This is a genomic window from Sphingobium sp. V4 (genome assembly GCF_029590555.1).
Classification (GTDB): domain Bacteria; phylum Pseudomonadota; class Alphaproteobacteria; order Sphingomonadales; family Sphingomonadaceae; genus Sphingobium.
Genome location: NZ_CP081002.1, coordinates 552,501 through 667,843, shown reverse-complemented (window position 1 = coordinate 667,843; position 115,343 = coordinate 552,501). Strand labels below are relative to the sequence as shown.

The window sequence follows — 115,343 nt, the reverse complement described above, 5'->3', positions numbered from 1 at the left end:
CCTGCCGCTGCTTCTCGCCTTCTTCCTGTGGCGGCGGACGCCCATGCCCGCCCGGCTTCCGCCCGAACAGGTGCATCGGGCGATCGTTTCGGGCGTCCGCTACGCCCTGCACGCCGGGCCGATCCGCACCGTTCTGGCGCGTGCCTTCCTGTTCGGTCTGGCCGGCGCGTCGGCCGCCGCCCTCTCGCCGCTGGTGGCAAAGGATCTCCTGGGCGGGGATGCCGCCCTCTATGGCGTGCTGCTGGGTGCCAGCGGAGTGGGCGCCGTGGGTGGCGCGCTGTTGATCGGTCCGCTGCGCGATCATTTCGGGACGCAGGCACTGGTTCTCGTGCTGGCTCTCCTGGGCGGCGGCGCGCTGGCGCTGGCGGGGTTCAGCCGGAATATTCCCCTTACCTGCCTTGCACTGGCGGTGGCGGGGGGCGCGAACATCTTCACCATTGCACTGTTCAATGTCTCGGTGCAGCTTTCCGCGCCGCGCTGGGTGACTGCCCGCGCCCTCTCGCTCTTTTCCTCCGCGCTGACGGGTGGCATCGCCATCGGCGCGGCTTTGTGGGGCGCCGTCGCGGTTCGACTGTCGGTGGACATGGCCCTGTATCTTTCGGGACTGGCGCTTGCCGCCACGCCGCTGGTCGGCTGGTTGCTGCCCCTGCCCGAACCGGACGAAAGCGATGTCGAGCCGTTCGTCCTGCGCAACGAACCGGAAGTCGGACTCGCGCTGACCCGCCGCTCCGGCCCGGTCGTCATCGAGATCGACTATGACGTCGATCCGGCGGATGCCCGCGACTTCTATGGAACGATGCTGGACGTGCAGCGCACCCGGCTCCGCAACGGTGGCTTCAACTGGTCGCTCGCCCGCGACATCGCCGATCCGGCGCTCTGGACCGAACGCTATCAATGCCCCACCTGGGGCGACTATCTCCACATGCGCGAACGCTTTACCCAGGCCGACAAGGCGGCCCAGTCCAGAGCGCAATCCTTCGATCGCAGTCCCGGCGGATTGCGCGTGCGCCGGCGGCTGGAACGTCCCTTCGGCTCGGTGCGCTGGCGGTCGGACTCGCCCGATCCCCGGCAGGAAGGGCTGGGCTATATCGGCCCGTGACCGCACGGCTCCGCAGGAAAATCCGACCGGCAACAGCAAAGGGAGAGCAAGATGACTGGCGGCAGACGCTATCGCGTGATCCAGTGGGCGACAGGCAATGTCGGATTGCGCGCGCTGCGATCGGTGATCGAGCATCCGCTGCTGGACCTTGCCGGACTGTGGGTCAGTTCTGACGCCAAGGCCGGCCGGGACGCGGGCGAACTGGCCGGGCTGCCCCGGTGCGGAATCACGGCGACCAACTCGGTTGACGATCTGGTCGCGACGCCCGCCGATTGCGTCCTCTACATGCGGCAGGGCACCGACCTGGACGAACTGTGCCGCCTGCTCGAATCGGGCAAGAATATCGTCACCACCCGTGGCGATTTCCATCATCCCGCGGGCATGGCGCGCGACGTGCGGGAGCGCATCGAAACGGCCTGCCAAGCGGGCAGCGCGTCGCTCTACAGCACCGGCTCCAGTCCCGGTTTCGTGACCGAGGCATTGCCCTTGCCGCTGCTGTCGCTGTCCCGCCGGCTCGAATGCCTGACGATCGACGAATATGCCGATCTGGCGAGCCGCGATTCACCCGCGCTGCTGTTCGATGTCATGGGCTTCGGCCGGCAGCCGGGCGCCTTCGATCCCCGCCAGATCGCGCATGTGAAACAGGATTTTGCCGGATCGCTCGCCCAGCTGGCGGATGCCACCGGCATTGCCATCGATGATTGGGACGCGACGGGCGAATTTGGCGCCGCCACTCGGGACATCCCGATCGCGGCCGGCATCGTGCCTGTCGGCACGGTCGCGGCGCAGCGGATTACCGTTTCCGGGTCGCATCAGGGCAAGGTGCGCCTGCGGTTCCGCGCCAATTGGTATTGCGGACGCGAGATCGATCGGGACGACTGGGCGCTGCGGCCTTCGGGATGGCGCATCCGGGTAGAGGGCGATACGCCGCTCGATGTCGCCGTCTCCTTTCCCGTCGCGCCAGAGAATTATGCCGCATTCACGCCCGGCCTGACCGCCCATCGTGCGGTCAACGCCGTGCCCGCGCTATGCGAAGCGCCACCTGGTATTCGCACTACGGTCGACCTGCCCCAGATCGTGGCGCGCTTTCAATAGCGCTCCACCAGCGCCTCGCTGATTGCCCAGAGCCGGCCCGCCGCTTCGTCATCCCGTGCCGTCGCCGAGGGGGTGAGTTCGGCGCGCTGGTGGAAATAGCGTCCGCTCGATCGCCCCGGCTCTTGCGCGCTTGCCAGCCAGACCAGCGTGTCGGCGGCCTGCTCTGGCGTCAGCGCGCGATCGGCGATCGATTCCATATAGGCGCGCATCGGCGCGTCGCAGTGGGTCGCGAAATTGCTCGCCACGACCCCGGGATGCATGGCGTGGGCGACGATGCCGCTGCCGCGCGTGCGGCGCGCCAGTTCGCGCGTGAAGAGGATGTTGGCCAGCTTCGCATGGCAATAGGCGGCGCCGCCGACAAAGCCCTCCGCGAAGGTCAGGTCATCCCAATGGATGCCGTCGCAATGTTCATGCCCGGTGGAGGATGTCGCGACCACCCGCACCGTGCCTGGCGCTGACCGTGCCGCCGCCGCCTCCAGTTGCGGCATCAGCTTGCGCGTAAGCAGGAAGGGCGCGAGATGATTGGACGCGAAGGTCGCCTCATGCCCTTCGGGCGTGATGACGCGTTCGGCATGGACGCCCCCGGCATTGTTGAGCAGCGCGTCGATGTGCGGTGTCAGCGCCGCGACGTCCGCCGCCGCCCGCGCCGTTTCCGCCAGCAGCGCCATGTCGGCCTGAACCATGGTGAAATCGGCGTCGGGCAGGGCGGACAATTCCGCTGCCGCCGCAGCGCAGCGCTCCGGATCGCGGCCGACGCCGATCACCCGCCATCCCTGTTGCAGCAGCGCGCGCGCCGCTGCCTTGCCGATGCCCGCGCTTGCGCCCGAGACCACGGCTACTTTCTTTGTCCCGCTCATGCGCGCACGACCTCCAAGTTGCAGGGACCACGCCCCAATGCCAGAAACAGGCTTGCGCCGACGATGGTGATGCAGGCGCTCAGCGCCAGGAACGGGGCGTAACTGTCCCACAGGCTGAGCGTCAGGCTGAGCGTCAGCGATCCCAATGCCGCGCCGCCTGCGATCGACGCGCCGACAAAGCCCATGATCAGGCTGAACACGCCCAGGCCGAAGCGGCGCGATACGAGATAGGCGGCGATGTCGCCCTCGGCGCCCTGCGCCATTCCCATCATCGCGACAGACAGAGCCAGGACGAAGGGGGCATCGATCGACGACGCCAGCAGCGCCATGCCGATCGCCGGCATCGACAAAGCCAGCGCGGCGACATGATGCGGCGGCATCCGGTCGAGCGACAGGCCGCAGGCGAACCGGCCGATCAGCACGCCGACCGCGTAGATGGAGATCAGCCACGTCGCGGTCTGCGAAGGCGCGCCGCTGTCCATCAGCACCAGCTTCATCTGCGCGGACGCGAGGCCCTGCGGGAAATTGACCAATATCATCGCCGCGATCAGCAGCCAGAAGGCCGGGTTGCGGACGATGGCGCCATAGCCGGGCCGGGCTCGGGGCGAGCCTTCGATTTCGTGGACGCCGACATGCGCCGGCGTCATCATTACCGCGATCAGCCCGAATATCAGGGTCACGCAACCCAGCAGCAAATAGCCAGCGCGCCAGCCCTCGTTTTCGATGAATCCGCCCAGCATCGGCGCAATCAGCGCGCCTACCAGCGGCGGGCCGGTCATGACGATGGAAAAGGCCAGGCCGCGGGCCCGCTCGAACCGTTCCGCGACGACGCGAGTATAGACCGGCGAGGTGGTCAGTGTCCCGAGGATGATCTGCACCACGGCAATGGCGAAGAAGGAACGGATGTCGCCCGGTTGCATGGCGAAGCCGATATAGGCGACCGGACCCGCCAGCACGCCGACCGCGGACACGGCGCGGACGCCGAAACGGTCGGTCAACCGGCCGGTGATCGGCTGCATCACCAGCATCAGCATCCCGAAACTGCCCAGCAGCGCGAATTGCGATCTTTCCCAGCCGAACTCGCCGATCAACTGGGGCGCGAACAGGCTCATCGTATAGGCGGACAGGCCTATGCCAAAGCCAAGTCCCATCGTCGCGGCGAGCAGCGGACGCCAATGCGTCCGCAACTCGCCCCAATAGGCCGATCCCATCCTCGTCTCCTGTCTGTCATCTTCTTGTGACGCCATTGAGGAACAGGCGGACCGCTGCCCCGACCCATTCATCGATCTCTGCCGGACTCATTGCCTGGGGCGATGCGATCAGCCGCACCGGCCCGCCCAGGACCATGGTCATGAAAAGACTGGCTGCCATGTCCGGCCGCTCCACGCAAATCGCCCCGGCGCTATCGTGGCGGCGCAGAAGGTCGGCCAGAAAATCCGCCAGCGGACGCGCACCCTGGTCGTATGACAGCATCAGTATTTCCGGGAACCGGTAGGATTCGGTGGTGATGATCCGCCGCAATCGCACGCCATCGACGGTCGAGAGATCGGCGATGCGCAGTCGGGCCACCGCGATCAACGTGGCTTCCAGATCCGCGCTCTCGACCGCGTGCAGTTCGGCCGTCGTCGTCGCCGTGCGTTCGATCGCGCGCGTGACCGCGGCCAGGAAGAGAGCCGATTTCTCGGCGTAGCGGGCATAGATGGTCCGCTTGGTCATGCCGACGGCAGCGGCGATGCCTTCCATCGTCGTCAGTTCGAACCCACGATCGAGAAACATGTCGAGCGCCGTGTCCAGCAGTTCGGCCTGGCGCGCCTGCGCCTGTTCGCGGGTGGGGCGTCCGGCGCGTCCGGCGCGCTGCGATGAGAGAGTGTCCATGACCAGCATCATTATGGCCCTTGCCGGATTTTGCGAATCATGCATAATGAAACGTATCAGGTGCTATTAATGCACCAGGATCGCGAAGGCAAGGAGCAGGATATGGGTGTGCAGGCCGACCGCCTGACCGGACTCGTCAGTTCGGACTACAGGTTCAACATTCCGTATGAGGAACTGCGCGCGGCGCAGATCGCGGCGCTCGACGAGCGATTCCAGGAAAAGAAGGATGCCATCAGGCTGCTGGGTCACCGCGCGCGAGAGGCGGGCATCGACGCGGTGCGATCGCTCGACGACGCGGTGAAGCTGCTCTTCCCGCACACCGCCTATAAAAGCTATCCCGAAGCCTGGCTGATGCAGGAGCGCTGGGACAAACTGACCCAGTGGCTGAACACTGTCTCCGCCCATCCGGTGACGGGCGTCGACCTCGACGGTGTGAAGGATGTCGACGAGTGGATCGACCGGCTCCAGGCGGCCGGTCATTTCGTCTCCTGCTCCAGCGGCACGACCGGCAAGTCGGCGATGCTGATCGCGTCGCGGGCGGACATGGACTGGTCGAAGATCGATACGGTCAATGTCTTCGCCTGGGGATCGGGGGTGCAGCCGAACCGCGACCGCCGCATCATGGGGCTGGCTCCGGTCGCCAAGGTGCCCAAGAACGAGGTCATCGGGGACGCGCAGCGCGAAGCATTCGGCGATCCCGACAAGGACATGTTCCAATATCCCGTACCGCCGATCACGGTCGGATCGCTGACTCGGATGGTCGTCCTGCGCAAGGCGATCGTGGATGGAACGGCGCGGCCCGGCGACATTGCCGAACTGGAGGACACGTCGCGCGTGCGGCAGGCGGCGATGGACCGCGCCGTCCATCTCGCGGCCGATGCGATGATCGAGCATCGCGCCGACAAGCTCTACATCGCGGGCATGTGGAATGCGCTCTACCATGTCGCCAAAGAGGTGCGCGAGCGCGGCTACAGCGCCAAGGACTTCAATCCGGACAACTGCATCTACATCGGCGGAGGCCTCAAGCGCGCGCAACTGCCCGATGATTATCAGCAATTCGTCCATGACACCTTCAACATTCCCGCAGGACGGCACTTCCAGAATTACTCGATGCAGGAATTGAACAGCGGGATGCCCAAATGCCGGGAGGGCGGACGCTATCATGTGCCGCCATGGATCGTGCCGATGATCCTCGACAGGGATGGCGACGCGCTGGTCGCGCGCGATGGGCAGGGCGAGGTCGAAGGACGCGCCGCCTTCTTCGACCTGTCGCTCGACGGACGCTGGGGCGGGGTCATCACCGGCGACAGGATTTCCCTTGATTACCGGCCCTGTGCCTGCGGCAATGCCGGGCCATCCATCCGCGACACCATCGCCCGCTTCGCGGACCTTGAAGGCGACGACAAGATCGGCTGTGCGGGCACGGTCGATGCCTATGTGCGAGGTGTGGCATGACTGTAGTCGAAAAAAATGCGGCCATCGCGCAAGCGCCGGTCGAACCCATCCAGGTCCGGCATTTCGTGCGGGGCAGGCTGGTGGAGGGCGACGCGGTTCGCCACCGCTCGCGCGATCTGGGCGTCGATTTCGTGACCCCGGAAATCGACCTCAATGCGCTGGTAGCGCCGCGCTCCGAACTGCCACCGCTCTATGATGTGCCGACGACAGAGATCGTCGACTTCCTGGTCGAGGCGGGACGGCGGATGGATTTCGAGACCAATCCCTATCTGCGCGAGGCGCTCGAACATACGGTCAAGGTGAATCCTTTGCCGCGCCGGGTGGTGGAAAATCTCTTCCGCCGCGCCAGGCATTTCCTGACCCGTGACGGGCTGATGAGCAGCATCGAGACGAGCTTCCTCAACCCGGCCGCGCTCGACGGCTGGGTGGCGCGCATCGACGCCCATGGCAATCGCGGCGCGCTGCGGGCATTCCCGACCCGGATGGTGCATATGCTGGCGGGCAATTCGCCGACGGGATGCATTTCCTCGATCGCGCAGGGTGCGCTGGTGAAGGCGGTCAATCTCTTCAAGATGCCGTCGAGCGATCCCTTTACCTGCGTCGCGATGCTGCGCACCATGGCCGATGTCGACCCGAACCATCCGGTGGTCAAATCCATGTCGGCGGTCTATTGGCGCGGTGGCGATACGCGGATCGAAGGCGCGCTCTATCGCCCGCAATATTTCGACAAGATCGTCGCCTGGGGCGGGGGTGACGCGATCCGCAATGTCATCCAGTATATCGGCCCTGGCCTGCAGATGGTATCCTTCGATCCCAAGACGTCGATCTCGATGATCGGCGCCGAAGCCTTTGTCTCGCCCGACGTCATCGAACAGGTGGCGCAGGCGGCCGCGATCGACGTCGCGACGATGAATCAGGAAGCCTGCCTTGCCAGCCGCTTCCTCTTCGTCGAGGGCGAACGCGCTGGGATCGAAACCTTTTGCGCACGCCTGCAGGAACAGCTCGGCATCGATCGGGAGACAGCCTCGGCGATCGGGCAGCCGCCCCCGCGCGAGGTGCGCGACGAGATCGAGATGCGTCAGATGATGGGCGACGACTGCAAGGTCTGGGGCAAGCCGGACGGGCGCGGCCTGGTCATCCTGACCGACGAACCGGTCGATTTCCATCCCAGCAACAAGACCGCCAACGTGGTCCACATCGCTTCGCTCGACGATGCCATCGCTCATGTGAATGTCGCGACCCAGACGATCGGCGTCTACCCGCCCGAACGCAAGGCGGCGCTGCGCGACCGCCTCGCCAGCGCGGGCGCACAGCGGGTGGTGCGGCTCGGCGGCGCGGCCAAGCATGTCGCGGGCGGGACCCATGACGGCATGTTCCCGATGCAGCATCTGGTACGCTGGATGAGCGAGGAGGACGCCTGAGCGATATCTGCCCGTCATCCTTGCGCGACGTCCCGCCTCCGGGCGATCATCGCTCCACAAGAAGGGTGATGGAGTGGACAGGATGGGCAGTCTTGCAGGCAAGGTAGCGCTCGTGACAGGCGCATCATCGGGCATCGGTGAGGCGGCGGCGATCGCCCTTGCGGGGGCCGGCGCTGCCGTCGCCCTGTCCGCGCGACGCGTCGATCGCCTTGGCCGGCTGGTCGACCGCATCCGTGCGGCCGGCGGGGAGGCGATCGCCCTGCCCGGCAATGTCGCGGTCGAGGTGGAGGCGATGCGCGCCGTCACCGACACGGTCGATCGCTTCGGTCGCATCGACATCCTCGTCAATTCCGCCGGCGTCATCCAGTCGGGCGGGGTCGAAAGCCTGTCGCTCGACGAATGGCGCCGGGTCATCGACATCAACCTGCTCGGCACGCTCTACACCTGCAAGGCCGCGATCGGGTCGATGAAGGCGCAGGGGGGTGGCGACATCATCAACATCTCGTCGACTGCGGGGCGGCGCGCGGCTGGACTGTTCGGGCCCTATTCCACCAGCAAGTTCGGGCTGACCGGTCTTACCGAAAGCCTGCGGCAGGAAGTCGGCGGGGCGGGCATCCGCGTCGCCATCGTCGAACCGGGCGCGACGGCCACGGAGGTCGCCGGCGGAATCAGCGATCCCGCCATGCGTGCGGCGATGACCGATCATGTCGGCAAGGACAGCGCGATGCAGCCGGAGGACATCGCGCAAGCGATCCTTTTCATCACCGCATTGCCTGCGCGCGCGAACGTGTCGCAAATCCTCATACGCCCGACCGCCGACACGGCGGCGATGTAGGCGAGCCCCCCAGGTGAGGATCATCCATGGCCGATTGTGACCCGCGCGCGCCTGCCAGCGCCGACCAGTTGCCGGGAATGGCCTATCGCTCCTGGTTCCTGTTCGTGATGGTGCTGGTGTCGGCATCGGTGCAGGGCGAACGCTATCTGATGGTGGTGATGGTCGAACCGATCCGCCGCGAACTGGGTCTCTCCGACGCGGCGATCGGCATGGCCAAGGACATGATCATCGCCATCGTCTACATCCTGGCGATCATTCCGCTGGCGCGCCTGGCAGACCGATGGTCGAAGCGCAAGATCGTGGCCATCGCCGCCACCGTCTGGAGCGCGGCCGTGATCGTTTGTGGGGCAGCCAAAAGTTTCTGGATTTTGCTGATCGGACGCGCCGGAATCGGCCTTGGTGAAGGCGGCTTCACGCCGCCGTCCCAGGCCTGGGTCGCCGATCTGTTCCCGATCCGACAGCGCGCCACCGCGCTTTCCGTCTTCCTGCTGGGCGCCTCGCTCGGCACGTTCATCGGCCCTGCCGTGGGCGGCTGGGCGGTGCAGGAATATGGCTGGCGCAATACGCTGATCTTCGCCAGCATTCCGGGGTTCCTCCTCGCGCCGATCGTCTGGTTCACGCTGCGCGACACCCGGCCAGGCCTGGCCGACGGCGCGCCGGCCCGAATGGAGCCGCCCGCCTCCTTCCTCCAGACCGCGCGCGAACTCATGGCGATCCGAACCCTGCCGCCGCTGATCCTCGCTGCCTCGCTCAACGCCCTGCTGACCATGGGCTTCATCAGCTGGGCGCCCGCCTTTGTCGAACGCACACACGGGATGCCGGCCAGCCAGGCGGGTTTGCAGATGGGCGGCGCGCTCTTCTTCGGATCGGCCATCGGTCACAGCATCGGCGGTCCGCTGGCCGATTTTCTCGGCCGTCGCGACCTGCGCTGGTATGTCTGGATGCTGATGATCAGCGGCGCGCTGGCCACCGGCATCGGCTGGATGATCCTTACCGGCCCCAGCGAAGTGGTATTCCCGCTATACGGTCTCAACATGCTGATCGGCGGCCTGTCGGCGGCGCCCCTGATGGCAGTGGTGGCGGGTCTGGTCCCGTCACGTTCACGCGCGACGGCCATCGCGCTGTTGATGGTGTCGATCCAGGTTCTGGGTCTGGGGGGCGGGCCTGTGCTGGTCGGCTGGCTCAGCGACCTGCTGCGCCCCTCCTATGGCGAAGAGTCGCTGGGCATGGCGATGCGCTGGGCGCTGCTCGTCGGCGTTCCCAGCACGTTTCTGGCCTGGATCGCCAGCCGCCACTGCCGCGAAGACTTCAAGGTGGCGGGCGGCTGGGACGGTCCCGCGCCCAAATTGGCGATGCACTGATACCGCGAGCGGAATGCCCAAGGAGATTTCATGATGACGCAGATCACCCCCCGCATCCTTCCCTTGCCGCGCCCGGAATGGACCGATGATGCACGCGAGGTCTTCGCCTATTGGGGCGAGCCCAATGCCTGGGAAGAAGGGTCCAAGACCAACGTCCTGATGGTCATGGCCAACCATCCCGATCTGGGGAAGGTCTATAATATCTGGGGCCGGCATCTGCTGATGTCCAATACGCTGTCCACGCGCCATCTGGAACTGCTGATCCTGCGTGTCGCCTGGCGTGTGAAGTCCGCCTATGAATGGCACAACCATGTCGGCTATGCGCTCAACGCCGGTCTGACGCTGGAGGACATCGCCGCGATCCGCGACTATCCCGAGGGCGGCAACTGGGACGAGGCGGATGATGCCATCCTGCGGTCGGTGGACGAACTGATGCGCGATGGCACCGTTTCCGATCCGACCTGGGCGGTGCTGGATCGCCATTTCGACACGCGGCAGAAAATGGATCTGGTCTTTTCCATCGGCCATTATGTCATGACCAGCTGGGCGCTGTCCGCCTTTGGCGTCGGCATAGAGGGTGGCGCGGACCCGATCGGCTTCGATCTGCGCACCGCGTCGGGCAAGCTGCCGGGCAAGACCTACAAGCCGGGCGAAACCGAGGATTGGACTGACAGCCGCGGCTACTGAAGCGGACAATCGTGGCGACGATATCGGGTTCGCGGCCGCCGCCGCGCATTGCCCGGCGGCCCTCGCCACGGGCATGAAGAAGGCCGACGACATTCATTTCTGAGAGGGACCAACCGTGGCGACCGAGATATTGCTGCCCAAGATCGGCTTTTCGATGACCGAGGCCCAGATTGCCGAATGGCTGGTGGAGGACGGTGCGCAGGTGGCCGAGGGCCAGCCGCTCTTCCTGCTGGAAGCCGACAAGTCCGCCAATGAGGTGGAGGCGCCCGCCAGTGGCACGCTGCGCATCATCGCCGCGCCGGGCGAGACCTACGAAGTCGGAACCGTCCTGGGCACCATCGAATAGCGATGCCGCTGCGCGTCGGCATCGTCAGCGCCGCTTGGGGCGCCTTTGCCCATCTGCCGGCCTGGCGCGCCATAGCCGGGGTCGAGGTGACGGCCATCTGCACTTCGCGGGAGGAAACGGCGCGCGCCGCTGCCGACCGTCTGGGCCTGCCTCGCGCCTTCTGGAATGCCGAGCAGATGTGCGCGGATCCGGACATCGACATCGTCGATCTGGGCACGCGGCCCAGCGTCCGCCTGCCGATGGTGCTGGCCGCGCTCGCCCATGGCAAGCATGTCTACAACGCCAGTCCCCATGCGCCCGACTGGACTGGGGCGAAGGCAATCGACGCGGCCTGGCGCGGCAGCGGCGCGGTGGGAGTCGTCGACGCCTTCGCCCAATGGCTGCCCGCCCACCGACAGATGAAGGCGATGCTGGACGCGGGCCATGTCGGTACCCCGCTTGGCGGTACCTGCCATTTCAACCTGTCGCTGTTCAATGCGCCGAACCGCCAGTTTCCCTATAACTGGTTCGCGCAGGCGGGTCAGGGCGTGTCGGCGGTGCGCAACAATGGCAGCCACGCGCTCTACATGCTGCGGCACCTGTTCGGCCCGATCGCCGAACTGGTAGCAGACGATCGCCGCATCCTGGAACAATGGCGCTTCCCCGACGGGGACAGCATCACGCCGCAAACCAATGATCTCGCCAACGTCATCCTGCGGTTCGAAAGCGGGCTGGTGCTCCAGATGCAGATCAGCTGGAGCATGGCGCTGCACGATGGCTGGGTGATCGACGTCTTCGGGGAGAAGGGGCGGTTGATCGCCTCCTCCCCGACCTTCCCGACCGCACGCGACTGCCTGTTGCGCGTGGGGCAGATTGGCGGCGCGCTGGAAGATGTGGCCATTCCCGACTCTTTCCGGACGGCGCCGGACATCATGCTCGACTGGCAGAGCGAACCCCAGCCCAGCTTCCCGATGGCGCTGTCGATGCGCGCCATGGTCGAGGCTATTCGTAGCCGCGGCCAGGGCGCGCCCGACTTCGCGGAGGCGCTGGAAATAGAACGGCTCCAGGAAGCGATCCGGCTGTCGAGCGGCGAGCGCCGCTGGGTAAAACTCGCTGATGTCTTATGAGGCGGCCTAGCGCCCGGTAAAGCGCGGCCGCCTCTTCTCCTTCAGCGCTGTTATCCCCTCGCGATGGTCGGCACTGCGCACGCTCAGCGATTCATAGGCGATCCCGGCCTCCATCACCGCGCAGGCGATCCGCTTCAGTTCCATGTTGGTCAATATCTTGGTCCAGCGGATCGCCTGCGGCGCGCCCGCCAGCAACTTTGCGCAAAAGCTGTCCACTTCGCTGTCCAGGTCGGCCGGTGCGACGCAATGGTTGATGAGGCCGATCTCCGCCGCCCGGCGCGCATCCAGCAACTCGCCCGTCAGCAGATATTCCTTCGCGCGGGCCAGGCCGACGCGCTGCGCCCAGATAATGGCGCCGCCATCACCCGCGACCAGCCCTATGCCGACATGGGGGTCGCCGATCCGGGCGCCGTCAGCGGCGAAGATGACATCGCACAGCAGCGCGATCGAGGCGCCAAGGCCGACCGCATGGCCGTTCATCCGGCACACCACGGGCTTTTCGATGTCGAGCAGCGCGGCAATGATCCGCTTGGCCTGCCGCGCTTCATGATCGAACAGGTGGGGATGGGCCGCATTATGCTCCATATGGGCAATGTCGCCCCCGGCGGAGAAGGCGCGCCCGGCGCCGGTCAGCAGGATCACGTCGGAAGCGGGGTCGGTCCCCGCAAACCCCAGGGCTTCGGGCAGTTCGTCGTGCAGCACGCGGTCCACGGCATTGAGCGCATCCGGCCGATTGAGCGTCACCACCAGCAGCCGCTCACGCCGTTCGAGCAGGATGGTCTGGAAATGGGGCAATGTCGTGGTCATGACGGCTTCTCTCCTCGGCGCTTCCCTTATCATGTCGCGCCGTTCCGCCAACGTCGCCGGGGCGATAAGCGCGGCCCCTTCCCGTCGCGCGGGATGCCATCGCGCGCCATCGCGCTATAGCTCGGGCAACAAAGGATGGAGAGCGCAGCATGGCCGGCTTTGACGAGATGTTCGACTGGGTGGTCGTGGGCAGCGGCGCCGGGGCGATGAGTTCGGCACTGGTCATGCGCGATGCGGGCAAATCCGTCGTCATCCTCGAAAAGACGCCTTGGGCGGGCGGAACCACCGCCAAGTCCGGCGGCGTCATGTGGATACCGGGCAACCGGTTCATGCTGGCGGACGGCGAACAGGATGACGCGGATGCGGCGATGGCCTATCTCGACGCATTGCAGGAACTGGACGGCAATCCCGCGCCAGGCGCCGCGCGTGAAAAGCGGCTTGCCTATGTCACGCAGGCGCCGCGCGCGATCGACTTTCTGGTCGGCAAGGGCGTGGAACTGCAACGCGGCGCGACCTTCTGGCCGGATTATTATGATGAGCTGCCCGGCGGCTGCAAGACATCCCGCACGGTCGTGGCCAAGCCGTTCGACCGGAAGGAACTGGGGCCATGGCAGGACAAGCTGCGACAGGGCTTCGCTGAGTTCAATGTGACGCTGGTCGAGGGCATGGAGGCGCAGGGCCATCGGCGAACCAACAAGGCGTCGGGCAGGTTGCTCGCGCGGATCGTGCTGCGTACCATCCGCGATCGGCTGCTCGGCCGGAAATATACGACCGCGGGCGCCGCTTTGCAGGGGCGGATGCTCAAGGCGGTGCTCGCGGCCGGCATCGACCTGCGACTGGAAACGCCGGTCAGCGAACTCATCATCGAAGGCGACGCCGCGACCGGCGTCGTCACCATGAAGGACGGCCATCCCTGGCGGATAGGCGCGCGGCTCGGCATCTTGGTCAATGCGGGCGGCTTCGCTCGCAATCAGGAAATGCGCGACCGCTATATTCCCGGTTCCAACGCGGCATGGTCGCAGACGGCCGAGGGCGACACCGGCGAGATGCTGGTGGAACTGGAGCGGATCGGTGGTCAGCTCGCCCAGATGGACCAGATGGTCGGCTATCAGATGACCCCCATGCCCGGCTGGGACAAGGGCTATGTCGCTCCGGGCGCCCAGTCGATGACCGGCAAGCCCCATGCCATTCTCGTGGATCGGACCGGGCTCCGCTACATGAACGAAGGCGGCAGTTACGAACTCTATTGCGAAACCATGCTTCGGCGGAATGCCGTCGCGCCCGCCATTCCCAGCTGGGCCATTTTCGACCGGCAATATGTCGAATCATATGCAGTCGCCGGCCGGTTCATCGACAGGAAGATTCCTGACGGCTGGATCGAGACCGGCTATCTGCACATGGCCGATACGATCGCGGAACTGGCCGGGCGGATTCAGGTCGATCCGGCCATACTGGCGGCGACGGTGGCGCGCTGGAACGGCTTTGTCGCTGCGGGTGTGGATCAGGATTTTCACCGGGGCGAACGCGCCTATGACAATTGCGGCTTCGTCGGCGATCCCTTTTCCGCGCGCAGTGCTATCGGTTCGATCGAGAAGGGCCCCTTCTACGCGGTTCCGGTGGTGCCGGGCGATGTCAGCACCTATGGCGGGGTGATCACGGACGATCAGGCGCGCGTTGTCGATGCCGCAGGACAGGCGATCGAGCGGCTGTACGCCACCGGCGTCACGACCGCATCGGTGATGGGCAATGTCTACCCCGGCGCGGGGTCAAGCATCGGTCCTTCCATGACCTTCGGCTATATCGCCGCCCGCCACGCGGCGGGCCTGGGCAATCAGCCCTGATCGTCGAACCGGGCTGGGCGGGACAGGCGGAATGGCAGGCCGGGCGAGGCGATCCGGGATTCGCTGCCATCATCATGGATCAGTGTGACCCGGCCGACGCCCGGCGATGCGACGACCGCTACCACCGTCTCGACCCAGTCATGGAGTGACGCGCGCAGGACAATCATCGGATCGCTGTCCGTCGTCGCGATCCCTTCCGCCTCCAGTTCCGATTCCAGTTGCAGCACGCGCTCGGCCGCTGCCCGCACATTGTCCTTCTCGTCATTCATGATGCTGTCCTTTTGCGCCAGCATGGCCCGGCTGGCCTCCGATGCAAGCGCATGGCGCGCATATCGGCGGGGCGAAATCCGCCGCGGCCGGCAGGCTTGCACGATGCGTCATCGGCGCTTCCCGTTCCCCTGCCGGCACATATCGCCCCGGCGAGTTGACCCCGAACCTGCCAGGGCCAATGCAATGCACATCCCACTGGCCATCTGAGGACATCATGGCAGAGCAGAGCAATGTTGCGGCACCAAGCCCGGAAGTGCTGGTCGACATCTACCGGCGCATGATCCGCATCGAACGGAATGATGATGCCATCCGCAAGACGATCCGCCTGGGGCGGCTCGTCATGCCCTATTATTCGGCGCGGGGGCAGGAAGTGATCCCGTCGACACTCTCGTCGCTGCTGACCGATGACGACAAGATTTGCACCATCTATCGCGGCATCCACGACATGGTGGCGAAGGACATGCCGCTGCGCCCGCTCTGGGCGGAGATCGCCGGGCGCGTCGATGGCACCTGCAAGGGAAAGGGCGGGCCAATGCACCTCACCCACCCCGAAACCGGTGTGATGGTGACGACCGGCATCGTCGGATCGTCCATGCCGATCGCCAACGGCCTTGCCTGGGCGGCGAAACTCGATGGGTCTAAGCGTGTCACCATCGCCTATTTCGGCGACGGCGCGTCCAATATCGGCGCCTTCCACGAATCGCTGAACCTCGCGTCGCTCTGGAAACTGCCGGTGATCTTCGTCTGCGCCAATAACGGTTTCGCCGAACATACGCGCTACGAGAATGGCACGTCGGTCGATTTCATCTCTAAGCGGGCGATCGGATACGGGATGCCGGGCCACACGGTCGACGGCAACGATCCGCTTGCCATGTACGCCGCCGCGCATGAGGCCATCACCCGCGCGCGGGAGGGCGAGGGGCCGACCCTGCTGGAATGCAAGACCTTCCGCTTCCTCGGCCATGTGCTGGGCGACGACGACAAATATATGACCAAGGAGGAAAAGGCGGCGGCCATCGAGAAGGATCCGTTGCCAGCCTTCAAGGCCTGGCTGATCGCGCAGGGCCATGCCACCGAGGCGACGCTGGCCGCCATGCAGGCGGAGATCGAGGCGGAGGTCGAGGATGCCCAGGAATTCGGCCTCGCCAGTGCCCTGCCGTCCGTCGACGAGCTGCGCCGCGATGTATTTGCTGAGGAGATTCCGGCATGACCGGCAAGAAGATGAATGCGCTCCAGGCGGTGAACGCCGCGCTGGCCCAGGCCATGGCCGAGGATGACAAGGTGCTGGTGCTGGGCGAGGATGTGGCCGACCGCGAAGGTGGCGGCGTCACCGGCGCAACGGCCGGCCTGTCCACCCGGTTCGGCGATGATCGGGTCAAGTCCACCCCGATTTCCGAGCAGGCGATCATTGGCGCTGCGATCGGTGCGGCGCTCAGCGGCTATAAGCCGGTGGCGGAAATCATGCTGATGAACTTCACTACCGTCGCCATGGACATGATCTTCAACCATGCCGCCAAGCTTCGCTTCATGTCGGGCGGGCAGAGCACGGTGCCGATCACCATCCGCACCCTGACGGGTGCTGGCTGGCAAACCGCGGGACAACATGCCGATCATCTGGAAGGCTGGTTCGCGCATACCGCCGGGATCAAGGTCGTCGCGCCATCCAACCCGGCGGATTACAAGGGGCTGCTGTTGTCCTGCATCCAGGATCCCGATCCCTGCATCTTCATCGAATCGGCCGGTTCGCTGTTCATCCCCGGCGAAGTGGCGGATGATCAGGGGCCGATCCCTCTCGGCAAGGCACGAGTCGTACAGGAAGGAACCGACGTAACGATCGTCTCCTGGTCGTCGCAGATCATAAGATGCCAGCAGGCGCTGGCGCCGCTCGCCGAAGCGGGCATATCGGTTGAACTGGTCGATCTGCGCACCGTGTCGCCCTGGGACAGGGAAACGGTGCTGGCGTCCGCCGCCAAAACTGGCCGTGTGCTCGTCGCGCATGAAGCGGTGCGCAGCTTCGGTCCCGGCGCGGAAATCGCATCGACCGTGGCGGAAGAATTGTTCGGCCAGCTTAAAGCGCCGGTCCGCCGGTTGGGAGCGCCCTATTCCCCCGTTCCCTTCGCCAAGGTGCTGGAGGACGCCTATATCGTCTCGCCGGATCAGGTCGTCGAGGCCGTGAAGGGGCTGATGGACTGATCCCGCCCGCCATGGCCGGGGCGGGTCTTCCCTGGCCTTTTACCTGCCATCGCGCGGGGGCGACCATGATCGCCCCGGTCCGATTTTTCGATGGGACGCGCGCATCCGGCCCTACTTATGGTTGCCTGTTATGAAATGGGCCGACCTATCCATTGACGCCGCGCCGGTGACCGGCGCGCTGTGGCGCTTCCGCAGCACCATCCCGTCATGAACCGGCGGGCGAACAGGGTTCAGTCCAGAAGTCTGCGGAGCGTTGCGGAGGATGCGTCGCCGCAGCGCTCCAGTTCGTCGAGCGTGGCGAGCGCCATGGCGCGATAGGCGGGTGCGAGCGAGGGGCAGTCGCTGGCCAGCGCAGCAAGATGCGTGGCGATCGTTTCGCCGTCGCCGCGCAAAAGGGGACCGGACAGCGCGTCGAAGCCGTGCGCCAGGCTGTTTTCCATCGCTGCCCGCAGGAGCGGGCCGAGCAAGGCGAGGGGATCGCCCGCGCCCGCCGCCTGCAGCGCGCGGCAGGCGCCGGCGATCAAAGTCACCAGATGATTGGCCGCGTGACACAGCGCTGCGTGATACAGCGCGCGATGTTCCTCGCGAACATCGACGGCTACCCCTCCCAGTAGCGAAACCAGTCGGTGGGCCTCGTCTCGCGCATGGTCGCTGGAACCTGTAACCGCGAAGTGGGCGCCGGCCATGCGCTGCACTTCGGTCGACGCATCTCCAGTAAACGTCATGGCGGGGTGGATCGCCGCGGTGTCGACGCCTCTGGCCAGTAGCGGCTCCATCAAGCCGACGCCACTGCGGCCGCTGACATGGAAGAGGAGGGGCGACGGGCTGACCATCGGGCCAGGGGACAGGGTTGCGACGATGTCACCGATGGCATCGTCGGATACCGCGACGCCGATCAGGTCGCAGCCCTGCAGCATTTCTTGCGTGTCCGTTGCTGCCGTCGCGCGCCCGATTTCCCGCGCCATCGCCGAAAGCGCCGCGCGATTCCGTCCCCAAAGAAGAATGGGGGCGGCCGAATGCCGTTGCAGCGCCAGCGCCAGTGCGCGGGCTACCCGGCCGGTGCCGATGATGCCGATCTGGCGGTAGGGAAAATGGCTCATGCGGCCGCTCCTGTAGTGGCATCACCCGTCGCGAAGCGGATGGTGATGCGCGTGCCCGGTCCCTCATCGGCAATTGCGACGCTGGCGCCCATGCGCGAAGCTGCCGACTGTACGATGGCAAGGCCAAGGCCGGTACCGTCCGCCCCGTTCGGGCCGACGGCGCGGAAAAATCGCTCGAATATCCTGTCACGATATTCCGGCGCTATTCCCGGTCCATCGTCGCTGACCGTCAGCAGCACTTGCTCGGCCGCGCGCGCCAGAATGACCGTGACTGCCCCACCCCGCCGATTGTAGCGGATGCCATTGTCGACCAGGTTCGCGACGATCTCGAACACCAGCGTCCGGTGCGCCCGGACCAGATAGGCGTCGCCCTCGTCCGCATCGAGGTTGAGTTCAACCTGAGCCTGGATCGCCTGGTTGATGAGGCGACTGATGACGGCACGGCTCACTTCCTTGAGGTCGACCTCTTCGAGGGGCGGGGAGACCCCGCCTTCCTCGGCGCGGGCGAGTGCCAGCAGTTGCGTTACCAGCCGCTCCAGCCGCTGCACGGCGTCCGCGATCTCGTCGAGCGCGGCGGACGATCCGCGCCGTGCCAGTTCGACCTGGACCTTCAGCACCGACAGCGGGGTCCGCATCTGGTGGGATGCGTCGGCAGTAAAGCGGCGCATGCCACCCGTCGCCTTGTCCAGTTGCGCCAGCAGATGGTCGAATGCGGTCGCGAGCGGGCGCAGTTCATTGGGCAATGGGCCGGCCTCGAGCGGCGAGAAATCCGGCCGCGCGCTGGAATCTCGCGCCTCCACCGACTGGCGTAGGCGGGCGAGCGGGCGCAGGCTCCACCCCAGGGCCGGGCGCAGCAGCAGCACTGCGACGCCGACCAGCGCCACTTCGCCCAGCAGCAGCGCCAGGGTCAGCCGCCCGTTCAGCGCCTTTCGATTGTCGAGCGTCTCCGCGACCTGGACGATCACCGGCTCGGCGATTCGGGGCAGCATCCGTTTCACTTCCGCGATCCGGATCCCCTGGTCGCGATAGCGCGCAAAGCGGAAGCGCGGCTGATCCACGCTCATCGTCGCCGGATCGGGGGCGGGCAGATCGGCATAGCCGGTCAGCAATGCCCGTCCTACCGCGATACGATAATAGACATTGTCGCGCTCGCTATTCTCCAACATGCCGAAGGCTGCGGGCGGCAGATCCAATGTCACTTCGCCGCGCTCCACCTGCACCGTTTCGGCGATCGCGCCCAGCGCGCCGCCCAGCACCCGGTCATTGGTTCGGCGCACCACGTCGGAAATCAGCGTCGCGCCGCCGAAGCCGATGATGGCGGCCGCGCCGAGCAACGGCACCAGCATCGCCGCGAGCAGCCTGGTGCGCAGCGCAATGGCCGTGTCCGGCGTGCTACCCGGCATCGAGCATATAGCCCACGCCCCGCACCGTGCGGATGCCCGGCCCATCGGGGGCGAGTTTGCCGCGCAATCGCGTCACATGCACTTCGATCGCGTTGCCGCCGACCGGCTCGTCGAAGCCGAACACTTCCCCGATCAGCAGTTCGCGCGGAACCACCTGACCGGCGCGGGTCGCCAGCGATTCCAGCACTGCCAGTTCGCGCCGGCGCAGGTCGAGCGGCCGTCCTGCCACCTCGGCAGTTCCCGTGGAACGGTTGATGGTCAATGTGCCGACGCTCAGTTCGGGGATCGGATCGCCGCCGCGCCGGCGCCCCAGGGCGCGCACCCGCGCCTCCAACTCCTCCGGGTCGAAGGGCTTGCGCAGATAATCGTCCGCGCCAAGGTCAAGCCCGCGCACCCGATCGTCCAGCGCGTCGCGCGCGGTCAGCATGAGGACAGGAACCTTCTCGCCCCGACGCCGCATTTCGGCGAGTACGGCAAAGCCGTCCATGTCGGGCAGGCCGACGTCCAGGATGACCAGCGCATAGGGTTCGCTGCCGACCACGGCCATTGCGTCCTCCCCGTTTGCGACATGGTCCACGGCATGACCCCCCGCACGCAGCAGGGTTGAAATGCTGCGCGCCAGCGCGGCGTCATCCTCGATCATCAAAATCCGAATAGGGCACCTGGTGCTGAAAGGTTGATGACAGCTTGGCTTTGTAACTGATCCTCACATTCTTATCCGGCGACAGAAACGGAAAAGCGAGGAGCAGGGTTTATGCGACGGGTTATTCAGATAGTGGCGGCCTTGGCAAGTCTGGCTGCGCCAGCATCGACGGTGGTGGCGCAGCGGCCGGCCGGCTATCCGCGCTCCTATGACCAATTGATCGCCGATGCGCAGGCGGAGCGGCAGGTCATCGTCTACGCCAATGCCGACACGTCGGAAATGGCGCCCGTCATCCTCGCCTTCCAGCGCCGCTATCCTGGCGTGACCGTCCGTTATGCCGATCTGGGCTCCAACGAAATGTATCGCCGCTTCGTCGCGGAAGCGCGGGCGCGCAAGCCTTCGGCCGACCTCGTCTGGTCCTCGGCCATGGACCAGCAGGTGAAGCTCATCAACGACGGGTTCGCCCAGGCCTATGCCAGCCCCGAAAAGCCCGCCTTGCCGCCCTCTGCCGTGTGGAAGAATATGGGCTTCGGCGTCACGGCCGAACCGATCGCCTATGTCTACAACAAAAAGGCGATCGCCAATCCGCCGCGCAGCCATGCGGCGCTGGAGGCGCTGCTGCGCAAGGACCGCAGGGCACTGACGGGCAAGGTCGCGACGTTCGACCCGGCGCGGTCGAACACCGGCTATCTCTATCTGACGCAGGATTATGCGATCACCGGCGACACAAGGTCGCTGGTGCAGGCGATAGCGGCAACCCGTCCCGTGCTGTCGATCACCACCGAACCCATGCTGCGGGGCGTTGCCGAAGGCAGGTTGTCGATCGCCTATAATGTCATCGGTTCCTATGCGGTCGAGCGCGCCCGCCGCGACCCGCGCATCGGCGTAATCTTCCCGCAGGACTATACCATCGTCATGTCGCGCATCGCCTTCATCGCGCGCGAGGCGCGGCATCCCGCCGCCGCCCGGCTTTTCCTCGATTTCCTGCTATCGCGCCAGGGCCAGTCCCTGCTTGCCCAGCACAGCCTCTGGCCGGTCCGCACCGACATTCGCGGCCGCCGCCTTCCCGCTGCCCAGGCCCGTCCGGTGCGCGTCGGCCCGCAACTTCTCGCCAATCTCGATCGCCTGAAACAGCAGCGCTTCCTGCGCGACTGGAAGGCGATCCTTGCTTCCGGAGCCAAGTAGAATGAGTTTTCGATCGTTGCGCGGTGGTTGCGCCGCGCTGGCGCTGATCGTCGCGACGCCTGCGCTTGCCCAACCGCCCAGCGCCGAGGAACTGGCCGCACTGGTCAAGGCGCAGGCCGCCGAAATCGCTGCGTTGAGGGCGCGGCTCGATAAGCTGGAAGGGCAGGAGCTCGCGCAGAATGCTGCGCCTGCTCCCGCGCAGCAATCCTGGCAGCAGCCTGTGCCTCAGGTCGCGCAGCAGCAGGTAAGCCCGCCGCTGGTCATCACCCCCTTCGCGCCGCAGATCGTGCCGCCCGGTCCCGCCGACCTCGACGTGACGCAGGCGCGGGCTGTCGCGGCCAATCCGGCAGGCGTGACCACCGAATGGGGCGCGGGCCTGCCCGTCTTCCGTTCGGCCGACGGCGTCTTCACCTACAAGCCGCGCGGCCGCATCCTGGTCGATGTCAGCTCGACCTTCGGGTCCGACTATGCCGGGCGGAACACGACAACGACAGGGATGCGCGCGCTGCGCCTCGGCCTTGAAGGCAGCGTCGGCCCGCATTTCTTCTACCAGTTCGAAAGCGACTTCTCCGAAAATGAAGTCGACATCGTGACCGCCTTCCTTGGCTGGCGCAATCGCCTGAGCAGCAAGGTCGACTATGACATCCGCGCCGGCCACCTGTTCAACGACCGCGCCTTCGAAGGCAGCACCGGCTCGGATTCAACGCCCTTCCTGGAACGCGGCGTCGTGTCCACCGCGATCATCCCGCAGCGCGGCTTCTACGGCATCGGTATCATGGGTCGCATGTTCGGGCCCAACTGGCACGCCTCGCTCAGCCTGACCGGCGACCGGATTGATGGCGAGCAGGCGACCAACGACAGCCGCACGGCTGCCTTCCGCGCGCACTGGAACCCGATCAGGACCGACAGGTCGCTGCTCCATGTCGGCGCATGGGGTTTCGACGAAGCCCTGTCGTCCGCCGCGACCGCTCTTACCCGCAGCACCGTCATCGGCGGCCGCTTCAACGGCGCGGTGCGCGTGTCGACGGGCGAACTGCTCGGCGGCCGATCGACCACCGGCTATGGCGTGGAACTGGGCGGTTATACCGGCGGTCTCTGGGTCATGGGCGAAGCTGGCCGGCGGATCGCCCGGCTCGACGGCGGCCGCCCGAATTTCGAGAGCAAGGCGTGGAGCCTGTCGACCGGTTTCTTCCTGACCGGCGAATTGCCGCCCTATAATCCGCGCCTGGGCAGTTTCGGCCAGCCCAATGTGCTCGATCCGGTGCTCAGCGGCGGATCGGGCGCGATCGAGCTGACGGCGCGCTACGAGAATCTGGACTATACCGACCTTGTCCTTGGTGGTGATGGCTGGGCCGCGACGCTGGGCGTGAACTGGTATCTCAACAGCTTCACCCGCATCCAGCTCAACGGCATCCACTGGCACACCGACAATCGCGCGGGAACCTTCACCGGCAGCGACGACGGTCAAACCGTCAGCGCGCGCGTCGGCGTGACCTTCTGATCCTCCCCCCTCCAGCCTCTCCTAGGACGCAGCCATGAATCTTGCCCTGCTCGGCTTCCTGATGGTCGCCACCTTCATGACGCTGATCATGACCAAGCGGATGACGCCGCTGGTCGCGCTGATCGTCATCCCCTCGCTGTTCGGCGTCATCGCCGGACAGGCCGCCGGCCTTGGCGACATGATGATCGACGGCATCAAGAATCTCGCGCCGACCGGCGTCATGCTGCTCTTTGCGATCCTCTTCTTCTCGACCATGACCGATACTGGGCTGTTCGACCCGCTGGTCGGGCGGCTGGTGAAACTCGTTCATGGCGATCCGCTGCTGATCCTGCTGGGGTCGGTGGTTCTGTGCGCGATCGTCAGCCTCGACGGCGATGGCTCCACCACCTACATCATCACCATCGCCGCGCTGTTGCCGCTCTACAAGCGGTTCGACATGAAGCGCATCTACCTCGTCTGCCTGTTGATGGTGACGAGCGGGATCATGAACCTGACGCCCTGGGGCGGGCCGACCGCCCGCGCCGCGAGCGCGCTGAAGCTCGACCCGGCAACCCTGTTCCTGCCGCTCGTACCGGGCATGATCGCGGGCCTCGCTTTCCTGCTCGGCCTCGCCTTCTGGTTCGGCATCAAGGAGCGCCGCCGCCTGGGTCATGTCCATCTGCCGCAGGGCGAGCCGGTCGACATCGCCGACCTTGGTGTGTCGCAATATCCCGAAGCCCGCCGTCCGCACCTGCGCGGGTTCAACGCGGCTTTGGTCATCGCTCTGCTGGGCCTTCTGGTCTGGGGTATATTGCCGCTGTCCGTGCTGATGATGATTGCCTTCGCCATCGCCATGATCGTCAACTATCCCGGCGTCGCCCAGCAAAAGGAGCGGATCGCGGCCCATGCCGGTAATGTGCTCTCGGTCGTGTCGTTGATCTTCGCCGCCGGCATCTTCACCGGCATATTGGGCGGTACCGGCATGGTGGAGGCCATGAGCAAGCAAGTCGTGGGCGTCATCCCGCCCGCGCTTGGCCCCTATATGGCGCCGATCACGGCGCTGCTCTCCATGCCCTTCACCTTCTTCATTTCCAACGATGCCTTCTATTTCGGGATGCTGCCGATCCTGGCCGAAGCGGGCGCCCATTATGGCGTCGATCCCATGGCGATCGCCCGCGCCTCGCTGATGGGGCAGCCCGTCCATCTGCTCAGCCCGCTGGTGCCCTCGACCTATCTTCTGGTCAGCCTCGCAGGGATCGACCTTGCCGACCACCAGCGCTTCACCTTGGTGCCCGCTGCCGGCGTCTGCTTCGTCATGACCCTGGTCGGGATGATCGCGCTCGCCTTTCCGTTTGTCGCATGATGGTCTGCGTTTCCGGCGCGCAGGCCTTCAGCGTGCCGGCCTCTCGGCCATGCGCCCCGGCACCAGCAGGTTGAGGACCACCGCGACCAGGGCGGCCGGCAGCACGCCCGACGCCAGGATGATGCGCGCGGCTTCCGGCAGATGCGCGAGCGCACCCGGTTCCAGCTCCAGCCCAATCCCCAGCGACAGGGCGATGCCGAAGATCAGCATGTTGCGCTGCGTCCATTCAACTGCGGAAAGCATCGACAGCGCCGCCGATGCGACCATGCCGAACATCAGGATCACCCCGCCACCCAGCACCTCGATCGGTATGGTCGTAATGGCCGCGCCGATCTTCGGCAGGAGACCGCAGAGGATCAGGAACAGCGCGCCGATCGTCACGACATGGCGGCTGACCACGCCAGTGATGGCGATCAGCCCGACATTCTGGCTGAACGATGTGTTGGGCATGGCCCCGAACAGGGCGGCCAGCGCCGTGCCCACGCCGTCTGCCGCCGTCGCGCCGATCAGTTCGCGGTTGCTTGCCGCACGACCGGCATTGCCCTCGCAAATGGCCGAAACGTCGGCAATAGATTCGATGGCGGAAATGAAGCCCATCAGGCAGAAGCCGAAAATGGCCGTGATCGAGATGGCGAAGCCGAAATGCAGCGGGTCCGGCAGCATGACGGGGCTGGCCGCAGCGATGGGAGCGAGCGATACGCGACCCATGATCGCGGCCACCACATAGCCTGCAAGCAACCCCAGCAGCACCGAGGCGGTGGACATCAGGCCGCGTCCGAAAAAGTTGAGCCCGAGCGTGGTGACGATGACGAGGCCGGCGAGCAGCCAGCTTGTCCCCGCCCCATAAGCGGCTGTACCCTGTGCTGCGACGCCGCCTGCGGCATATTGAATGCCCACGCGCATCAGCGACAGGGCGATCATCAGCACGACGAGGCCCGTGACCAGGGGCGGCAGGGCGAAACGGATTCGCCCGACGAACATGCTGAGAATGGTATGGAACAGGCCACCGAACAGGGCGGCTGCGGTCAGTTCGGCCATCGCCGCAACACCGCGCCCGGCGCAGATCGGGATGATGACCGGCAGGAAGGCGAAACTTGTACCCTGCACCAGTGGCAGTCGCGCGCCCACCGGGCCGATGCCGACCGTCTGCAACAGGGTGGCGACTCCCGCGAACAGCATCGCCATCTGGATCATGTACAGGAGGGCGCTCTGGTCGGCGGAGCCATAGCCGAAGCCGGCGGCGCCGGCGATGATGATGGCGGGCGTGATGTTGCTGACGAACATCGCCAGCACATGCTGGATGCCCAGCGGAATGGCGATGGCAAGGCCAGGGAAATGGTCGGGATCGCGCGCCTGCGCCGCCGTCATGCCGATCGGTCGCGGCGCGCGCGCCTCGGCTGCGGCCAGGGGCGCGACCGTCACTGCGGCGGCGCCTTCTCGTAACGGTCCCAGTGGCCCAGCAGCTCGTCCACGACCTTCGACCCGACCAGGTACAGGCTTTCGAGCGATGCGCGCATCCCCGAATAGCCTTCATTCTCGCGCATCAGATTGTCGGCGGCGGGCACGTCGTCGGGCGGCATGGAATAGTTGCTGCCTGAACGCAGCACCAGGACGCGATCCTTGTCGGCCCGCCCGGCCCGGTCGAGATAGCTGATCGCCTGGAGCGTCCCGGTCTCCTCCATGGCGGAGGTGACGAACTCGCCCTTCCCGCCGGTGGAATAGCGGGTGAAGTCGTTGGCCCAGCGATTGAGCAGCTTGCCATGCCAGAAGGTCATGGCGGAAAGCTGGTCGCCGATCAGGACGAAGGGCGGCTTTTGCGCATTGGGATAGCCCATGTAGCGCGCGCGCTCGTGCTGGATGCCGGGATCATCGGGGATGGCCACATCCTTCGTCAGGGCGAAGGCCCAGTCGACCAGTCCCGGATTGATCGCGAACACCCGGCCGTCTGTGATAGGCGGGCTGGTGTCGGCCGGTCCCTTCTTGTCGAGAGGGAAAAAGCCCGACGTCCAGTCTTTGGGAATTTCGCGCGCGTCGATCTCATGCGCCAGGTCGCCATCGACGCTGTAGCGCGCCCAGGCCGCCGAACCGATCGAGGCGTCCTCGGGATCGATGCCGGCGATCCCTGCTACAAGCCAATAGGCCTTGCCGAGGTCGAAGCGCGGGTCGAGGCCCAGCGCCATGGTCGCGGCGCTTGACCTTGCGGTGCCCACACCCGTCACCATCGCCAGTATCTGGCTGTCGGGATTATAGAAAAGATCGTGATAGCCCTGTGGAAAGGGGATGCGCGTGTCGAGCCGTCGCCTTTCCTTCCAAAGCTGGAATTCGCCCGGCGCATCCCCTTGATCGGCGCCGATCTCGAACATCGTGACGATCACCATGCGGACGGGGACGCGCGCTGAGCATGGCATGGCGGGGGCGCAGGCGAGGCTGGCTTCCACCTGCGAAGTCGCGGCGGCGGGGGCGGGTCCGGCCCACGCCAGGCTCGCACTCAGGCTGGCGATGGGCAGGACGCAGCGGAAGAACGAATGCATCGGGATTCCTTGAAATGGGGATGGCGGGAGCGCCCAGAACCGGGCGCTCCCGCAGGCGGGCATCAGAATTTATACACGGCTGACGCCTGGAAGCTGCGCGGCCGTTCCGGCAGGACGATGGTGCTGCCGAACAATTCGGTGAAGTTGGCGCGGAAATATTTCTCGTTGGTCGCATTCTTCACCACCAGACGGAACAGGAACGGCCCTGTCTCGAACGATGCGCCCAGGTCCACCGTGGTATAGGCTGGCAGCTTCACCGCCTGGCTTTGGCCCGAATAGACCGAATCGACATGCACGACGCTGCCTGACAGGGCGAGGCCGAAGTCGAACGCATAGGTGGCGGTCGCCGAGATCATGTTTTCCGGGATGCCAGCGCGCTTGGAGTCGCTCTTGCTGTTGATTGGCACCAGGCCGATCGGCTGGCCGCCAAGATAGAGAGTCGGGTCGGACACATTCACCAGATCCTCGATGCCGAAGAAGCTGAAGAGCGTGCCGTCCTGCAGCGCGGTCAGATTGTAGACATTGGTGTGGGTATAGGCGCCGGTGATGAGCAGGTGGCGATCGACGGACCAGCGGAATTCGGCTTCCAGCCCCTTGGTCTCTACCGACTGGTTCACCGTGATCGACTGGATATTATAGTCGGTGCGCTTCTGCTTGTAGACCGAGACGGCGGCGTAGAGGGTGTTGTCGAGCCAACTGCCCTTGATGCCGCCTTCATAGAGTTTGGACGCCGACAGGAACGTGCCGGCCGCCACGTCGCCGGGATAGATTTCCGCGCCCTGACCCGCGATCACCGTCGACTGCTTGGCGATGGTGCCATAGGGGATGAGGCCGAACGGCAGTTTGTAGGAGGCGCTGCCCGACCAGGACCATGCGCCCTTGCTTCCGCTGGCATTGTTCGCCGACAGGCTGGGATCGGGGGCCTCCATTTTCGACGTGATGTTGGTCGCCTTGACGTCCAGATAATCGTAGCGCGCGCCCAGGGTCAGATCGAGGCCGAAGGCAAAGTCGAGATCGACCAGTCCCGCCAGCGCCAGGTCGCTATAATGGCCAACGACATAGTTGGTGTAATCGCAATCGCATTCGGTCGACAGCAGGCGATCCGATGTCACATCATAGCCCACCGTCAGGTCGACACGGTGGAAATATTCGTAATTGAAGTCGTCGCCATGCGCGAACTTGGTATAGCGTATCGAGGGCGAAAGCTGGAAGGCGAACTTGCCCGCGTCGCTTTCGATCGTCTTCGACGCGACGATCTTGTCCTCGATCACCCAGCTGTCATGGAATTGCGAGAAGCCATAGGCGTTTTCGTTCAGATTTTCATAGCTGTCGTAGAACCACTGGTTCTTCAGTTCAAAGCCGCTGTCGGCCGTGTAGATGGCGTCGAAATAGAAGGTCGAACCGCGGTTGATCAGCTTGTCGTCCTCCCCGGTCAGCACGTTCCTGCGGCTCAGCTTCGTCGTGCCGGTGTTGGTCAGCGCCAGGCTGGGGTAGGCGGCGGTGAAGCAGGCGTCGGTAAAGCCGCTCGCGAAGGGGCTGAAACTGCTATTGGGACAGGTGAAGTTGCCGAAAATCGAAAGGCCGCCGGGCACTGATGCGTTGATTTCCTGCTGCGAAATCTGCCCGTCACCGCTGGTATCGAGCGGCTGCGCCTGGCCAGTGATGTAGGTGCCGTCATCGACCAGGGCCTGGGTCAGGCGATTCCAGCCGCCGTTCTGCTGACCCTTGAAATTCTGATATTGGCCGCCGAATTCGATGCGGACATGATCGGACAGGTCGGTGTCGAACGAGCCTTGCAGGATCGTCTGCTTGGTCGACATGTTGCGATAATAGCTGCCATCATCCTCATATTGGCCGAACAGACTGTAGCCGAATTCCTGTTCGCCGATCTTGAGCGGGCCGGAGATGTTGCCCTTGACGATGTTCATGTCCCAGCTGCCGCGCGTATAGCTGAGTTCGCCCGTCGCCTTGTCCCGCAGCTTGCCGTCGGCGACGCGCGCCGACTTCGGCACGAAATTCATGTAGCCGCCGGTCTTGGACGGGCCGAAGATCGGGGAGGCCGGGCCTCGCACGATGTCGATACGGTCCGAAGCGCCGATGGGCGTGGGATAGTTACCCGGATTGTCCAGGCGCCGCATACCGCGGAAATAGACTTCGCCTGGCGTGCCGCGAATGTCGAGCGCACCGCCAACGCCGAAGAAGCTGTTGGTGAAGGTGCCGGGCGCTTGCGCCACCAGATCGTAGATGTCGGTGATGCCGAAGCGTTCGATCTGCTCCTGGCTGATGGTCGAGGCGGAACGCGGTGTTTCCAGGATCGTCTTGTTGAAGCCGAAGACGGTGCCGACATCTTCTACCGGCAGGGCGTTGAGCGCGCCGGTAACGACAATCTCTTCAGGTGCGTCGGCCGGTTCGGGTGCGGGCGCCTGGGCCCAGGCTGCCGGGCTCAGCGCGGTGCAGGACAGCAGCGCCAGCGCTGCCGCCGATCCGTGCCAATGCCCCTGTCGCGCCGCAGATTTGCGTGTTTTCCGATGAAACGGCAGATAATTCCCCATATTCAACCCCCTTTGTCAAAGGTGGCGAAGCGTGATGGTCATGGCTTCGCCAGCCGGTTTTCCCTGCTGCTTGCCTCTCCCATGACATATTGAAATGCTGCGATGCGCGATGTTCATATTATATGCGGATCGTTACAAAGGCGATGTCTTATCGATTTCGATTTACGTTCCCGAACTTTCGGTAGTTCTTCAATTACCTACAAGGTCTCTCAAGGTTGGAGCGGTAATATCTTCAAATTTCCTGAATTCATCTTCGAGTTCGATCTGAAGCGCAGCCTTGGGGCTGGATTTTGCGAAGACCCGGCATTTCGGGTCTGACAGGGCGAGGGCGCAGGGCGCGACCATGGTGCCCGGATGCCCAGGCTCCCAAAGACCCGGTCCTTCGATGAACGCATATTGCAGGCTCGCGCGCGCCATCTGCTTCAGGTCGGCGTAGCGCATCCCCTGTTCGCGCGCCGCGCGCATGAATTCATGGGTCATGTCGGTGCGCAAAATGCCCTGGTCGTCGCTCGACAGCGCGGTGGGGACACCCACCTGGCGATAGAGGCGCAGCGGATGGGCGTCGCCCTTGACCCCCAATATGACCGCGTTGCTGGACAGGTTGACTTCCACCGCTACGCCCTGACGGGACATGCGCTGCATCGTGGCCAGCGCGTCATCCTCGAAGGCAATGGCCGTGCCGTGGCCGATCCGCTCCGCTCCGGCGTCCAGCGCCTTGCGGATATGGTCGCGCAGTGCAGCCGGAGGAACGAGGCCGAGGGCGAGTTCGCCGGCGTGCAAGCTGCGGTGAACGCGCGGATGACGTTCGGCGAGAAAACGGATCATCGCCATGTGCAGGTCATAATCGCGCAATGCGATCACCCAGTCCTCGGGCTGGACGATGTTGACACCGACATAACGCGGATCGCGGTCCGCCAGCGCAAAGGCAAGGATAAGCGAGGCGAAAGCCTGCGCGGGTGGCAAGTCGCGCCAGCCCCAGGCAAGATAGCGGACGGCGACGCCGCAGCCGGGGTCGGGCGCCGTGCCGTCACATGCGAGCGTCTTGCGTGCGGCGGCCTCGTTGCGGTCCAGTTCCGCCATCGCGCGGTCTATGATCGGTCGCGCGTCCTTCATCACGCGCTCATGGAACGCGGCAAGGCCATCGACGCCGAGCGGCGTGTCAGCCATGCCGAGCGTCGCCGAGATCAGCGCTGCGGGATTATGGATCAGTTCGAGATAGGCGACGCGGTCGCCCGCCGCGACCTGCCGGGCGACGGTCATGCTGCCCGCCTCGGCCTCCGCGCCGGTCGTGCCGAAACGTTCGAAGCTGGAAAAGAACTGTGTGTGGCCCGATGCGTCATTGGCGCCCACGCCTTGCTGTACGCCACGTGTCGACAGGGCATCGACCAACCGCGTGAAGGCGAAGGGCGCCCGTTCGCCCAGCCGCTTCACCTTCCGGTCCGCGGGGCAGGGCGGGGGCACGACGTGTGTTCCCGTCTCATCCACGCACATATCGCCTTCCGCCGCCCAGCGCAGATAATCCTCGGCATAGGGGGTGCCGCCCAGATGATTGTGCAGGTCGCCGCCCTTGGGCATCGCCTTCAGGAAAAGGCGCAGTGCGGGCGGGCTTTCCAACAGCCGGTCGAAGATGGCGGCGGTGGCCGTCTCTCCGGGGGATGACTGTGCCGCCGCTGGCGACAGCGCGGCGAGCGAGGTGAAGAGAGCCAATCCGCGCTTCATCGCGGATCGGACCCCGGCACCTGATCCTTGTAGCTGTTCCAATGCGCCAGCAATTCCTGCACCACCGGCGCGCCGACCCGGTAATTGGCTTCATAGGCCGCGACCTGTCCCGCCCCTTCATTGGCGACGCTGTCCACCGCGCTTTGGCCAGGCGGCGGCATGGACGGGTTGCTGCCAGTGCGCAGAACCAGCACGCGCGCCGGATCGACCAGTCCCTGCTTCGCAGCGATGGCCATGGCGCCCGCCAGCGACTGGCTTTCCATGTTCGTCATGGCGAAGCGGCCCTTGCCCCCGGTCCACAGCTTCACCCAGTCGCGCGCCCATTGGGTGCGGCCGGGACCATGCCAATAGCGCAGCGCGCCCAGTGTTTCCCCCATCAGCACGAAGGGCGGCTTTTGCGCGTTGGGATAGCCTTTCCACGCGGCGCGGGCCTTTTGCAGCTCGGGGCTGTCGGGGATGACCACGTCCCTGGTCCGGTCATAGGCCCATTGCGCCAGGCTCTGGTTCAGCTTGACCGCCATGGCGAGCTTGCCTGTATCGGTGAAGCCAGCGAAGCTTTCGGTATTGGCGGGCAACTTGTTGGGGGCGTCGGCGCCGATCGCGAACAGGCCATAGGGCCAGTCCTTCGCCACCTCCCGATCGTCGAATTCGCGCAGCGTGTCGCCCTGCACAACCCAGCGCGACCAGGCGGCGCTGCCGACCGACGCGACTTGTGGATCGACGCCGGATATGCCGGTGAACAGCCAATAGGTCTTGCTGAAATCGAAACGCGGGTCGAGCAGCAGGCTCATCAACTGTTCGGCGACGCCGCCCAGCATCGTGTCGGGGCTGCCCCAGCACATGCCATACAGTCCCGCGCCGTTGCGACGCAGCGGATGGAGCGCGCCCTTGATCGGGATGACTTCGTCCAGCTTCTCGCGTTCTGCCCACAGTTGGAACTCGCCAGGGACGTCTCCTTTGTCCTCGCCCGGCTCGAAATTGGCGATGACGATCACCTTGACAGGGATGGGTTTGATCGCCGGAACGACCGGAACGGGCGGCTCGTCGGCGAAAGCCGCCGGTATCGGCACCAGCATTGCCGCAGTCGCGATGATGGCGTGAAGCGCCGATGCTGCAAATCCCCCGGCCATGACCGCGCGCCCCTTATATTTACTCAGCGGATCGATTAGGGACTTGACCTGATGCAATCAAACGCAATGAATTCCACGCTGCGTTGCAAAAAATAGAGTGGGTCCATGCCGGCATTTTCGCGTTTTCTGCGCTACTTCATGGCCGTCGGCCGGCTGGGATCGATCCGCCGGGCGGCGGATGAACTCAACATCTCGGCCTCGGCGATCGACCGGCAGATATTGAATGTCGAGGCCGATCTGGGGATGCCGCTGTTCGAGCGTCTTCCGACCGGTCTGCGCCTGACTGCGGCGGGTGAGATCATGATGGCGGCCGGTGCGCGCTGGCAGAAGAATCTGACCGACGTCCGTGCGCAGATAGAGGATCTGCGCGGCTTGAAGCGCGGCCATGTCGACATCGCGATCATCGATGCGCTGGCCAAGGGCTATGTTCCCGGCGCCATCCGTGCCATCCAGAGCCGCTATCCCGGCATCACGATCGGCGTGCGGGTGCTGGAGAATGACCGGGTCCGCGAATCCATCGCCAATGGCGAAGCGGATTTCGGCATACTGTTCGAGCCGCAATCCTATCGCGACCTGACGGTCCGCTCCTTTGTCGAGGTCATGCTGGGCTTCATCACGCCGGCGGGCCATCCCTTCGGCGACCAGCGCGAGGCGCGCTTTTCGGCCTGCGCCGGGTCGCCGCTGATCGTGCCGGCGGACCCCTTGGCCGTATGCCAGCAGATCGCCGTGCTGGAGGGGACCAGCGGCCTTCAGATCGATCGGACCGCCACGTCCGACAATATCCAGATGATTACCTCGCTGGTGCTTCAGGGCGTTGGCATCGGCATCCTCACCTCCCTCGACGTGATCACGGAAGTGCAGCGCGGTCTCCTGTCCTTCACTCGCATTTCCGATCCGATCCTGCGGCCCATGACCCTGGCGCTCTGCACGGCCGCCACGCGCACACCTTCCTATGCGGCGGGCATCGTGCTGGGCGAGATCGAGGCCGGCTTCGCACAGCTCAGCTATCCCGCCTCGATCGAGCCGGTCGACCTCTGATCCGCATTGCTGGCGATTGCCCCCTTGGCGCGGGCCGGATAATCGGCATGTTCCTTGTCGTTCCCAGCCAACTGGATTCGCGCTTCATGAGCAGCACCGCAGAACCTGAACTTTTCTATATCGGCTATGACGCCTTCCTTGCCGACGTGCAGGCGGTTGCCCGCCAGGTGGGGGAGGGCGACTGGACGCCCGATTTCATCATTGGCATCGGTCGCGGCGGTCTTGTTCCCGCCGTCTACATCTCGCACCAGCTCAAACTGCCGATGCTCTCGATCGACCATAGTTCGAAAGTGCCGGGCTTTGCCGACGAACTGCTGGGCAAGGTCGCTGCCAAGAGCGCGGCGGGGGTGAAGCTGCTGTTCGTCGACGACATCAACGACAGCGGCGGCACGATTGCCTATATTCGCCGCCTTCTCGCCGACAATCGGTGCGACGACAGCAATCTGCGCTTCGCCGTGCTGATGACCAACAGTCGGTCGCGCCAGACGGTGGATTATTGGGCCAGCCGGATCGATCGCGACAGCGACAAGCGCTGGTTCGTCTTTCCCTGGGAATCGGTCGGCGCCAGCGACGACATCGTGGAGGAGGCACTGTCCGTGCCTGAGCGCCTGTCCTGAGCGCGCCCGACACGCGGAGAGACGGGCGGATGCGGATCTGCGTCTTCCTCGGTTCCTCGCCGGGGCGGCTGCCTATCTATCGCGAGGCGGCCGAAGCCTTCGGCACCCTGCTGGCGAAGCGCGGCATTGGCCTGGTCTATGGCGGCGGCACGGTCGGGCTGATGGGCGTGGTCGCCGATGCGGCCTGCGCGGCGGGCGGCGAGGTGATAGGGGTCATTCCCGAAGCGCTGCGCGCGCGCGAGCATGACCATCAGGGGATCAGCGAACTGCATGTCGTCCAGACCATGCATCAGCGCAAGGCACTGATGGCCAAGCTCGCGGACGGCTTCGTGACGCTGCCCGGCGGCATCGGCACGTTCGAGGAAATGTTCGAGGCCTGGTGCTGGTCCCAGCTTGGCTATCATGAAAAGCCGGTCGGGATGCTGGACGTCAACGGCTTCTACAGCGGCATGTCGGGCTTCATCGACCATGTCGTGGCGGAGGGCTTCCTGAAACCCGAACATCGCGCGATGCTTCTGATCGAGCGCGATCCCGAAGTGATGCTCGACCGCATCGCCCAATATCTGCCGCCCCGCACCGAACATTGGCTGGGCGACGATGATGTGTGAGGCTGGTCAGGGCGTCGCCAGATAGGCGTCCAGTCGGGCCAGATGCGCCGCCACCGCCTCCTCCGGCAGGAAGGAGCCGGTGAAGCTGTTGCGCGCAAGGCGGCCCAGCGCTTCCCGGTCCAGCCCGCGCGCGCGTGCCACGGCGCGATAATTGTCCGCGATATAGCCACCGAAATAGGCCGGGTCGTCCGAATTGACCGTGGCTTTGAGGCCCAGTGCCAGCATCTGGTCGATCGGGTGATCTTCGATCGCGTCGATCACGCAGAGCTTGAGGTTGGAGAGGGGGCAGACGGTCAGGGTCATGCCCTCGCGCGCCAGGCGCTCGACAAGAGCCGCATCCTCCAGCGCGCGATTGCCATGGTCGATCCGGTCGACCTTCAGCAGGTCGAGTGCTTGACAAACATAGGCGGGCGGCCCTTCTTCTCCGGCATGGGCAACGAGGCGCAGCCCCTTGTCGGCGGCGGCAGCGAACACGCGGGCAAATTTCTCGGGCGGATGGCCCATTTCCGATGAATCAAGGCCGACCGCCGCGATCCGGTCGAGCCACGGCTCCGCCTCCGCAAGCGTCGCGAAAGCCTCTTCCTCGCTCAGGTGGCGCAAGAAGCTGAGGATGAGCAGGCTGGTCATGCCATGCCGTGCTTGCGCCTCGGCACAGGCGGAAAGCAGCCCCTCAACCACCTCGGCGAAGGCGATACCGCGCGCCGTGTGGGTCTGCGGATCGAACATGATCTCGGCATGGACCACGCCGTCGGCCGCCGCGCGATCGAAATAGGCGGCGGCAAGGTCATGGAAATCCTGCCGCGTCCGCAGCACGTCCGCCCCGGCATAGTAGATGTCGAGGAAATCCTGGAGATTGCCGAAGGCATAGGCGGCGCGCACCGCCTCCACATCCGCATAGGGGATCGCGACGCCATTGCGCCGGGCGAGGGCGAACATCAGTTCCGGCTCCAGGCTCCCCTCGATGTGCAGATGGAGTTCGGCCTTGGGCAGGCCGGCGATGAAGGCGTCGAGATCGGTCATGGCATCGACTCTAGGCGGGCCGGTCATCGCCCGCAAATGCAATCCGGGCGACGGCGCGTTGCCGCAATGCGCGCATCAAAGGATCGACCGGACCCAATCCGGCAGATCGCCCAGCCGGTCGAGCAGGCGGAAGCGCGGATGATCCTCGGGCACCCGGCCCATTTCATGCGCCCAGGCGCCTTCCTGCGGAATATAAGCGGCCCATGCGCCCGCCTCCAGCGCGGGATTGATATCCGATCGCAGCGAATCGCCCGCCATCACCGCTTCCTCCGCCGCGACGCCATATTGGGCAAAGATGCGGGTGAAGGTGTCCGGCTTCTTGTCGCTGACGATCTCGATTCCGCTGAACAGGTCGCCCAGGCCCGACGCTGCCAGCTTGCTTTCCTGGTGCAGCAGGTCACCCTTCGTCACCAGCACGACCTTGCCCAGATGCGACAGCGCCTCCAGCGTTTCCAGCACATCGTCGAACAGCTCGACCGGATGGGCGAGCAGGGTACGCCCGGCAGCGAGAATGTCGGCGACCAGCGACTTGGAAAGATTGTCTCCCGCCAGTTCGACCGCCGTCTCGATCATCGACAGCGTAAAGCCCTTGGCGCCATAGCCATAGAGTTTGAGATTGCGCGTCTCGCAGGTGATGAGCCGGTCGCGGGTGACGGAATCCTCAGCGAAGGGTTTCAACATCGCCACCAGCGCTTCTTCGGTCGCGTTGAAATGACGCATATTGTGCCAGAGCGTGTCGTCGGCATCGAGGCAGATGAGCTTGATCGTCATGTCCGTTCCATCATGCGCGGGCGACGCGCGCCCCCAGAACATAGGTGGCCGCGACCGCCCGGTCGTCGCCCAATATCTGCAATGCGAAAAGCCGTTCGGCAAGGTCCGCGCCCGCCGTGCGCCGCGCCAGCAGCGGCGTGGCGCCCGGGTCCAGCACCACAAAGTCCGCCTCCTGCCCCCGCAGCAGCCCGCCGACCTTGTCGCCGATATGCAGCAAAGCCGCGCTGCCCGCCGTCGCGAGATAGAGTGCGCGGAAGGGATCGAGCCGATGTCCGCGCATCAGCCCCGCCTGATAGGCGACCCCGGCGGTGTGGAGCATCGAAAAACTGGTGCCCGCCCCGACATCGGTGCCAAGGCCGAGCTTCAACCCATGCCGCGCCGCTTGGCTGAAGTCGAAAAAACCCGATCCCAGGAACAGGTTGGACGTCGGGCAGACCGCGATCCCCGCGTCACTCTCCCGCATCCGCGCGCAGGCGCGATCGGACAGATGGACGCCATGGGCAAACACCGACCGCGCGCCGACCAGCCCGAAGCGATCATAGGCATCGAGATAGTCTATGGCGTTTGTAAAACGCGCAGCCACCTCCGCACATTCGCGCACATTCTCAGCGAGATGGGTGTGCAGCAATGCGTCTGGATGCGCGTCGAGCAATGCGCCCGCGACATGCAATTGGGCGTCGGACGAAGTGAGTGCAAAGCGGGGTGTCACGGCGTAACCCAGCCGCCCCGTGCCGCACCAACGGCGGATCAACGCCTCGCTCTCGCCGCGTGCCGTTTCCACCGTGTCGGCCAGCCCCTCCGGCCCCAGATCCATCAGCACCTTGCCCGAAATGACCCGCATGTTGCGCTTGCACGCCGCATCGAACAGCGCATCGACCGAATGGGCATGGACTGTCGGAAAGACCAGCGCGCTGGTCGTGCCGTGGCGCAGCAGTTCGTCCAGGAACAGCCCGGCGACCTGGTCGGCATGAGCACGATCGGCGAACGCCTTTTCCGCCGGGAAGATATGCCGGTCGAGCCAGTCGAGCAGTTGCTCGCCATGGGAAGCGATCCGGTCCATCTGCGGATAATGGACATGGGCGTCGATGAAGCCCGGCACGATCAGCCCCGGCAGCGTCTCGACCGCTATGCCCGGATGAAGCGGCGCGAGATCGGCATAGGCGCCGCGCGCGACGATGATCCCGTCCTCCACGACCAGCAGCCCGTCCGGCTCATGCCGCACCGGATCGGGATGCGTCGCCGGATCATGCGGCACCGACACTATTTCGCCGCGAAAGGCTCGAACGGTCATGGCCGCTCCAGTTGCAGCAATTGGGCCAGCGCCGCGATGGCGATGACGTCCGGCTCCTTGCCGGTGACGCCGGTGACGCCGATCGGGCAGGTCAGCCGCGCGCGCGCTGTATCGGCCACGCCGTCGCGCTCCAGCCGATTGTGGAAGCGCGCCCGCTTGGTCTGCGATCCGATCAACCCGACAAAGGCGATCGGCTCCCGCTCCAGCGCCGCGCGGGTCAACTGATAGTCGAGCGCATGGTCATGGGTCAGGATCAGCATCGCCGCATCCTCCGGCGCCTCGGCGACGCACTGCGCGATCGCGTCTTCCGGCACGATTGCGACGCCGTCGATCGTCTCGAACAGCGGCCGCGTATCGAACCAGGCGAGCCGGAAGGGCAAAGCCTGCGCATGGCGGGCGATCGCCTGGCCGACATGGCCCGCGCCGAACAGATAGAGCGATCGGCGACGCTGCCCGATCATCTCGACGAAGGTCGCGCCCTCGCGCGGCCGGTCGCCCCGCGCCGACAGCGGCGTTGGGATAGCCTGCGCGCTGACATGGCGCGCGATCCGGCCGGATGTGAGCGTGGAGACCAGCACCCGCTCCTCCGCCGCATCGGCCAGCCAGCCCAGCGCCGCGGCATCGACATGCTCGATCAGCAGCCGCACCCGCCCGCCGCAACATTGGCCCAGCAATGGTCCCAGCGGATAGTCCTGGACCCGCCAACTGCCCGGCGGCAGCGCCATGATGGCACGGGCCTGCTCGATCGCGCGATGCTCCAGCTGCCCGCCGCCGATCGTCCCGAACAGCCGGTCGGCAGTCACCAGCATCCGCGTCCCGGCGCCGCGTGGTGCCGACCCCTCGCTCGCCAGCACGCTCACCAGCGCCGCCGGTTCCTGCGTGGCTACCTCCCGCAGCCATGCCAGCCAGTCGCTCATGCGGCGCGATGGCCTGCGATGGCGCGCAATATGCGTTCGGGGGTCGCCGGCGCGTCGAGCGGGGGCAAGGCGCGCCGCTCCGGCGCGGTGGCGGCGATCGCCTGCGTCAGCGCGGAAAAGACCGAGATGGCCAGCATGAAGGGCGGCTCTCCCACCGCCTTGGAGCGGTTGATCGTCGGCTGGACATTCTCGCCGTTCCACAGCTGGATCGACAGATGGCGCGGCCGGTCCGACGCGGTCGGGATCTTGTAGGTGGCGGGGGAATGGGTGAGCAGCCGGCCCTTGTCATCCCACACCAGTTCCTCGGTGGTGAGCCAGCCCTGTCCCTGGAGGAAGCCGCCCTCGATCTGGCCGATGTCGATCACCGGGTTCAGCGAGTTGCCGACATCGTGCAATATGTCGACTGCCAGCACCCGATGCTCGCCGGTCAGTGTGTCGACGGCGACTTCCGCCACCGCCGCGCCATAGGCGAAATAGTAGAAGGGTCGACCTTTATGCGCGGCCCGGTCATAGGCAATGTCGGGCGTGGCATAATAGCCGGTGGAGGACAGCGAGACGCGCCCCATATGTGCCTTGCGGCACAGGTCGCCGAAGCCCAGCCGTTCGGTGCCGATCTGCACCTCGCCATGTGCGAAACGCACCTCCTCGGGGTCACAGCCAAAGCTCCGCGCGGTAAAGTCGGTCAGCCGCTCGCGGATCGTCATCGCGGCATTATAGGCCGCCATGCCGTTGAGGTCGGCGCCCGAGGAGGCCGCAGTGGCAGACGTATTGGGAACCTTGTCCGTTCGCGTCGCGGTGATACGCACTTGGCCCACCGGCACAGCGAACACGTCTGCCACCACCTGCGCTACCTTGACATAGAGGCCCTGACCCATCTCGGTGCCGCCATGATTGATCTGGATGCTGCCGTCGGCATAGACATGGACCAGCGCGCCGGCCTGGTTCAGGTGGGTGGTGGTGAAGCTGATCCCGAACTTGACCGGGGTCAGTGCGATGCCCTTCTTGAGCACCGGATTGCTGGCGTTGAAGGTGGCGATCGCTTCCCGCCGCGCATCGTAACGGGCATCGGCGCGCAGCCGCACGATCAGCCGCGGCGCGATATTGTCGACCACCTGCATGTCATAGGGCGTGACGTCGCGGCCGGGGCCGTAGAGATTGGCGATCCGCACATTGAGCGGATCGATCCGCAGAAGCGCGGCGACGTCGTCCATGATCCGCTCGATCGCCAGCATCCCCTGCGGCCCGCCGAACCCGCGAAAGGCGGTGGCGGAGACGGTGTGGGTCCTGAGCCGCTCCGAGACGATCTCGACCGCAGGCAGATGATAGCAATTATCGACATGGAACATCGCCCGGTCGTTGATCGCGGGCGACAGGTCCACCGTCGCGCCGCAGCGAGAGGCGAGGCGCAGCTTGAGCGCCAGCACTCGGCCTTCCGCATCGAAGCCCGCTTCATAATCGACCCGGAAGTCATGGCGCTTTCCGGTCATCACCATGTCGTCGTCGCGGTCGCAGCGGAACTTGGCGGGGCGTCCGGTCTTGTGCGCCACGAGGGCAGCAGCGGCGGCAAAGAGAGCGGCCTGCGTCTCCTTGCCGCCGAACGCGCCGCCCATGCGCCGCACTTCGACCGTCACATCGGCGGAGGCGCGATGAAGCATATGCGCGACCAGATGCTGCACTTCGCTGGGATGCTGGGTGGAGGACAGGACATGCATCTGCCCATCCTCGCCCGGCGTCGCGATGGCGACCTGCCCCTCCAGATAGAAATGATCCTGCCCGCCCATGTCGAAGCCGCCAGTCAGGCGATGCGGGGCGTCGGCCAGTGCGGCGGCGGCGTCGCCTCGCGCCATGCGCTGGGTCGGTTCGATGAGCGACGCGGCGGCGCGGGCATCGGCGATGGTCAGATGCGCGGGCAGCCGTTCATAATCGACTCGTCCCAGCCGCGCTGCTTGCCGCGCGGCGCGCTGGCTGGTCGCGGCAACCAGAAAGATGGGCTGGCCGACATACAGCACATCGCCATCCGCCAGCAGCCGGTCGTCGCCTGCAACCGGGCTGACATCATTGGCCCCCGGAATGTCGGCAGCGGTATAGACTGCGACCACACCCGGTGCGGCGCGCACGGCGGACAGGTCCATGGCGGTGATGCGCGCATGGGCCTCTTGGCTCTGGCCGAAAGCCAGGTGCAGCATCGCTGCCGGTTCGGGCAGGTCGTCGGCATAGCGGGCGAGGCCGCTCACATGCAGCGCCGCACTGTCATGCGGGTTGGAGGGCTTTGCCAGCGCCAGCCGGACGGCATCGTGCTCAGCCATGTTCCGCCTCCAGCGCCAGCAGAGACACCGGTGCCCCAGCCTCCCGATGCCAGAGCCGCCAGAACAGGCTCGCCGCCGCCTCGATCCGGTAGGCGGCGCTGCCGCGCACATCGCTGAGCGGTCTATAATCCACGCTCAGAGCCGCAGCAGCGGTTGCGATCGTTGCTTGCGTCAAAGGCTGGCCGGCCAGCGCCGTCTCGCAGGCCAGGGCGCGGCGCGGCGTCGCGGCCATGCCGCCAAAAGCGACCCGTGCTTCCACGATATGAGCGCCGTCCATCCGCAACCGGATCGCGCCGCACACCGCCGAAATATCGCTGTCGAACCGGCGCGACAATTTGCCGATCAGGATGATGTCGCGGGGGTCGGGATGCGGCACATATATGCTCTCGACAAACTCGAACGGTCGCCGGTCCTGCTGCCCATAGGCCAGAAAATAATCCTCCAGCGCGATCGTCCGCCGCCCCATCGCGCTGCGCAGCGTAAGACTTGCGCCCAGCGCGATCAGCGCTGGCGGCCCGTCGCCGATCGGCGACCCGTTGGCGATATTGCCGCCGATCGTGCCGGCATTGCGCATCTGCAAGCCGCCGATCCGCCGCACCAGCTCGCCCATGTCCGGGTGGAGCCGCGCGAAGGCGGCATGGGCATCGGCATAGCGCACGCCCGCGCCGATGGTCACGCCATCCTGCCCTTCCTCGATTCCCTGCAATTCCCTGATGTCGCCGATGAAGATCAGCGTCTCCGGCGTTTGCAGCCCCTTCGTCACCCACAGGCCGACATCGGTCGCCCCAGCGACCAGCCGTGCGTCGGGATGCGCCGCAAGCAGGTCGGCCAGCGCCTCGACGGTGCGGGGGATGAACCAGCGCCGATCGGCAAGGCTGCCGGACATCGTCTCATCCGAAACGATCGCCTTGAGCGTCGCGATTGTCGCGCGATCGTCTCGCGGTAGCGCAGTCACCGTCTCCGCCGCTTCCAATATCGGGCCATAGCCGGTGCAGCGGCACAGATTGCCCGCCAGCACATCGGCGACCGGCAGGTCATGGCCGCGCGCGCCGATGCAGCGGCCATGCAGCGACATGACGAAGCCAGGGGTGCAGAAGCCGCATTGCGAACTGCCGTTTGCCGCCATGCAAGCCTGCAAGGGATTGAGCGCGGTGTCGCACCCCAGGCCCTCGATCGTCAGCAGCGCCTTGCCTTGCAGCATCGGCAGGAAGAGGATGCAGCTATTGACCGCCCGCCAGGCGATCGCGTCGCCGTCCAGTTCGCCCACCAGCACGGTGCAGGCGCCGCAATCGCCTTCGGCGCAGCCCTCCTTCGTGCCCGTCCGGCCCATGCGATAGCGCAGATGGTCGATCAGGGTGGCGGTGGGATCGACGTCGGCGACTTCGACGATCGCACCGTCCAGCAGGAAACGCACCCCGTTCATCTCAGCTGCCCCGGTAGGTCGAATAGCCATAGGGCGATACCAGCAGCGGGACATGATAATGGTCGTCATCCGCGACACCGAAGTCGACAGTTACGACGTCCAGGAACGGCGGTTCGGCCAGGTCCGTTCCGCGTGCCCGATAATAGGCGGCGACCGCAAAGGTCAGGCGGTAGCGACCCGGCTCGATCGGGGGCAGGCCGGTGCAGCGCCCATCAGCGTTGGTCGTGCCGGCGAAGAGCAGCGCGCCCTGTGCCGTTAGCAGGTGCAACGCCACCCCTTGCGCCGGGCAGCCATGGGCAGTGTCAAGAATATGGGTGGAAAGGCTGGTCATTCCGCCGCCTCCTGACGCGGCCATTGGCCGACAAATTCCGCTTCGTCATAGGCGATCAGGTCGGCGACCAGCGCCTCGCCGTCATCCAGGAACAGCTGGTCGGTGACGCCGCGCACCAGCCGGGGCAGGGCAGTCTGCAAGCCTGAAAGCGCCGAGGCGGACAAGCCCAGGCTGATGAGCGCCGAATAGTTGAAAGCGAACAGGCCATGCAAAGCCGCTCCGCCCCCGTTGTCGCGCGGCAGCAGTTCGAAGCCCGCGCCGAGATAGGGATGGGCGTCGATCAGTGCATTGACCTCGCCGGCGGGCGGGGTGAAACGATCGGCCCAGCGCGCGATCCGGTCCGCCACCAGCCGCAATTCGGGACGCAGGCCGGGATCGCTGATCAGTCCGGTCGACAGGACCACGAAATCGAACGGGGTTTCACCCTGCGGCGTCAACACGCAGACCTGTCCATTTCGCTGTTCAACTTTCAGCCATGGTGCGCCCATATGCAGCGCGAAGCCGGGCCAGGCCACCGCGCGCTCGAACGTGTCGTTGGTGGGCGGCTGGTTGTGCCCCAGGAAGCTTGCCATCACCCGATATTTGGTCGCGTCGTCCAGAGCGGGATAGCGTCCGGTGAAGCCGACCCGCTCCATGAAGCGGATCGGGTTGATGCGCGGCAGAGTCTTGCGCCGGATGAAGACATGCGCCTCCGCCACGCCGAGGCTCAGCGCCGCGTGGGCATTGTCGAACGCTGACGCGCCGCCGCCCAATATGCCGATCCGCCTGCCCTTGAGCGCGGCATAATCGATCGGCTCGCTGGTGTGGGCGTAGAGGTGGCGGGGCAGAGCGTCGCGGATCATCGCGGGCGTGTGCCATTCGCCGCCGCCCTGGATGCCGGTGGCCAATATGACCTTGCGCGCCAGCAGCGGCGACTGTCCATCCAGATGCAGCCGGTGAAGGCCAGCCCCCAGCGGCTCGACCAGGGTCAGCCGCGTCTCGTTGCGCACCGGCAGCGCCAGCACCCGCCGATACCAGCGCAGATACGCCATCCAGTCGCCGCGCGCGATCTTGTCGATCGCATCCCAGCCCGCCGCGCCATGCTGCGCCTCCCACCAGGCGCGATAGGTGAGCGCCGGAATGCCGAAGTCGATGGGGTTGAGCGTCTTGGGCGTGCGCAGCGTGATCATCCGCGCATAGCTGTCCCACGGTCCTTCCAGCCCTTCGGGGCTTTCGTCGATAACCAGGATGTTGGACACGCGCTCGCGCAGCAGGCCGAAAGCTGCGGCCAACCCGCTCTGCCCGCCGCCGACGATCACGACATCATGGACATGGTCTTGTGAGTGCGTGCGCGGGCGCGTCCAGTCCGGTCCGCCAAAGCCGATCAGCGACAGCTGGCGGGCGAGGTCGGCTTCCAGGGCGGGCAGGCCGATCATGCTCCCGCCTCCATATCCTTAAGCCGTAGGCGGACGATCTCGCCGATCTGGGCGATGGCGGTGGCGATCTCCTCGTCCCGATCGTGACGCAGACGCTCTTCCATGGCCGCTAATATACCTGCCTTGTCGGTCAGCCGCACGCAGATGATGAAGGGGAATCCGAAGCGTTCGCGATAGGCGGCGTTCAGCGCATGGAAGCGCGCAAATTCCTCTGGCGTCAGGCGGTCGAGGCCGGCGCTTGCCTGTTCCGCCGCCGATGCGTCGGTCAATGTCCGGTCGATCGCCGCCTTGCCCGCCAGTTCGGGATGCGCGCGGATCAGGGCAAGCTGTTCTTCGCCGCTGGCGCTGTGGACGACCGCCATCAAATCCGCCCATCGGTCGCCAGAGGAGGGGCGCGCGTCGGCCCGCGCCTCGATCCAGGGACTATGTTCGAACAATGGCTGTTTGGGGCCGGTCAATGGGTGTTCCCCTCCAGGCTGACGTGCGCGGACACCACCTTCCAGCCATCGGCGAACTTGACCCAGCTCTGTGTCTGTCGGCCGCGTCGGTCGCTATTCTCGCGGAAGAACTCGGCGTCCGCCGTGGCAAAGCTGTCGCCGTAAACCGTGATCGCCACCTTCCCCAGCTTGCGCTGCGGCGATCCGCCACGGCCCTTGCGGAATTCGCGTATCTCTTCGATGCCGTAAAGCACTTCGCCCACGCCATAGCGGTTGGTGGTCGGTGCATCATGGAACAGGGCGTCCATCGCGGGGATGTCGTCTTCCATCAGCGCGCGCTCATATTCCATGAAAGCGGCGGTCATTTCGGCAAGCAGGTCGGGATCGTCGATGGTCATGCGGGGTGAACCTCCATCCAGTGGCGGGCGATGTCGATGCGGCGCGCTACCCAGGCGTCACCGCTGTCGATCACATGATCGAGGAAGCGGGCCAGCGCGCGGGCGCGGGCTGGGCGGCCGGCGATGCGGCCATGCAGGCCGACCGACATCATCCGCCCGCCTTCCTCACGGAGCTGGTCGAACGTGTCGCGCAGATAGCGGAAGAACTGCTCGCCCTCGGTAAAGCCGTTATAGGCGACCATCTTCATGTCGTTGGCGTCGAGCGTATAGGGGACGATCAGCTGGCCTTCGCTATAATAAGGCAAGTCGTCGGCATAGCTGTCCGCATCATAGACGAAGCCGCCTTCTTCCCGCACCAGCCGGGCTGTGTTGGGCGATGTGCGGCCCTGATACCAGCCCAAGGGCCGGCCGCCGGTCAGGCAGGTGTGCAGCGCGATGGCCTGCGCGATATGCGCCCGCTCCACGTCTTCGGGCACCGTTTGATAGTCGATCCATTTGAGGCCGTGACTGGCGATTTCCCAATCGGCCGCCAGCATTGCTTCGACGGCCGCCGGGTTCATGGCCATCGCATTGGCCACGCCGAAGACCGTGACGGGCAGGCCGTGCTCGGTAAACATCCGATGAAGCCGCCAGAAGCCGGCGCGGCTGCCATATTCATAAAGGCTCTCCATCGCCATCGCCCGGTCGGGATGGCTCTGCGCGCCGACCATTTCGGACAGGAAGGCTTCGGACCCCTTGTCGCCGTTAAGGACGCTGTTTTCCGCACCCTCCTCATAGTTGACGACGAACTGCACGGCGACCCGCGCCCCGCCAGGCCAGCGCGGATCGGGCGGGGTGGCGCCATAGCCGATCAGGTCGCGGGGCGGGGTCATGCGTCCCATGCCTCCATCGCCGCCGTCACCGCTTCGCCTGCGGGCAGGGCGAGCCCCTCGCGCCGCAGGCACGCCTCCAGCGCGCCCAGCGTAATCAGCACCTTGTGCCGCATCGCATTATAACCCATCGCGCCGATCCGCCAGATACGCCCCTGGAGCGGGCCGAAGGCGGTGCCGATCTCGATCTCGAACGCCTCCCGCATCATCGTGCGAACCCGCTCGCCATCGACGCCCTGCGGGATGAACACGCCCGTCACATTGGTCATGCGATGGGCATCGTCGCCGAAGACGGTGAGGCCCATGGCGCGCAGCCCGGTCGTCATCGCGCGGCCGGCAGCGGCATGGCGGGCGTAGCGCGCCTCCAGCCCTTCCCCCAGCATGATCCGCGCACATTCCCGCGCGGCATAGAGCATCGAGGTCGCTTCGGTATGATGGTTGAGGCGCTTGTCGCTCCAGTAATCCATGATCATGGCGAGGTCGAAATAGTTGGAGCCGATGCGCGGCCCTGCGCCATCGATGATGTCGTCCCGCCTTATGCCCGCCTCGACATGCTTGCGCCCCTGGATCAGCGCCGCAGCCTTGTTGGAAATGGTGATCGGCGCGGACCCGGAAGGCCCGCCCAGGCACTTCTGCAAGCCGCCGGTGACGATGTCGGCGCCCCAGCGGTCGGCCGCCAATTCCATTCCGCCGATCGTCGCGGTCGCATCGACATAGAGCAAAGCCCCCGCCGCCGCGCACAGATCGCCCAGCCCATCGAGCGGCTGCGCCATGGTGGTGGAGGTATCGCCATGGATGGTCGCGACGACCCTGGGCTGCACCCGTCCGATCGCTGCGGCAATGGCGTCGAGGGGCACGGTTTCGCCCCAGGGCACATCCACCCTCTCGATTGCCGCGCCGATGCGGCCGAGAATCTCCTGGAGCAACAGGCCGAACCGGCCGAAATTGACCACCAGCACGGTGTCGCCCGGCGCGACGATGCTGACCAGCGCTGCTTCGATCCCGGCGCGCGCGGTGCCATCGACCAGCATCGTCCACTGGTTCTGCGTGCCGAAGATCGGGCGATAGAGCGCCATGACCTGGTTCATATAGCCGGTCATTTCCGGGTCGAACTGGCCCAGCAGGTCGGCCGACATGGCGCGCAGCACGCGGGGATGGGCGTTGACCGGCCCCGGCCCCATCAGCAGCCGCTGGGGCGGGTCGATCTCGCCGAAGAGGCCGGAAGTCAGAGGTGCATCAAGCGGCGACAAAAGTCTCTCCCAGTTTTCCGATGAAGCCCAGCATAACCTGCAACGCGGCTTGCGCATCAGCGGGATCGACATGTTCGGCCGGATTGTGGCTGATCCCGTCCTTGCAGCGGATGAACAGCATCGCGGTCGGGCAGAGCGCCGCCATCACCATCGCATCATGCCCGGCGCCCGATACCAGGCGGAAGGCTGGCTGTCCGGTGCCGGCGATGGCTGCGTCCATCAGGTCCATGAGTTGCGGATCACAGGGACTGGCGGGCAGGTCGTGGACCAGCGTCGCTGCGAAATCCAGTCCGCGCCGGTCCGCGATGCTGGTTATGGCATCGAGGATATTCTCTGCCGTGCGATCACGCCGGGACTGGTCCCCCGACCGGATATCGAGCGTAAAGCGGACCTCGCCAGGAATGACATTGGCCGCACCCGGCAGCGCGTCGATCCGTCCCACCGTGGCGACAAGGTCCGAACTGTCCTCGCGCGCGAGCGCCTCCACTGCAAGCATCGCCTCCGCCGCCCCGGCCAGCGCGTCTCGGCGCAACGGCATCGACGTGGTGCCGGCATGGCCGGCCGTGCCCATGAGCGTCACCTGATAGCGCAATTGCGCCGCGATGCCAGTGACGGTGCCGAGCGCCAGCCCCTGCGCCTCCAGCACCGGACCCTGTTCGATATGCGCTTCCAGATAGGCCAGCGTGGAACCGGGCGTGCGGGCGGCGGAGAGATAGGTGCCGACATCGACGCCTGCATCCGCAAGCGCGACGCCATCGCCGTCCGTCAGATCCAGCGCCGCCGCTTCCAGCGTCCCGGCCACCGCCCGGCTGGTCAGCATGGCGGCGGGAAAGCGCGACCCTTCCTCGTCGCCGAAAGCGATGACCTCGATCGGAAAGGGCATCCGCTTTCCGGCGCGACGCAATGCGTCAACTGACTCAACACCCAGCATGATCCCCAATGGCCCGTCATATCGCCCGGCATTGCGCACGCTGTCGAGATGGCTGCCAATCAGCAGGGCGGAGGCCGAAGGATCGGTCCCCTCATATCGGCCGACGAGATTGGCGGCGGGGTCCAAATACACGGCCATCCCGGCCTCTTCCATCCATCCGCCCAGCGCCGCCTGCGCCGCTGCGTAGGCCGGGGTCAGATAGCCGCGATACAGGCCGCCCGCCATGTCGCTATAGGGGGGCACGCCCAGCGCGTCGCAGCGCGCCACTGCTCTCGCGCCGCCGCTCACCATGTCGCCACAGCGCCGTCGCTGCGCGGATCGGTCGCGCCCTCCAGCAGCCCGTCGCCATGGCGGACGATTGCCCCGGCATGGCCCATGGTCGCGGTCAGCGGGCCGACCCGCTCGACATCATGACCGGCGGCGGCGAGGTTCGCGTAAAGGCTGTCGTCGAACCCCTCCTCCAGCTTGAACGTGGTCGACTGGTCGCCCCATGTCCGGCCCAGCAACCAGCGCGGCGCGCTGACAGCCTCCTGCAAGTCGACGCCATAGCGGGCGTAGCGCGTGAACAAAGCGGCCTGCGTCTGCGGCTGGCCCTCGCCGCCCATCGTGCCATAGGCCATGACCCGCCCGTCATCGAAACAGGCGAGCGCCGGGTTCAGCGTGTGGAAGGGCTTGCGGCCGGGCTTGAGCGCGTTCCAGCCGCTCCCCGCCAGCCGGAAGCTGGCTCCGCGATTCTGCCACGTGATGCCGGTCCGCGGTAGCACCAGCCCCGATCCGAACTCGAAATAGGTGGACTGGATGCAGGACACGACGCGCCCCTCGCCATCGGCGGCCCCGAACCAGCAGGTATCGCCCCATTGCGGCGGTTGTGGCCATGGAAGGGCGCGGGCCGGATCGATCCGCGCCGCCAGCGCATCCAGCGCGGCGGGATCGTCCAGCAATCCCTGCCAGTCATAATCGTGGAAGGCCGGGTCGCCGACATGCGCGTCACGGATCAGGAAGGCCTGCTTGGTCGCCTCCACCAGCCCATGGACATGGTCGAAGCCATCCGCGGCGTCGGCGTGCAGCCTGTCGAACAGGGCGAGGATCAGCAGCGAGGCAAAACCCTGCGTCGGCGGCGCGCTGTTATGGAGGGTCGCGCCCCTGATCCCGACATGCAGCGGGTCGGGCCGCGTTGCCCGATGCGCGGTGAGATCGGCAGTGGAAACGGGACTACCCAGCGCCGCCAGATCGGCGGCGATGTCGGCCGCCAGCGCGCCATTGTAGAAGCTCGCCAATCCCTCGTCCGAGAGTCTTTCAAGCGTATCGGCCAGCGCCGACTGGCGCAGCAGGTCTCCCTGGTGCAACGGTCGGCCTTCCGGCTCGAAGATCGCGGCATAGGCACCGGGTTGCCCGCGCAACTCGACGCCCTTGGCCGCTGCGATCCCCGCGCCGCCCGCCGTGACCGTCACGCCCGCTCGCGCATGGGCAATCGCATCGCGCAGCAGGCGCGCCAGCGGCAGCGTGCCGCCCTCCAGCGCCGCCGCCCAGCCGGAAATCGTCCCCGCCACCGTATTTGCCGCCAGTGGCCCGCGCGTTGGCACCGCGTGCAACCCGGCATAGAGCGACAGGTCGGCCTTCCCCGCCGCGCCGCCGCAACCATGGATCGCATGGACCTTTCCGTCCGGCTCGCGAATGACCCAGAAGCCATCGCCGCCGATCCCGGTCATGTGCGGGTAGACCACCGCCAGGCAAGCGGCGACCGCGACGCACGCCTCCGCCGCGTTGCCGCCATCGCGCAGCACGCTCAGCCCCGCCGCGCTCGCCAGATGATGCGGCGCAGTCACCATGCCGTTGCGGCCCGATATGGTCGCCAGCGCCATCAGTCAGGCAACGCCGCGACGAAGGCGCGCACGACATGCGCGCTGTTGACCGAGGCCAATGCCATGAAGGCGACCATCTGGTTCTCGCCCGCGTCGCCGCCGGCAAGATCGGAGAGGCTGCGAAAAACGATCGCCGGTACGCCATTGGCATAGGCGACCTGGGCCACCGCCGCGCTTTCCATGTCCAGCACCCGCGCCTTCCATGCGCTGCCCAGATAATCGCGGAACTCGGCATTGTCGGCGAAGACGCCCGCCGAAACCCCGGTGCCGCCGACGACGATCTTGGGATCATGCGGCAGGCAGGCGGGGCGCGCGCCCTCATTCTGGACGCAGCGCTCCAGCTTGACATCGCTCGCCACTTTCTGCGCCAGTTCGAGCATCGCGGGATCGACGCTGAAGCTGTAATGGCGCTTCACCGGCTCGGTCGCATTGCCGATGCGCACGCCGCGCGGGAACATCATGCCCCAGTTGGCGGGTGCGTTGGCATCGACCGTCTCCGGGGCCTTCCATCCCTCGCCGGTCTGGCGGGCGAAGGACACCTCCAGATATTGCGCCCAGTCCTGCGGCACGATGACGTCGCCGATCGACAGGCCGGGATCGACCCCGCCGGCAATGCCGGAAAAGACGATGCGCCGCACATTGAAACGGTCCAGCACCAACTGCGTGTTCATCGCGGCGTTAACCATGCTGACGCCGCTTTGCATCAGCAGTACCGGCTTCCCCGCCATCTTGCCGGTCAGGAAGGTCATGCCGTTGATCTGATGCCGCCTAGGCTTTTCGACCGACTTCACCAGCGCGTCCCATTCGGGGAGGAAGGCGGTCATGACCACGGTGCGCGGCGTGCTGTCCGCCTTGCGCGCGAGCGCCGGGGAGGAGAGGACGAGCGCCAGCAGGGCGAGGGCGAAGAGGCGCATCAGGCTGCTCCCATCCAGACGAAGCGTATGACGAACAGCCCTGCGAGCAGGAACAGGAACCAGTCCTTGCGCGTCGCCGTGCCGCGCAGCGCCTTCAAGGCGGCATGGGCGGTGATGCCGAAGGCCAGGCCATTGGCGATCGAGAAGGTCAGCGGAATCAGCGCGACGGTCAGGAAGGCGGGAATGGCCGACATCGGGTCTTCCCATTCCACCTCCGTCAGCGGCAACAGCATCAGGCCACCGACGATGATGAGCGCGGGCGCGGTCGCCGCGAGCGGCACCAGCTGGGCGTAGGGGGCGACGAACATGGTGGCGAGGAAGAGGATGCCGGTGACGACGGCGGTGAGGCCCGTGCGCCCGCCTGCCTGCACACCCGCCGCGCTCTCGACATAGGAAGTGACGGTGCTGGTCCCCGCCATCGACCCGACGATGGTGGCGATCGCGTCCGTCGTCAGGATACGGTTGAGGCCGGGTATGCGCCCGGCCGCATCCATCAGCCCCGCGCGCTTCGTAACCGCGACCAGCGTGCCGATATTGTCGAACAGGTCGACGAACAGGAAGACGAAGAGGATTTCGAGCAGGCCCAGGCCATGGCTGCCGGTCAACCCGAACACGCCGGGCAGGTCCAGCTGAAAGGCGGTGCCGGTCAGCGCTTCCAGGCTATAGGGTTCGGGGCTGATCGTCACCATGCCGGTCAGCCAGCCGACGATCGTGGTGGCGACGATGCCGATCAGCATCGCGCCGCGCACATTCCACACGCTCAATGTGCCGATCAGCAGCAATCCCAGCAGCGCCAGCGCCGCGCCGGGGGCTTTCAGGTCGCCCAGCGCCACGAAGGTCGCGGGATTGGCGCCTACGATGCCCGCATTCTTCAGGCCGATGAAGCCGATGAACAGGCCGATGCCGCCGGCGACCGCCGCGAACAGATAGGTCGGGATGACCGCGACGATCAACTGCCGCACGCCGGTCAGCGTCAGGATGAGGAAGGCGACGCCGGAGAGGAAGACACAGCCCAGCGCGACTGGCCAGGGCACCCCCATCTGCCCCACGACGGTGAAGGCGAAATAGGCGTTCAACCCCATGCCCGGGGCCAGCGCCAGCGGGACATTGGCGGTCAGGCCCATCAGGATCGAGGCGAAGGCGGCAGCGAAGCAGGTGGCCGCCGCGACCGACGCCACCGGCATTCCCGCCGCGCCCAAAATCGCCGGATTGACCAGCACGATATAGGCCATGGTGAGAAAGGTGGTGATCCCGGCCAGCACCTCCGTGCGTGCGGAGGTGCCCCGCTCGCTGAGCGCGAAATAGCGGTCCAATGTTCCCGCCCGTTCCTGTGGCGCTTGTAGATCCGCGACGTGCGGCTGCGTCATGCAATGTCCCCCGAATATGCGCGCTCCGGCCTTGTTACGCCGGTAATTCCCTGTTGCTCCAGCATGGCGGCCAGCCGGAACAATGCCGGCTCGCCGCCTGGTTTGCCGATCAGTTGCAGTCCCAATGGCAGCCGTCCGGGACGATAGAGCGGAATGCTGAGCGAAGGGAAGCCGATGAAGCTGATCGGCTGCGTATGGATGCCAAGGTCGGCGCGCGCCGGCGTCATCGCGCCGTCGATCAGGATGCGGGGATCGTCGACCGGGGGGGCGGTGCAGGGTGTGGCGGGCGCGATCAGCACGTCATGGGGGGCGATCAGGTCGAGTAGCGTCGCGCGGAGGCGGGCTCGGAATGCCTGTGCCTCTTCGTACAAGCCTTCCGGCAGCAGCGCGCCGGCTGTCAGCCGGTCGCGCACCTGTGGATCGAACGCCATGGCGTCCCGCGCCAGCGCCGCGCGATGCAGCCGTCCGCCTTCGCAGGCGGTGATGAGGAAGGCGGCGGAGCGGGCGCGGGCGATGTCGGGCAGCACGACGACCGGGGCGTCGGGTGCGATCGCCGTCATCGCGGCGACCTGATCGGGATCGACATTCTCCGCAAAGCGACCGCCCAGCCGGGCGATACGCAGCGGCGTGTCCCCGCAGACGGCGGCGGATCGGCCGCTCAGCACCTCCCAGATAAGGATCATGTCGGCCAGCGATCGGGTGAAGGGGCCGATATCGTCGAAACTGTCGGCGAACGGAAAGACGCCGGCCATCGGCAGGTCGCCATGCGTGGGCTTGAAGCCATAGAGGCCGGTCAGGCTGGCCGGTACGCGGATCGACCCATTGGTGTCGGACCCGAGCGAGAAGGGAAGAAGGCCGGCCGCGACTGCGGCGGCTGACCCGCCCGATGATCCGCCAGCGAGGCGGCGCACATCATGCGGGTTGCGCGTCGTGCCGTGGCGCGCGTTGATCGTCGCGAAGCCATAGGCGAACTCGTCCATGTTGAGCGTCGCCACCAGCACCGCGCCGGCGGCGTGCAGCCGCCTGACGGCTTCGGCGTCGCCAGTGGCCGGCGGTGCATCGGCATAGAGGCGGGACCCGGCGGTGGTCGGCAGGCCGGCGATGTCGAACAGATCCTTGACGCCATAGGGGACGCCAGCCAGCGGTCCTGGATCGCGTCCTGCGGCGATGACGGCGTCAACCCGCGCCGCATCCTTCCGGGCACGGTCCGGCAATGTTCGGGTCACTGCGCATAGCGGAGCTTCCCGCTCCGCCAGTGCCGACAGGCATTGTTCCAGTACCTGCGCGGCCGACACGCGACCGCTGCGCACGGCCTGGGCAATCGCGACGGCTTCCATCATGGCTTCACCTCTTCGCGAAGCCCAAGGAGAGTGTCGGCGTGACGATCCAGCAATGCCATGTTGGCGACCACGCCGGGCATGGATTCGGCATTGATCGGCAGGCCGATGGCCGCTGAAGCGCGCTGGATGTCCGCTTCGCTGCGGGGTACCCTTGATGCCGCTGCCGGGCGCGCAGCAGCAGCAGCGTCTCCCTGTCGTCGGAAACGTGCGGCGAGCGCGGCGCACAGGAAAAGCTGCAATTGATGGAAAATCATCAGCGGCAGGATCAGCAAGCCGACCTGCGCGGCCGGAAACAAGGCGCCAGCCATGGGCACGCCCGATACCAGGCTCTTCTTCGACCCGCAGAAGAACAGCACGATCGCGTCTTCGCGCGGGAGGCGCAAGAGGCGCGTCGCGCCCATGTTGACGCCCATCACGACGGCCAGGAGGAGCGCGCTCAGTGCAAGCAGCAGCAACAGGTCCCAAGCGCCGACCTTTGTCCAGATGCCGCCGGTCACGGCGGCGCTGAAGGCGGAATAGACGACCAGCAGAATGGCGCCCCGATCGACCGGCAGCAGCAGGGTCCTGCGCTGGTCGATCCAGCCGCCGATCAGCGGACGCAGCAGATGGCCCGCGGCAAAGGGGGCCAGCAATTGCAAGGCGATGCTCTGGACCGAATGGAGGGCCGACACGTCGCCGCTGCGGCCCACATGCAGGATGGCGGTTGCCAGCAGCGGCGTGAGGACGATGCCGACCAGATTGGAAAGCGACGCGCTGCAAACCGCTGCGGCCACATTCCCGCCCGCCATTGCCGTGAAGGCGATCGATGATTGAACGGTCGATGGCAGGAGGGTCAGGTAGAGGACGCCCGACAGCAGCACCGGGTCTGTCCACTCGTCCATCAGCGTGGCGAGCGCGATTCCGGCTACAGGAAACAGCATGTAGGTGGAGCAAAGAACCAGCAGGTGCAGCCGCCAGTTGCCTGCCCCCTGGATGATGGCGGCGCGCGACAATTTGGCGCCGTGGAGGAAAAACAGAAGCGCGACGGCCAGGTCCGCAAGAATGTCGAGCCATGCCGCAGCCTGGCCCGTCACTGGAAAGAGCGACGCGCCTCCGACCATGAAGACCAGCCAAAGCAGGAAAGGGTCTATCCGCAAGGACGTTAGGGTCGGCCGCGCCATGGCGGCCTTATGCCTGCCTTGTCCCTACCGATCCAATAGAATGACTTCAATGGATCGTTGCAAAAAATAGAACGGCTTGCGGCGAGGTGGCGCAATTTTCGATCGTTGGCCTGGGCGGTGGCGCTCCTGCCGGAGGCGCGCCACCGCGCGGGCATCAGTCCCCGTTGCCCGGCTCGGGCGCGTCGCTGCTGGCCGCTTTGAGCGCCGACTTCGAGGATTTTGTCCTGGACGCGGGCTTTGCCCTTGCGGTGGCGTTCTTGGGCGTGGCTTTGGGCTTCGTGGTTCCGGGCGTCTCCGCTTTCTGGTCCGTCCCCGCTTTGCCAAACGGGATGGAAAGCCGCTTGCGGCCGAGCTTACTCGAAGCCGGCGGCTTTGTTGCGGCGACGGAGGCGGCGTTCGTTGCCGTTTCGGGCGCCGTCTGCGCCTTTTTCCGATTGGCGGCCGACACTTTGTCGACGCCGGTCGCCGCCGCTGAAGACGCCTCCGTTACGACAGAGGAGGTTGTTGCCGTGGCGGCAGATGGCTTGGCTTTGGCTTCTCGCTTCTTGGGAGGAGCGGGCCTGGCGTTTGCCGTTATTGATCCGGGTGCGGTCTTGGAAGGTGTCGCTGTCGGGGCGCGCTTGGACGTGGCAGGTTGCTTATTCACCCGGGCAGGCGCCGCTTCCTTTGCGGCTGGAATCTCGACCGTCTCTGAGGTGTCGCTGACCTGATCGACTGACGCGGGCGCGGCCTTCCTGCCCAGGCCCAGTCGCGTGGCCACCGCGCGCCGTGCTTCCGAGTAACTCTTCGATACAAGCGGATAGGTTTTGGGCAGATTATAGCGCTCGCGATACTCGGCAGGTGTCAGCCCATGGGTTGCTAGGTGACGCTTCAACGTCTTGTATGGCTTGCCGTCGATCAAGCTGAGGATGAAGTCAGCGGAAGCAAGGCTCTTGCGCACTGAAACGGCGGGCACATGTTCGGGCAGTGCCCCATCGGCTGTGGGCTTGTCAGTGTCTTCCGTCAACGCAGCGCGCGTCGACTTGATGAGATCAGCAAGGCTTTCGCTGGGAACAGAATTGTTGGAGACGAAAGCACTGAGCAACTGGACGGTAAGCGACGTGATATCGGACGGTTTTTCTTCTGCCATGGAGCGCACCCTTGCCGGAGGAGGATAGCCTTTTGCGCGCCACAGCATCAAATGTAAATCGTCCATTTGTTGATTGTGATACACCGTTCGGTCCTCGCTTCCATCGCAATGTTCGTGGAATGCAAAGGTCTATTACTCGTGACGTCTGTTCTGGCTCAAGTCGTGGCATGCCGATGGTTTCGGTAATGACTATCTGTCGTCCCGTCAGTGCTCGCGCGTGTCTGGTTGGCGGTCTCGGCAAGCGGTGCCCCATCCACTGTCACAGATGCCGCGCCGCATCTGGAGTGCAGTAGAGAAGCCCGCTATGAGACGGGCGGCAGAAAGCAGATCGAAGGAAAAGAGCAAGTGGCCAAAGCCGCGCTTACGAAGAATGAGGTCGGACGAAATTCGCGGGCGTTGGAGGCAGAGGAAACCCGTTTCAACATATTGGAGGTTGCGACGGCGGAATTTGCCGACAAGGGACTGAGCGGTGCGCGGATCGACGAGATCGCGGAACGGACCAATTCCTCCAAGCGGATGATCTATTATTATTTCGGCGGCAAGGAAGGGTTGTATCGCGCGGTTCTGGAGCGGGCCTACACGGCCGTGCGCGAGATGGATGCCGACGATCGGCGCGATCATCTGGATCCCGACGCGGCGTTGCGCGATGTCGTTGGTGCGACCTTCGATTATCATAACCAGCATCCAGAATTCGTCCGGCTGGTAATGAACGAGAACATTCTGCGGGGTGCCCATGTCGGCGAGATCCCGGGTATCAAAGAACGTAATCGCAAGGTCATCGATCATCTGCGCGGCATTATGGCGCGGGGTGTGGCCGGCGGTCAGTTTCGCGAAGGCATCGACCCTGTCGAACTGCACATGACGATCAGTGCCCTCTGCTTCTACAATGTTTCGAACCGCTATACCTTTTCCTATGGCTTCGAACGCGACATGAGTTCGCCCAAGGCGCTGGCGCGCCGCCGCATGAGCGTGATCGACGTGATCGAAAGCTGGTGTCGACGCTGATTGGACTTGCCTGCCAGATCGCCGACGGCTAATTATGTACGGAATAGTTCGCGTAATAAAATGCGGACCAACGGGAGAGAGAGATGCGAGAGCGAAAAGCCCCGGCCTTTGTCCGGGTGATGGCCATGGCCCTCTTGGCAGTGACGGGCGTGGCGCGGGCGCAAAGCCCGGCGACCTCGCCCGAACCGGCGCTGGGTGATCCGATGCCTGAACGCGTCGTGAACTTTGCCAATGGGGTCAAGGTCAGCACGGACATCAGTTTCTCGACGGTCCCCGGCTATCGCCCGATCACGCTCGATCTTTATCGCCCGAAAGGCGATGGCCCATGGCCGCTCGTCATCTATGTCCATGGTGGCGGCTGGATGGCGGGGCATACGCGACAATCGGGTGCATTCAGCGACTTTACCGCCGTTCTCGCCGATCTGTCGGCCCGGGGTTATGTGGTGGCGTCGCTGGAATATCGGCTGTCGGGAGAAGCGCCCTTTCCGGCCGCGATTGACGATGTGCGCTCCGGCATCCGTTTCCTTAAGGCCAATGCGAGCAGTTATGGCATCGATGCGAAGCATGTCGCGATCTGGGGCGGTTCTGCGGGTGGGCAGTTGGCGGCGCTCGCGGCGCTCGATTGCGGTCACGCCCCAGGCGGCGAGGACAAGAGCAATATAGGGGAAAACGACTGCGTGCAGGGCGCGGTCGGCTGGTATGGCGTGTATGACTTCGCGACCATGCCGCAGTCCGCCATTCCCCGCGCCGAAAATACCTATCTCGACTGCATTAAGGGCGCCTGTCCGCCAGAGCGGATTGCGGCGGCCAGCCCGGCTTCGCATGTGGATGCCAAGGATCCACCAATGCTGCTGATCCACGGCACGGAGGACAAGACCGTGCCGGTGACCCAGTCGCAGGAATTGGCGGCGAAGCTGAAGTCGGCGCATATCCCTGTCACGCTCGAGATCATTTCCGGCGTGGGGCATAGCTGGATCGGCGCGGACGCAGCGGCGACCCGCGCGGCCAGCCTGCGGGCGCTGGACCTGACATTCCGCTTCTTCGATGCGCAGTTGAAGGCCGGGCGCTGATGCGTTGCATCGCGCTTGCCATTGGCCTGCTGGCGATCGCGTCAGCGGCTTCTGCGCAGATTATCGAGCGTCCGGCGGGCGATCCCGTGCGGACCGAAGCGGGACTGGTGGCTGGGAAGATTCTGCCGTCGGGTGTCCGCGCCTGGCTCGGCGTGCCCTTCGCCGCGCCGCCGGTGCGCGATCTGCGCTGGCGCGATCCCCAGGCTCATGCGCGCTGGGAAGGCATCTGGAATGCCGATCGTCCGGCGCCCGAGTGCATGCAGTCGCTGCGCGGGCGGACCATCAATCATTATTTCGGGGAAGAGGCGACCAGCGAAGATTGCCTCTATCTCAACATCTGGTCCCCTCCTGGGCCACCTCTGGCGGGCCGCCGCCATCCCGTAATCGTCTGGATCTATGGCGGCGGCTTCAATGTCGGTTCGGCGTCCATGGCGAATTATGCGGGCGAACCGCTTGCCGCCAAGGGTGCGGTTTATGTCGCGATAGCCTATCGCGTCGGGCCGCTGGGTTTTCTGGCCCATCCCGGCCTGACGGTCGAAGGTCAGGGCAGTTCGGGCAATTACGGTCTGAAGGACCAGATCGCGGCCCTGCAGTGGGTGAAGCGCAATATTGGCGGTTTCGGTGGCGATCCGGCCAATGTGACGATAGCGGGGCAGTCGGCGGGATCGATGTCCGTCTCGCTGTTGCAGGCGAGCCCGGCGGCCAAGGGTCTGTTCCACCGCGTCGTGGGTATGAGCGGCAGCGCATTGGGCGACCTGATGGCGCCCGTGCCGCTGGCCGAGGCGGAGCGCGAGGGACTGGATCTGCAAAAGGCGCTGGGCGCACAGTCGATCGAAGAGATGCGCGATGTCCCGGCGGACCGTCTGATTGCACTGGCCGCGCCGCTGCGCCGCCGCCCCATCGTGCTGGACGAACATGTCGTGCCCCTGCCCCCCAAACAGGCATTTGCCCAAGGGCGGCAGGCCGATGTGCCCGCGATGATCGGTTTCACCCGCGACGAGTCCTTTCGGTCGTTGGGCCCCATTGCCGACATGACCGATTATCAGCGAGCCATCCGGGCCACATTCCCGGCCAATGCGGAGCAGATTCTGCGCGCATATCCCGCCCGGACGTTAGAGGAGGCCCGTCGCGCGGCTCGCGACGTGGAAAGGGACATGACGCTGGGTTCGCAGATGGCGGCCTGGGCGCAAGCACAGTCGAGCGGCAAGGCGCCGGTTTTCGCCTATTTCTTTACCCGCACCCATCCCTACCGGCCGGGCGTTGCCTTTGCCGATCATGATCCCGCGACTGTCGGCGCCTATCATACCGCCGATGTGCCTTATTGGCTGGGAACGCTGGAGAGCCTCAACCGCTTCCGCTTGACACGCGACTGGACGCCCTATGACCGGCAATTGTCAGATCGCATGATGGACCGGTTGCTGGCCTTTGCGCGCAACGGAAATCCGGGGAACGACTGGCCCGCCTGGCAGGCTGCCCGGCCGCGACTGCTTCTCCTTGGCGACGGAGTGGCACCGGACAAAAGCGGCATGATCGATTGGCCGCATTTCAGGACGCTGCCCCTGCTCAGCGACAATGTCCGGCCGGCGGCCCCCGCCGATCGACCGAGGATCAGGGATTGAAGATGATGATGGACCTGAACAGGCGCGCCTTTTTGACCGGCGGGGGTGCGGTCTTCGCGGGATGGACCCTTGGCGCAACGGCGCTTGCGGCAGGTGTGGACGAGCCGGGCCTGGAATTTGTCTACGAGGCGATCGTGACGCTGGAGCCGACCGTCGAGGTCGGGCGGACGCCGCTGGGCACGCGGCGGCGGGTGCCGATTACGGGCGGCAGCTTCAGCGGGCCGCGCATCCGGGGCAAGGTTCTGGCGGGCGGTGCCGACTGGCAGTTGCAGCGTGCGGATGACTGGACCGTGATAGAAGCTGATTACATGATGCAGGCCGACGACGGCACGCAGATCCATGTCCGCAATGTCGGCCTGACCAACAGCCGGGTGCCAGGAGCGGCGCAGCGTTATCTGCGCACTATCCCCAGTTTCGAGGTGCCGGATGGTCCTCATGCCTGGCTCAACCAGGCCATCTTCGTCGGCACGCTGGGACCGCCGCCGGCGGATGCGCCCAAGCCGTCCGTGCGTATCCGCGTCTATCGCGTGACCTGATGCGCGGGGCTTTGGCAACCTGTGCTGCGCTGGCGATACTGCTGGCGGGCTGCGCGCCCGTGCCGGCAAGGCGCCTTGACACCAACGCCGGTCCTTGCAAGTCGACCGGGCAATTTTCCTTCGTCTGCGGAGCGATGAAGCCGGAGGATCTCGCCGTCATCCCTGGCACCCGCTGGGTCATTGCGAGTGGTTTCGCGACCGGCGCGGGGCTCAAGATCGTCGACAGCCGCACGCGCAAGGCGGCGCTGTGGTTTCGCGGTGAACCGGATCAGGTCGACCGTGACCCGCATTATGCGGATTGTGATGCCCCACCTGATCTGGCGCTGTTCACCGCGCGAGGACTGAGCCTGCGTCAGACGGGCGCGTCCGCTGCGCGATTGCTCGTGGTCAATCACGGGGGCAGGGAGGCGATCGAGGTCTTTGACGTGAATTTCGACGATGTCGACGCAGCGCCCCGGCTGCGTTGGCGGGGTTGCCTGTCCATGCCCCCTGGTCATGTCGCCAACAGTGTCGCTTCCTACAGCGATGGAACCGTGCTGGCGACCGTACTTACCCGGCCGGGAACCAGCATCACCGATTTCGTGATGGGCCGGGTGACGGGCGGCGTTTATGAGCGCAAGCCTGAAGATCTGGCGTTTCGCCTGCTGCCAGGGACGGAGTTGCCCGGCAATAACGGCCTGGAAACCGCACGCGACGACAGCGGATTCTATGTGATAGCCTTCGGCCTGCGCGAAGTCGTCTCCTATGCGCGGCGGGATAGCCGGGCGCCGTTATGGCGGGTGCAGGCGCCCGAATTCATGCCCGACAATATTCACTGGGATGGCGATCGGCTGTTGCTTGCGGGCATGGTCCGGGATGAACCGGCTTGTGGCGGCTTGCGCAAGATCGTGAATGGCGTTGCCGATGGCATGACCTGCCATCGCGGCTATGTCGTGGCCCAGCTCAACCCCGCGACGCGTGGCATGTCCGTGGTGGCTTATGGAGCGCCCGATGCCCTGTTCAATGGCGTTTCCGCGGCGGTCGTCGTCCAAGATGAACTGTGGCTGGGTTCCTATCAGGCGGATCGTATCGCGATCCGGAGCCTTCGCTGAAAACCGATGTACCATTTGGTACATTTCACTTGCACCGGTTCGTTCTTCGGCGTAAAGCTGATTCTGCAAGATCAGGAAGGACATCCTGACGCGCATTGGGGAGGGAGGGGTCGACCATGGGCCAGCGTTTCATTCATGTTCTGAACGGACCCAATCTCGACCTGCTGGGTGTGCGCGAACCCCATATTTATGGCCAGGAAACCCTGGCCGATGTGGAAGCCGCCTGCCTGCGTGAACTGGATGGAAGCGGCGTCAGCCTGGTATTCCGCCAGACTAACGCCGAACATGAAATGATCGGCTGGTTGCATGAGGCAAGGGCGGGAGCCTTCGGGATCGTCATCAATCCAGCCGCCTTTTCCTATGCGGGCTATCCGGTACTGGACGCGCTCAAAATGTGTGATTGTCCGATCATCGAGGTTCATATTTCCAATATCCACAGGCGCGAGGAGGAATGGCGATCGCGCTCCATCATGACCCGGTCGGTCACGGCCATTGTGTCGGGTATGGGTATCGACGGCTATGCGTTGGCGGTGCGCCATCTGCTCCAGATCGACCGGCGGAACGCAGCATGAGGACCGCGACCGACATGCTGCGGCCTACCCGCGCGCGGCTGGGCGTGCTGGCGCTGATAAGCGTCGCCACCATGCTCAATTATATGGACCGCGCCGTGATGGGCGTCGCCGCGCCCGCCCTGACCGCGGAACTGAAGGTTTCGCCGGAGATGATGGGTTTCATTTTCTCGGCCTTCTCCTGGACCTATGTCGCCGCACAGATACCGGGCGGGCTTCTTCTGGACCGGCTGGGCACGCGTATCACCTATGCCGGATCGCTGATCCTCTGGTCCTTCTTCACCCTGCTCCACGGCATCGCGGGTAATGTGGCAATGTTGTTCGGCTTCCGTCTCGCGCTGGGCGTGGCGGAAGCGCCTTGCTACCCGTGCAACAGCCGCATTCTCAGCAGTTGGTTCCCGCAGGACGAGCGCGCGAGGGCCAATTCGGTCTATGCTGTGGGGCAATATGCGGGGCTGGCCTTTTTCAGCCCGGTTCTCTTCTGGGTCGTGGGGAGTTTGGGCTGGCGCGCGCTGTTCCTGATCGCTGGCGCGCTGGGCATGGCCTTTGGGGTGCTGCTCTACGCCCGCTATCGCGATCCAGGCGAGAGCCTCCGCGTGAACTCGGCCGAACTGGAGCATATTCGCCTTGGCGGTGGACTGACGGTGACGAAGCAGGAAGTGAAAATCCCGTTTTCGTGGTCGAATGTGCGAAAACTGATGAGCAAGCGGCAGATATTGGGTGCTTCGATCGGGCAGTTTTGCGGCAATTCTACGCTTGTCTTCTTTTTGACCTGGTTCCCGACCTATCTGGCGACTGAGCGGGGCATGGATTGGCTGAAATCGGGAACCTTTGCTATTCTACCATATATTGCCGCGTCAGCAGGGGTGCTGCTGGGCGGGCAGGTATCCGATTTGCTGATCCGTCGCACCGGGTCTGCCAATGTCGGTCGCAAGCTGCCGATCGTTGTGGGGCTATTGCTGGCGTCGACGATCATCGCGGCCAATTATGTCCAGAGCAACACGCTGGTCATTGCCATCATGTCGATCGCCTTTTTCGGCCAAGGTATGGTCAATCTGGGTTGGACGCTGATTTCAGACGTTGCGCCGCGGCAGTTCATCGGCCTGACCGGGGGCGTGTTCAACCTCTGCGCTAATCTGGCCGGGATCGTGACCCCGATCGTGGTGGGCCTGATCGTGGGTCAGACTGGCTCCTTCTATGGCGCGCTGGCCTTCATCGGAATGCTGGCCCTGATCGGAGCGGCGGCCTATATTTTTGTTGTGGGGGATGTGCGCCGGGTGGAACTAGACTGAAAGGCAAACGCGGCACCAGCGCGCATCAAATAATATACGAACTGGTTAGTAAAAAAAGGGAGGATGGAATGAAGACCGCTTTCAATATGCAGCTTCGCCTCGGCGGATCGCTGGCCGCCATAGCGTTGAGCGCCGGCATCAGCCCGGTCTGGGCTCAGGACCAGGCCGACCCAGCTGCCGCGATCGCACCGCCGGCCACGGACGCCGCAACTGATCAGGCCGAAACCGCCGACATCGTCGTCACCGGATCACTGATCGCGCGTCCGAACAATGTCGCGGTCAGCCCGATCGTCACCGTCTCCGACGAGCTGGTGCAGCAGAGCGGCCAGATAACGCTGGAGGATTCCCTGAACCAGCTGCCCGGCTTTACCCCGTCGGGCAATGCCGGCACGGGCGGACAGGGCGCCGGTGGTCGCGCCACGCTCAACCTGCGCGGCCTTGGTTCCAACCGCAATCTCGTGCTGCTTGATGGGCGCCGGCTGCCCTTGTCCGACATCAACGGCAATGTCGACATCAATATACTGCCTGAATCGATCATCGGATCCGTCGATGTCATCACCGGCGGTGCGTCCGCGATCTACGGGTCGGACGCCATGTCTGGCGTGGTTAATTTCAAGACAGACAAATATTTCGACGGCGTCCGCGCCGACATCCAGAATGGCAACAGCTTCCGAGGCGATTATGGCAAGTTCAACGCCTCGCTGGCGCTGGGCACGAAGTTTGCCGACGATCGCGGCCGCTTGATGCTGGCCTTGAGCTATGGGCAGCGCGATCCCCTGTCGGGTTCGCAGCGCGGCTTCTTCGCCGACAAGGTACCGTCCTCCTTCATCGGGACCGGTGCGTTCGTGCCTGACGCGCTCAACCTGCCGAGCCAAGCGGCGCTGAACGGCGTTTTCGCCCAATATGGTGTTACCAATCCGATCAACCGGACGCTGAACCTCGGCTTCAACAATAATGGTTCGCTCTTCGTCCAGACCGGCGCGATCAACTATCAGGGACCGACGTCCGGCGCCTATGCCGTTGTCGGCGGCAATGTGCGTATGCCTGTGGGGCCACAGTTGCAGATACTGAACGCGTTTGAGCGCAAGTCGGCCTTCGCCAAGGGCGAATATGATATCACCGACTCGCTGACCGCTTACGGCCAGTTCCTCTATGTCGACTCCACCGTCACCACCGAAAGCGGCGGCAGCCTGACGCAGTTCGCACCCTTCACCACCATTCCCGTCACCAACCCCTTCATCCCCGCCGACCTGCGCACGTTGCTGGCGTCGCGCGCCAACCCTACCGCGCCATTCCGCTGGAGCGCACGTTACATCGGCGTGGGCGACAAGGGATGGGACGAGAATTACCGGGTCCAGCAATATCTGGGCGGCTTGAAGGGCACGATAGGCGGATCGTGGAAGTTTGACGCCTTCGCTTCCTATGACGAGACGGTTCATAACCAGTCGATGTTCAATGCGGTGCTGAAATCGCGCGTGCAGACCTTGCTCAACGCCCCCGATGGCGGCGCGTCGCTCTGTGCGGGCGGCTTCAATCCCTTCGGCATCGCCAACGCAAGCAGCCTGTCGCAGGCGTGCCAGGATTATGTGACGGCGACCATCAACAGCCACGAAAGGCTGACCCAGACTCAGGTGCAGGGCCAGGTCAACGGGCCGCTGTTCAACCTGCCTGCAGGGCCGGTCCAACTCGCCCTGCTCGCCGGCTATCGGAAGAATAACTATAAATATGATCCGAGTTCGGATCTGGTGTCCAATAATGTCGAGGCAGTGGTCGGCTCGAACCCGGCACGCGGGGAGATCAGCGTCAAGGAATTCGCGGCGCAGGTGGACATACCCCTGTTGTCCGACACGCCCTTCTTCCATGAACTGGGCGTCGGCGCGGCCTTCCGCTATTCCGATTATAATCCGACCGGCAGCGTGAAGAGCTATGAATTCGACGCGCGCTGGCAGCCCGTCGAAGCACTGCTGATCCGCGGCAGTTACCAGCGGGCCGTGCGCGCGCCCAATATCGGCGAACTCTTCTCGCCCGTCACCGGATCGCAGTTGGCAATCGGTACGCCGCCTGCCGCGATCGGCGATCCTTGTGATATCCGTTCCGCCGCCCGGACGGGCGCCAATGGTGCGCAGGTCCGCGGCCTTTGCCTGGCGCAGGGTATTCCGGCCGCCGCAATCGACGCCTATCAGTTCGCGACCACCGCGACCGGCGGCAATATCCAGGGCAACAGTGCGCTGACACCGGAGAAGGCGAACACGTTTAACGTCGGTTTCGTCTTCAATCCGAAATTCTCGTCGCCCTGGCTGTCGGGCTTTTCCTTCTCGGTCGATTATTACAACATCAAGATCCGCAACGTCATCTCGACCATCAATGGCCTGACGGTGCTCGCCAAATGCTACAATCTGGACGGATCGAACAGCGGCTATTCGAACAGCAACGAATTCTGCCAGCTCATCCAGCGCGACCCGACCGGGCAACTGGTGGCCATCGCCCAGCCCTATCTGAACTTGGGCGCGCTCGACACCGACGGGGTCGATGTGCAGGTGAACTGGTCGCTGCGGCTGTCCGAAGCCGGTATCGGCGATGGATCGGGCAAGTTCTACGCCTCCTCGGCCATCGGCTGGCTGAACCATTACAAGGTCCAGACGCTGCCTGGCAGTGCGTCGCAGGATTTTGTCGGCACCAGCACGCCCGGTCGACCGCTGCCCAAGTGGAAGGCGCTGACCACGGTGGGCTACAGCTCTGACGTGTTCGGCATCGGCCTGCGCTGGCGCTATCAGGGTAAGCTGCGCGACATCAGCGCGATCACGACGCCGGCGGCCGAGCAGGTGGGGGTGAAGCCCTATAATCTGTTCGATGTCTTCTCGACGCTGGACGTCACCGAAAATGTCCAGTTCCGCGCCGGCATCACCAATCTGTTCGACAAGGGTATCCCCTTCGTCGCCAGTTCGCAGAACGGAACGGATGCGGGCACCTACGACATGGTCGGACGGTCCTTCTACGTCGGCGCGAAATTCAACTTCTGACCTTGGTCCGCCTCCGCCGCCCGGGTGGCGGAGGCGGATTTCCTCCTTTTTGGATTTGACGACATTGACCCAATTCCGCCCTGCCACGGAGCGATATCTGACTGGTCTGATCGGTCGCGATATCCAAGCATCCCTGTCCCCCTGGCTGCATGAAAGCGAAGCTGACGCGCAGGGTATTCGGCTGGTCTACCGTCTGTTCGACCTTGCAGTGGAACAGATGGCGGCGGACGATCTGCCGCGCCTGCTCGATGCCTTGCAACTGTCGGGCTTCGCCGGGGTCAATGTCACGCACCCCTACAAGCAGGCGATCATCGCGCATCTCGACGAACTGTCACCGCAGGCCCGGCAGATCGGATCGGTCAATACGGTCGTGTTCAGGGATGGCCGTCGTTTCGGTTTCAACACGGATGTCACCGGCTTCGCGGAAAATCTGCGATCGGGCCTGCCGCCGGCGGCGCGCTTTGACCGGGTGGTTCAAATGGGTGCCGGGGGCGCGGGAGCGGCGACCGCCCACGCACTCCTCGATCTGGGCGTGGGCGAGTTGTCCCTGTTCGATCCCAATGCGCAAAGGGCAGAGGAGCTATGCGTAGCGCTTTGCGGCACATATGGCGCGGGCCGGGCCATTGTGGGGCAGGATCTGGCATCGGCTGCAGGTGCGGCCGACGGGATCGTCAACGCAACGCCGCTCGGAATGAGCGGCTATCCTGGATCGGCAGTGCCAAAGGCGTTGCTGCGTCCCGAATTGTGGGTAACGGACATCGTCTATTTCCCGCTTGAAACGCAGTTGCTGCGTGAAGCGAAAGAGGTCGGCTGCACGACGCTCAATGGGAGTGGTATGACCGTGTTTCAGGCCGTTGGCGCCTTCGAACATTTCACCGGGAGGAAGGCCGATCCCGGCCGCATGGCGGATAACTTTCGGATCGCGCGGGAAGGGGCATGAGCAGCGGAGGCACATGCGCATGATATTCGGCATCGCCACGGTTTCGCTCAGCGGGACACTGGAGGAAAAGCTGCGCGCTGCTGCTGCGGCCGGCTTCGATGGTGTCGAGATATTCGAGAATGACCTGATCGCGTCCCCGCTGCGGCCACGAGAGGTGCGGTCTCTGCTGGATGACCTGGGTCTTGCCTGCCTGCTCTATCAGCCCTTCCGGGATTTCGAGGGGATGCCCGGCGTTCTGCGGCAGCAGGCTCTCGACCGGGCCGAGGCGAAATTCGACCTGATGGGAGAATTGGGGACGGATCGCATCCTGGTCTGCTCCAACTGTTCGCCGCAGGCGCTGGGCGAACGCAGCCGGATCGTCGCGGATCTGCGGGAGTTGGGTGAGCGAGCCGCGAAGCGCGGCATCGTCGTCGGCTATGAGGCGCTCGCATGGGGGCGTCATGTCTTCGATCATCGCGATGCCTGGGCGATCGTCGAGGAAGTGGATCATCCGTCCATCGGCATCATTCTCGACAGCTTTCATTCCCTGTCGCGCGCCATTCCCAGTGACAGCATTCGCGCCATTCCGGCTGACAAGATCGCCTTCGTGCAACTGGCGGATGCGCCGAAACTGGACATGGATCTGCTCTACTGGAGCCGCCATTTCCGCAATTTTCCGGGGCAGGGCGGGCTCCCCGTCAGTGAATATGTCGCAGAGATACTGAGGACGGGCTATCAGGGGCCGCTGTCGCTCGAAATCTTCAACGATCGTTTCCGCGGCTGGTCTGCCGACCTGATCGCCGCCGACGGCCTGCGTTCGCTGCGTCATGTCGAAGATGCCGCCAGTCGCCAACTGGGACGTCCCTCTCCGGTGCCGCCTCCGCCGGACAGGGTGCGGCCAGAATTTGTCGAGTTCGCCGTGGAAGCAAAGGACGTGCGCGCTCTGGAGGGCATGTTCCAGTCGCTCGGTTTTACCAGGACCGGGGTGCATCGCACCAAGGCCGTCACGCGATGGCAGGCCGGGTCGGTCAATCTCGTCATCAATGCGGATGCCGTCGGTTTCGGTCACGGGTTCGCGGTGACGCATGGCGCGTCGATCTGCGCGGTGGGGCTGACGGTGCCGGATCGCGACGCCGTGGCTGCGCGCGCTGCATATCTGGGTATCAAGGCGGTCGACGACGAGGAGGCGCCAGGCAATTTGTCGGTTCCGGCCCTGCGCGGCATCGGAGGCAGTCTCGTCTATCTTGTCGGAGAGGACGACGTCGCGGCCATGTGGGCGGAGGAATTTGCGCCGACAGGCGAACTGGCTGATCCACGTCCCCTGACCATCGATCATCTGGCCGCAGTCGTGCGGATCGAAGAATATCTGTCCTGGCAACTCTACTGGCGATCGCTCCTGGGGCTTCAGCAGAGCTTGCAGTCGGATGTCATCGATCCGTCCGGTTTGGTTCTCAGCCAGCCCTTGCAGTCAGCCGACGGGGCGCTGAGGCTGACACTCAACGCGTCGGAGGCGACCGGAACGCTCTCGTCGCGCTTCGTCGAACATAGTTTCGGCGGCGGCTATCAGCATATCGCCCTCGGCACGTCGGACCTTGTGGCCAAGGCAAAGAGGTTGGCGGAGAGCGGGGCGGAAACCTTGTCCCTTCCCGACAATTATTATGCCGACCTGTCCGCGCGATTCGGATTCGACGCGGACATAAGGGCCAGACTGGCCGGCGCGCATATTCTATATGATCGCAGCGGGGAGGGCGAATATTGGCAACTCCACAGCCGTGCCTTCCAGAAGCGCTTCTTCTTCGAATTTGTGGAGCGCAAGGCGTATGAGGGCTATGGGGCGCCCAATGCCGGGATAAGGCTGGCCGCACAGGAGCGTTTCAAGCCAGGCGTGCTGTGAGCCGGATGTGCAGACATGGGGGGAGGAACGCAGGATCGGACGGACGGTCATTCGTCGGTCCGTCATTCTTTGAACATTCTGCGTTGATGGAAGTTGAAGGGAAAATTTACGCTCGCCGATTATGATGGCGACGGATAGACTTCGGATGTCAGGATCGATTGATGTTAAGCGCTTGGCCAAAGCTGAACCGATCAATCGCTGCTTGGGCTGATCGACGGGGCCGGGCGGTCGTGTCTTTTGTCGATTTCCGGCTTGAACCGCTCATTCCGCTCTGGATAGGAACGGTGGTCCTGATCGCGTTCGGCAAGATCCTGCCCGCGTCGATGCCGGCGCGATCGTTGACGGATGTGGCTACGATGCTGTTGCCCTTCCTGCTTGTGGCGCTGTCTCCCATCATTGGCTATCGCGTGGCGCTCGGTTGCTTTCCGTTCAACCCATTGGCCTCCCAGCCCTCGTTTCGTCTTTGCCGTTTGGGTAGCTGGCGTCGGGTCGATCCGCTGACGGCGCGCGCCAATCCGGCATTTGGGCCCCACGGGTTCATGGCTTCGCTGCTTGCTGGGCTTCTGCTCAACGTGCCCTTCCGCACGGCGGAGTTCCTGGCAGCCGTCCCCGCGATCGGCACAAGCGCCCCGGCCTGGGCGCAGGTCATCATGAATGCCATGGTGCTGGACGTGATCGTCATGAATTTCTTCTATATCGTCTGCTTCGTGATGGCCTTGCGCGCGGCTCCCCTATTTCCGCGGATGCTTCTGTTCGTCTGGGTGGCTGACATCATGATGCAATTGTCGATTGCGCAAGCCGTGGCCAGCGCACCCGACCTTCCGTCAAGCATCGGGCCGGCGGTCAAGGACTTGTTGCTGGGCAACATTCAGAAGGTGCTGATCAGTGCGACCTTGTGGTTGCCCTATTTGATCCTTTCGGATCGGATCAATATAACCTTTCGGGCGCGCATTCGGGCTTGAATCTCCATTGTGATTAATCTTGTCCTTTACTGATACATCGCCGTCCGGCCAATTGACTCGAACGACCCTTCGCTTCAACCTTGTGGTTGGAAACGCGCCAACAAAGGACGCGATGGAGGGGCGGCCATGCATTTCTGCGCACTTGCTGCAAGCCGCGCGCGCTATGCCGCCTATCTTGTCGGTGCTGCGGCGTTGGCGCTGCCGATGTCGGCATGGGCTGACGGCACCTTGGTTGTAACCATCACGCCGGCTGGTCGTTACCCGACCCGGATGCAGGGCGCGACGGTCCCGGCGGTCATCACCGTCGGTCGTTCGGCGCAGATGGTAGGGGAACCGGTCCGTTTTTCCCGCGCGTTATTCTCGTCGGTCGCCGTCGCGCTCGATCAGCGGGCTGAGCGGACACAGCGATCGACTATCGGCAGCCTGCCAATCGCCGGCACTGTCACAAGCGGTTTCGGTATGCGGTTTCACCCCTTGCTGGGGATTCACCGTTTTCATAGCGGAGTGGATCTGGCCGCGGCGAAGGGTACGGTCGTCAGCGCGCCATCAAGCGGTACCGTGACACGGGCGCAATGGGCAGGCGGTTATGGTCTCCTGGTAGAGTTGGATAACGGCAACGACACGATGCGTTTCGCCCATCTGTCGCGTATCAGCGTGGCAGTGGGGCAACAGGTCCGCCAAGGCGAGACGGTCGGCTATGTCGGGGCGACCGGGTTGGCGACCGGCGCGCATCTCCACTATGAAGTCCGCAAAAATGGCCATGCTATAGACCCGCTCGATCGCTGACGCCGGACTGACATAGTTAAGGCGAAAATCTGACGCACTGCATGTCAACGGTTGTCGAAAGCGCGAACCGGGGCATAGCCCATGTCGGCGAGGCCAAGCCGATGAAGGGATCGCTGAGGAGAGCATGTCCCGCTAACAGGGTGCAGCAGAGCGTAGATAATTCCCATGCCGCGTTCCGATCGGCGCGGATATCCGCCCTTCGGATCTATTGTGGAATTCTTGATCGGAGCAGGGATGACGACAGGCTTTTCGCGCCGATCAACGCAAAGCCTGATTGCCTCCAACCCGCGATCCCTCTGCAATCAAGCCAAATTGCCAAATGGGGATGAATTCGTATGCGTGCTTGCTCTGCAGAGAGTGCCGTGCGAGCGCAAGAGATCAGCGCAGGCGGCGGCAGGCCGGCCGCGCGCGGGACAGGAAGGGAAAGGCATGGAAAAGCCTCGCCAAGGCTTTGCCGGACTGTGGAATATCAGTTTCGGCTTCTTCGGCATTCAGATCGGCTTTGCATTGCAGAACGCAAATATGAGCCGCGTTTTCCAGTCGCTCGGTTCCAGCATCGACGATTTGTCGGCTCTTTGGGTCGCTGCGCCGCTGACCGGATTGCTCGTGCAGCCCGTGATCGGCCATTTGTCCGATCGGACCTGGCTGGGACGGTTGGGGCGGCGACGCCCCTATTTTCTCGCCGGAGCGATCCTGGCGGCGATCGCGCTGCTGTTCATGCCGCAGAGCGACGGACTGTTGATGGCCGCGCTTCTGCTCTGGATGCTGGATGCCAGCCTCAACATCTCGATGGAGCCATTCCGCGCCTTCGTCGGTGACATGCTCCGCAAGGACCAGTATGTCTTGGGCTATGCGGTGCAGACCGCGTTCATCGGCGCGGGTGCGGTGGTCGGATCGCTCTTTCCTTACCTGCTCGACCAATGGGGCGTCGCCAATGTGGCGGCAGCAGGGGCGGTGCCGGACACGGTGCGCTACAGCTTCTGGGCGGGCGGCGCAGTGCTTTTTGCAGCTGTGCTTTGGACGGTACTCACGACGAAGGAATATGGGCCGGAGGAGATGCGCGCATTTGATGCCGGCGGCGAGAAACATGCGGCGCCCGATCTCGCCGGCCGCTCGATCGCGCCCTGCTTCGTATGGATGAGCGCGGGGCTGGCGGTTGCGCTGCTGGTCGACGCCTTGGGGATGGAAAAGGAAGTCTATCTGCTCGGCGCCCTGCTGGCAGGCTATGGGGCGGCGAGTCTGGCGGCGATCCTCCTGGCGCGAGCGGGCAGGCGGGATAATATGCTGGCGCATATCGTCGGTGACGTGGCAGGGATGCCGCCGATCATGCGGCAATTGGCGCTCATCCAGTTCTTCAGCTGGTCGGCCTTGTTCATTATGTGGATACACACCACGCCAGTCGTCGCCCAATATATGTTTGGCTCTGCGGACCCGGCGAGTGCCGCCTATCAGGCCGGCGGCAACTGGGTCGGCGTGCTGTTTTCCGTCTACAATGGCGTCGCGGCAATAGCGGCATTGACCCTGTTGCCCTGGATCGCGCGGCGGATCGGCCAGGCACGCACCCACGCCGCGTGCCTGGTGGCCGGCGCAGCTGGCTTTGCCAGTTTCCTGGTCTTGCGCGACCCGCAATGGCTGCTGCTCAGCGAAGTCGGGATCGGCATCGGCTGGGCTTCGATCCTCGCCATGCCCTATGCCATGCTCGCGTCGAGCCTCCCGCCCGCCAAGATCGGAGTCTATATGGGCTTGTTCAACATTTTCGTGGTCGTCCCGCAACTGTTGGTCGCGACGGCGATGGGATCGATCATGAAGGCCTTTTTCCCTGGCGACCCGATCTGGACCATGGCTTTCGCCGCGGCGACGCTTCTGGTGGCGGCACTGGCGTCATTGCGCATCCGAGTCTGACTGATTCGCGCTCGATAGACCGTCAGCCCGCATCGCGCCGGCGATCACCTTGCTTATTGCCCCTACGGAAAGCGTAGCGTTCTGCTACGGATGCACATTTTGCAATCACGAACGAATTTTTCGCACTTGCAGCAAAGCGTCATTTGAACGAAAAGAAACCTGCCTTTCAGGCATCCTCTCCTAAAACTTTCACGGGCTGGTCTTCGGATCGGCCCTTTTTTTGTGCGTCATTTCAATGATCAGCCACGCTCGTGGCGGTAGCGCCGAAAAGTCTAAACTGCTGGTCGCGATGGGATCAACGTCGTTGCGCCGCGTCATCGGCGTGCGAATTACGCCTGGTGAGTGGGCAGATCAATTGGTTGAGGCGCAGTTCGTCCTGCGCTCCAGACGCGAAGGCGTTGCAAATCCAGTCCAGACACCGTGCCAGAAACAGCATGGCCCTCTCCATCCTCTTATTCACCCGATCATAGCATGGGCGCACGGGACGGGAAGGGGGAGAAATAGGGGGCAGTCAAATGATACGGCGCAGTACGGCTTCATGCGCGCGCCTGATCTTGACCAAATTGCCGGGAGAAGAGTGAGCTATTGATCCGCACCGATGACGCGGTAGAGCAGGATGCGGTTGCTCACCAGCGCCAGGTCCGTCGCGATCGCCGATTGACGCGCTCCGTAGAGGGTTCGCTGGCTGGTGAGTGCCGTCAGGAACGTGTCGATCCCGGCACGATAGCGCTGGTCGGCCAGATCATAGGCGCGGCCGCTCGCCGCCACCAGTCGTCGCTGCGCCGACTGTTGTGCGTCGATCGTTCCGTCCCGCGCCAGCGCGTCTGCCACCTCCTGGAAGGCGGTCTGGATCGCCTTCTCATATTGGGCGAGGGCAAGGTCGCGCTGCGCCTTGCTATAGTCGAGATTGCCGCGGTTGGGGCCGCCGAAGATCGGCAGGCTGGCGGACGGACTGGCCGACCAGGCGAAGGCGTCACCTGTGAACAGCGCGGAGAGCGCGGAACTGGCTACGCCGATCGCCGAAGTGAGGCTGATCTTCGGGAATATCGCCGCGCGCGCCGCGCCGACATCGGCATTTGCGGCCTTCAGCTGATGTTCTGCCTGAAGCACGTCGGGCCGCTGGAGCAATATGGTGGAAGACAGGCCCGCCGGCACCTTTGCGATGCCGGCGATCAGGCTGTCGAGCGAAACAGGGAGCAGCGCGTCTTCAACTGGCGCGCCGGCGAGAAGGTCCAGCGCGTTCCGGTCCTGCGCCACCTGCGTGATATTGGCCGCTACGTCGGAAGCGGCTTGTTCGACCGTGGTTTCCGCCTGATGGACGTCCAGCTTGCCTGCAAGGCCTGCGGCGTTCAGCGAGCGGGTGAGGTCGAGCGTCCGCTGCGCGCTGGCTTGCGTCTGGCGGGAGAGGGCCAGCAACTCCTGATCCGCCGCCATGGTCGCATAGGCCGCCGCCGTTTCGGCAATCAGGGTAATCCGGGTCGACCGCGCGCCCTCTTCGGTCGCCAGATAAGTTTCCAGCGCTGATTCCGTCAGGTTGCGGACCCGGCCGAACAGATCGATTTCGAAAGCGCTGAAGCCCACCTCCGCGCTGTAGCTGTTCTGCCGTGCGCCATTCTGTCGGGCAAACCCGTCGGCCGCATCAGCGGTGAGCGTCGGCAACTGGGCGGCGCGCTGGACGCGATATTGAGCGCGGGCCGACTGGACGTTGGCGAGCGCTGCGCGCAGGTCGCGATTGTTCGCCAGCGCCCGCTCGATCACCGTTCTGAGCCTGGCCTCCTGCACCAGCTGCGTCCAGGGCAGTCCGGCTTGACCATCGGGCCGGACGGCGTAGGCCGCCCCCGTCGGCAAGGTCGCAGGCACCGGCGGGGCGGGGCGTTGATAATGCGGAGCCATGTTGCAGCCGGCCAGCAGGAGCGCGGCGCCAATCGGCAGAAGCGTGCGCGTCATGCCGGCACTCCTGCGGCCGGCACTTTGCCGGAAGGCGGAGCCTGACGCTTGTCGGCGCCGAACAGGCGGGCGATGGTGAGGAAGAAGAGCGGCACGAAGAAGATGGCCAGCACCGTGGCCGTCGTCATGCCACCGATCACTGCAGTGCCGATGGCGACCCGGCTCTGCGCGCCCGCGCCGGTGGCGATGGCGAGCGGGATCACGCCGGCGATGAAGGCCAGGCTGGTCATCAGGATCGGGCGGAAGCGCAGCCGCGCAGCCTCCAGCGCTGCATCCCAGGCATTTTTGCCTTCATGATGCGCCAATTCGGCAAATTCCACGATCAGGATCGCATTCTTCGCGGCCAGCCCCATGGTGGTGAGCAGGCCCACCTGGAAGAAGATATTGTTTTCAAGCCCACGCGCCCACACTGCGATGACTGCGCCGACCAGGCCCAGGGGAATCACGAGCAGCACCGCGAGCGGGATCGACCAGCTTTCGTAAAGAGCAGCGAGGCAAAGGAAGACCACCAGCACCGACAGGCCATAGAGCAGCGGAGCCTGGCCGCCGGACAATTGTTCCTGATAGGACAGGCCGCTCCACGCATAGCTGGTTCCGGCAGGAAGCTGCTTCTGCAACGCGACCATCCGGTCCATCGCCTCGCCCGAACTGGCGCCGTCGCCGGCCTGGCCCTGGATTTCGAAGGAAGAGAGGCCGTTGAAGCGCGACACCGTACTCGGTCCCATCGTCCAGCGCGTGGTGGCGAAGGCGGAGAATGGCACCATTTCGCCGGTGCTGCTGGAACGTACCATCCAGTTGTCGAGGTCGCTCGGCAATGCCCGATAGGGTGCATCGGCTTGCATGTAGACGCGCTTCACCCGGCCGCGATCGACGAAGTCGTTGACATAGGTGCTGCCCCAGGCCGAACTCAGCACATCGTCGACATCGGCCTGGGTCAGACCCAGGACCGCCAGTTTCTCGGTATCGACATCGACCTTGAGCTGAGGGGTGTCCTCCAGGGATGCGGCCCGCACACCGGCCAGCATCGGGTCCTTCTGCGCGGCGGCGAGCAACTGGTTGCGCAGTTCGAGGAAGCGTTCACGGCTCAGGCCGCCGCTGTTGAGCAGTTCGAAGGTGAAGCCGTTGGACTGGCCGAGCCCACGGATGGAAGGCGGCGTCATCGCCAGCACTCTCGCATCGCGGATCGCTGCCAATTCCTTGGTCGCGCGGCCGGCGATGGCGCCGGCGGTGTTGGTTGCGCCCTTTCGGTCGTCCCATGGTGCCAGGTTGATGAAGCCTTGGCCGACATTCTCGCCCGAACCCTGGAAGCTGAAGCCCGTCATGATGAAGGCGAAGGCGACATTGTCCTTCTCGTCGTTCAGGAAATAATTCTGCACCTGGTCGATCGCGGCGGCCGTGCGGCCGGATTTGGCGCCGGCGGGCAGCGTCACCTGCACCATCACCTGGCCCTGATCCTCGACGGGCAGGAAGCTGGACGGCAGCCTTACGAAGAGCAGGACCAGCACGGCCAGCACGACGACATAAAAGCCCCAGAACAGCGTGCGCCGGGTCATCACCCGTTCGGTGCGGCGGATATAGCCACCGGTCATCCGTTCGAACCAGCGGTTGAACTTGCCCGCCCAGCCCTGGTGCCGTCTTTCCTCGGCCGACGCCTTCAGCAAGGTAGCGCAGAGGGCGGGCGATAGCACCAGCGCGACGACCACCGAGAGCAGCATCGAGGATATGATGGTGATCGAGAATTGCCGATAAATGACGCCGGTAGACCCGCCGAAGAAAGCCATCGGCAGCAACACGGCGGAAAGAACGAGCGCAATGCCCACCAGCGCACTGCCGATTTCCGTCATCGACTTGATCGTCGCGTCACGCGGGGAAAGCCCTTCCTCCTCCATGATGCGCTCGACATTCTCGACGACGACGATGGCGTCGTCGACCAGCAGGCCGATGGACAGCACCATGCCGAACAGGGTCAACGTGTTGATCGAATATCCGAACAGCGCAAGAATGCCGAAGGTGCCGAGCAGCACGACCGGCACGGCGATGGCGGGAATGAGGGTGGCGCGCCAGCTCTGGAGGAAAACATACATGACCACCACGACCAGGGCGACGGCCTCGATCAGGGTCTGGATGACTTCCTCGACCGACAGCTTGATGAACGGCGTGGTGTCGCGCGGAAAGACGACCTTGTAGCCATGGGGCAGGCCCGCGGACAGTTCCGCGACCCTGGCCTTGACCAGTTCGGCGGTCTTGAGCGCGTCCGCGCCGGGCGCGAGTTGCAGTGCTATGCCTGAGGCCGGATGGCCGTTGAGCCGCGCGGCGGTGGTGTAGCTTTCGTTGCCGAGTTCGACCCGCGCGACGTCCGACAGATGGACGATCGATCCGTCGCTCTGCGTCTTGACGATGATCTTGCGGAACTGTTCGGGAGTCTGGAGCCGCGCGCGCGCCGTTACGGTCGCATTGATCTGCTGCCCCGCGGGGGCAGGATCGGCGCCGATCTGGCCGGCCGACACTTCGATATTCTGTGCCCGGATCGCGGTTTCGACATCCGACGGCATCAACTTGACGGCCGCCAGCTTGTAGGGGTCCAGCCAGATCCGCATCGCATATTGCGAGCCGAAAATCTGGGTTGCGCCGATCCCGTCGATGCGCGCGATGGAATCCTGGAAATTATTGACCAGATAGTCGGCTATGTCGGCTTGGGTCGCGGTGTCGGTTTCATCATAGAGGCCGACCAGCATCAGGAAGTCGGTCTGTTGCTTGGTGACGGTCAGCCCCTGCTGCTGCACGGCGTTGGGCAGCCGGTTGAGCGCCTGCTGCACCCGGTTCTGGACCTGCACCTGAGCTGTGTCGGGGTCAGTCCCCTTCTCGAAGGTGACGGTGATGCGAGACTGGCCCGTCGCCGTCGAGGAGGAGGAAAAATACATCAGGCCGTCGATGCCGGTCAGCTGCTGTTCGATGACCTGGGTGACGCTGGTTTCAACGGTTTCGGCAGAGGCGCCGGGATAGGTGGCACTGATGCCCACGCCGGGTGGCGCGATGTCGGGATATTGGGCAATAGGCAGCGACAGCATCGAGCCGAGGCCGGCGAGCATGATGCCGATGGCGATGACCCAGGCAAAGATCGGCCGGTCGATGAAATAGCGGCTCAGCAAGGCGCGACTCCTATTTCGACGCCGCGACGGCGACCGGCTTGACCTGGTCGTCGGGCTTCACCTTGTCGGTGCCCTCCACGATAAGCCTGTCGCCAGCCTTCAGTCCGCTGGTGATGAGCCACTTGTCGCCGATCGCTTGCGCAGCGGTGACGGTGCGGCGCTCGACCTTGTTCGCCTTGCTCACGACCAGCGCGGTCGCATTGCCCTTGGGATCGCGCGTGATGCCCTGTTGGGGCGCGAGAATGGCGCCTGGAACGACCGATTGGGGCGCGACGACGCGCACGAACATGCCGGGCAACAGCAGTCCGTCAGGATTCGGGAAGCGGGCGCGCAACGTCACTGTCCCGCTGTTCACGTCGACGATCGGTTCGGCGAACTCGATCCGGCCTTCCAGCGGATAATCGGTGCCGTCGTCCAGCTTGAGGCGGATGGTCGCGCTGGCAGGCAGCGTCGTGCCTGCCGCGAGCGAGCGTCGCAATTGCAGCAACTGCGCGCTGGACTGGGTGACGTCGACATAGATGGGGTCGAGCTGCTGGATGGTGGTCAGCGGGTCTGTTTGGCTTGCCGTCACCAGCGCGCCAGGGGTGAAGAGCGTGCGGCCGATCCGGCCGCTGATCGGCGCGCGAACCAGCGTGAACTCGAGGTTCACATTGCTCGTCTGGAGGCTGGCCCTGGCCTGCTGCACCGCCGCCGCAGCCTGGCGCGCGGTCGCGATCACATCGTCGCGATCCTGCGCGCTGACGGCTTCGGTCGCGCCCAGGCTACGATAGCGCTGTGCCTTGGCCTGCGCGGCGGCGGCGGTCGCCTCGGCGCTGGCGAGCGTTGCGAGTGCCTCGTCGCGGGAGGCGCGGTAGAGGCGCTGGTCGATCCGATATAGCGGCTGACCGGCGTTCACCATCGATCCTTCGGTGAAGAGGCGCTGCTGGATGACCCCTGCGACCTGGGGCCGGACTTCCGACATCATCGTGGAGACGGTCCGGCCCGGCAACTCGCTCGCCACGGTGACATTCTGTGTAGCGAGCGTCACGATGCCGACTTCCACCGGTCCTTTCCTGGGAGCCTGTTGCTGGCCACATGCGGCAAGCAGCATGGACAAGGCAATCGGTGCGACCCGAAGGCTCAGGAAAGGATTGGAGATCGGCATGGTATGGATATCGGTCCTTGGCGCGCGCCTTACGGGCCCCTGCGATGCCACCCGGAACGGAAGGAGGGCGGATCGGGCGCACAGGGGGGAGGGTGTGTGCGCCGGCGATCCGGACTTTCCGTCATGGGTTTCCGGCCGGATTGGCTGGAAGGTCATCGCAAGGGCTCCGCTTTGCGTCGGCGGAGGGAAGCCGACAGCCTCTCATCACCATTTTGCCCGTCACGTCATAGCCTGACTTGTTTTCGGATTGGGTCGACCTGTTGCGGCCCATATATCCTTCGTATCGCTTTGTATCAGCCTGTATCGCGCGTGACGCGGCGCAGACTTTCGGCGAATGATCCGCTAGGAAGACGTCATGGTGGACTCATCCCTTACCCGGCCCGCCACCGTGCTGGTGGTCGATGATGATGCGGATATACGCGAACTCATCGTCGGGCAGCTGCAGCAGGAAAATTACAGGCTTTTGTCAGCCTCCAGCCTGGCCGAACTGCGCCAGACGCTGCGTGAACATCCGGTCGATCTGATCGTGCTGGACCTCAACCTCCCCGATGGCGATGGCCTTTTGCTCTGTCGCGAACTGCGGGCCGAAGGAGCCGAGGTGCAGATCATCATGGTTACCGCGCGCGGCAGCGCGATCGATCGGGTGCTGGGACTGGAATTGGGCGCCGACGATTATCTGACCAAGCCGTTCGAGCCGCGCGAATTGCTGGTGCGTATCCGCAACCTGTTGCGGCGTGCACGCAGCGAGCCTGCGCCGCGTGGCGGCACGATGCGCTATGCCCATTTCGGTCCATGGCGGCTCGATCTGCAGCAGCGCCGGCTGGTCGCGCCCGACGATCGTCTCGTGATGCTGTCGTCGGCGGAGTTCCGCCTGCTCAGTCGCTTCATCGAGGAGCCCAATGTCGTCCTCGCGCGCGAGACCTTGCTTCCCGAACGGCGCGCAACGGCCGCTTTCGATCGGTCGATCGACCTGCAGGTGAGCAGGCTGCGGCAGAAGCTGGCCGGGGTGGCCGGCGGCGACGAACTGATCCTGACCGTGCGCGGCGAGGGATATGTGCTGGCAAGCGGGGTCGACTATACATGAAGATGCGGCCGATTGCCCGCGTGCGCGCCTTTTTCGGAACCATGGCCGGCCAGATCTTTCTGATCCTTACGCTCGGCATGTCGGTCGCGGCGATCATCGCGTTGCTGGTTGCGGAGCAGACGCGCCATCACGACTTCGAACGCGTGCGACGACAGCGCGTGGTGGCGAGTGCGGTCGATATCGCCGCCAGGCTGCGCCGCGATCCGGCGCGGGTGGAAGCGATGATGGCCACGCACAATATCGTCGGCGCCTATCCCGCGCCCGATGGCGTATCGCTCAGCAACCCGGATGCCGATCTTGAAGCGTCGCTGAAGGAGCGGTTCGGGATACAGTCGCAGCCCGAAGCCGGACAGGTTCCCGTTGGCCTGTGCTTCCCCCCGAATGACCGGAAGGACCGGGCTGCCGGCCTGGTAGACGCGCCGCGCCCGGATTGCTGGATCGTGCGCTTCACCGATATTGGCGGACAGCGGCGCGCAATGGCACTGACCTTCCCCCGCATCGCCAAACCGCCCAGCACCATCTTCAACCCGCTCTATCTGCTGGTCATTATCGCCGCTTCGGCCGGGCTGGGGATATTGGTTGCGCGCTTCGTGGCCAAGCCGCTGCGCCGGCTGGAACGCGCCGCGGAGGCTTTCTCCCTGTCGCTCGATCCGCAGGACGTGCCGGAAACCGGCCCGGAGGAAGTACGTGCCGCCTTGTCGACCTTCAACCTTATGCAGCGCCGCGCCCGCGCCGGCTTTGCCGAGCGGACGCAATTGCTCGCGGCGATCAGCCATGACCTCCAGACGCCGCTGACGCGGATGCGGCTGCGGCTGGAACTGGTGGAAAATGTCGAACTGCGTGAGCGGTTGCTGGCCGATCATCATGCGATGCTGACCTTGGTGCGCGAGGGGCTCGACCTTGCCAGCAGCGCGGAATCGCGGGAGGAATGGTCGATGGTCGACATCGACTCGCTCCTTGCGAGCATGGTCGAGGATGCGCAGGATCTGGGCGCGCCGGTACGCTTTACCGGGGGCTGCGGCGGGTCGGTGCGGGTCAAGCCCAATGCGCTCAGTCGCTGCATTGCCAATCTGGTCGACAATGCCGTCAAATATGGGGGCAGCGCCGACATCAATTGCGCGCGGGCTGGCGGGCGGCTTCTCATTCAGGTGCGCGACCATGGACCCGGCATCCCCGCCGATCAGATAGACCAGATGTTCGAGCCGTTCACGCGCGGGCCGAGCGGCCAGCCGGGTGGACGACATGGCACGGGTATCGGCCTCACCATCGCCCGGTCGCTGGCTATGAGCTTCGAGGCTGCGGTACGGCTGCGCAATGCCACGGATGGCGGCGTCGTCGCTACCATCGACATGAAGGAATGACGGTCAGGCGCGAAGCATTGCGCCGGCCGCGATCAGTAGCAGCGCAACGACTAGGCCCGGTCGCAGCCATTCGGGGCGGTAGGTCAGGCCGAGCATCATGATCCCGGCCACCAGCGGCAGCAGTCCGCACCAGTTGACCAGCCCGATGCCGCCATGCCAGCCGGGCGCGATGCTGAGCAGCGAGAGGCCGAGCAGGCACCATCCGGTCGGTGCAAGCAGCGGAGCGACCGGGGGGCGGTGCCACGGTCCAGCCAGTGTCCGCCGATGCCGATCCATGCTGGCGGCCAAGGCGAAAAGGCCCAGGTAGAGGAAGCCCGCGCTCGCGATCATGTCGCCACGGCCCTGCGTCGTGTCGGTGCCGGCGGGCGCTTGCGCTGCACCTGGCGGCGGATGACCGGCAGCAGAGCCAGCGCGACACCCAGCAGCAACAGGTTTACGGTCGCCAGCGGCCATCCGTCTGGCCAGATGGGGCCGAGGAACGCGGCCGACACGCAGCCAATGGCAAGCCCGCCCAGCAGCACGGGCCAGCCGATTGCCGGCGGCAGAACCATGCCCAGGGCCAACGCTGCGCCGCTGGTCCACAGCGCGATGGACACTTCCGTCTCCGCGCGGGCGACGATGCCCAGCGGCAGCAAGCGATTGGCAATGAGGAAGGCGACCGCTCCGATCGGCGCACCCGTCAGCACGCCGACATTTAGCCGTTCGAGGATGCGGTTGCCCACCGACAGCGGTGCGCGTTCACGGCGCTTGACGATCCACAGGACCATCCCGGTCGCGATCGCCATCGTCAGCATCGCGCCGCCGAGAAAATAGAGCCAGCGGGTGAGCGAAGGCGCGAAGCGCGCCATGTGGAGGCCGTAGATGGTCTGGTAGGTGCGGATGCCCGTCCGTGTCTCGGTCCACGCCTTGAGGGTGTGGCCGGTTGCGCCATCGAAACTGATTTCGGCGGGCATATAGCCGATCGCCTCGGCGTCCGACGGGTAGACGGTGACGACGGCGGCCTTGTCGCCGGGGTTGAAGACATAGACCCGGCCTATCGGCGTACCGCCGAAATGCCGCTGTGCGGTGGTTAGCATTGGCGCAAGCGGCGCCAACGCTGCCTTTTCTCCACTTGCTGCGCGGGTGACGGACCCCGGCGCCAGATCGGCGTACATTGTCGCCATATCCTCGCCATAAGCACCCGCCATGCCCCAGGGCAGGTTGAGCGAGGCCAGGGTCAGCAATCCGGTGAAAGTGATCATGATATGAAAGGGCATGGCCAGAACGCCAAGGCCATTATGTCCATCGAGCCAGCTACGCTGCCCCTTGAACGGCCGGAAGGTGAAGACGTCCTTGAAGATGCGCTTGTGGGCGATAACCCCCGTGACGAGCGCAACCAGCATCGTCATCGCGGCGAGCGAGGCGAGCAGCCGCCCCCAGGGATAGGGCAGTTCCAGTTCGAAATGCAGGCGATAGAAAAATTCACCGCCCAAAGTTTCGCGCGCGACCGGGGCGCCGGTTTGCGGGTCGAGCGCCTGTGTGCGGTAGACGCCGTCGCTGTCATAGCTGGCCTCGACGATATTGGCCCGATCGTCCGGCGCCGACAGATACCAGCCGGTCGAGTCCTTGCTATTGGCTTGGAGCCAGCGCGTGGCGGCGAGGATCGCCTCTGCAGGCGACGCCACAGCCCGGGCTTCCGGGCGCATCCACTGGCTGATTTCCGGTTTGAATATCGTCAGTGTGCCGGTGAGGCAGATGATGAAGAGGACATGGCCGAGCAGAAGCCCTGTCCAGCCGTGCAGCCAGGCCATACATTGGCGCGCACTGTCGCGTATCATGGCGGCGACGGGACTCATGCGGGCGGTCCCGCCGCCCACGTCCCCAGCGCGAGCAACCCGGCCGCCAGGGCAACCCCCGCCAGCGCGCGCCAGGGGCTGCGCGCCAGGAACGCCCAGATGGTGACGGTCGGGGCGGCAAGATAGGCGATCATCGTGCCACTCGTTACGGCCTCCACCCGGCTCATCGGCAGCGTGCGGGCAAGCAGCATGGCGACCAGCGCCGTCACCAGATAGGCGCCGACCGTCGCTGCCAGGATGCGCAGCGCGATATTGGCGCGATAGCGCCATCCCTGCCGATACGGCTTCAGCCCGGCCGCCATGCCATCAATACTCCACGCTGAGCGTCGCCAATATGTTGCGTGGCGGCGCATAATAGGCCTGTCCCCACATCAGGCTGTTGAGGTGGCGGGTGTTGGTTACGTTGCGGACATTGACGCTGGCGCGGACATGATCGACCACGCGGATGCCGGCCATCAGATCGAGTACCGCATAACCCTTCTGCCGGTACGTGCCCACGTCGACCGCGCTGCGAATAGCGTTCTGCCAGCGCAGTTGAGCGCCCAGCTTCAGATCGTTGAACTGCGGCACATTGTAGGTGCTGGACAGCTTCAACGTCCGGGTCGGTAGCCAGGTGCGCGTATCCTTGCCGTCCTGATCCTCGATATCGAGCCAGGTGTAGCCGCCGCTCAGCGACCAGTTTTCGGTGATATGGCCTGTCATCTCCAACTCGAACCCCTTGGAGGTGGTATCGACGCCGCGATAATAGCTGTCGCCCGCCTGTCCAGCACCATCCGCACCGAACACGCCGGCATATTCCGCAAGCCCCTTCTGCTTTGCGCGGAAGACGGCAGCGGTGGCGTAGAGCTTGCCTCCCAGCCACTCGCTCTTTACGCCCGCCTCGACGCTGGTGCCCTTGGCCGGATCGAGCCGGACATTGTTAACGTCGACCTGCGTCTGCGGGTTATAGATGTCGGTATAGCTGGCATAAAGCGAGATGTTGGATGTCAGGTCGGCGACCAGGCCGGCATAGGGGCTGACCTTGCTGTCCTTGCGATAGAGATCGCTGCCGTAGCTGTAACCGGTGGATTTGAGCCACATGGCGCTGGCGCCGACCACGGCCTTGAGATTGTCGGCCAGGTTGAGGTGTGCGGCGCCATAGGCGCGGGTCAGCCTGTCGGTACTCCGCGCTGCCAGATAGGCGTCGGGAAAGCTTGGTTCTGCAATCAACCCCTCGTCCCACTGGCTGACAGTTGGATAGGCGACCAGCGCGCTGGACAGGGCCGACCATTCCCACCCATCGCGCTTGGCGGTGGACAGGCCGAAGGCCAGGCTATGCTCGCGACCGAACAGGCTGACCGGCCCGGATGCATAGAAATCGCCCAGATATTGCTTGTAGTCGGCTGGATAGGCGCCCGCCATGCCATAGACGCCCAGCCCGGTATCGGCATCAGGCGCGCCATAGGCATAGAGCAGCTTCGCATCCTCTTCGAACCGCTTGTAGGTAAACACGCCCTTCATCGACCAGCCATTGTCGAAGGCGTAGGCCAGTTCGGCAAAGGCGGTCGTGTCGATCGTGTCCCAATAGGTCCAGTCCGCCGAAGTGGATGCCGATCGAGCATGGTCGATCCGGCTTCCATCGTTATAGACCAGCGGCAGCGCGCCCCAGAGCACGCCGTCGCTTTCATTCTCCTGGCGGCTGTAGCCGGCCGTCGCCTTGAGCTGCGGCGTTACCTGCCAACTGATGATCCCGCTCATCACGTCGCGATTATTGCGGTTATAGTCGAGGTAGGAGTCGCGCTCCTGATGGGCGTAGGTCACGCGGACAGCGACCGTTTCGCTGAGCGGCGCGGACATGTCGGCTTCAGCACGCCACAGATTCCAGGAACCGAGCTGAACGGAGCCATTGGCCTGGAAATGGTCCAGCGGGCGCTTGCGCACATAATTGATCGTTGCCGACGGATTGCCCACTCCGGTCAGAAGGGCATTGGCGCCGCGGATGGTTTCCACATTTTCGAACAAGGCGGTATCGAGGTCGCCATATTGGATGCCCCAGATCAGTGGCAGGCCGATGCCATCCAGTTGGAAATTGGTGATGTCGAAACCGCGTGCGTTATAATAGGTGCGGTCCGTCTCGACCCGCTCGACATTGATGCCGACGGCCTGGGAGAGCAGGTCGTTGATATTGGTGAGCGCGAAATCCTCGATCCGTTCGCGACTGATGATGCTGACCGACTGCGGCGTTTCGCGCAAGGTGAGGGACAGGCCCGTTGCCGAACTGCTCGCCTGATTGCCGGCGCCGGTGACGATGATGGTGGAATCATCGACCGCGCCCGCGTCGGCGTCCGCCGGGGCTGCCGCCAGCGCCGATCCGGCCGGTAGGATGGCGACAACGCCAGCAAGCAAGAGATGGTGCAGGTGGCGGTGCATGTGATTCCCCTTTTCGGATGCGACTTGCGCGCCCGTTAGAGGGTTTTAGCAATGCGAGTCAATCGCATTAGCAATTTACGGAAGATGGTCCTGGCTATCGTCTTTCATCTTACGCGACTGCCGATCATGTCCCCCCGGCTCCGGTCGATCGACCAGAGCAGGTCCTTTGCCGCCGGATCCCAGTCGATGGCCTGACCGGGCGAGGCGAAGCCGATCGTGCGCCGCAACTCCAGTGTCGATCCGGCGTCGGGCAGCGCCAGTTCGTAGATTTCCGGCCGGTCATGGCCCGTGACGTACAGGCGTCCTTCGCTGCTCCAGCTCATGCCGGAGCAACTCTTCGGGGCGAAGCGCGCCAGCACGGCGGCAGGAAAGGTCCAGGCTGCCTCCTGCCGGAAGTGGTCGTCCATCCGCACCAGCAGCGTGTAGCGATGGTCGCGGCCTGCTTCACCGCCCTTGCCCGCATAATTGGCAAAGACCGCCCACCATTTGCCGGCATGGCGGTCCATTACGGTCAGCGATCCGGGTCCAAGGCCGAGGCTCAAAGTGCGCAGGTGACGCAGGGTGCGGGTGTCGAATATCTCGACCGCGCTGGTCTGGGGCACGGCGGGATAGTTAGATGCGGCGCAGACCAGTTCATGCCCGACGATGGTGCAACTGTTCATGTGCGGAAACAGGCGGCGCTCGCCCTGCCAGGCCGCTATCCGTTTGCCATCGGCGATGCGATATTTGCCGATCCGGTCATTGTCGATCGCATAGACATGGCTTCCGTCCGAAGCGACGCCCTGGTTCGCCTCGGGCGCGGCCAAGCGGATCAATATGGGAGCGGGAGCAGGCAAAGGGACGTCAGCGCCATCCTGCGCGACTGCCATCGCCGACAGGCCAAGGCTTGCAGCGATAGCAAGAAGAAAGATCGTGCGCTGCGTCATGGTACGGCTCCGATGATGGAGCGGGCAGCGATAGGGCGTCAATACTACAGAAAAATGGCGTTCACCACAGGAGGCTGGCGGACAGCAAGAGGCCGCGCGCCTGATCCTGCGCGCGCAGGCCGAGCGGGGCGTCTGGCGCCAAAAAGGCGCTGCTCGCCAGCCGGTCGGGATCGGCGATGCGCAGGCCGACGGCCAGCCCAGGCAGGGAGGGGGGCTGGAAGCTGACCGCCGCCGACAGACGGATGGCGCGATCAGAGGCCGCGCCCGGGTCAATCAGGGCAGCGGCACTGGTGTGCGCGGCGCTCAGGCTGGCGCGCCAGGCGCCGACCTGCCAATAGCCTTCGCCCGCCAGGCGGCGTTCCTGCGCGACGTCGCCATCCAACTGTTCGACACGGGCATGGCTGTAGCGCAGGGACCAGCCGATAGAGGGCGCCACCTGGTGTGCGGCCGTCATCATGCCCCCCAGCAGCTTGGCCGATCCATGGTTGACGGGAAGGGCGCTTCCCTCTGCGAATGTCAGCCGGTCGTCGAGCCGGCCACGATGGACTCAAGCGCCACGCGGAAGCCCGGCGCCGCGCTCCATCCGGCGCCGATCGTCATGCGGCGATGGCGTTCGGGCCGTAGTCGGTCCTGTAACTGCCGGAAATCCTCGCGCCTCAGTCCCAGCGGACCGCTCATGCCGACATCGGCGTAGGCGCGCAAGCTTTCATCATAGGCGGCGCGCAGCCACAGATTTTTCGTTGCCGTCCAGTGCAGCGCGGCGTGTGGCTGTAACCAGTCCTTGGCGCGCAGATTGGCATTGCTGTAGGCGGCGGTCACATTGGCGTTGCGGTTGCTATATTTGGCGCCGGACCAGCCAAGGCGGAAGCTGGCGCGATCGTCCACGGGCAGCAGGCCTTCGATACGGATCGTGCGGACGCGGGTGCGCGAGAGGTGCCCGGCAAGCGGCAACGGGGCGCGGGCTCCACTTTCGCGCTGTTGCGAAAATTGCATCGTCTGGCGGGCGACGCCGAGGAGGACCGCAGCCTCGTCGCGCGTCGGCGCGGCTTGGGCGAGGCTGAACGGTCGCGGCCCGCGGGGTTCTGCCGGCGCCGTCAGCAGCGTCAGCCGCACCGGCGGCTTCAGCGTGAAGCGCGGGGTCTGGTCGATCGAGTGGATCTGTGCCTGTGCTTTCGGGCAGAGGCAGGGCAGGAGGGCGAGGCCCGTCAGAAGGCCTTTCATGGCATCGCCTTTCCGCCAAGCGCAGCCAGGCGGACTGTCTTCTCCTCCGGTTGACCGGTCGGAGCATAGGTCAGGACATAGCCATAATGGTCGGACAGCGGTCGGCCGTCAGCTTCGTTGCCGAACGGAACTGTTGCTTGCGCGACATCCATGGGGCGGCCGCTGGCGTCGCGGGCGAACAGCCAGTCCTTCGCGCGTTCGGCCGAAGCGTTAAGCGCGTCGCGGTCGATCCGGGCGGGCATGGTCAGGGCTTGCCTTATGCCGCCCAGGGCGGGGGTGACGAACCTATGTCCCATAGGCGCCCATTGGCCAAAAAACGCGGCATTGCGCGCCGGGTCGCCGCCGATGTTCATGTCTCCGCCCAGGATGAGGGTGCGGCCCTGCGGCACATGGCTCCGCACGAAGTCGGCCAGCAGCATCACCTGTCGCGCAAATGCGTGCTGCGAACGGGCGATGGACACGCCGGAGGCCTTGCGCGCATTGAGATGGGTGTTGACGACGCTTACCGGCTCGGCGAAGCCCGGTACGGCGAGATGCGCGATCAGCGTGCCCTTGTTGGCGAGGCAGTCGAACCCGGCGCAGGCGAAGGCGGGAAAGGCCATGCGCGCCTGCCCCAAGATCGGATAGTCGGACAGGATCAGAAGTCCGCTGCCCAGGCGCTTGCCGATGCCCTCGCCCCGCTCCCACCGCCCATTGGCGATATAGGCGCGATCGAGTCTCGTCGCCGGCAGACCGTCGGCCATTGCCGCATCCGGACCGATTGCGACATGCACATATCCGGCGCGCCGCGCGATCGCGGCGGCCTCGCTCGTGAAGGCTTCCTGAAGCAGGACGATATGGGGCTGTCGCCGCTCACGGCGCAGGGTGGCCAGTCGATCGCCGATTTTTGCCAGCGCTTCGTCCCGTCCCCAGGCGATCGGCCAGGGCAGGCCCTGCACATTATAGGTCATCACCGACAGGCGACCGTCGGCTGGCGCGACCGCGTTCAGCCCGTCAAGGGCGGAATAGGCGACGGGGCGGCTACCGGTGGAACCGGTTGCCGCCATCACCGTCAGGCTCGCGAACAGGAATGCGCGCAATGGCTTCAGCATGATCAAGACCCCCGCCGAAGCGCCTAGCGCGGCAATAGGTCATGACCGCGAAACTAAAGCGGCAGGGCGATGAAAGTTCAGGGTCGGACCGCTTCACGAAAAAGACGCGGCGCTGTCATGAAGACCGGGGCCTTCTCAGTCGTGCAAGTCTTTCCAGCCAGTTATGAAGGCTCGCGCTGCTTCCCCGACCTGCTGGGCGGTGGCGCCGGGTTTGTAGAGGGCGGAACCAAGACCGAATCCATTTGCGCCCGCTTCGGTCCAAGGCCGCATATTGCCGGGGTTGATCCCGCCCACGACCAGCATCGGCAGCGCCTTGGGCAGGACGGCGCGTTGTGCCTTGAGAACGGAGGGGCTGGCGGCTTCGGCGGGAAAGAGTTTGAGGGCTGTGGCGCCCGCCTGGACCGCGGCGAACCCTTCGGTCGGGGTGAAATAGCCTGGCATGGAGATCATGCCTGCCCGGACGGTCGCGGCGATGACGGCGACATCGCTGTTGGGGGAAATCACGAGTTGTCCGCCCACGTCCTGCACCTGCCCGACCTGCACGGTCGTCAGCACTGTGCCTGCGCCGACCAGTGCCTGCCCGCCGAAACGGCGCGCGAGCCGGCCGATGCTGTCGAGCGGATCGGGCGAGTTCATCGGCACTTCGATCAGCGTGAAGCCGGCCGCGACCAGTTCGTCGCCGATCGCCTCGACCTCGTCGGGGCGGACGCCGCGCAGGATCGCGACCAGGGGGCAGCGGGCGAAGGCGGTGGCGAAATCGAGACTCATGACAGATACTCCCAAAGGCGGGTCGCGCCGGCGACGAAGGCCGCATGGCTGTCGACCGGCAGCGGCGTGCCGCCCAGCTCGGTGATGGCCCGGCCATAAAGGGCGCCGAGCGCCGGATCGGCGAGCAGGTGGACTTCGCCCGTGCCGGCATGTGCGGCGCAGTCTGCGCCGATCAGTAATCCACTGACGAAGGCGGCTGCATCCGCGCGATCGCGAAGGCCGAGCAGGCTGGCGGGGCGCACGCCGAACAGTGACGCGAGCAGGTCGCCGCGCGCCGCTTCCCGGACGCCTTCGACAAAAGCGTCGCCAGGCGTGACCTCGCCGGTCATTTCCTGGCCGATCAGGGCATGATTCTTGAGCAGCGCGAACATCTCGCCGGTCATCGCGGTGACGAAGGCGGACAGGGCTCCGTCCTCCATCCAGGCCCATTTGCAATGGGTGCCGGGCTGGCAGAGCAGAGCGTCAGCGGGGGCCAGACCGGCGGCGAGCGCGCCGAGCAGCTGAACCTCCTCGCCCCGCATCACGTCGCCGCGCCCTTCCGCCACATGCCGGACGCCGGGGATGATGAGCACGTCCTCCATTGGTTTCACGACAGCGGCGGCCAATGAGTCCAGCGTCGCGGGCGTCGGTACATAGCCCGCGTCGACCCAGCCCCGATTGGAACCGACCATCCCCGCGAGCAGGACGGGCGCGCCGCCATGACGGCCACGCAGCCGAATGACCTCCGCTTCAAAGCCTCCGGACGGCACCGCGGTCACCCCCAGCGAATCCCGCTCGGTCTCCACAACCACGCCATTCTCGATCCGATAGGCGCGGCGATTGGTCGTGCCCCAGTCGACGGCGATGAAAGTCTGCTGCCCCATATTGTCCGAGTATATCGGAGCGGCGATTTAGGCAACCGGTCAACGTTGGATGATGAGCGAATCCGGCCGCTTTCGCGGCACCCATTGTCCGCGACCGGGGAAGTTTTTCAGCACCTCGCCATCCCATAGCCTGACCGTTCGACGCTGGAAGCGCCATTGGCCGTCCGCGTTTTTGACCGCATGATCGTCATACCATCCGGCAAAGCGCAGCAGATAGGGCGGTTCGCCTTCGCATTCCGTCACGAAGGCGAAGGAGCGCATGGCGCAGCTGCCGTCGTCCTGCGGCTTATACTGGGTCTGTGTGACATGATGCTGGCGGCCGGGGAAGCCGGGGGCATTGCGATAATGTTCGGCGATTCCGCGAATTCCCTCATGCCCTTCCCATATGTCGGGGTCGTCGAACACTTCCTCCACCATGCGCGCATCGGGAGTGAAGCAGGCGACGAGCGCCTCGACGTCGCCGGTGTCCAGCGCCCAGCTATAGGCGGCGATCAGGTCTTGCAGCGCGATCCGGTCCTCGATCGGAAGGGATGGCATGATGGTCGCTCTCCTTGTTTGCGTCTCTTGACGTAATAATAACAATCGTTACGATTGTCTGCAACAAGAGAGCAGATCATGCAAGCGAGAGGATGGATGGGGAAGATCATCATTTCAGGTGCTTCGGGTGCATTCGGGCGTGCGGCGGCGGAATTGCTGCTGGATCGCATCGCCCCACATGAGGTGATCCTGCTGACGCGCACGCCTGCCCGGCTGGCTGATCTTGCAGCGCGCGGGGCGGATGTGCGCTTTGCCGATTTCGACGATCCATCAAGCCTGCCCGGTGCCATGGAGGGGGGGCAGAAAATGCTTCTCATCAGCACAGCGCGCGTTGGAACCCGCGTCGGCCAGCACCGCAACGCCGTGGAAGCGGCGGTCGCGGCAGGCGTGCGGCATATCGTCTATACCTCGATCATCGCCGCCGATCAGCCGTGCAATCCTGCCATCGTGAAGCACGATCATCGCGCGACCGAGGAGATCATCGAAGGCTCCGGCACGTCCTGGACGCATTTGCGCGACAGCCAATATGCCGAGGCGATCGCCGGCCCGATGACCATCCCCGCGCTGATGGCTGGGCGCAAGCCCGACAATTGCGGTGACGGTCCGGTCGCCTTCGTCAGCCGCGCCGATTGCGTCGCGACCGCCGTGGGCGTGCTGACGCAGCCGGGCCATGAAAACCAGGCCTATGTGCTGACCGGCCCCGAACTCATCACCATTCCGCAGGCGATGGCGATGGCCAGCGAGATCGCCGGAAAGCCGATCGTCGTCAGCCAGGTCGATGATGAAGCGATGTTCGCCTATTTCGATGCGCTGGGCGCCCCCCGCCATGCGTCCGACATCGTGCCGGATGGTCCTATTCCATGGTCCAGCGACGACATGGTGACGTTCGGTCAGGCGATCCGCGAAGGCTATTTCGCGGAAAGGACCGACTGGGTCGAACGGATCACCGGCCGCAAGCCCAAGACCCTGCGCGAGGTGATGCTGGCGCACAAGGGAAGCTGGCCACTGTGAGAAGGGTGTTTCTGGTGATCGCCGGGTTGCTGGCGCTGGCGGGTTGCGCGCGCGGCGGCGGCGATGCGGGCGCGGGCGACGACTGGCCCTACACCGGCGGCGATGTCTGGGGCAGCCACCACTCGCGCCTGACCGACATCGACAAGGGCAATGTTACGCGGCTGGGTCTTGCCTGGTCCTATGACCTCAATACCAACCGCGTGCAGGAAGCGACGCCGGTGGTGGTCGATGGGATCATGTACACCAGCGGCAATCTGGGCCGGGTTTATGCGCTCGACGCGGCGACCGGCAAGCCGCTCTGGACCTTCGAGCCGGAGGTCGACATGCAGGCCAATCGCTCCGCCTGCTGCGACCAGGCCAATCGCGGCGTCGCTGTCGCGCAGGGCAAGGTGATGGTCGGTGCGCTCGACGGGATGCTCTACGCGCTCGACGCGAAGACCGGCAAACGTCTTTGGAAAGCTGACACGGTGGTCGACCATGGCCGGGGCTACACCAGCACCGGCGCGCCCGAAGTGGCGGGCGACCTCGTCATCATCGGCAATGCCGGCGCGGAATATGACGCGCGCGGCTATGTGACCGCCTATCGCATCGCGGATGGGGGACAGGCCTGGCGCTTCTACACCGTGCCGCATGATCCCGCGCAGGGGCCGCAGGAGGACAAGGCGCTCGACGCGGCGCTCAAGACCTGGGATACCAGGAGTCGCTGGGACATTGGCGGCGGCGGCACCGTGTGGGACGCGATCAATTATGATCCTGCGTTCGATACCGTCTATATCGGTGTCGGCAATGGCGGCCCCTACTCGATTGCGACGCGCTCGCCCAAGGGCGGCACCAATCTCTATCTCTCCTCCATCGTCGCGCTGGACGCGAAGAGCGGAGCGGTAAAGTGGCATTATCAGGAAACGCCTGGCGACAGTTGGGACTTCACGGCCACCCAACCGATGGTGCTGACGCAGATGGAGGTAGACGGCGAGGTTCGGCCGGTGATCCTCCATTCCCCCAAGAACGGCTATCTGTTCGTGCTGGATCGCGAGACCGGCAAGCCGCTGCGCGTCAATGCGCTGGTGCGGACAAACTGGGCCAAGGGTTTCAGCGAGACGGGCGTGCCGCATATGACGCCCCAGCGGGTCGATTACTGGAACGGGCCGCGCATCATCTTCCCGGCGTCGGCGGGCGCGCGCAACTGGTATCCTGCGGCTTATGATGCCGAGCGGAAAAGCTATTATGCCCATGTGCTGGACATGGGGAACCTGATGTTCACGGTGCCGCCGGGCACGCCGGCGCAGGCGCGGCGGCCCAAGGCATTGAATGTCCAGACGACCCTGATCTTCACCCCGCAATTGCAGAGCGTGTTGCCGACGCTGCCGCCCGCGATCCGAGAGCAGGTGGAAAAGCTGCCGGAAATGCGGTGGGTGAAGGACAAGTCCTACGTGTCCGAACTGCGCGCGATCGATCCGCTGACCGGAAAGGCGCGCTGGTCGGTCGCGACCGAAGGCTGGCAGGACCGGATGGGCGTGCTGTCTACCGCATCGGGCCTGATTTTCCACGGTACGATCGGGGGCAAGCTGATGGTGCGGGATGCGGACAGCGGCGCGCTGTTGAAGGAGATCGACACCGGTAGCTCGATCATGGCCGCGCCCATGACCTATCGCGTGAAGGGCGTGCAATATGTTGCGGTCGCAACGGGCTTTGGCGGTGGCGGCTGGGGCTATGTGCCGCGCTATTCGGCCGCCTACCGCTACGGCAATGCCAACCGCATCCTGGTGTTCAGGCTAGACGGAGGGGCGGTCGAGAAGCCGCAGCCCTTGCCGCCCGTAGAGGTCGCGGCTGCGCCGCCAGCGCAGAAACCGGGCGTGACGCGGGCTACGATCATGCAGGGGCAGGCGATGTTCTTCCAGAATTGTGCGATCTGCCACAGCAACCAGTTACGATCCACCGCGCCGGACCTGCGGCGGATGCAGCCGGCAACGCATGAGATGTTCGGAGCGATCGTGCACGATGGGCTGCTGCTACCGGGCGGGATGCCCCGCTGGGACGATCTGCTCAGCGGCGAGGATGTGGATGCGATCCATGCCTGGCTGATCGACGAGCAGGGCAGGCTTCACGCGCGCGAGGTGAAGATGCAGGCGGCGGGCCAGCCGCTCGACGCGCCCAGCGCCGCCATCATGTCCAGTTTCTAGGAACGACCATGGAAGAAAGTGACATCATCGTCGTGGGCGGCGGATCGGCCGGCTGCGCCATGACCGGGCGGCTGGCCGAGGCGGGGCTTGCCGTCACCCTGGTCGAGGCGGGCAAGAGCGACCGGCATATACGGTCGCGCATCCCGGCTCTGACCAGCGCGATCGTCCAGAACCCGACCTATGATTGGTGCTATCAGGTCGAACCGGACCCGTCGCTGGGCGGCCGGGCCGACATCTGGCCGGCGGGCAGGATGCTGGGCGGCGGCAGCGCCCTGAACGGCATGATGTTCATCCGCGGCCATCGGTGGGATTATGACGAATGGGCGCAACTGGGCGCGGAGGGATGGGACTATCAATCCGTCCTGCCCTATTTCCGCCGGCTGGAGGATAATGAACGCGGTGCGGATGCCTGGCGCGGCGTCGGGGGGCCGATCGCCGTGTCCGAAGGGCGCGCGCGCTATCCGATCACCGACCAGTGGATCGCGGCGGCACAGGCGGCGGGCATATCGCGGTCGTCGGACCTGAATGGGGAGAAGGCCGAGGGCGTCGATTATGTCCAGGTGTCGCAGCGGGGCGGCGAGCGCTGTTCGGCGGCGCGGGGTTATCTGCACGATCGGCGCGGCGGCAACGCGCCCAGGATCCTCTTGGAGGCCCAGTTGCTGCGCCTGCTGATCGAGCGGGATCGCGTTGTCGGCATCCTCTATCGGCAGGACGGCGTCGAGAAGGAATTGCGCGCACGCCATGGCGTGGTGCTGAGTGCCGGCGCGATGAACACGCCCCGCCTGCTGATGCTGTCGGGCATCGGCCCGGCCGATCATCTGCGCGACCATGGCATAGAGGTGGTGCGCGACCTGCCGGGCGTGGGCGGGAACTTGCAGGACCATGTCGGTACCCATGTCGTCAATGACGTCGATGTGCGGACACTGAACAACGACGCGCGGGGGCTGCGCGGCGCGTGGCAGTTGCTGCGCTACGCGCTCGCGCGGCGGGGCGCGCTGACCACGGCGATCGGTCATGCGCAGGCGTTCGTGAAGAGCCGGCCGGATTTGCCCGCGCCCAACCTCCAGATCAGCTTCGCCGCCTTCGCCTTCGACTTTGACGAGAAGGGGCGGTTGATGCTGCGCCGGAACCCGTCCGTCTCGACCCTGGTCGGGCTGATGCGGCCCAGCCATCGAGGGCGCATCAGCCTTGCGTCGGCAGACCCGTCCGACGCGCCGAAAATCGAACATCGGCAACTGGGCAGCGAGGATGATATCGACCAGATCGTCGAGGGCATCGGCATTGCCCGGTCGATCCTGAGCGAGGCGCCGATCGCAGCGCATATCAGGAGCGAACTGCGCCCCGGCAAGGCGCTGACCGATCCGGAGCAGTTGCGCGCCTATGTGCAGATGGCGTCGATTCCGCTCTATCATCCGGTCGGCACGGCAAGGATGGGTCGGGTCGATGATGCCCAGGCGGTGGTCGATCCCGATCTGGCGGTCATTGGCGTCGATGGGTTGTGGGTCGCCGACGCATCGGTCATGCCCAGCCTGCCCGCTGGCAACACCAATGCGACCGCGATCATGATCGGCGACAAGGGCGCGGACCATGTGCTGCGCGGAATCAGACAGCGAAGTGGACAGTTGTGAGCCGTTGCGCCGGCTTGCAATAATAATAACGATCGTTATCATTTGATCGCAGGACGAGGAGCAGATCAACGTGCGAGTCTTTCCCGAAACGATCCATTTTACCGGCCTAAACACGCCCGTCGGCATCGAATGGTCAGCGCGTAACCTGGATGTCGTCGGCGTCATCCCCGCCGAGATCGAGGGCGCCTTCTTTCGCGCGGTGCCCGATCCTGCGCACCCCCCGATGTTCAAAGACGACATCGTCCTGTCGGGCGACGGCATGGTCGCCAAATTCACCATTCGAGGCGGCACGGTCGATTATGCGATCCGCTATGTCGAAACCGAACGCTATGCCCTGGAGAGGGAGGCGCGGCGCGCCTTGTTCGGCCAATATCGCAACCCTTTCACCGACGATCCGAGCGTCGTGGGGCGGGACCGCACCGTCGCCAATACCACGCCGGTCTGGCATGGCGGGCGGCTGTTCATGACAAAGGAGGACGGGCTTGGCTATGAGGTCGATCCCGACACGCTGGAGACGATCGGCCGCTGGGATTATCATGGCGCCTTCACCTCGCAGACCTTCACCGCGCACCCCCGCGTTGATCCGGTCACGGGGGAGATGTTCTTCTTCGGCTATGAGGCGGACGGCCTTTGTTCGACGAAGATCGCCTATGCCATCGCCGATCGCGACGGCAATCTGGTGCGCGAGCAATGGTTCGATCAGCCCTATTGCTCGACTATCCATGACTTCGCGATCACCGAAAACTACGCGATCTTCCCGATCTTCCCGACCACGGCCGATCTGGATCGGCTCGAGGCCGGCGGGGCGCATTGGGCGCACCGGCAGGATCTGGACAGCTGGGTCGGCATCATGCCGCGATACGGCAAGGTGGAGGAGATGCGCTGGTTCAAGGGACGACCGGGCATTTCGGCCTTCCATCTGGTCAACGCTTATGAGGAAGGCGACCTGCTCCATCTCGATCTCTGCCTGTCGGACACCAATGCCTTCGGCTTCATGCGCGAGGCGGGCGGTATCCAGCGAGACCAGCGCGACATAGGCGGCGGGCTGACTCGCTGGACCTTTGACATGGCGAAGCCGGGCGAAGCTTATGAGGAAAGACTGCTCGGGCCGCCGGGCGACATGCCGCGCCTGCGCGACGCCGACCAGGGGCGACCCTATCGTGTGGCCTGGTATCTGTCGATGAATCCGCAGGGTGGACCACCGCTGCCGGGCGGGCCGGTCGGGGCTGCGTTCAATGCGCTGCTGCGGATCGAACCGGGCAATGGCCGGATCGACATGATGGGGCTGGAGCCGGGCATGGCGATCAGCGAGCCGGTCCATGTCCCCTCGGCGCAGGCCGATCATGAAGGCTGGCTGCTGACGGTGGTGGACAGGCAGACGGGGCTGGTGGACTTCCAGTCCGAACTCTGGGTCGTGGATGCCGGCGCGATCGCCGCGGGGCCGGTCGCCCGCGTGCCGATGCCGCTGCCGATGCGGGCGCAGGTTCATGGCGCCTGGGTTTCTGCAGCGCAATTGGCGGCGGCAAAGGCGCGCCAACCCGCTTGACAAAATACTAACGATCGTTATGAATAGTGGGGAGGCGAAGACCTCTCCGCTGCGGGCGGAAAAGATGGACGGCCGTGGGTCGGGCAAGAGGATGGCATGGCAGGTCGATGCACGGCATCGCCCCACCGGAACCGGCAAAGGCTGGTCCGGCGCTTCCTCCCCTGCGCCTTGCGGCCATCATATGAGGGAGGAAAAGAAAATGGCGACAATCTGGAAGAGCCGGTTTCAAGCACATGCGGCGGGTCTGGCGCTGGCGTCGGCGATGATCGCCGCGCCCGCATGGGCCCAGGAGGCGGCAACGCCGGAGCAGCCGGCGGATCAGCCCGGCGCCGCCGACATCATCGTCACGGCCCAGTTTCGCGCGCAGAACTTGCAGGACACGCCCATCGCGATCACCGCGGTGTCTGCCGACACGCTGGCGGCGCGCAGCCAGACCAGCGTCACCGATCTTGGCCAGTTCGCGCCCAACGTCGCGCTGGCGCCCGCGACCAGCATCCAGGGCAATGCCGTCGCCGCCTTCATTCGCGGCGTGGGGCAACTCGACGCCAGTTTCGCGCTGGAGCCGGGCGTTGGTATCTATATCGACGACATCTATTATGGCACGACCTTCGGCGCGGTGATGGACCTGACCGACCTGGAACGGGTCGAGGTGCTGCGCGGGCCGCAGGGCACGCTGGCGGGCAAGAACAGCGTCGGCGGCGCGGTCAAGCTGTTCAGCAAGAAGCCCGATTCGACAACCGGCGGTTTCATCGAGGCGACCTACGGCCGGTTCGACCGGCTGGAACTGCGCGGCAGCGCCAATGTGCCGTTGACTGACGACCTGTTCCTGCGGGTGTCGGGCGTGTCGAAGAATGTCGACGGTTATATGAAGCTGCTCGACTATGGCTGCGTCAATCCGGCGTCGGGCATCCCCACCAGCAGTGGCAACAAAAATTGCCGGATCGGCACTGAAGGCGGGATCGACGTGATGGCGCTGCGCGCCGCGCTGCGCTACGCGCCAGCCGGAGCGCCGCTGGAAATCAACATCGTCGCCGATGTGTCCAAGGACAATAGCGAGACGGTCGCGACCAAATTGCTTTATGCCGACAATCCATCGGTGCGCAGCTATGTCGCGGGCGATCCTACCGCCGGCATCCCGTTCGACAGCCGCTTCCTAACCGGCGCCAAGAGCTATAGTTCCTACGCCACTTACGCGACCGGCGGCAATTATACGACGGTGTTCGGCATCCCGACCCAGATCGCGCCGGGCGGCTTCACCGCCAGCCCGACCAGCACGGTCAAGGCATGGGGCCTGTCTGGCACGATCGACTATGATCTGTCGGACAGTCTGAAGCTGAAATCGATCACCGGCTATCGCAGCGCCGACGGCACCAGCGCGATCGACGTCGACGGATCGCCGCTCGCTATCCTGTTGCAGCAATTCACCTACGGCCATGAGCAGTTCACGCAGGAAGTGCGCCTCAGCGCCAATTTCAACGATCTGGTCGACCTGACCGTCGGCGGCTTCTATTATAACGCCACGGACACGATCCAGGGCCGCAGCCAGATTCCGACCCTGCTCTTCGATTTCCTGTCGGACGACGTGATCAAGAACCGCAGCGCCTCGGTCTTCGCCCATGGCGAATTTCATGTCACCGACGCCTTCAATATCATCGGCGGGCTGCGTTATACCGACGACAAGAAGACCTATCGCTATTCGCGCCGCAATGTGGACGGCAGCTTGCCGAGCGGCGCCTTCTTCACGCCGAACTTCCTGCTGGTCGGGCTGGATGGGCTGACCGGCACGTTCAAGGGCAACCGGGTCGATTACCGCATCGGCGTCAACTATCGCTGGTCGGACGAACTCATGACCTACGCCCAGCTATCGACCGGCTTCAAGGGGGGCGGCATCAATCCGCGCCCGTCCGCGCCGGACCAGGTCCAGACCTTCGGCCCGGAAAAGCTGACCACCTATGAAGCCGGGTTCAAGGCCGACCTGCTCGGCCGGATGCTGCGCCTGAATGGCGCGGTGTTCCTCAACAAATATAACGATATGCAGCTTGTCCGCTATCAGTGTCCGGAAAGCATCGTCCTGTCCTGTTCGGTGCCGTCCAATGCGGGCGATGCGGAGGTGTTCGGATGGGAGCTGGAAGCGCAACTGCGCCCGGCGGACGGTCTGTCGTTCGATGCGTCGGTCGGCTATCTGGATTTCGACTATAAGGCGATCACCAACCCGGCGACTCTGGTGACGAAGGACATGATCGCGCCTTTCATCAGCAAATGGCAATTGTCGGCGGGCGTGCAATATGAAGCGGACCTTGGCGGCAGCGGCACGATGACGCCGCGGATCGACTGGTCCTGGCGCTCGAACTTCTATTATAACTCGGTCAACAACCCCTATAATCTGATCGACGCGCCCAGCCTGGTGAATGCGCGGCTGACCTATCAGGCGGCGGACAAGGACTGGTCGCTCAGCGTCGGTGTCACCAATGTCTTCGACAAATTCTATTATAATGGCGTGGCGGAAAATGTCGGCACTTTCGGCGTCGTCACCGGCACGGTCGGCCGGCCGCGCGAATGGACCGCGACCGTCAAGAAAAGCTTCTGAGAGGAAATGGACAGCATGATTCCCGCAGGCATCCGCATCGCCCATCCCGACAAATTGTTCATCGGCGGCGCGTGGATCGATTCCACCGGCGATGGCGTGATCGAGATCGTGTCGCCCAATAGCGAGGCGGTCATCGCGCGGGTCGCCGACGGCACGGAAGCGGACATGGACCGCGCCGTCGCGGCTGCGCGCACGGCGTTCGATGACGGGCCATGGCCCAGCATGGCCCCCGCCGAGCGCGGCGCCATTGTCCGGCGGATGGGCGCGGAGCTGGAAAGGCGCGCGCCCGAACTGGCGGCGGCCTGGACCGCGCAGGTCGGTGGCCTCGCCAGCTTCGCGCCGGTCATGACCGGCGGCGCGACCGCGACGCTGATGGCGATCGCGGGCTATGCCGATACCTATCCCTTCGTGGAACGGCGCCCGTCGCACATGGTCGACACCGCGATCGTGGTGCAGGAGCCTGCGGGCGTAGTCGCGGCGATCGCGCCGTGGAACGCGCCCTATGGCATCATGTCGGCAAAGGTCGCCTATGCGCTGGTCGCGGGCTGCACCGTCATCATGAAGCCCTCGCCCGAAACCCCGCTGGAGGCGTATATCATAGCGGAAGCGGCGGAGGCGGCGGGGGTTCCTGCAGGTGTCGTCAACCTGGTGGCGGCCGGGCGCGATGCGTCCGACCATCTGGTTCGCAATCCGGGGATCGACAAGGTGACGTTCACCGGATCGACGCTGGCGGGCAAACGGATCGGCGAGGTGTGCGCCGGACGGGTGGCGCGCTGCACGCTGGAACTGGGCGGCAAGTCGGCGGCGATCGTGCGCGACGACTTCCCGATCGAAGTGGCCGCCGCGATCCTGGGCAACACCATCACCATCATGAGCGGGCAGGTCTGCGCCATGCTCAGCCGCGCCATCGTGCCCCGGCACCGGCATGACGCGCTGGCCGACGCCATCGCCAAGGTGATGCAGGGCATCCGCATCGGCCATAGCGATGCGCCCGATACCCAGCTGGGCCCGGTCGCGATGAAGCGCCAGCTGGCGCGGGTAGAGGAGTATGTCGCGCTGGGCCGGGAGAGCGCCGATCTGGTGACGGGCGGCAATCGTCCGGCGCATATGAACAAGGGCTATTTCATCGAGCCGACCCTGTTCGCCAATGTCGATAACGCCAGCCGCATCGCGCAGGAGGAGATTTTCGGCCCGGTTCTGTGCCTGATCCCGGCCGAGGATGAGGAGGATGCGATCCGTATCGCCAACGACAGCAGCTTCGGCCTCAACGGATCGGTGCTGACCAACGACGCTGACGCCGCCTATCGCATCGGTCGGCGCATCCGCGCGGGCGGCTTTGGCCAGAATGGCATGAAGCTGGAATTTGGCCTGCCTTTCGGCGGCTTCAAGCAATCGGGCATCGGCCGCGAGGGCGGGGTGGAAGGGTTGCAGCCCTATCTGGAAACCAAGACGATCCTGCTCGACGGCGCGCCCGCGGGTTTCTGAGGATGATCGCGCTGGACGCGCAGGGGCGCGGAACCGGGGCGGCGTTCACTGCCGCCCGGATCATCTTCGGCGGCTGGTTCCTGTTTTCCGGGGTGGAATATTTCACGCCCTTCGAATTGCAGCCGCTGGGCAATACGCCGCTGGCGCGGGAGTTCACGCTCGCGGTGATCCACAGTGGCCTGTTCGCCTGGATCAAGCTCATGGAGATCATCGTCGCGCTGCTGGTGCTGGCGAACCGGGCGATCCTGCCCGCAGCGCTCGCCTGCGTGCCGCTCAATATCGTGATCGGCTATTGGAATTTCGTGCTCGATCCGGGCGTGGTCGAATATGCGTTCGGGATCGTGACGCTGATGTTGAACGCGATCCTGCTATGGCCCTGGCGGCAGGAACTGGTCGGGCTGTTACGCTGGTAGAAAAGCAAGAACGAACCTTATTCGAAAAACGCCACCGCCCGCACCTCGATGCTGGATCGCGTCTGCGTGTCGGGCAGGCTGCTGTCGTGGAATGCGGTATGGGGGCAGCGCCACGTTACATCATGATCGCTGTCCTGGAATTTGAACAGCAGCACATCGTCCGCCGCCATGTTCGAAAAATACCACCAGCGGTGACGGTCCCGATGGCGGAAGATTGAGGCGGCGATCATCTGGTCCTCGCCTGCGACCGGCGCTGTCAATGCGTCGCCGACCGGCAGCTCGTCCACCACGAACAAGGTGTTGGACGTCGCCTCCTCATCGGACACAGTGCGGCCGTCGCACACGGCCAGCGGCCAATCCTGCGGGCCGGGCGTAAAAGTGCGCCAGAAACTGACGCAGACATAGCGTTTATAGCCCGGCCCATCGGGGAAGGCGGCGGCATAGGCGCGCTCGGCTGCGCGGCGGCCGGTGATTTCATTATAATCGACATGCGCCTCGCCCGCCGGTGGCTGGATGCCGCCTTCATGGCGGTAATTCTCGACCTTTTCCTGGGCGCGTGCAGTGAGATCGGCGGAGGTGCGGATCATCCATCCGCCCGCCGACACGCAGGTTGCGCCGGTCAGCGCGCGGATCGCGTCTTCACATTCGCCCAGATAGAGCCGATCGACCTCCTCCTTGTCGAAGAAATCGGCGATGCCGCTGCGATGTTTGCCCAGCATGAAGCCATGCGTGTCGAAACGGAAATGATCGCGGATCGGCATCCCGTCGCGCACCATCATGCGATGGTCGCCATAGGTGCCGGTGTTGATCTCCACGCCACGCGACACATAGCGCCGCGTGACGAAATCGCCTTCATCGAGATAGCGGATCAGCGCGGGCGCCTGCCGCGCGCTATCCTCGACATCGGCTGCGATCGGCAGGCTGGCCATTAGTCGACTTCCTCTGGCAGCGCGCCGATCACCGATTTCACCTCCAGAAATTCTTCCAGCCCGAACTTGCCGAATTCGCGACCATTGCCCGATTGTTTGTAGCCGCCGAACGGCATGTCGAAGGCCAGGCCACCGACATTGACGAACACGGCTCCCGCCCGGATGCGACTGACGAACTTGCGCGCACGGGCGGGATCGCCCGCGACATAGGCGCCCAGCCCATAGGGCGTGTCGTTGGCGATGCGGATCGCGTCCTCATCATCTGCATAGGGCATGAGGACGAGAACGGGACCGAAAATCTCCTCCTTGGCGATCGTCATGTCCGGCGTGACATTGGCGAAGACGGTGGGGCGGACATAACTGCCCGCGTCCATGCCTTCGGGACGGCCGGTGCCGCCGGTGACCAGGGTCGCGCCTTCGTCGATTCCGGACTGGATCAGGCCCTGGATACGCTCCCATTGGCGCTGACTGACGACCGGGCCGATATGATCGCCCTCGATCTGCGGATCGCCCACCTTCTTGGCGGCGAACAGCGCGCCGACCTTTTCCGCCGCTTCGTCATGCTGGGACTTGTGGACGAGCATCCGGGTGGGCGCGACGCAACTCTGGCCGCTGTTGAGCAGCACGCCGCCCACGCCGCCCGGCAGCGCCTTGTCGAGCGGCGTGCCTTCCAAAATGATGTTGGGCGATTTGCCACCCAGTTCCTGCGCGACGCGCTTGACCGTATCGGCCGCGTTCTTGGCCACCATGATGCCCGCGCGGGTGGAGCCGGTGAAGCTCACCATGTCGATGTCGGGATGCTTGGCGAGCGCGGTGCCCACGCCTTCGCCATCGCCCTGCACCAGGTTGAAGACGCCCGGTGGCACGCCCGCCGCGTCCAATATCTCGGCAAAGATGGCGGCGCAACTGGGCGCTTCTTCGGAGGGCTTCAGGATCATCGTGCAGCCCGCTGCCAGCGCCGGGCCGACCTTGGCCACGATCTGGTTCATCGGCCAGTTCCACGGCGTGATGAGCGCCACCACGCCGATCGGTTCGCGCACGACCCGATTGTCGCCGATCTTCTCGGAAAATTCGTAATTCTTCAGCGCGTTGAGCGCCTGCCTCAGATGGCCCAGGCCCGATCCCGCCTGCGCCGTTTGCGCCATGGAGATGGGGCAGCCCATTTCGGTGGCGATGGCGCGGGCGATGTCGGGCACGCGTTTCTGATATTCACCGATGATGCGTTCGAGCAGCGCGATCCGTTCTTCGCGGCTGGTTCGGGAGAAGGTGTCGAAGGCGTGGCGCGCGGCGATCACTGCCGCATCCACATCGGCCGCCGTGCCCAGTATCAGGTCAGCGGCGCGTTGGTCCGTCGCGGGGTTGATGACGGCCATCGTCCGGCCGCCCTGGCTCTCGACCCACTGGCCGTCGATATAGTGCTGGAGCGTGTTGGGCATGGGATGTCCTTATGCGGGGAGGAGACCGAGTTCGGCGTCGGTGGCAGGCGTGCCCCATTTATCGCGCGGGGGCAGGGGGCGGTCGCGCCAGGGCGGGTCGAGGGTGAAGCTGGAGATGCGACGGCCTTCGGGCAGGCGACCGTTGCCACCGCCCTGGGCGTAGTCATAATAAAGCGTCATCAACTCGCGATGGCCGTGGTGGCGCTGTGCTACCGGATGCGACAGGCAGGCGTCCCGCCAGCGCAGGAGCCGCGTGAGATGCAGGGGGATCTGATAGGCCTCATAATAATCGAGGAACCAGAGCCGTTTGAACATGGGCGTAAAGGCGACCTCCGCCCAGCCGAAGCGGTCGAACAGATAGTCGCCGTCCGGCGCATAATGGCGCAGAAATGCGTCCAGCCGCGCATATTGGGCATCAACTTCGGCCCGGTGCTCGTCGCGCCTGGCCGGATCGCGATTGAGGATCATGCGGTAACCCGCGCCGGTGAACTGGCCATCGGTCGCGCACAGCATCGCCTCGACTGCATGGTCATATGGGTCTTGCTGCGCCACGGGCGGGTCGGGAAAGCGATCCTCGACATAGCGCATGATGACCATGCTTTCCTTCAGCGTCTCTCCATTTTCCAGTTCCAGAGCCGGGAGCGCGGTTGTGCCGTGCGTCTTGGCGAGCAGCCATGCGGGGCGCGGATGCGATATGTCGATCTCATGGTCGGCCATGATGCCATCCAGTCCCTTGAGGTCGAGCAGCAGCTCGATCCGTTCGGAAAAGGGGCAACCGGGAATATGGTACATTCTGAGCTGCCCCGCGGGCGGTTCGTCCTGCCAGGTCATGGGATCAGGCCGCTGTCGCCGCAGCCGGGCGAGGTGGCATTTCGCTCCTGGAGTTGGCGAACATGGCCTGCGCGGCGGGGCGGGCATTGATCCGGTCGATCCAGGCGACCAGATTCGGGGTCGCGTCGGGGTTGACGATGTCGGCATAGCCGAACTGCATCCCGTTCGCGATCGCGAAGTTGCAGATGTCCGCGAGCGTATAAACTTCGCCCGCCAGCCAGGGACTTTGCGACAGGCGCTTTTCGAGCCGTTCGATCGATACGCGGATCTTGCGCATTTCCTCGTCCAGTACCGCCTGGGGGAAGCCGGCGCGGGCGCTGCGCCATTTGGCCTGCTGTTCGGGGATGGGGATATGCTTCAGTTTCTCCTCGAACTCCTCGTCGGAGAGTTTGCGCGCCATCGGGCCGATCATCCGCTCCCAGCCGATGGTCGACACGCACCAGCAGAAATATTCGTCCACCCATTTGGTCCAGACGCGCATTTCCGCGATCTGTACGGGATCGGTCGGGCGCAGGCGCGGCGCGTCCGGAAAGGCATCCTCCAGATATTCGCAGATGACGGTCGATTCCGTGATGATATGACCGTCATGATCGAGCGCGGGCACCTGGCCGCGCGGATTGATTGCCTTGAACCAGTCCTCATGATGCTCGAACCGGGTCGGATCGACAAAGCGGGGCGTGAAATCCAGCCCCTTTTCGTAAAGGGCCAGTAGCGGCTTCAACGAATTGGCGGCCGGACCGAAGCTGTAGAGCGTCAACATGCGCTATCCTCACCTTGTTGCTTGCGGCGTCTGATGCGCCTTCGCCAACAGGTGGTGCCGGGCGATCCTGTGGGCCGCAAGTCGTCTGTGGATACTATCAGTGGCGCTACCCGGCAGGGGGGAGCGCTCAACCTGTCAGTCTCAATGATAGCGCCGCCACTCGTCTTGCAGGGAGGGCCGCGCTTTGCTTTGGGGACGGGAAGAAAAGTCGGAGAGGATGATGCTGGAACTGCTGACGTCGGAGACGCCCAATGGCTGGAAAGTGTCGATCCTGCTGGAAGAGCTGGGCGTGCCCTATCGGGTGACGCCGATTTCGCTGACCGACAGGGTACAGAAGCAGGACTGGTATGTGGCGATCAATCCCAATGGCCGCATCCCGACTCTGGTGGACCGTGATGCGGGGGATTTCGCCATCTTCGAATCCGGCGCGATCCTGCTCTATCTGGCGGAGAAGTTCGGGCGCTTCATCCCCGCCGATGCGCAAGATCGTAGCCGCGTGATCCAGTGGGTGATGTGGCAGATGTCGGGGCTTGGCCCGATGATGGGGCAGGCGACGGTCTTCAACCGCTATTTCGACGAGAAGCTGCCGGCAGTGATCGACCGCTATGTCCGCGAAAGCCAGCGGCTGTTCGGGGTGTTGGACACGCGGCTGGCGGATCGCGATTTTCTGGTCGGCGATTATTCGATCGCCGACATCGCCTGCTTTCCCTGGGTTCGGGGGCATGACTGGGCGGGTGTCGACATGAGCGGCTTTCCCCATCTTCAGCGCTGGTTCGACCGGATTTCGGTGCGGCCCGCAGTGCAGCGCGGGCTTCTCGTCCCCACCCCGCCACCCGCCGAGGAGATGGCGGAAAAGACCACCAGGCAAGGAAAGACTATTCTCGCGTGAGCGCCTATCTCCAGCGGATCGTCCGCATCGAATGGGGGCATTGCGACCCCGCCGGCATCGTCCATGCCCCGCGCTATTTCGACATTTTCGGCGAAACGACGATGCTGCTGTTCGAACGCGCGGGCCTGCCCAAAAAGCGCGAGATGATGGCGACCATGCCCTTTGCCGGATTTCCCATGGTCGACGTGTCGGCGCGATTTTTCTTGCCGACCGCCTATGGCGATGATGTGCTGGTGGAGGCGGAGGCGCCGGTTTTCGGCAATAGCAGCTTCACTGTCGCGCATCGGCTGTCGCTGGACGGCCGGCTGTGCGTGGAGTGCATCGAAAAGCGCGTCTGGACTGCCCCGGACGCTAACCGCCCGGGCGGGCTGCGGGCGGAGCGGGTGCCTGATTCGGTGCGGGCGCTATTCCTATAGCCTTGGGTGAAACCGAATGGGGTGGGTCTGTAAGCGTTCAGCGCCCGGCAAGGCTGAGCGGGCCATGACGGTTTCCACGAAAGAGGGAGACGCGTCATGGAGCAATCATTCGGCCTTTCCGACAGGCGCAGCCTGATCGCGACCTTGGCGTTGCTGCCGCTGGCGGCCTGCGCCACGCCGATGGGGCGCTATACGGTCGAGGAAGCGGTGCGGCGCTTGCTGGAACTGTCGAGCGAGCGTGCCTTTTCCCGGTTGACCGAACCGGGTGGCTTCTATGACGATCAGCTCACGCGGATCGCGCCGCCGGACCTGGGTGGCGGGAAGGGTGGAGCGGTGCTTTCCGCGCTGCTGCGGACCAATGCCGTGCGCAACCAGGTGGCGATGGCGCTCAACGATGTCGCGGTCGATCTGGCCGACAATGCCGCGCCGGTCGTGATCGACGCGGTTCATCGCATGACGCTGGCGGATGCGGTATCGGTGCTGCGCGGCGGACCGACGGCAGCGACCGATCTGTTGGCGCGCGAAGCGCGTGGCTCGGTGGTCGAGGCGCTGATGCCCGGCGCGTCGCAGGCGTTGCGGTCGGACATGTTCGAGATGCTGTCGGCGGCGCTGGCTGCGACAGGCGGCAGGGATTATGCGGCGATAGCCGACAATGTGTCGGGCCAGATCGGCGACGCGATCTTCCGCGCGATCGGGCGCGAGGAAGCGGAAATTCGCCGCGACCCGCGCGCGACCGGCGACCCGATCCTGATGGCGTTGCTCGGATAGGCCTTGCTTTCCTTGGCAGAGCGTGGTGACGCAGGCGCATGGAACAGAAATTTCCCGGCGTCGCCAGCATCCCCTGGGATCAGCCCGCGACCATGATCGACCTGGATGGCAAGCCGCCGCTGATCGGCACGATCCGCGACTGCGCCGTCCATTTTGGCCTCTACAAGCCCGATGCCAAAGCGCAGGCGCGCATCCTGCTGACCCAGCCCGTCCATCGGGAAGGGCGCAAGACGCGCACCTGGCTGCTGGAACCGGAGGAGATCGATGCGCTGGCCGAGCGATTGAAGCGCGAGACCAACTGACAATCAGGCGGCGGTGGACGGGCGTCAGGCTGTAACTGGCGCCTCCGTTTCCGCCACCAGCCTGGCGAGTCGCTGTGCGCTGACCTCGTCCAGCGGCGCGAACAGCAACAGGCGCTGGCCCGGCGCTTCCTCGATCGCATAGCTGGTGTGGCGGAACATGATCTCGCCCACGCCCGGCATGTCGGCGATGTTGGTATCCTCGAAATGCGCCATGATGTCGGATTCCTGCCAGTAGCGCTGGAAGAATTCCGACTGGTCCATCATGTCGGCGATGATGCCCTCGAACACTTCGGGCTGGGCGGTGCGGCTATAATCCCATTTGAAGCGGGCGATCAGGCGGCGGCACATATCCTGGAACTTGTCCGGGTCGGCGCGATAGCGCGGGTTGAGCATCAGGATGCGGAACAGGTTGCGTTCTTCGCGCGGTAACTGGCTATAGTCGCGAAAGGCATGGGCGACGAGGCGGTTCCAGCCGATCACCGTCCAGTCCTCCACCATCACCAGCGCGGGAATCGACAGCGCATCCATCAGATGCTGGGTGCCCGCGTGGATCGTCTCATCGGCGCGGCGGGCCAACGGCGGGGGGCGATGCTGGGCGAGCGCAAAGAGAAATTCGCGCTCGTTGGGGCTGAGGCGCAGGGTGCGGCTCAGTCGCTCCAGCATCGGCGCGGATAGCTGGACCTCGCGCCCCTGCTCGAACCATGTGTACCAGGTGACGCTCATCCCCGCGAGCGTCGCCACTTCCTCGCGCCGCAGACCGCGCGTGCGGCGGCGTTCTCCCGCTGGCAGACCGACTTCGGACGGCGCCAGCTTGGCGCGAGCGGCTTTCAGGAACCGCGACAATTCTTCCCTTTGTGCCATGCCTTATCCAGTTACTCGCAATAATGGGACATCCACCGGCCTTCTTGCGGGCCGTCTCCTCTGCAAGACCCGTTGGTCTGCGGTCGGCAGCATAGCCGACAGTGAACAGGAGAGGTAGATTGGCTGGCAAGCTATTTGTGACCTGCGCGGTGACGGGAAGTTCGCCGATGCCGGCGCATCCCGACTTCCCCTTCCGCCCGGATCATGTCGCCGCCGAGGCGCTGGCGGCGGCGGAGGCCGGCGCGTCGATCATTCATGTCCATGTGCGTGATCGCGAGACCGGCGCGCCGTCGCAGGCGCTGGAGGATTATCGCGAAGTCGTCGGCCTGATCCGGGCGAAGAATGATGAAGTGATATTGAATGTCACCACAGGGCCGGGCTGCACCTGGATGCAGGGGGACGATGATCCGGCGGTCTGCGGCCCCGGCACGCTGATGTTCACCGCCGAGCGGCGGCTGGAGCATATCCTGGATTTGAAGCCCGACATGTGTACGCTCGACATCTGCACCATGCAGCTATGGGGCGGGGTGGCGATCAACCTTGACCCCATGATCACCAGGATGGGGCACATGATCCAGGATGCGGGCGTGTTGCCGGAGATCGAATGCTTCGAGGCGGGGGACTTTGTGTTCGCCGACGACCTGATGGCGAAGGGCGCGATCCCGAAGAATGTGCCCTTCACCTTCGTTCTGGGCACCAAATATGGATTGCCGGCGACGCCTGAGGCGATGCTCTATGCGAAGAACCAGATTCCGCGTGGGAGCCAGTTCACCGGCTTCGGCGTCAGCCGGCACAGCCTGCCCATGGCGGCGCAGTCGATGCTGCTGGGCGGCAATATCCGCGTCGGGTTCGAGGACACTATCTATCTGCGGCGTGGCCGGATGGCCGCGGACAATGGCGAGATGGTGCGCTGGGCAGTCGAGATGGTCGATCGGATGGGCGGCGACATCGCCAGCGCCGGCGAGGCGCGGGCCATGCTGGGCCTGAAGCAATAAGGAGAGGACAGGATGACGCAGGCAGCAGGTGCGCCGATGGGCGATGTACGGGGCAAGACCGCTTTCATAACGGGCGGGGCGAACGGAATCGGGCTGGGCATTGCGCGGGCGCTGGTCAGGGCCGGGGCAAATGTGGTGATCGCCGATATCCGCGAGGACGCGCTGGCACAGGCGAAGGCCGATCTGGCCGCCGATGCGCAGGTCGAGACAGTGCAACTCGACGTCACGGATCGCGCCGGATTCGCCCGCGCCGCCGATGCGGCGGAGGCGCGGTTCGGCAAGATCCACATGCTGATCGGCAATGCCGGCATAGGCGTGATGGGGCCGGTGCTGGACGCGCGCTACGATGACTGGGACTGGGGCATGGGCGTCAATCTGGGCGGGGTCATCAACGGCCTGGTCACCATCCTGCCGCGCATCAAGGCGCATGGCGAGGGCGGACAGATCGTCACCACATCGTCCCAATCGGCGCTGATCCCGATCAGCTATTCGGCGATCTACACCGCCGCCAAGGCGGCGGTGCTGGGTATTTCGGAGGCGATCCGGGGCGAGCTGGCGGCGGAGAATATCGGCGTTTCGGCTTTCATGCCCGGCCCGGTGCAGAGCCACATCGCCCATTCGGGCGAATTGCGGCCGGCCGAATATCGCAGCGACAGCGGCTACAAGCAGCGCGAGGAAGAACTGGAGAAGCGGCCGGTGTCGCCGCTCTGGATGAGCGCGGACGAGGTCGGCGAGCGGGTGCTGGCCGGCATATGCGATAACGATCTGTACATCCTGACGCATCCCGAATTCGCGGACGGGATGCGGACCCGGTTCGATGCGATCCTGGCGTCGATGCCCGATGAGGCGATCAACCAGGATCGGGCGAAGGAGATCGGCTTTCTGCTGTCCAACCCGGTGTTCGACGACCAACTGGCGCGGCACAAGGGCAAGGAGTTGGCGGCATGACGAGGATCGCGGGACGCACCGCCTTCATCACCGGCGGCGGATCGGGCGTGGCGCTGGGGCAGGCGAAGGTCTTTGCGCAGGCGGGCTGCAAGGTCGCGATCGCCGACATAAGGCAGGACCATCTGGACGAGGCGCTGGCCTGGTTCGACGGGCGCGGGCATGAGGTGATGGCGGTAAAGCTGAATATCACCGACCGCGCCGCCTATGCCCGCGCCGCCGATGCGGTGGAGGCGCAGCTGGGGCCGGTCGAGCTGCTGTTCAACACGGCGGGGGTGTCGATCTTCGGGCCTTTGCAGAACGCCACCTATGATGACTGGGACTGGCAGTTGGATGTCAATCTGCGCGGGGTCATCAACGGCATCCAGACCTTCGTCCCGCGCATGATCGAGCGGGGCAAGGGCGGGCATATCGTCAACACCGCGTCGATGTCCGCCTTCGTGGCGCTCAAGGGCACGGGCATCTATTGCACGTCCAAAATGGCGATACGGGGCCTGAGCGAATGCCTGGCGCTCGACCTGGCCGATCATGGTATCGGCGTGTCGCTCCTCTGTCCCGGCGCGGTCAACACGAACATCCACGAGGCGGTGCTGACGCGCCCGGCGCACCTTCAGGACACCGGCTATTATGGCGCCGATCCCGTTGTCATGGCGCACCTTAAGCAGGTGATCGCGGTCGGCATGGAGCCGGAGGTGCTGGCCCGCTATGTGCTGGAAGGCGTGGAGGCGAACCAGTTCTACATCCTGCCCTATCCCGAATTTCGCGGGACGCTGGAGGAGGTCCACCAACAGGTCTTGGCCGCTCTTGCAAAGCCCGAGGACGACCCGGACTATGGGAAGCGGGTCGCGCATGGCGTGCCAGGCGGGGAAAGGCGCGAAAAAGTCAACGGCGCATAGGGGCTGCCTCTGGCCGGATGGAAAAGGGGCATGTCCGGCCAGCTTTTTGATTTGCGATGAAAATTTTGCCAACAGAAAGGATATTGCGCCGTATATTGGGATATTACCCCCAACAGATTTTCTGCCGATCGGTTCTAAATCCCGGATTTCCGAGCTTTTCATCAATTGGCACGCCCCCTGCAAAGCATTGGGCACGGTCCATCGGGATCGTTCAAAGCAAGTTCAGGGAAGGACATGACCATGAAGACCATTGCCGCCATCATCGCCGCCGCCGCCATTGGCAGCTTTGCCGCGCCCGCCGCCGCGCAGGGCCAGTATGGCAAGCCCAAGGTGAGCTATGATGCCAAGACCCAGCATTATTGCATCAAGCAGGTCCAGCCCAGTTCCATCGTTCCCACCGTCAAGTGCCGCACTGCGAGCAAATGGGCCGAGGCCGGCGTGACCATCACGCGCAAGCCGGCCGTCCAGCTTGCCCAGCGCTGAGGCGAGGGGCCTCCCGCATCGATCTGATCGGGAGGCCGTCCGCTAACAAGGCGCCATGCCCGACTTATGGAGGAATCCTTCGCTTCACGCCAGGAGCATGGTTTTCTCCCAATCTGCCGTCTGGGCAAATCCGTTCGAGAAGAAAGTCGACCGTCCTCGACGAACGGAAGTTCCATGTCGAGCCGACGCGTGGGTCGGGCGATCGACCGCATGAAGGATGCGGCATGTGGCGACGATACGCCATGCCGCCCCGACCCGTATCGGCATTCCTTCGCTCTTGGCTTGCCTGCGCCGATATGGGAGAGGTGAAGCAGGGTCGCAGGCAGGATGGTGGAAAATAGACATATGTGCATTGCGACCGACAGGATTGCGCGTCGCGCCAAGTGCTGGGGCATCGCCTTTCTGCTGGCATCGCTGGTGCCCGCGTCCCTCCATGCGGCCGACCCGGCCCCATTCGAACTGTCCGGTCCATCCCTGCGCGTCATGGTGATGCGCGGCGCGCAGAGCCTGCCGATCGCGCAGGTGCCGAGCCTGTCCGAGGGGGATCAGCTCTCCATCGAGGCGGACTTGCCGGATGAACAGGGTGCCCGTTTCATCCTGGCGTCCGCATTCCTGCGCGGGGCGACCAACCCGCCGCCCAAGGATTGGGTGAGGTTCGCCGAGACCTGGAAGAAGAAGGCCAATGACAGGGCGCTGACCGTGACCGTGCCCAAGGGCGCACGGCAGATGGTGCTGTTCCTGGTGCCCGACACGGGCGGGGCGGAGGGGACGCTGACCGACGCGGTGCGCGGCAAGCCGGGCGAATTCGTCCGGGCGACGCAGGATCTGAACCAGGCCTCGCTCGACCGATCTCGGCTCGACGCCTTCATGGCCGCGATTCGCGCGCAGGAAAATACCCATCCCGAATTTCTGCGGGGCGTCGCGCCGATGCTGGCGAACAGCCTGTCGATGAAACTGAATGAGGAATGTCTGTCGAGGGTTGTCGAATTGCAGGCGGCCTGCCTGCTCGACAATCGGGAATCGCTGGTTCTGGCGGATGTCCACAGCAGTTCGATGGCCGAGACGCTGACGGGAGCGCCGACCGATCTGGCGTTGCAGCTGAGCGCTACGCGGGAGGCGGGCTATGGCTATTACAGCGCCTATATCGGCGTGGTGCGCGATGTGGCGAAGATTTTCGGCGCATTCAGTAATCCGCAGTTCGACTATCTGCCAACGCTCAGTGTGCGCAAGGGCGATGGCATCGGCCTGTTGCTGAACGCTGCGCCCTCTTTCCAGAAGCCCAAGTCGGTGATGGTCGTGGCGATGCCGGCGATCGAGGCCGACAGCCCGCCGCGCCTGCGCAATGCAGCCGATGCGCCGATCTGCGCCGTGCGCGCCGGCACCGTGCTGCCGGTCGAGGGCGCGCCGCTCATCTATTCCACCGCCTATGCGCGCGACGTCAAGCTGGCGCTGAAGGCGGCAACGGGCGAGATGGCGGAACTGCCGGTTACGGCGCGGGCGGATCGGGGCGGCTATGTGCTGGCTGGCGCCGACCTGCCGTCTACCTTCAAGGGAACGGTGCAGGGCCATCTGTACGGCCATTGGGGATTCGATCGCCTTGAAGGACCGGACTTTACGCTCCAGTTGCCCGATGGGGGCGGATGGGCGGTCGAGGGCGAAGCGCCTGCGCTTGTGGTCGGCCGCGACAATGGGCTGGTCTTGAAGGGCGGCGCGCCGGCCTGCGTCGAAAGCGTGACGATCCGTCAGGGCGATGGACCGGTTCAGTCGATAGGGTGGAAAGTCCAGGGGCGCGACGGGCTGGCGCTGACATTGCCGCTCGCGGAGCGCAGGCCGGGAACGATCGATCTGGCGGTGAAATATCAGGGGGTCGCTCAACCGTCGACCATTACTCTGCGCAGCTATGCCCAGGCAAGCCGCCTGGACGGCCTACTTCTCCATACCGGCGACAGGCAAGCGCTGCTCTCGGGGCAGCGGCTCGATCAGGTGGAAAGCGTCGAAATTGCCGGCGTGATCTTGCGGCCCGACGGGCTGACGCGCGACGGGTCTATCGACCGATTGAGACTGGCGATGCAGGGGGAAGGGGTGGTTCCCCGGCAGGGCAGTCAGGTGAGCGCCCGGGTCAGCTTGCATGACGGGCGAACCGTTGGCCTGGCGGTAACGATAGCGGCTCCACGTCCGCAGATCGGGCTGCTGAGCAAGGATGTGACGCCGGGCGCACCGGGTGGCAGCGCGGATCTGGCGCTCGATGGCGACGAGGTGCTGCCGGATAGCGGTCGGCTCGTCTTCTCCGTCGAGGCCAAGGGGGAGACGCATTTGACCGCTGCCGACGCCATCGAAGTGGCGCCGATCGATGGTAGCGCCGCGCTTCGCCTCACGACGGCCGATGGTCTGCGCCTGGAAAGTCCGCAGGTGATGGTGGCGACGCTCGACCCAGACGCGCTGGCGCCGCTTTTCGGCCCGCTCCGCTTTCGCCTGGCGCGGGGCGGGGAGGTCAGTGACTGGCAGCCGCTGGTGACTCTGGCCCGGTTGCCGCGGATCGAGGGCGTGGCCTGCGAAGCAAAGGAGGGAGATTGCACGATCCGTGGCCGCGACCTGTTCCTGATCGACGCGGTCGGGACGACGCCCAACCTCGATCAGGCCGCCCAGGTCGCGCACGGCTACACCGGTTCTGCCCTGAAGGTGCCGGCGCCGCCGGACGGGAAGCTTTACCTGCGGCTCCGCGATGCGCCGGCCAATGTGGTCACATTGCCTGCCGCCTGACCGTATCATCCAGATTTGTGTGGTCCCACGCGGATGGAATGGCCTATAGCGCAAAGGAAAATGATCGTATCGCCGGATGATGGGCTGGTCGATAATCCAATTATTTTGCTGATCCCGCCATGGGCGTACGCGCATCGGCGCGGCATGTTTCCGGCATATTCCGCATCTGCTGGAGAGGATCATCATGAAAACCCAGGTCGCCATTGTCGGCGCAGGGCCGGCCGGACTGTTGCTTGGTCATCTGCTGCGAGCCGAAGGCATCGATACCATCATCGTCGAGCGGGCGTCGCCCGATTATGTTCTGGGACGCATCCGCGCGGGTGTGCTGGAGCGGACCACGACCGACCTGATGGACCGGCTGGGCCTGGGCGCGCGTATGCATGCCGAAGGGCTGCCGCATGACGGGTTTCACCTGGCCGACGGCGAACGGTTGATCCGCATTGACATCGCCGCGCTGACAGGCAGGCAGGTCAT

The 115,343-nt window shown here is 64.9% G+C and carries 101 protein-coding genes and 1 pseudogene (2 of these 102 cut by a window edge); 50 read left to right on the top strand and 52 right to left on the bottom strand.

The features are described from left to right. A protein-coding gene (locus tag K3M67_RS18730) for an MFS transporter (RefSeq protein WP_285832990.1) crosses the window boundary here: on the top strand, positions 1-1,099 show its 3' portion. The gene continues 539 nt to the left of window position 1, outside the view; the window shows 1,099 of its 1,638 coding nt (coding positions 540-1,638); its start codon lies off the left edge, out of view; the stop codon is at positions 1,097-1,099. 51 nt (positions 1,100-1,150) lie between these two features. Further along, positions 1,151-2,194, top strand: coding sequence for an NAD(P)H-dependent amine dehydrogenase family protein (locus tag K3M67_RS18725; RefSeq protein WP_285832989.1), 1,044 nt, complete (start codon positions 1,151-1,153; stop codon positions 2,192-2,194). Here the strand turns inward: K3M67_RS18725 and K3M67_RS18720 are convergent. Genes K3M67_RS18720 through K3M67_RS18710 form a run of 3 tightly spaced genes read right to left on the bottom strand, consistent with a single transcriptional unit; the run spans position 2,188 to position 4,926 of the window. Continuing rightward, the gene (locus K3M67_RS18720; RefSeq protein ID WP_066854944.1) at positions 2,188-3,051 is read right to left on the bottom strand and encodes an SDR family NAD(P)-dependent oxidoreductase; all 864 of its coding nucleotides are present in this window, start codon (positions 3,049-3,051) and stop codon (positions 2,188-2,190) included. The two genes, K3M67_RS18725 and K3M67_RS18720, sit on opposite strands and share 7 nt — an antisense overlap. Beyond that, positions 3,048-4,262: an MFS transporter gene (locus tag K3M67_RS18715; protein ID WP_285832988.1), complete on the bottom strand. Its 1,215-nt coding sequence runs from the start codon at positions 4,260-4,262 to the stop codon at positions 3,048-3,050. Before K3M67_RS18715 ends, K3M67_RS18720 begins: the two co-directional genes overlap by 4 nt. Before the next feature lie 16 nt (positions 4,263-4,278). Next, positions 4,279-4,926 (bottom strand): TetR/AcrR family transcriptional regulator, encoded by a 648-nt coding sequence (locus tag K3M67_RS18710; protein WP_285832987.1) that lies wholly within the window; start codon positions 4,924-4,926, stop codon positions 4,279-4,281. Between the two features lie 102 nt (positions 4,927-5,028). Here K3M67_RS18710 and K3M67_RS18705 point away from each other — a divergent pair, with 102 nt between their 5' ends. The 7 genes from K3M67_RS18705 (at position 5,029) to K3M67_RS18675 (ending at position 12,137) form a co-directional block, all read left to right on the top strand. After that, entirely contained in the window at positions 5,029-6,381 is a 1,353-nt protein-coding gene (locus tag K3M67_RS18705; protein WP_285833730.1) for a hypothetical protein, read from the top strand. Further along, the gene (locus K3M67_RS18700; protein ID WP_285832986.1) at positions 6,378-7,802 is read left to right on the top strand and encodes an acyl-CoA reductase; all 1,425 of its coding nucleotides are present in this window, start codon (positions 6,378-6,380) and stop codon (positions 7,800-7,802) included. The genes K3M67_RS18705 and K3M67_RS18700 overlap by 4 nt, the downstream gene beginning before the upstream one ends. A gap of 82 nt (positions 7,803-7,884) precedes the next feature. Beyond that, complete coding sequence (locus K3M67_RS18695; protein ID WP_285832985.1) at positions 7,885-8,637, top strand: SDR family oxidoreductase; 753 nt, start codon at positions 7,885-7,887, stop codon at positions 8,635-8,637. 26 nt (positions 8,638-8,663) lie between these two features. Continuing rightward, positions 8,664-9,998, top strand: a complete 1,335-nt coding sequence (locus K3M67_RS18690) for an MFS transporter (protein WP_066854930.1) — start codon at positions 8,664-8,666, stop codon at positions 9,996-9,998. Between the two features lie 30 nt (positions 9,999-10,028). After that, entirely contained in the window at positions 10,029-10,685 is a 657-nt protein-coding gene (locus K3M67_RS18685) for a carboxymuconolactone decarboxylase family protein (protein ID WP_285832984.1), read from the top strand. A 115-nt stretch (positions 10,686-10,800) separates the two neighbouring features. Next, positions 10,801-11,031, top strand: a complete 231-nt coding sequence (locus tag K3M67_RS18680) for a biotin/lipoyl-containing protein (RefSeq protein WP_066854927.1) — start codon at positions 10,801-10,803, stop codon at positions 11,029-11,031. A gap of 2 nt (positions 11,032-11,033) precedes the next feature. After that, a complete protein-coding gene (locus tag K3M67_RS18675; RefSeq protein WP_285832983.1) occupies positions 11,034-12,137 on the top strand; it encodes a Gfo/Idh/MocA family protein in 1,104 nt (367 codons plus the stop codon). A 6-nt stretch (positions 12,138-12,143) separates the two neighbouring features. On the opposite strand, the gene K3M67_RS18670 is transcribed toward K3M67_RS18675, so the two are convergent. Then, a complete protein-coding gene (locus K3M67_RS18670) occupies positions 12,144-12,944 on the bottom strand; it encodes an enoyl-CoA hydratase/isomerase family protein (protein ID WP_285832982.1) in 801 nt (266 codons plus the stop codon). Positions 12,945-13,093: 149 nt separating this feature from the next. Between K3M67_RS18670 and K3M67_RS18665 the strand changes: the two genes are divergently transcribed. Next, on the top strand, positions 13,094-14,785 hold the full coding sequence (locus K3M67_RS18665) for an FAD-binding protein (RefSeq protein WP_066854919.1): 1,692 nt from the start codon (positions 13,094-13,096) through the stop codon (positions 14,783-14,785). Here the strand turns inward: K3M67_RS18665 and K3M67_RS18660 are convergent. Further along, positions 14,776-15,054: a hypothetical protein gene (locus K3M67_RS18660; protein ID WP_285832981.1), complete on the bottom strand. Its 279-nt coding sequence runs from the start codon at positions 15,052-15,054 to the stop codon at positions 14,776-14,778. The genes K3M67_RS18665 and K3M67_RS18660 overlap by 10 nt on opposite strands. A 215-nt stretch (positions 15,055-15,269) precedes the next feature. Between K3M67_RS18660 and K3M67_RS18655 the strand changes: the two genes are divergently transcribed. Both K3M67_RS18655 and K3M67_RS18650 read left to right on the top strand, forming a co-directional pair. Beyond that, a complete protein-coding gene (locus K3M67_RS18655; protein WP_066854916.1) occupies positions 15,270-16,265 on the top strand; it encodes a thiamine pyrophosphate-dependent dehydrogenase E1 component subunit alpha in 996 nt (331 codons plus the stop codon). Beyond that, positions 16,262-17,248 (top strand): alpha-ketoacid dehydrogenase subunit beta, encoded by a 987-nt coding sequence (locus tag K3M67_RS18650; RefSeq protein WP_066854913.1) that lies wholly within the window; start codon positions 16,262-16,264, stop codon positions 17,246-17,248. The genes K3M67_RS18655 and K3M67_RS18650 overlap by 4 nt, the downstream gene beginning before the upstream one ends. 230 nt (positions 17,249-17,478) lie before the next feature. Here K3M67_RS18650 and K3M67_RS18645 read toward each other — a convergent pair whose 3' ends face one another. The 3 genes from K3M67_RS18645 to K3M67_RS18635 are packed head-to-tail and all read right to left on the bottom strand — an operon-like array spanning position 17,479 to position 20,394. After that, on the bottom strand, positions 17,479-18,348 hold the full coding sequence (locus K3M67_RS18645; RefSeq protein WP_066854910.1) for a Rossmann-like and DUF2520 domain-containing protein: 870 nt from the start codon (positions 18,346-18,348) through the stop codon (positions 17,479-17,481). After that, positions 18,345-19,751 carry a sensor histidine kinase gene (locus tag K3M67_RS18640; RefSeq protein ID WP_285832980.1) on the bottom strand — a complete coding sequence of 469 codons (1,407 nt, stop codon included), beginning with the start codon at positions 19,749-19,751 and terminating at the stop codon, positions 18,345-18,347. Before K3M67_RS18640 ends, K3M67_RS18645 begins: the two co-directional genes overlap by 4 nt. Further along, on the bottom strand, positions 19,741-20,394 hold the full coding sequence (locus K3M67_RS18635; protein ID WP_066854904.1) for a response regulator: 654 nt from the start codon (positions 20,392-20,394) through the stop codon (positions 19,741-19,743). The genes K3M67_RS18640 and K3M67_RS18635 overlap by 11 nt, the downstream gene beginning before the upstream one ends. Positions 20,395-20,505: 111 nt before the next feature. Between K3M67_RS18635 and K3M67_RS18630 the strand changes: the two genes are divergently transcribed. Genes K3M67_RS18630 through K3M67_RS18620 form a run of 3 tightly spaced genes read left to right on the top strand, consistent with a single transcriptional unit; the run spans position 20,506 to position 24,422 of the window. Continuing rightward, complete coding sequence (locus tag K3M67_RS18630) at positions 20,506-21,579, top strand: ABC transporter substrate-binding protein (RefSeq protein ID WP_066854895.1); 1,074 nt, start codon at positions 20,506-20,508, stop codon at positions 21,577-21,579. Between the two features lies 1 nt (position 21,580). After that, complete coding sequence (locus tag K3M67_RS18625) at positions 21,581-23,080, top strand: OprO/OprP family phosphate-selective porin (RefSeq protein ID WP_066854893.1); 1,500 nt, start codon at positions 21,581-21,583, stop codon at positions 23,078-23,080. 34 nt (positions 23,081-23,114) lie between these two features. Then, a complete protein-coding gene (locus tag K3M67_RS18620; protein ID WP_285832979.1) occupies positions 23,115-24,422 on the top strand; it encodes a CitMHS family transporter in 1,308 nt (435 codons plus the stop codon). Positions 24,423-24,449: 27 nt separating this feature from the next. Here the strand turns inward: K3M67_RS18620 and K3M67_RS18615 are convergent, their stop codons facing one another. The 5 genes from K3M67_RS18615 to K3M67_RS18595 all read right to left on the bottom strand — a co-directional run bounded on the left by K3M67_RS18615 (position 24,450) and on the right by K3M67_RS18595 (position 32,354). Continuing rightward, positions 24,450-25,790, bottom strand: a complete 1,341-nt coding sequence (locus tag K3M67_RS18615; protein WP_285833729.1) for a nucleobase:cation symporter-2 family protein — start codon at positions 25,788-25,790, stop codon at positions 24,450-24,452. 50 nt (positions 25,791-25,840) lie between these two features. Then, positions 25,841-26,953 carry a purine nucleoside permease gene (locus K3M67_RS18610; RefSeq protein WP_285832978.1) on the bottom strand — a complete coding sequence of 371 codons (1,113 nt, stop codon included), beginning with the start codon at positions 26,951-26,953 and terminating at the stop codon, positions 25,841-25,843. Positions 26,954-27,015: 62 nt separating this feature from the next. Continuing rightward, a complete protein-coding gene (locus tag K3M67_RS18605) occupies positions 27,016-29,505 on the bottom strand; it encodes a TonB-dependent siderophore receptor (protein WP_285832977.1) in 2,490 nt (829 codons plus the stop codon). A 189-nt stretch (positions 29,506-29,694) separates the two neighbouring features. Next, positions 29,695-31,212 carry an amidohydrolase family protein gene (locus tag K3M67_RS18600; RefSeq protein WP_285832976.1) on the bottom strand — a complete coding sequence of 506 codons (1,518 nt, stop codon included), beginning with the start codon at positions 31,210-31,212 and terminating at the stop codon, positions 29,695-29,697. 8 nt (positions 31,213-31,220) lie between these two features. After that, complete coding sequence (locus K3M67_RS18595; RefSeq protein WP_285832975.1) at positions 31,221-32,354, bottom strand: purine-nucleoside phosphorylase; 1,134 nt, start codon at positions 32,352-32,354, stop codon at positions 31,221-31,223. 105 nt (positions 32,355-32,459) lie between these two features. Here K3M67_RS18595 and K3M67_RS18590 point away from each other — a divergent pair, with 105 nt between their 5' ends. From K3M67_RS18590 to K3M67_RS18580, 3 genes are all read left to right on the top strand, one after another. Continuing rightward, positions 32,460-33,392, top strand: a complete 933-nt coding sequence (locus tag K3M67_RS18590; RefSeq protein WP_066854879.1) for a LysR family transcriptional regulator — start codon at positions 32,460-32,462, stop codon at positions 33,390-33,392. An 86-nt stretch (positions 33,393-33,478) separates the two neighbouring features. After that, the gene (locus K3M67_RS18585) at positions 33,479-34,009 is read left to right on the top strand and encodes a phosphoribosyltransferase (RefSeq protein WP_066855329.1); all 531 of its coding nucleotides are present in this window, start codon (positions 33,479-33,481) and stop codon (positions 34,007-34,009) included. A gap of 29 nt (positions 34,010-34,038) precedes the next feature. After that, a complete protein-coding gene (locus K3M67_RS18580; RefSeq protein ID WP_066854876.1) occupies positions 34,039-34,617 on the top strand; it encodes an LOG family protein in 579 nt (192 codons plus the stop codon). A gap of 6 nt (positions 34,618-34,623) precedes the next feature. Here K3M67_RS18580 and K3M67_RS18575 read toward each other — a convergent pair whose 3' ends face one another. The 20 genes and pseudogenes from K3M67_RS18575 to K3M67_RS18485 form a co-directional block, all read right to left on the bottom strand. Continuing rightward, positions 34,624-35,637: an adenosine deaminase gene (locus K3M67_RS18575; RefSeq protein ID WP_285832974.1), complete on the bottom strand. Its 1,014-nt coding sequence runs from the start codon at positions 35,635-35,637 to the stop codon at positions 34,624-34,626. Positions 35,638-35,712: 75 nt separating this feature from the next. After that, a complete protein-coding gene (locus tag K3M67_RS18570) occupies positions 35,713-36,408 on the bottom strand; it encodes an HAD family hydrolase (RefSeq protein ID WP_066855326.1) in 696 nt (231 codons plus the stop codon). A gap of 10 nt (positions 36,409-36,418) precedes the next feature. After that, positions 36,419-37,699, bottom strand: a complete 1,281-nt coding sequence (gene guaD / locus K3M67_RS18565) for a guanine deaminase (protein WP_285832973.1) — start codon at positions 37,697-37,699, stop codon at positions 36,419-36,421. After that, positions 37,696-38,616, bottom strand: coding sequence for a xanthine dehydrogenase accessory protein XdhC (gene xdhC / locus K3M67_RS18560; protein ID WP_285832972.1), 921 nt, complete (start codon positions 38,614-38,616; stop codon positions 37,696-37,698). Before xdhC ends, guaD begins: the two co-directional genes overlap by 4 nt. Next, positions 38,613-40,922 carry a xanthine dehydrogenase molybdopterin binding subunit gene (gene xdhB, locus K3M67_RS18555; RefSeq protein ID WP_285832971.1) on the bottom strand — a complete coding sequence of 770 codons (2,310 nt, stop codon included), beginning with the start codon at positions 40,920-40,922 and terminating at the stop codon, positions 38,613-38,615. Before xdhB ends, xdhC begins: the two co-directional genes overlap by 4 nt. Then, the gene (xdhA, locus tag K3M67_RS18550) at positions 40,915-42,345 is read right to left on the bottom strand and encodes a xanthine dehydrogenase small subunit (protein ID WP_285832970.1); all 1,431 of its coding nucleotides are present in this window, start codon (positions 42,343-42,345) and stop codon (positions 40,915-40,917) included. The genes xdhB and xdhA overlap by 8 nt, the downstream gene beginning before the upstream one ends. A gap of 1 nt (position 42,346) precedes the next feature. Further along, positions 42,347-42,676, bottom strand: a complete 330-nt coding sequence (gene uraH, locus K3M67_RS18545) for a hydroxyisourate hydrolase (protein ID WP_285832969.1) — start codon at positions 42,674-42,676, stop codon at positions 42,347-42,349. After that, positions 42,673-44,091, bottom strand: a complete 1,419-nt coding sequence (locus K3M67_RS18540; RefSeq protein ID WP_285833711.1) for an FAD/NAD(P)-binding protein — start codon at positions 44,089-44,091, stop codon at positions 42,673-42,675. Before K3M67_RS18540 ends, uraH begins: the two co-directional genes overlap by 4 nt. Then, on the bottom strand, positions 44,088-44,549 hold the full coding sequence (gene uraD / locus K3M67_RS18535) for a 2-oxo-4-hydroxy-4-carboxy-5-ureidoimidazoline decarboxylase (RefSeq protein WP_285833710.1): 462 nt from the start codon (positions 44,547-44,549) through the stop codon (positions 44,088-44,090). Before uraD ends, K3M67_RS18540 begins: the two co-directional genes overlap by 4 nt. Further along, entirely contained in the window at positions 44,546-44,926 is a 381-nt protein-coding gene (gene hpxZ / locus K3M67_RS18530; protein ID WP_066854852.1) for an oxalurate catabolism protein HpxZ, read from the bottom strand. Before hpxZ ends, uraD begins: the two co-directional genes overlap by 4 nt. After that, positions 44,923-45,798: an allantoinase PuuE gene (puuE, locus tag K3M67_RS18525; protein ID WP_066855323.1), complete on the bottom strand. Its 876-nt coding sequence runs from the start codon at positions 45,796-45,798 to the stop codon at positions 44,923-44,925. Before puuE ends, hpxZ begins: the two co-directional genes overlap by 4 nt. Further along, the gene (locus tag K3M67_RS18520; protein WP_502958926.1) at positions 45,795-47,102 is read right to left on the bottom strand and encodes a pyridoxal-phosphate-dependent aminotransferase family protein; all 1,308 of its coding nucleotides are present in this window, start codon (positions 47,100-47,102) and stop codon (positions 45,795-45,797) included. Before K3M67_RS18520 ends, puuE begins: the two co-directional genes overlap by 4 nt. Then, positions 47,032-48,267 (bottom strand): allantoate amidohydrolase, encoded by a 1,236-nt coding sequence (locus K3M67_RS18515; protein WP_285833708.1) that lies wholly within the window; start codon positions 48,265-48,267, stop codon positions 47,032-47,034. The genes K3M67_RS18520 and K3M67_RS18515 overlap by 71 nt, the downstream gene beginning before the upstream one ends. Next, positions 48,261-49,838: a gamma-glutamyltransferase family protein gene (locus tag K3M67_RS18510; protein ID WP_285833707.1), complete on the bottom strand. Its 1,578-nt coding sequence runs from the start codon at positions 49,836-49,838 to the stop codon at positions 48,261-48,263. Before K3M67_RS18510 ends, K3M67_RS18515 begins: the two co-directional genes overlap by 7 nt. After that, positions 49,838-50,752 (bottom strand): 5'-methylthioadenosine/S-adenosylhomocysteine nucleosidase, encoded by a 915-nt coding sequence (locus tag K3M67_RS18505; RefSeq protein ID WP_066854839.1) that lies wholly within the window; start codon positions 50,750-50,752, stop codon positions 49,838-49,840. Before K3M67_RS18505 ends, K3M67_RS18510 begins: the two co-directional genes overlap by 1 nt. Further along, positions 50,752-52,119, bottom strand: coding sequence for an NCS2 family permease (locus tag K3M67_RS18500; RefSeq protein WP_066854836.1), 1,368 nt, complete (start codon positions 52,117-52,119; stop codon positions 50,752-50,754). Before K3M67_RS18500 ends, K3M67_RS18505 begins: the two co-directional genes overlap by 1 nt. Then, a complete protein-coding gene (locus K3M67_RS18495; protein ID WP_285833706.1) occupies positions 52,116-53,459 on the bottom strand; it encodes an AtzE family amidohydrolase in 1,344 nt (447 codons plus the stop codon). The genes K3M67_RS18500 and K3M67_RS18495 overlap by 4 nt, the downstream gene beginning before the upstream one ends. Continuing rightward, the gene (locus tag K3M67_RS21990; RefSeq protein WP_502958925.1) at positions 53,456-53,539 is read right to left on the bottom strand and encodes a hypothetical protein; all 84 of its coding nucleotides are present in this window, start codon (positions 53,537-53,539) and stop codon (positions 53,456-53,458) included. The genes K3M67_RS18495 and K3M67_RS21990 overlap by 4 nt, the downstream gene beginning before the upstream one ends. Positions 53,540-53,650: 111 nt before the next feature. Beyond that, positions 53,651-54,595 (bottom strand): annotated as a pseudogene (locus K3M67_RS18490) (bile acid:sodium symporter family protein); the annotation flags it as partial. Positions 54,596-54,773: 178 nt separating this feature from the next. Beyond that, complete coding sequence (locus tag K3M67_RS18485) at positions 54,774-55,832, bottom strand: MucR family transcriptional regulator (RefSeq protein ID WP_285833704.1); 1,059 nt, start codon at positions 55,830-55,832, stop codon at positions 54,774-54,776. 261 nt (positions 55,833-56,093) lie between these two features. Between K3M67_RS18485 and K3M67_RS18480 the strand changes: the two genes are divergently transcribed. From K3M67_RS18480 to K3M67_RS18420, 13 genes are all read left to right on the top strand, one after another. Beyond that, positions 56,094-56,753, top strand: a complete 660-nt coding sequence (locus tag K3M67_RS18480; RefSeq protein WP_084438918.1) for a TetR/AcrR family transcriptional regulator — start codon at positions 56,094-56,096, stop codon at positions 56,751-56,753. Positions 56,754-56,836: 83 nt separating this feature from the next. Continuing rightward, positions 56,837-57,823: an alpha/beta hydrolase gene (locus tag K3M67_RS18475; protein WP_285833703.1), complete on the top strand. Its 987-nt coding sequence runs from the start codon at positions 56,837-56,839 to the stop codon at positions 57,821-57,823. Beyond that, the gene (locus tag K3M67_RS18470) at positions 57,823-59,442 is read left to right on the top strand and encodes a carboxylesterase/lipase family protein (protein ID WP_285833702.1); all 1,620 of its coding nucleotides are present in this window, start codon (positions 57,823-57,825) and stop codon (positions 59,440-59,442) included. The genes K3M67_RS18475 and K3M67_RS18470 overlap by 1 nt, the downstream gene beginning before the upstream one ends. A gap of 2 nt (positions 59,443-59,444) precedes the next feature. Further along, positions 59,445-59,978 carry a DUF3237 family protein gene (locus tag K3M67_RS18465; protein WP_285833701.1) on the top strand — a complete coding sequence of 178 codons (534 nt, stop codon included), beginning with the start codon at positions 59,445-59,447 and terminating at the stop codon, positions 59,976-59,978. Positions 59,979-59,989: 11 nt separating this feature from the next. After that, positions 59,990-61,069 carry a hypothetical protein gene (locus K3M67_RS18460; RefSeq protein ID WP_285833700.1) on the top strand — a complete coding sequence of 360 codons (1,080 nt, stop codon included), beginning with the start codon at positions 59,990-59,992 and terminating at the stop codon, positions 61,067-61,069. A gap of 116 nt (positions 61,070-61,185) precedes the next feature. Continuing rightward, positions 61,186-61,641, top strand: a complete 456-nt coding sequence (locus K3M67_RS18455; RefSeq protein WP_066854822.1) for a type II 3-dehydroquinate dehydratase — start codon at positions 61,186-61,188, stop codon at positions 61,639-61,641. Beyond that, positions 61,638-62,930, top strand: a complete 1,293-nt coding sequence (locus K3M67_RS18450) for an MFS transporter (RefSeq protein ID WP_066854819.1) — start codon at positions 61,638-61,640, stop codon at positions 62,928-62,930. Before K3M67_RS18455 ends, K3M67_RS18450 begins: the two co-directional genes overlap by 4 nt. Before the next feature lie 68 nt (positions 62,931-62,998). Continuing rightward, the gene (locus K3M67_RS18445; RefSeq protein ID WP_285833699.1) at positions 62,999-65,950 is read left to right on the top strand and encodes a TonB-dependent receptor domain-containing protein; all 2,952 of its coding nucleotides are present in this window, start codon (positions 62,999-63,001) and stop codon (positions 65,948-65,950) included. A gap of 64 nt (positions 65,951-66,014) precedes the next feature. Then, the gene (locus tag K3M67_RS18440) at positions 66,015-66,890 is read left to right on the top strand and encodes a shikimate dehydrogenase (protein WP_285833698.1); all 876 of its coding nucleotides are present in this window, start codon (positions 66,015-66,017) and stop codon (positions 66,888-66,890) included. Positions 66,891-66,909: 19 nt separating this feature from the next. Next, positions 66,910-68,763 carry a bifunctional sugar phosphate isomerase/epimerase/4-hydroxyphenylpyruvate dioxygenase family protein gene (locus K3M67_RS18435; protein ID WP_285833728.1) on the top strand — a complete coding sequence of 618 codons (1,854 nt, stop codon included), beginning with the start codon at positions 66,910-66,912 and terminating at the stop codon, positions 68,761-68,763. Between the two features lie 230 nt (positions 68,764-68,993). Next, on the top strand, positions 68,994-69,725 hold the full coding sequence (locus tag K3M67_RS18430; protein ID WP_285833697.1) for a DUF2569 domain-containing protein: 732 nt from the start codon (positions 68,994-68,996) through the stop codon (positions 69,723-69,725). Positions 69,726-69,851: 126 nt separating this feature from the next. Continuing rightward, on the top strand, positions 69,852-70,511 hold the full coding sequence (locus K3M67_RS18425) for a M23 family metallopeptidase (RefSeq protein WP_066854813.1): 660 nt from the start codon (positions 69,852-69,854) through the stop codon (positions 70,509-70,511). Positions 70,512-70,940: 429 nt separating this feature from the next. Then, on the top strand, positions 70,941-72,413 hold the full coding sequence (locus K3M67_RS18420; protein WP_285833696.1) for an MFS transporter: 1,473 nt from the start codon (positions 70,941-70,943) through the stop codon (positions 72,411-72,413). A 582-nt stretch (positions 72,414-72,995) separates the two neighbouring features. Here the strand turns inward: K3M67_RS18420 and K3M67_RS18415 are convergent. The 3 genes from K3M67_RS18415 to K3M67_RS18405 are packed head-to-tail and all read right to left on the bottom strand — an operon-like array spanning position 72,996 to position 78,653. Further along, positions 72,996-74,360: an efflux transporter outer membrane subunit gene (locus tag K3M67_RS18415; RefSeq protein WP_285833695.1), complete on the bottom strand. Its 1,365-nt coding sequence runs from the start codon at positions 74,358-74,360 to the stop codon at positions 72,996-72,998. Next, positions 74,357-77,509 (bottom strand): efflux RND transporter permease subunit, encoded by a 3,153-nt coding sequence (locus K3M67_RS18410; RefSeq protein WP_285833694.1) that lies wholly within the window; start codon positions 77,507-77,509, stop codon positions 74,357-74,359. The genes K3M67_RS18415 and K3M67_RS18410 overlap by 4 nt, the downstream gene beginning before the upstream one ends. Positions 77,510-77,519: 10 nt before the next feature. After that, on the bottom strand, positions 77,520-78,653 hold the full coding sequence (locus tag K3M67_RS18405; protein ID WP_285833693.1) for an efflux RND transporter periplasmic adaptor subunit: 1,134 nt from the start codon (positions 78,651-78,653) through the stop codon (positions 77,520-77,522). A 355-nt stretch (positions 78,654-79,008) separates the two neighbouring features. Here K3M67_RS18405 and K3M67_RS18400 point away from each other — a divergent pair, with 355 nt between their 5' ends. Both K3M67_RS18400 and K3M67_RS18395 read left to right on the top strand, forming a co-directional pair. Beyond that, positions 79,009-79,737 carry a response regulator transcription factor gene (locus K3M67_RS18400; protein WP_066854801.1) on the top strand — a complete coding sequence of 243 codons (729 nt, stop codon included), beginning with the start codon at positions 79,009-79,011 and terminating at the stop codon, positions 79,735-79,737. Further along, positions 79,734-81,098, top strand: a complete 1,365-nt coding sequence (locus K3M67_RS18395; protein WP_066854798.1) for an ATP-binding protein — start codon at positions 79,734-79,736, stop codon at positions 81,096-81,098. The genes K3M67_RS18400 and K3M67_RS18395 overlap by 4 nt, the downstream gene beginning before the upstream one ends. 3 nt (positions 81,099-81,101) lie before the next feature. On the opposite strand, the gene K3M67_RS18390 is transcribed toward K3M67_RS18395, so the two are convergent. The 11 genes from K3M67_RS18390 to K3M67_RS18340 all read right to left on the bottom strand — a co-directional run bounded on the left by K3M67_RS18390 (position 81,102) and on the right by K3M67_RS18340 (position 90,748). After that, the gene (locus tag K3M67_RS18390; RefSeq protein ID WP_066854796.1) at positions 81,102-81,428 is read right to left on the bottom strand and encodes a DUF3325 domain-containing protein; all 327 of its coding nucleotides are present in this window, start codon (positions 81,426-81,428) and stop codon (positions 81,102-81,104) included. Then, the gene (locus tag K3M67_RS18385) at positions 81,425-82,933 is read right to left on the bottom strand and encodes a PepSY-associated TM helix domain-containing protein (protein WP_285833692.1); all 1,509 of its coding nucleotides are present in this window, start codon (positions 82,931-82,933) and stop codon (positions 81,425-81,427) included. Before K3M67_RS18385 ends, K3M67_RS18390 begins: the two co-directional genes overlap by 4 nt. Beyond that, positions 82,930-83,235 (bottom strand): ketohydroxyglutarate aldolase, encoded by a 306-nt coding sequence (locus K3M67_RS18380; protein ID WP_285833691.1) that lies wholly within the window; start codon positions 83,233-83,235, stop codon positions 82,930-82,932. Before K3M67_RS18380 ends, K3M67_RS18385 begins: the two co-directional genes overlap by 4 nt. Positions 83,236-83,239: 4 nt before the next feature. Then, entirely contained in the window at positions 83,240-85,342 is a 2,103-nt protein-coding gene (locus tag K3M67_RS18375) for a TonB-dependent siderophore receptor (protein WP_285833690.1), read from the bottom strand. A gap of 104 nt (positions 85,343-85,446) precedes the next feature. Beyond that, entirely contained in the window at positions 85,447-86,268 is an 822-nt protein-coding gene (locus tag K3M67_RS18370; protein WP_232313608.1) for a YncE family protein, read from the bottom strand. A 61-nt stretch (positions 86,269-86,329) separates the two neighbouring features. Beyond that, the gene (locus K3M67_RS18365; RefSeq protein ID WP_285833689.1) at positions 86,330-86,725 is read right to left on the bottom strand and encodes a hypothetical protein; all 396 of its coding nucleotides are present in this window, start codon (positions 86,723-86,725) and stop codon (positions 86,330-86,332) included. A gap of 59 nt (positions 86,726-86,784) precedes the next feature. Further along, on the bottom strand, positions 86,785-87,489 hold the full coding sequence (locus K3M67_RS18360) for a hypothetical protein (RefSeq protein WP_285833688.1): 705 nt from the start codon (positions 87,487-87,489) through the stop codon (positions 86,785-86,787). Further along, positions 87,486-88,580, bottom strand: a complete 1,095-nt coding sequence (locus K3M67_RS18355) for an endonuclease/exonuclease/phosphatase family protein (RefSeq protein ID WP_285833687.1) — start codon at positions 88,578-88,580, stop codon at positions 87,486-87,488. The genes K3M67_RS18360 and K3M67_RS18355 overlap by 4 nt, the downstream gene beginning before the upstream one ends. 135 nt (positions 88,581-88,715) lie before the next feature. Continuing rightward, positions 88,716-89,348 (bottom strand): 2-dehydro-3-deoxy-6-phosphogalactonate aldolase, encoded by a 633-nt coding sequence (locus K3M67_RS18350; protein ID WP_066854784.1) that lies wholly within the window; start codon positions 89,346-89,348, stop codon positions 88,716-88,718. Beyond that, positions 89,345-90,211, bottom strand: coding sequence for a 2-dehydro-3-deoxygalactonokinase (locus K3M67_RS18345; protein WP_285833686.1), 867 nt, complete (start codon positions 90,209-90,211; stop codon positions 89,345-89,347). The genes K3M67_RS18350 and K3M67_RS18345 overlap by 4 nt, the downstream gene beginning before the upstream one ends. Before the next feature lie 39 nt (positions 90,212-90,250). Beyond that, positions 90,251-90,748: a nuclear transport factor 2 family protein gene (locus tag K3M67_RS18340; RefSeq protein ID WP_066854779.1), complete on the bottom strand. Its 498-nt coding sequence runs from the start codon at positions 90,746-90,748 to the stop codon at positions 90,251-90,253. 96 nt (positions 90,749-90,844) lie between these two features. Here K3M67_RS18340 and K3M67_RS18335 point away from each other — a divergent pair, with 96 nt between their 5' ends. The 7 genes from K3M67_RS18335 to K3M67_RS18305 all read left to right on the top strand — a co-directional run bounded on the left by K3M67_RS18335 (position 90,845) and on the right by K3M67_RS18305 (position 101,598). Then, complete coding sequence (locus tag K3M67_RS18335; RefSeq protein ID WP_066854777.1) at positions 90,845-91,759, top strand: NAD(P)H-binding protein; 915 nt, start codon at positions 90,845-90,847, stop codon at positions 91,757-91,759. Beyond that, on the top strand, positions 91,756-93,939 hold the full coding sequence (locus K3M67_RS18330) for a PQQ-dependent dehydrogenase, methanol/ethanol family (RefSeq protein WP_285833685.1): 2,184 nt from the start codon (positions 91,756-91,758) through the stop codon (positions 93,937-93,939). Before K3M67_RS18335 ends, K3M67_RS18330 begins: the two co-directional genes overlap by 4 nt. Before the next feature lie 8 nt (positions 93,940-93,947). Further along, the gene (locus K3M67_RS18325) at positions 93,948-95,567 is read left to right on the top strand and encodes a GMC family oxidoreductase (protein WP_285833684.1); all 1,620 of its coding nucleotides are present in this window, start codon (positions 93,948-93,950) and stop codon (positions 95,565-95,567) included. Positions 95,568-95,637: 70 nt separating this feature from the next. Beyond that, positions 95,638-97,113 carry a lignostilbene-alpha,beta-dioxygenase NOV2 gene (gene nov2, locus K3M67_RS18320; protein ID WP_285833683.1) on the top strand — a complete coding sequence of 492 codons (1,476 nt, stop codon included), beginning with the start codon at positions 95,638-95,640 and terminating at the stop codon, positions 97,111-97,113. 199 nt (positions 97,114-97,312) lie between these two features. Continuing rightward, on the top strand, positions 97,313-99,700 hold the full coding sequence (locus K3M67_RS18315; RefSeq protein ID WP_285833682.1) for a TonB-dependent receptor: 2,388 nt from the start codon (positions 97,313-97,315) through the stop codon (positions 99,698-99,700). 15 nt (positions 99,701-99,715) lie between these two features. Continuing rightward, positions 99,716-101,185, top strand: coding sequence for an aldehyde dehydrogenase (locus K3M67_RS18310; protein WP_084438926.1), 1,470 nt, complete (start codon positions 99,716-99,718; stop codon positions 101,183-101,185). Positions 101,186-101,187: 2 nt separating this feature from the next. Continuing rightward, positions 101,188-101,598 (top strand): hypothetical protein, encoded by a 411-nt coding sequence (locus tag K3M67_RS18305; protein WP_285833681.1) that lies wholly within the window; start codon positions 101,188-101,190, stop codon positions 101,596-101,598. A gap of 17 nt (positions 101,599-101,615) precedes the next feature. Here the strand turns inward: K3M67_RS18305 and K3M67_RS18300 are convergent, their stop codons facing one another. The 4 genes from K3M67_RS18300 to K3M67_RS18285 are packed head-to-tail and all read right to left on the bottom strand — an operon-like array spanning position 101,616 to position 105,554. Then, positions 101,616-102,527 carry a CmcJ/NvfI family oxidoreductase gene (locus K3M67_RS18300; protein WP_285833680.1) on the bottom strand — a complete coding sequence of 304 codons (912 nt, stop codon included), beginning with the start codon at positions 102,525-102,527 and terminating at the stop codon, positions 101,616-101,618. Then, positions 102,527-103,963, bottom strand: a complete 1,437-nt coding sequence (locus K3M67_RS18295) for an aldehyde dehydrogenase family protein (protein ID WP_285833679.1) — start codon at positions 103,961-103,963, stop codon at positions 102,527-102,529. The genes K3M67_RS18300 and K3M67_RS18295 overlap by 1 nt, the downstream gene beginning before the upstream one ends. Before the next feature lie 9 nt (positions 103,964-103,972). After that, the gene (locus tag K3M67_RS18290) at positions 103,973-104,755 is read right to left on the bottom strand and encodes a glutathione S-transferase family protein (RefSeq protein ID WP_285833727.1); all 783 of its coding nucleotides are present in this window, start codon (positions 104,753-104,755) and stop codon (positions 103,973-103,975) included. Between the two features lie 43 nt (positions 104,756-104,798). After that, on the bottom strand, positions 104,799-105,554 hold the full coding sequence (locus tag K3M67_RS18285; protein ID WP_066854755.1) for a glutathione S-transferase family protein: 756 nt from the start codon (positions 105,552-105,554) through the stop codon (positions 104,799-104,801). Positions 105,555-105,774: 220 nt separating this feature from the next. Here K3M67_RS18285 and K3M67_RS18280 point away from each other — a divergent pair, with 220 nt between their 5' ends. The 4 genes from K3M67_RS18280 to K3M67_RS18265 all read left to right on the top strand — a co-directional run bounded on the left by K3M67_RS18280 (position 105,775) and on the right by K3M67_RS18265 (position 107,929). Next, complete coding sequence (locus K3M67_RS18280; RefSeq protein WP_066855287.1) at positions 105,775-106,443, top strand: glutathione S-transferase family protein; 669 nt, start codon at positions 105,775-105,777, stop codon at positions 106,441-106,443. Continuing rightward, the gene (locus K3M67_RS18275) at positions 106,440-106,859 is read left to right on the top strand and encodes an acyl-CoA thioesterase (protein ID WP_285833678.1); all 420 of its coding nucleotides are present in this window, start codon (positions 106,440-106,442) and stop codon (positions 106,857-106,859) included. The genes K3M67_RS18280 and K3M67_RS18275 overlap by 4 nt, the downstream gene beginning before the upstream one ends. 96 nt (positions 106,860-106,955) lie before the next feature. Further along, positions 106,956-107,627, top strand: a complete 672-nt coding sequence (locus K3M67_RS18270; RefSeq protein WP_285833677.1) for a DUF4197 domain-containing protein — start codon at positions 106,956-106,958, stop codon at positions 107,625-107,627. A gap of 38 nt (positions 107,628-107,665) precedes the next feature. Then, positions 107,666-107,929, top strand: coding sequence for a hypothetical protein (locus K3M67_RS18265; protein ID WP_066854750.1), 264 nt, complete (start codon positions 107,666-107,668; stop codon positions 107,927-107,929). Positions 107,930-107,953: 24 nt separating this feature from the next. Here the strand turns inward: K3M67_RS18265 and K3M67_RS18260 are convergent, their stop codons facing one another. Further along, positions 107,954-108,790 carry a helix-turn-helix transcriptional regulator gene (locus tag K3M67_RS18260; RefSeq protein WP_066854748.1) on the bottom strand — a complete coding sequence of 279 codons (837 nt, stop codon included), beginning with the start codon at positions 108,788-108,790 and terminating at the stop codon, positions 107,954-107,956. A 119-nt stretch (positions 108,791-108,909) separates the two neighbouring features. Between K3M67_RS18260 and K3M67_RS18255 the strand changes: the two genes are divergently transcribed. From K3M67_RS18255 to pobA, 6 genes are all read left to right on the top strand, one after another. Continuing rightward, positions 108,910-109,785: a beta-keto acid cleavage family enzyme gene (locus K3M67_RS18255; protein ID WP_084438908.1), complete on the top strand. Its 876-nt coding sequence runs from the start codon at positions 108,910-108,912 to the stop codon at positions 109,783-109,785. A gap of 12 nt (positions 109,786-109,797) precedes the next feature. Beyond that, on the top strand, positions 109,798-110,733 hold the full coding sequence (locus K3M67_RS18250) for an SDR family oxidoreductase (RefSeq protein WP_066854743.1): 936 nt from the start codon (positions 109,798-109,800) through the stop codon (positions 110,731-110,733). Then, positions 110,730-111,626, top strand: a complete 897-nt coding sequence (locus K3M67_RS18245) for an SDR family NAD(P)-dependent oxidoreductase (RefSeq protein WP_285833676.1) — start codon at positions 110,730-110,732, stop codon at positions 111,624-111,626. Before K3M67_RS18250 ends, K3M67_RS18245 begins: the two co-directional genes overlap by 4 nt. Before the next feature lie 240 nt (positions 111,627-111,866). Then, positions 111,867-112,109, top strand: a complete 243-nt coding sequence (locus K3M67_RS18240; RefSeq protein ID WP_285833675.1) for a hypothetical protein — start codon at positions 111,867-111,869, stop codon at positions 112,107-112,109. A 345-nt stretch (positions 112,110-112,454) separates the two neighbouring features. Beyond that, positions 112,455-114,869 (top strand): hypothetical protein, encoded by a 2,415-nt coding sequence (locus tag K3M67_RS18235; protein ID WP_285833674.1) that lies wholly within the window; start codon positions 112,455-112,457, stop codon positions 114,867-114,869. Between the two features lie 184 nt (positions 114,870-115,053). Further along, positions 115,054-115,343, top strand: the beginning of a protein-coding gene (gene pobA, locus K3M67_RS18230) for a 4-hydroxybenzoate 3-monooxygenase (protein ID WP_066854733.1). The gene runs 880 nt beyond the window's last position; only the first 290 of its 1,170 coding nucleotides appear in the window; it begins with the start codon at positions 115,054-115,056; the stop codon falls past the right edge of the window.

Coding starts and splice junctions, on each gene's coding strand:
- K3M67_RS18340 (WP_066854779.1), bottom strand. CDS start 90,748: ATGCCATCCCTTCCGATCGAGGACCGGATCGCGCTGCAAGACCTGATC.
- K3M67_RS21990 (WP_502958925.1), bottom strand. CDS start 53,539: ATGCCCGGCGTGGTCGCCAACATGGCATTGCTGGATCGTCACGCCGAC.
- K3M67_RS18595 (WP_285832975.1), bottom strand. CDS start 32,354: ATGGCCGGGGGATTTGCAGCATCGGCGCTTCACGCCATCATCGCGACT.
- K3M67_RS18270 (WP_285833677.1), top strand. CDS start 106,956: ATGGAGCAATCATTCGGCCTTTCCGACAGGCGCAGCCTGATCGCGACC.
- K3M67_RS18250 (WP_066854743.1), top strand. CDS start 109,798: ATGACGCAGGCAGCAGGTGCGCCGATGGGCGATGTACGGGGCAAGACC.
- K3M67_RS18345 (WP_285833686.1), bottom strand. CDS start 90,211: ATGGGGCAGCAGACTTTCATCGCCGTCGACTGGGGCACGACCAATCGC.
- K3M67_RS18540 (WP_285833711.1), bottom strand. CDS start 44,091: ATGATCGGCCTGCCCGCCCTGGAAGCCGACCTCGCCCGCCAGCTGTCG.
- puuE (WP_066855323.1), bottom strand. CDS start 45,798: ATGACCCCGCCCCGCGACCTGATCGGCTATGGCGCCACCCCGCCCGAT.
- K3M67_RS18705 (WP_285833730.1), top strand. CDS start 5,029: ATGGGTGTGCAGGCCGACCGCCTGACCGGACTCGTCAGTTCGGACTAC.
- K3M67_RS18315 (WP_285833682.1), top strand. CDS start 97,313: ATGGCGACAATCTGGAAGAGCCGGTTTCAAGCACATGCGGCGGGTCTG.
- K3M67_RS18385 (WP_285833692.1), bottom strand. CDS start 82,933: ATGAGTCCCGTCGCCGCCATGATACGCGACAGTGCGCGCCAATGTATG.
- K3M67_RS18630 (WP_066854895.1), top strand. CDS start 20,506: ATGCGACGGGTTATTCAGATAGTGGCGGCCTTGGCAAGTCTGGCTGCG.
- K3M67_RS18420 (WP_285833696.1), top strand. CDS start 70,941: ATGGAAAAGCCTCGCCAAGGCTTTGCCGGACTGTGGAATATCAGTTTC.
- K3M67_RS18610 (WP_285832978.1), bottom strand. CDS start 26,953: ATGCATTCGTTCTTCCGCTGCGTCCTGCCCATCGCCAGCCTGAGTGCG.
- K3M67_RS18350 (WP_066854784.1), bottom strand. CDS start 89,348: ATGAGTCTCGATTTCGCCACCGCCTTCGCCCGCTGCCCCCTGGTCGCG.
- K3M67_RS18235 (WP_285833674.1), top strand. CDS start 112,455: ATGTGCATTGCGACCGACAGGATTGCGCGTCGCGCCAAGTGCTGGGGC.
- K3M67_RS18290 (WP_285833727.1), bottom strand. CDS start 104,755: ATGTACCATATTCCCGGTTGCCCCTTTTCCGAACGGATCGAGCTGCTG.
- K3M67_RS18645 (WP_066854910.1), bottom strand. CDS start 18,348: ATGAGCCATTTTCCCTACCGCCAGATCGGCATCATCGGCACCGGCCGG.
- K3M67_RS18585 (WP_066855329.1), top strand. CDS start 33,479: ATGAGCAGCACCGCAGAACCTGAACTTTTCTATATCGGCTATGACGCC.
- K3M67_RS18240 (WP_285833675.1), top strand. CDS start 111,867: ATGAAGACCATTGCCGCCATCATCGCCGCCGCCGCCATTGGCAGCTTT.
- K3M67_RS18405 (WP_285833693.1), bottom strand. CDS start 78,653: ATGCCGATCTCCAATCCTTTCCTGAGCCTTCGGGTCGCACCGATTGCC.
- K3M67_RS18590 (WP_066854879.1), top strand. CDS start 32,460: ATGCCGGCATTTTCGCGTTTTCTGCGCTACTTCATGGCCGTCGGCCGG.
- K3M67_RS18715 (WP_285832988.1), bottom strand. CDS start 4,262: ATGGGATCGGCCTATTGGGGCGAGTTGCGGACGCATTGGCGTCCGCTG.
- K3M67_RS18710 (WP_285832987.1), bottom strand. CDS start 4,926: ATGGACACTCTCTCATCGCAGCGCGCCGGACGCGCCGGACGCCCCACC.
- K3M67_RS18650 (WP_066854913.1), top strand. CDS start 16,262: ATGACCGGCAAGAAGATGAATGCGCTCCAGGCGGTGAACGCCGCGCTG.
- K3M67_RS18675 (WP_285832983.1), top strand. CDS start 11,034: ATGCCGCTGCGCGTCGGCATCGTCAGCGCCGCTTGGGGCGCCTTTGCC.
- K3M67_RS18390 (WP_066854796.1), bottom strand. CDS start 81,428: ATGATCGCGAGCGCGGGCTTCCTCTACCTGGGCCTTTTCGCCTTGGCC.
- K3M67_RS18285 (WP_066854755.1), bottom strand. CDS start 105,554: ATGTTGACGCTCTACAGCTTCGGTCCGGCCGCCAATTCGTTGAAGCCG.
- hpxZ (WP_066854852.1), bottom strand. CDS start 44,926: ATGACCATCGACGATCCCGACCTGCTTGCCGAAATGACCGCCGCTTTC.
- K3M67_RS18655 (WP_066854916.1), top strand. CDS start 15,270: ATGGCAGAGCAGAGCAATGTTGCGGCACCAAGCCCGGAAGTGCTGGTC.
- K3M67_RS18515 (WP_285833708.1), bottom strand. CDS start 48,267: ATGGTGAGCGGCGGCGCGAGAGCAGTGGCGCGCTGCGACGCGCTGGGC.
- K3M67_RS18455 (WP_066854822.1), top strand. CDS start 61,186: ATGGGCCAGCGTTTCATTCATGTTCTGAACGGACCCAATCTCGACCTG.
- K3M67_RS18570 (WP_066855326.1), bottom strand. CDS start 36,408: ATGACGATCAAGCTCATCTGCCTCGATGCCGACGACACGCTCTGGCAC.
- K3M67_RS18720 (WP_066854944.1), bottom strand. CDS start 3,051: ATGAGCGGGACAAAGAAAGTAGCCGTGGTCTCGGGCGCAAGCGCGGGC.
- K3M67_RS18620 (WP_285832979.1), top strand. CDS start 23,115: ATGAATCTTGCCCTGCTCGGCTTCCTGATGGTCGCCACCTTCATGACG.
- K3M67_RS18335 (WP_066854777.1), top strand. CDS start 90,845: ATGGGGAAGATCATCATTTCAGGTGCTTCGGGTGCATTCGGGCGTGCG.
- K3M67_RS18465 (WP_285833701.1), top strand. CDS start 59,445: ATGATGATGGACCTGAACAGGCGCGCCTTTTTGACCGGCGGGGGTGCG.
- K3M67_RS18475 (WP_285833703.1), top strand. CDS start 56,837: ATGCGAGAGCGAAAAGCCCCGGCCTTTGTCCGGGTGATGGCCATGGCC.
- K3M67_RS18665 (WP_066854919.1), top strand. CDS start 13,094: ATGGCCGGCTTTGACGAGATGTTCGACTGGGTGGTCGTGGGCAGCGGC.
- K3M67_RS18510 (WP_285833707.1), bottom strand. CDS start 49,838: ATGGCGCTGGCGACCATATCGGGCCGCAACGGCATGGTGACTGCGCCG.
- xdhA (WP_285832970.1), bottom strand. CDS start 42,345: ATGAACGGGGTGCGTTTCCTGCTGGACGGTGCGATCGTCGAAGTCGCC.
- K3M67_RS18470 (WP_285833702.1), top strand. CDS start 57,823: ATGCGTTGCATCGCGCTTGCCATTGGCCTGCTGGCGATCGCGTCAGCG.
- K3M67_RS18660 (WP_285832981.1), bottom strand. CDS start 15,054: ATGAATGACGAGAAGGACAATGTGCGGGCAGCGGCCGAGCGCGTGCTG.
- K3M67_RS18495 (WP_285833706.1), bottom strand. CDS start 53,459: ATGATGGAAGCCGTCGCGATTGCCCAGGCCGTGCGCAGCGGTCGCGTG.
- K3M67_RS18325 (WP_285833684.1), top strand. CDS start 93,948: ATGGAAGAAAGTGACATCATCGTCGTGGGCGGCGGATCGGCCGGCTGC.
- K3M67_RS18685 (WP_285832984.1), top strand. CDS start 10,029: ATGATGACGCAGATCACCCCCCGCATCCTTCCCTTGCCGCGCCCGGAA.
- K3M67_RS18695 (WP_285832985.1), top strand. CDS start 7,885: ATGGGCAGTCTTGCAGGCAAGGTAGCGCTCGTGACAGGCGCATCATCG.
- K3M67_RS18670 (WP_285832982.1), bottom strand. CDS start 12,944: ATGACCACGACATTGCCCCATTTCCAGACCATCCTGCTCGAACGGCGT.
- xdhB (WP_285832971.1), bottom strand. CDS start 40,922: ATGGCTGAGCACGATGCCGTCCGGCTGGCGCTGGCAAAGCCCTCCAAC.
- K3M67_RS18375 (WP_285833690.1), bottom strand. CDS start 85,342: ATGCACCGCCACCTGCACCATCTCTTGCTTGCTGGCGTTGTCGCCATC.
- K3M67_RS18700 (WP_285832986.1), top strand. CDS start 6,378: ATGACTGTAGTCGAAAAAAATGCGGCCATCGCGCAAGCGCCGGTCGAA.
- K3M67_RS18500 (WP_066854836.1), bottom strand. CDS start 52,119: ATGACGCAGCCGCACGTCGCGGATCTACAAGCGCCACAGGAACGGGCG.
- K3M67_RS18415 (WP_285833695.1), bottom strand. CDS start 74,360: ATGACGCGCACGCTTCTGCCGATTGGCGCCGCGCTCCTGCTGGCCGGC.
- K3M67_RS18580 (WP_066854876.1), top strand. CDS start 34,039: ATGCGGATCTGCGTCTTCCTCGGTTCCTCGCCGGGGCGGCTGCCTATC.
- K3M67_RS18260 (WP_066854748.1), bottom strand. CDS start 108,790: ATGGCACAAAGGGAAGAATTGTCGCGGTTCCTGAAAGCCGCTCGCGCC.
- K3M67_RS18450 (WP_066854819.1), top strand. CDS start 61,638: ATGAGGACCGCGACCGACATGCTGCGGCCTACCCGCGCGCGGCTGGGC.
- K3M67_RS18300 (WP_285833680.1), bottom strand. CDS start 102,527: ATGGCCAGCCTGCCGATCGCAGCCGATGTCGAGGATAGCGCGCGGCAG.
- K3M67_RS18305 (WP_285833681.1), top strand. CDS start 101,188: ATGATCGCGCTGGACGCGCAGGGGCGCGGAACCGGGGCGGCGTTCACT.
- K3M67_RS18310 (WP_084438926.1), top strand. CDS start 99,716: ATGATTCCCGCAGGCATCCGCATCGCCCATCCCGACAAATTGTTCATC.
- K3M67_RS18640 (WP_285832980.1), bottom strand. CDS start 19,751: ATGCCGGGTAGCACGCCGGACACGGCCATTGCGCTGCGCACCAGGCTG.
- K3M67_RS18360 (WP_285833688.1), bottom strand. CDS start 87,489: ATGAAAGGCCTTCTGACGGGCCTCGCCCTCCTGCCCTGCCTCTGCCCG.
- K3M67_RS18365 (WP_285833689.1), bottom strand. CDS start 86,725: ATGATGACGGCCGCACACCAGGTGGCGCCCTCTATCGGCTGGTCCCTG.
- K3M67_RS18370 (WP_232313608.1), bottom strand. CDS start 86,268: ATGACGCAGCGCACGATCTTTCTTCTTGCTATCGCTGCAAGCCTTGGC.
- K3M67_RS18355 (WP_285833687.1), bottom strand. CDS start 88,580: ATGCTGAAGCCATTGCGCGCATTCCTGTTCGCGAGCCTGACGGTGATG.
- K3M67_RS18615 (WP_285833729.1), bottom strand. CDS start 25,790: ATGACGGCGGCGCAGGCGCGCGATCCCGACCATTTCCCTGGCCTTGCC.
- K3M67_RS18380 (WP_285833691.1), bottom strand. CDS start 83,235: ATGGCGGCCGGGCTGAAGCCGTATCGGCAGGGATGGCGCTATCGCGCC.
- K3M67_RS18605 (WP_285832977.1), bottom strand. CDS start 29,505: ATGGGGAATTATCTGCCGTTTCATCGGAAAACACGCAAATCTGCGGCG.
- K3M67_RS18625 (WP_066854893.1), top strand. CDS start 21,581: ATGAGTTTTCGATCGTTGCGCGGTGGTTGCGCCGCGCTGGCGCTGATC.
- K3M67_RS18635 (WP_066854904.1), bottom strand. CDS start 20,394: ATGATCGAGGATGACGCCGCGCTGGCGCGCAGCATTTCAACCCTGCTG.
- K3M67_RS18725 (WP_285832989.1), top strand. CDS start 1,151: ATGACTGGCGGCAGACGCTATCGCGTGATCCAGTGGGCGACAGGCAAT.
- K3M67_RS18505 (WP_066854839.1), bottom strand. CDS start 50,752: ATGCGCCTCTTCGCCCTCGCCCTGCTGGCGCTCGTCCTCTCCTCCCCG.
- K3M67_RS18400 (WP_066854801.1), top strand. CDS start 79,009: ATGGTGGACTCATCCCTTACCCGGCCCGCCACCGTGCTGGTGGTCGAT.
- K3M67_RS18245 (WP_285833676.1), top strand. CDS start 110,730: ATGACGAGGATCGCGGGACGCACCGCCTTCATCACCGGCGGCGGATCG.
- K3M67_RS18690 (WP_066854930.1), top strand. CDS start 8,664: ATGGCCGATTGTGACCCGCGCGCGCCTGCCAGCGCCGACCAGTTGCCG.
- K3M67_RS18280 (WP_066855287.1), top strand. CDS start 105,775: ATGCTGGAACTGCTGACGTCGGAGACGCCCAATGGCTGGAAAGTGTCG.
- K3M67_RS18295 (WP_285833679.1), bottom strand. CDS start 103,963: ATGCCCAACACGCTCCAGCACTATATCGACGGCCAGTGGGTCGAGAGC.
- K3M67_RS18520 (WP_502958926.1), bottom strand. CDS start 47,102: ATGCGCAAGCCGCGTTGCAGGTTATGCTGGGCTTCATCGGAAAACTGG.
- guaD (WP_285832973.1), bottom strand. CDS start 37,699: ATGACCGTTCGAGCCTTTCGCGGCGAAATAGTGTCGGTGCCGCATGAT.
- K3M67_RS18445 (WP_285833699.1), top strand. CDS start 62,999: ATGAAGACCGCTTTCAATATGCAGCTTCGCCTCGGCGGATCGCTGGCC.
- K3M67_RS18265 (WP_066854750.1), top strand. CDS start 107,666: ATGGAACAGAAATTTCCCGGCGTCGCCAGCATCCCCTGGGATCAGCCC.
- K3M67_RS18425 (WP_066854813.1), top strand. CDS start 69,852: ATGCATTTCTGCGCACTTGCTGCAAGCCGCGCGCGCTATGCCGCCTAT.
- uraH (WP_285832969.1), bottom strand. CDS start 42,676: ATGACCAGCCTTTCCACCCATATTCTTGACACTGCCCATGGCTGCCCG.
- K3M67_RS18435 (WP_285833728.1), top strand. CDS start 66,910: ATGATATTCGGCATCGCCACGGTTTCGCTCAGCGGGACACTGGAGGAA.
- K3M67_RS18395 (WP_066854798.1), top strand. CDS start 79,734: ATGAAGATGCGGCCGATTGCCCGCGTGCGCGCCTTTTTCGGAACCATG.
- xdhC (WP_285832972.1), bottom strand. CDS start 38,616: ATGAGCGACTGGCTGGCATGGCTGCGGGAGGTAGCCACGCAGGAACCG.
- K3M67_RS18575 (WP_285832974.1), bottom strand. CDS start 35,637: ATGACCGATCTCGACGCCTTCATCGCCGGCCTGCCCAAGGCCGAACTC.